Below are 115343 nucleotides of genomic sequence, written 5' to 3' on the forward strand. Positions count from 1 at the left end.
GTCCAGTCCCCGGTCCCGGTTCTCATCGGCGGCAACGGCCCCACCGTGCTGGACCGCGTCCTGGCCTACGGGACCGAGTGGCTGCCCGAGCCGGCCCCCGACCTGACCGATCGCATCGCGGAGTTCCGCGAGCGGGCGCGCGCCGCGGGCTGGACCGATGCGCCGGTGACCGTCTACGGCTGCGACCCCGCCGATGTCGCCCGCTACGCGGAGGCAGGGGTGCACCGGTGCGTCTTCTGGCTGCCTCCAGGGGACGCCGCCGGGGCCCGTCGACGGGTGTCCGAGCTTCGCGCGTCCCTGGGCCTGGACGGGCAGGGCTGAGATGACGCGGGCACCCGGCCGCCTACGGGGATTAGGCCGTGCCGGGCGGGGCGGACCACTTCCCGTCCCCGGCGCGACCGGCAGGGCATTCGAAATGAATGGGCGGTCGCATGGTGAATCCTCCGGCGTTACGAGAAGTTCGCCGATCTTCAGAATTAATCGTGCTTCCTGCACCGATATCAGGAGCCGACAGTCTTGACCGGGAAAAACCCGCACGTTAGCGTGAGTTCACTTCGCGAACATGCGCACGCATGTCGATCGCAACTGGAGGAGCCATGCCGCATCCACACCTCATGAGGCGCCGGTGGCCGGCACTGGTGGCCGCCGGAGCGACGCTGGCCGGGGCGGTGGCGTGCTCGACCGCCTCGGACGCCAAGGGAGGCGGCGCGGGCTCCCTCGCCTGCCGGGACGGGAAGGTCCTGGTCGGCATCGCCAAGGCCGACAGCGGGTTCGCCTCGTTCTTCGACGTCGCCGGCAAGCGCGGGCTCCAGGTCGCCATCCAGGAGATCAACGCCCGGGGCGGCATCAAGGGCTGCCCGATCCAGACCATCACCGGCGACACCAAGTCCGACCCCGCGATCGCCGCGCAGGTCGCGCGATCGCTCATCGCCAAGGGCGCCCAGATCCTGGTCGTCGCCGACGACTTCGATACGGGCGTCGCCGCCGCCCGCATCGGTCAGCGGGAGGGGCTGCTGACCCTGTCGCTCGCGGCCTCGTCGACCGTCTTCGGCAAGGCCGTCGGCGACCGGTTCTTCAGCGGCGGGATCACCACCACCGAGCTCGGGCTGGCGCAGGCCAAGTTCTCCCTGGACCGTAAGTGGCGGACCACGTTCCAGGTGCTCGACCCCGGCCTGGCCTACTTCACCGAGCAGGACACCGCCTACCGAAAGCTGTACGAGGCCGGTGGCGGCAAGGTGAGCGGGGTCGACCGGGTCGACTCGCTCGGCGGGCAGTCCGACTTCAGCGCCACCATCTCCAAGATCAAGGCCGCCGACCCCGACACCGTCCAGGCCCTGGCGGTCTTCCCCGCGGTCGGTACCTTCGTCAAGCAGCTGCGAGCCGCCGGCGTGGACAAGCCGGTGCTCGGCAACATCACCCTGCAGACCCGGGAGCTGCCCAAGCTCGTCGGGACCGACCGGGCCGACGCCATCTACTACGCCGCCCAGGTCTACTTCGACGGGGCGGGCACCGACCCGAAGACCGATCCGGCCATCACCAGGTTCGCCGAGGCGTACCAGAAGATGTTCGGGCACTTCCCCGAGCAGGCCAACGCCCCCGGCGCCTACCAGACCTTCCTGGCGATCGACACCGCCCTCCAGCGCAAGGACGTCACCGACGCCGCGTCGGCCGCCAAGGCGATCCGCGAGCAGCGCGGCCTCAAGGTCCCCGGCGGCACCCTCGACCAATGGAAGGACGGATACGCCGTCTGGAATCCGACGATCGTCGGGATCGAAGGCGGCAAGCTCAAGTCCGTCACCGCCTACAACGCGACCGTGATGAGGAACGAGTCGTCGTGAGCACCGCACCCGTGCCCGCCTCGCGGAGCCGAAGCCACGGCCCCGGCGCGGAAGCACCGCTCCTTCAGGTGACCGGCGCGGTCAAGCGGTTCTCCGGGCTCACCGCGCTGGACGGCGCCGACCTGGTTCTGGCGGCCGGCGAGGTCCTGGGCCTGATAGGGCCGAACGGCTCAGGCAAGACCACACTCGTCAACTGCGTCTCGGGAGCACTCCGGATCGACAAGGGCGAGATCCGGTTGCGCGGCCGCGACATCACTCGCGCGTCCCGGGCCCGCCGCGCCAAGAGCGGGATCGCCAGAACGTTCCAGAACCTCAAGCTGTTCGGTGAGCTGTCCGTGCGGGAGAACGTGCTCGTGGGCCGCAACGCCTCCTCGGGGGCGTCGTCGCCGAAAGAGGTGGAAGGCCTGCTGCGAAGCCTGCGGCTGGACGGGGTCGCCCGCGAGATCGTCTCCACCCTGTCGTACGGCACGCAGCGCCGTGTGGAGATCGCGCGCGCACTCGCCGGCGATCCGCGGGTGCTGCTGCTCGACGAGCCGGCCGCGGGGCTGAACGACGGTGAGACCGCCGAGCTGAAGGAACTGATCCACCAGATCCGGAGCGAGCGGGGATGCGGTGTCCTGGTCATCGACCACGACATGAACCTCGTCCTCGGCATCAGCGACCGGGTCCAGGTCCTCGACGAGGGCAGCGTCATCTACGAAGGCGCGCCGCGGGAGACATTCAAGCAGCCCCGCGTCGTCGCGGCGTATCTGGGGGCGGCCGAGTGAGCATGGAACCGCTACTCCAGGTCTCGAACCTCGTGGTCGGCTACGGCGCGACCAAGGTGCTCAAGGGTGTCTCCCTCACCGTCGCTCCGAGCGAGGCCGTGGCCGTGCTCGGCGCGAACGGGGCGGGCAAGTCGACGCTGATGAAGGTGATCTCCGGACTGCTCGCGCCATGGGAGGGCACCGTCCGGTTCGGCGGCGAGGACGTCACAGGCATGCCCGCCGAGGAGCGCGCCGCCCTCGGGATCGCGCTCGCCCCCGAGGGCCGCGGCATCTTCGCGACCCTGTCGATCGAGGAGAACCTGCTCATCGGCGCCACCTGCCTGCGGCGGCGGATGTCGCCCGCCGAGCGGCGCCGGCACGAGCGGGACGTGCTCGACAGGGTGTACGCGACGTTCCCCGTCCTGGCCAAGCGGCGGGCGGCCAAGGGATGCGACCTCTCCGGCGGACAGCAGCAGATGCTGGCGATCGGGAGGGCGCTGATGGCCGCCCCGAAGCTGCTCGTCCTGGACGAGCCCTGCCTGGGCCTCGCGCCGAAGATGGGAAACGAGGTGTACACCGTGCTCCGAAGTCTCCGCGAGGCGGGGCAGAGCCTGATCGTGGTGGAGGAGTCGTCCCGGCGGGCCCTCGATTTCGTCGACCGTGCCTGCTGCCTGAAACTCGGCGAGAAGGTCCTGGACGGCGACGCCGAGCAGATGAAGGCCGATGAGCTGCTCATCGAGGCGTACTTCGGGCTCAAGGGGGCCGAGCAGCGATGACCGCACTCGTCCAGCATGTTCTCGACGCCCTGAGCGTCGGTTCCACCTATGCCCTGCTCGCCCTCGGCCTGACGCTGGTGTTCAGCGTCATGAATCTGATCAACTTCGCCTACGGGCTGCTGCTGGTCTGCGGCGGCTACGCGGCCTGCGTCCTGGTCGACGCCGGCCTGCCGTTCGCCCTGGTGGTCCCGCTGTGCGTCCTGTTCGTCACCCTGTTGTCGATGGCGATGGGACGGGTCGCGTTCCGGCCCTTCATCGGCGCACCGCCGATCACGCTGCTCATCACCTCGTTCGGTGTCCTCCTGATCATCCAGTACATCGCGATCCTGATCTTCGGTGAGAAGCCGCGGGTGCTGAACGCCCCGGACTTCCTGACCGGGGTCATCGCCGCCGGCGGGCTGCGCGTCCCGGTCCTCCAGGTCGTCACCATCGCGAGCGGCGCCATCGTCGCCGCCGCGTTCTACGGGCTGCTCCACCGCACCCCCTTCGGCGCCCAGCTGCGCGCCGCCGCGGAGTCACCCGAGACCGCCCGCCTGATGGGGATCCGCCCCGACCGCGTTCTGATGATCGCATTCGCGATCAGCGGCGCGATCGCCGGAGTGGTCGGACTGCTCTGGTTCGCCAAGGTCGGCGCGGTGACCCCGCGGTCCGACCTGGAGCCCACCCTGAAGGCGTTCATCGCGATCGTCCTCGGCGGCCTCGGACGTGCCTCGGGCGCCATGCTCGGCGGACTCGCCCTCGGCGGGATCGAGGTCACCATGACCGTCGTGCTCCCGTCAGGGGCGATCACCTACGCGCAGGCGATCGTCTTCGCGGTCGTCATCGCCCTGCTCGTGCTGCGGCCCGGCGGACTCAGCGGGGCCAGAACGGAGGCTGCATGATGGTCAGGATCGCCTTGCGAAGTGACAGCCCGCCCGGCCCCCTCGGACGCCTCGGCGCGACGGCCGGGGCACTGCTGGCGACGGGCGTGGTGACGCTGCTCGGAGCACTGCTGTTCCTGGCCCCGACGATGGCGGAGATCGTCCTGCTCTTCGGCATCAACGCCATCCTGGTGATCGGGTTCCAGGTGTTCGTCGGCAACACCGGCATCGTCTCGTTCGGCCATGTCGCGTTCATGGCCGTCGGCGCGTACGCGGGCGGGATCGCGGCGATGCCGGTGATCGACAAGGAGGTCGTCCTGCCGGACCTGCCGGGGGCGCTCGCGGGCTTCGAGGTGGGGTTCCTCCCCGCGCTGCTGGTCGGCGGCGCCGCCGCCGCGCTCCTCGCGCTGCTCACCGGGCCGGCGCTCATGCGCCTGTCGGGGGCGGCGGCGTCCATCGCGACCCTGGGCCTGCTGATCATCGTCAGCAACGTGCTCGCCCAGGCGACCCCGCTGACACGCGGCCCGCAGTCGCTGTTCGGTGTTCCGGAGAACACCACGTTCATCGGGGTCTACGCGAGCCTCGCCGTGATGGTGGTGCTGAGCGCGTGGTTCAAGTGGTCGGCGGCTGGGCTGCGGGCCCGCGCCGTCAGGGACCAGCCCGCCGCGGCGGAGGCGGCCGGGGTGTCGGTCCTGCGCTCCCGCCTCTGGGCGTTCGTCCTGTCGGCGTTCATCACCGGTGTCGCCGGCGCCTTGTACGCCCAGCTGCTCACCGCCTTCTCCCCCGGGTCGTTCTACATCCCGCAGCTCGTCCTGGTGATCGCCATGGCGATCGTGGGAGGTGTCGGAGGCATCAGCGGAGCGCTGCTCGGAACGGCCGTGATCACCGTCATCAACGAGGTGCTGCGCAAGGTCGAGAGCGGTGTGTCGGTCGCCGGCGCCGAGATCCACGCGCCGAGCGGGATCTCCTTCGCCGCCCTGGGCGTCGCCCTGATCCTGATGCTCCGGTGGCGTCCGAGCGGCCTGCTCGGAGCCTCGGAGGTGCAGTTCGAGCCCCGGGCGCCTGCGACCGAGCAAGGCGCGGCGCGTGCCGCCGGTGAGGAGGCACCGGCTGTCACCACCGATCGGCCGACCGCCGAGGCCACCGCGGAGGAGTGAGGCGGGAGAAGGCCGGAGGGGGAGGCGTGTGGACGCCTCCCCCTCCTTCGTTTCGGGCTCTAGACGTCCAGGACGATCTCCGGGGTGGCGGCGCGGGAGACGCAGGCGTGCATGCGGTCCACAGTTTCGGCGGTCAGGAGGGAGTCCCGGTGCTGGGGAACACCGTCCAGCACTGTGACGGCGCACGAGCCGCACACCCCTTTCAGGCAGCCGCCGGCCACACGCACACCCTCGCGGCGAAGCGCGGTGAGAAGGCTGGCACCGGCCTCCACCCGTACCCGCACGTTCGAGCGTACGCACACGGCCTCGAACGGTTCGCTGGGTCCGAAGTCCTTCGGAACCGGAACGAAGCGTTCGACATGGAAGGCCCCTGCCGGCCACCCGGCCACGGCCTCCTCCGCGGCCTCGACGAAGCCGGGGGATCCGCAGCAGTAGACGCCGGTCCCCTCCTCGAACGCCCCCACGTACTCGCGGAGATCCAGTCGGTCCTCGGCGCTCGTGGCCCGCAGCGTCACCGCTCCGCCCAACTCGGCCAACTCGTCGCGGAACGCGGCCTCCCCCAGGGTCCGGACGCTGTAGGCCAGCTTCCACGGGATGCCGGCCTCCTGCGCCCGCATGACCATAGGCAGGATCGGCGTGATCCCGACGCCGGCGGCCAGGAAGACGTAGCGCTCGGCGGGCCGCAGCGCGAAGTGGTTGCGGGGCTCCCACACACGCACCTGCTTGCCGACGCGCAGGTACGAGTGCACGTAGGCGGACGCGCCCCGGGACAGGCGTTCCTTCAGCACCGCGATGCGGTAGCGGGACCTGTCGGAAGGGCGCCCGCACAAGGAGTACTGGCGGAGATGGCGGGTGACCAACTGGACGTCGACGTGGGCGCCCGGCTCCCACTCCGGAAGCGGGTCTCCCACTGGGTCCGCCAGGTGGAGGGCCACGACGTCGCGGGCCGGATGGTCCATCTCCGTCACGGTCAGGAGGCGGCCGCCCTCACGGGTCATCATCTCAGTAGAGCTCCTGGTAGCCGTCGTCGAAGACGCGGTCCAGCCGTTCGGCGTCCAGCCCCTCCGTGGCCGCCGCGTCCGCCCAGAAGGTTCCGGGAGAGGGGATCTCCCGCGCCAGGTCGCGCATGTCGTCCTCCCAGAGCCGCGACCTCAGCAGTGCCCGGCCACAGTGCAGGTAGGCTTCGTCGACCTCGACGACGGTGGCCATCTCAGGACGCACGTCGTCCTGCTCCAGCATCGTCCGCAGGTCCCCGTCGTCGGTGACGTACGCGCGTCCGTTCACCCGGAGGGTCTCCACCACCCCGGGAACGAAGAACACGAGCCCGACATACGGGTTCTCGGCGATGTTGGAGAAGGAGTCGCCCAGCTTGTTGCCGAGCCGGTCGGGGATGACGAGCGTCCGCTCGTCGAGGGCGCGGACGAATCCCGGATAGTCGCCGCGTGGACTGCAATCGGTCGCGCCGGAGGCGTCCGCTGTGGCCAAGCAGCAGAACGGTGAGTGGGCGATGAAGGTCAGGCAATTCCGATCGAGGTGATCAAGGATTTTCAGCCGGGTCTCCGGATCGGGTTCGCCCAGCAGGCCGCGCATCTCCGCCGCTCCCAGCCGCCGGTGATCCGTCCTCCACGGCCCCGCGACCGCACCGCCGGCCCCGCTCCCCCGCCGCCGCTCAGATGCGAGGCGGAAGTGTTCACGATTCGACTGCACGTTCATATGGCGAGCATACTCTGGCCGATCTGGTCAGAGAAGGTTCCACGCGACCGGATCGCCCGATCCGGACTCCCGCCAGGAGGCTCGCGAAGTCCCTCCTGACTACGGCCAGAGCGCTTCCCCGGTACAAAGATCGACGAGGACGGCGGCGCGGGAGTGAACCATCCGCCGTAGTGGGCTAACATCTTGCCTGTGGCTCGTACATCGAACAGTCCTTCGCCTAGTGATGTCGAGGGCGGCAAGAAGGACGGTATCCAGTCCGTCTCGCGCGCTCTCGCGATCCTGGAGCTGTTCAACGAGAGACGCCCCGAGCTCACCACGAGCGAGATCGCCTCGTTGACCGGACTCAACCGCGCAACCGCATACCGCTTCTGCCAGACGCTGCTGAGTCTCGGCTACCTGGAGGAAATTCAGTCCAGGACCTTTCGTCCCGGCCTCAAGGCGATCTCCCTGGCGCGTGCGGCACTGAGCAGTCGGGAACTGCCGGAAATGGCGCGCCCTCATCTCCAGCGGCTGCGCGAGAGCACCGGCGAAACGGTCAACATGGCTCTTCTGAGCGGCGCGGAGGTGGTCTACGTCGCGCGCCTGCTCAACGACGACCTCCTGGCGCTGCGGCTGTTCGTCGGAAGCCGGCTGCCCGTCCACGCCACCTCACTCGGGCGTGCGATCCTCGCGTTCCTGCCCCCCGAGGAGATCGAGCAGATCCTCGGCGACCGCGCACTGGAGGCCGTCACCCAGTACACGATCACCGACCGCGACAAGCTCACCCAGGAACTCGACCGCATCCGCAGCCGCGGATACTCCCTGAACGACGAGGAGATGGTCCTGGGCATCCGCGGAGTCGGCGCCCCCGTCTTCAACGCGTCCGGCCGCCCCATCGCCGCGATCAACGTCTCGATCGCCCGCCCGCTGGACAAGGCTGAACTGAGGGACGTGATAGCCCCCCAGGTCGTCGAGACCGCCCGCACCATCAGCACCCTGGTGACCGAGCTGGCGATCGACTCCCACCACCGCTGACCAGGCCCTGCGGTTGCCGAGAACCACGTCCGCGCAAGTCAAGCGGCATGCTCGTACTCGTTGAGGATTCCGCCCGGCCGTTGCCTTCTTCGGAGGTTCAGGTGGGCGACCTCGTCGGATTCGGTGATCGGTGGAGGCAGCGGCTTCACCGGGCGGTCGTTGGGGATGCCCGATAAGGCCGATGCTCGTTGTAGAAGGTCTCGAAATCACGGAGCGCGTGAAGCAGGTGCCACTGGTTCCAGATCAACATGCGGTCCAGGAGCTCGCGGCGGCAGGTCCGCACCCACCGCTCCATGAGCGAATGCATTTTGGGCATCCGCCCCCGGTGAGCATCACCCGGATACCCGCATCGGCCAGGACGGCGTCGAACACCTCGGGGAACTAGCCATCGCAGTCGCGGATCAGGAACCGCGCCCGGCAGCCGGCGTCCTCCAAGTCCATGACCAGGTTCCGCGCCGCCGGCGTCACCCACGCTGCGGTCGGATGAGCGGTTGCGCCCAACACTCGGACGCGGCGAGTGTGATGTTCGATGACCGCCAGCACGTACATGCGCGCGCCGGTGAGGGTCACGGTCTCCAGGAAGTCACACGCCAGCAGCGCCTCGGCTTGCGAGCGCAGGAAGTCGGCTCAGGTGGTGGCGGAACGCTCGGGCGCCGGATCAGTGCCGGCGTCGTTGAGGATCTCCCCGACGGTGGAGGCCGCGACGTTGACGCCGAGCACCAGCAACTCACCGTGCACTCGCCGGTAGCCCCAACCCGGATTCCCCCGCACCAAACGCAGCACCAGCAGCCGGATGGAGCGAACGGTGGGCGGGCGCCCCGGCAGCTTGTTTTTGGACCGGGCGGCATGCCGACCCGCGATCAGGTCCCGGTGCCAGCGCAGCACCGTGTCCGGCCGCACCAGCAACCGCATCCGCCGCAGCACCCCCGAAGGCAACCGGTGCAGCAGCGCCGCCACAAACGCCCGGTCCGCCGTAGTGAATAGCACCCGCTTCCCGGCAAGCTGGCGCTCCAGCACGGCGATCTGGTGCCGCAACACCAGGATCTCGGTGTCCTTGTCCCGATCGGTCAGTGGAAGAAGACGCAGCACCGCGGACGCGTTGGTCACGGTCATGCAGGCCAGTCGCAACAGCACAGCCGCCCATCATCCCGCGGCAACCACCACGCCGCAGCCTGTCCTTGCGACTGATCAAGCCCCGCGTCGGAGCCCCCTGCGCCTCTCACCTGCACGGACGTAGTTTTCGGCAGGCACAGGGCTGCCGGTGACCTCGCGTCGTACCTGCCCGTCCCCCATCACCCCGGCGCGCAGGATCTGCCGCAGGAGTTTCAGGACGGTACGGTCACAGACGCGTTCCTCGACCGCTCGCATCAACTCATCGTGCGGGATCGCCGTGAAGCAGTCGGCGATATCCGTCTCCACCACCCACCGGCGCCCTTTCGCCTGCTCGTCGAAGAGCACTTGCAGGGCGTCATGGGCTGACCGCCGGGGCCGAAAACCGAACGAGCAGTCGCGCATGCCCGCCTCAAAGACCGGTTCGGCCGTGATCTTTAAAGCGACTTGCACGACCCGGTCCCGAACAGCCGGGATCGACAACGGCCGCCATTCGTCCCTGACCCCCGGCTTGGAAATCAGAATTCGACGAGCGGGCAGCGCAGCGGACGACAGTGGCCCTCCCGAAGCTCAGCAGCCAATTCCTCCATGAGCCGGGGCAATCCCGTACTCCTCGACTTCGGCCAGGGTGATCCAGTCAATGCCCGGTGCGCCGCTGTTCACGCGCACCACCACCCACGCGCGTTGCAGAACGTCTCTGCGATAGACCTTGTCCATCAACGCGTGGAACCTGCGTCCGGGATCGGCCTTGGCCGCCCGGTAGAGCACATGCTGCAAGGCTCGGACCGGATCACGCGGCACTGAGGGCCGACGCGATCCCAAAGCGGCGGGAATAGCCTGACCGGCACTCACCGGGCCTCTTCCTCAACATCACATGCATCGACGAAGCAGTGGCCCTTCCCTCACCGCCGGTTGTGTTGTCCGGTCGGCTCGATCAGTACTACGGCCACCTCCGACGCCCTTCCGGCACGCCACCCACTTCCCGAGGTCATCGGTTATAAGGTGCGACACTCCAGCAACAATATCCGCAGGTCGCTGGGCCGGAGAGAGCCTCTCCAGTTCCCGCCGCCACTATCGGCACGTTCCGCGCCCCATACGCCGGGAAGTTTCTCACGCCTGCCTCCAGGCTCTTCACCGCTTCCATGGCCTTCACCTCGATTCCGAGAGGTTCGGCACTCCCTTGCCCCACCCTCACGGGCGGATGGGTAACGACGCCGCAGGCTTCGCTTCACGCTACGGACCGCACCGTCACTCCCCCATCATGGCCTTTGACGTTGGACTTCGACCCCGCCCTTCGGACGAAACCGCCAGCCTGCTACCGGGCCTCTGGCAGCTACTCGGACCGGACTCACACCGGCAAGCGACGACGAGCTTTCGAACAAGATCAGCCGCTCACGCGGCATCACCTCCCGTTCTGCTGGGCGCACGAAAAAGGCTCACTGATCCAGACCACCATGAAAGCGTGATCAGGTAACACCTCAAAGTCCTCTAACATCATGCTTCAGCCGACCGTCCGCGTTGGGGCATGATTCGTCAGTCAGCCGCCGCTTACACTTCGACCCGCGCCCGGACGGCCAGCGAGAGGAGTCGACACGGACCTCAAGAATAAGTCACGATCATACGGACGTTTTTGGTCGACCAATTTAGCGAAAATAACGGTTGCGCAACAAGTGCAGTCGTCGGCGTTGCGCGACGAAGAAGGCGCCTATATGGTGCCAAAAGTATTCCCACGCGCGCAGCCGTATTAGCGTAGCAGACGTCAACGGCACAGCTATCGACTCAACTAGTCGGAAATGGGGTTGCGATGAATCGAGAAACGCAAGGAGACCTGCGTAGTCGCCGCCCCGGGAAGATATACTATCTCTTAGTCATCCTATTCGCGGCAGTCTTTGTCGGCTTGGGTACAGTCGTCGGATCGGCTCTTATCCCGAGCGCCTGGCCGCGCGATCCGCTCGGAATTTTCGCGGCAATCGTCGCCGTCCTGATATTTACCGCTACAGCCGCAATCACAATCGTCATCCCCGGAGATATCGATGACATTGCCCGCTCCTTGGCGAACCGGCCGCTAAAAGAGCTCGGCAAGAAGGCGGTACTGGAGCGGCAGCGCAGGGTTCTGGTCGCTGTCACCACGCTTCTAGCCATCATAGTGGTCACCGCGTGGCAGCTCAATCTCTCCGTCATAATCGCTCCGTCCAAGAACGCCAACCTCGGAGGATTGGACCTAGAGCACTATTGTCGAAACTATGGGTTCAATGGAAACGAGAAAGAAGGAGAGAAGTTCTTCTGCTCAACGGAGATCGGCGCAACTCAGAAGAACTCCGCCAGATTGTCCCTGAACGGCGCCTGCATCTGGGACAAGGGGCAACAGTCCACATTTAAACTGAGGAGCCCGAACAATCCGTACAGCGGCGAATGTTACAACGCAAATCACACCCCCATCGGGGGAGTCGGAAACATGTCTGGCTATTGCGAACATGTCTTTAAGGGAATGTCGAAGATCCAGGCGACCGTTGCGGACGCCAAATGGGTATGCCGATCAGCGATCGACATGAAATTGGCCTGTGCCTGGTCATATCAAGAGCTGGACGTCGAAGCCCGCATGGACGTCAACACTGACCAATGGAATTGTTATAAATAGATGTGGGGTCGCCCCGGGCAGGGAAGACCGCAAACACAGAGCCTTTTCCATCTTGATCGTGGTGGTTCATAGAGGGTTGCGGTGACCGGTTGCATCACAGTGGCAAGCGCCACCGTTAAGACGAGCCCGTCCGGTGGGCTAATCGATGTGCGTGATACCAAGGGCTCCGCCGAACAGACGCTGCGCGTCGAGCTTGGCCGCTTCCGACCCACTCCACGACCAGGGCGGGCAGAACCGGCCGCACCATGATCAGCCCGCATCGGAACGCGGCAACGGCCCGCTTCACCGGACAGCCATCAGGTTCGCGCAGGTGCTGCGGGACCTCAGGCCGGCGGCGTGTCGGTCAGCAGGTCGAAGGAAAGACCGCTCGAGCGTCCGCCGCGGCCGGTGTCGCGGCGCACGGTGAGCCATACGACGACCTGGCCCGTGCGTGTGCGGGTGCGATTGTAAGCGGCGGTCAGGCAGGTGCCCGTGAGCGGTACCTCCTCCTCGTTGACGAAGTACGACTGGCCGGCGTCGAAGCCCTCGCGCAGCAAGGCGGTGCGCGGCGGGACCGCCTGGGTGGCGTCGACCTCCCTCGGCATCGCGGCGCGCTGCAACTGCACGCTGCGGTCGTCGCCGGGGACGTGGACCGGGATGAACGGAATCCAGTTCTCCGGCACGGAGCTCATCACCTGATAGGCGACCGGGGCGCGCGGATCGCCCGGCGGCGTGGGCGGGTGCAGCCGACGGCGGAACGCGAGCGTCTCGGCGGCCGCCTCCGCGCCGGGCCGGCCCTCGCCGGTGGCCATCCGCACGGTCTGCTCGATGCCCCACACCATGTTGGCGCTCTCATCCCGCACCAGCGCGACCTCTTCCAGCCCTGGGCCGTCCGCCACCTTCGGCGTGCCGGGCGGCAGGAGCAGCCCCGCCGTGTCTCCCAGGGTGAACATGGACCAGCTCTGCCAGTCGTGGGCGGCGCCCGTTCCGGCCGGAGAGATCCAGCGCCGTGCGCCGAACACGTCGGTCACCGCGAGCCCCTGGACCGCCGCGAACGTGCCGGCCGGCACGTCGCACGGCAGCGCCGGGCACTGCCGGCGGGGCATGCAGGCGCTGATGCCCTTGGCCTACTTGAAGAACGGCGAGACGTTCGCGCAGCTCGGCGCCGGGTTCGGGGTCGGAACCACCACCGCCTGGCGGTACGTCAACGAGACGGTGACGCTGCTGTCGGCCCGCTCCCCCAAACTCAGCCGGGCGCTGGCCAAAGCGAAGAAGGACGGCCTGCTCTACCTGGTCATGGATGGCACGCTGATCCCGATTGACCGGGTGAAGGCCGACCGGCCGTTCTACTCGGGCAAACACAAGAAGCACGGCGTGAACCTGCAGGTGCTCGCGTCACCGGACGGGACCGTGGTGTCGGTGTCGGGGCCGCTGCCCGGCTCGGTGCACGACCTGAAGGCCGCCCGGATCTGGGGCCTGGTCCGCGAACTGGCCGCCGCCGGACTCCTGGTGCTGGCCGACAAGGGCTACGTCGGCGCCGGCCCGCACGTCAAGACGCCGCACAAGGGGCAGAAACAAGCCCGAGCCGCTCAGGGACGCCAACCGCTCCCACGCCAAGCTCCCGGCCCCGGTGAACGCGCCAACGCCCAGCTCAAGCACTGGAAGATCCTGACCAAGCTACGCTGCTGCCCCCACCGGGCCCCGCGTCGTGTCAACGACGCGGGGCATCGATCGGCGGAGCAGCCTTGAGCTTGTCCAGTCACGCGGCCCCGAGCCGATGGGGGCCCGCCGGAAGATTTCTAACGGGCGTCCAGGTATGCGAGGACGGCCAAGACGCGCCGATGGTCGTCGTCGGTGTCACCGAGCGGGAGCTTGGTGAGAATGCTGTGCATGCTTCTCGACCGTTCCCTCGGCGACCCAGAGTTCACGGGCTATGCCGACGTTGGAGAGCCCCTGTGCCATCAGCGCGAGCACGTCGCGCTCACGCGGGGTGAGAATCCCCAGGGGATCATCGCGCCGCTGGGCCGCGACGAGTTCCTGCACCACTGACGGGTCGACGACCGAGCCGCCTCTGATGAGCCGCTGCAGCGTCTGGATGAACTCCGCCACGTCGGTGACGCGGCTCTTGAGCATGTAATTGATCCCCCGCCCGCCAGCGAGCAATTCCATCGCGGGCTCCACCTCGACGTACGCAGAGAGCACGGCGATGCTGATCTGGGGATGCCAGTCCCGGATGGTCCGCGCCGCCCGCAGGCCCTCGTCGGTCTGCGTAGGGGGCATGCGTATGTCGACGATGGCCAGGTCGGGTCGACGCTCGCTGACCAGTACGAGCAACTGCGAGGCGTCCTCCGCCTGTCCCACCACCTCGAAGCCGGAGCGGCCCAGCAGACTCGCGATGCCCTCGCGGAGCAGTACGTCGTCGTCCGCCAGCACCACGCGGGTGGACGCCGAGGCGTCATCGCCCTGCGTCGTCCGGGTGTCTCCGACTGCATCCATCCCAAGAACAGCATATATGGGTCTGTCCGAGATCAGGAAATATGCTGGTCAGATGACGGGGACCCGGACAAGACGCGGCGAGGGAACATCGCTCCCGTCCGGCATGGACGGGACCCGCCATCTGCGCCCCGCATTCATCGCGCTGGCGCCCCTCGGAGCCGAGCGAGCGATCTCCCCGTGGGCGGCCGCCCACGAGGCACCGGTCGTCGAGGTGGTCTTGGCCTCGCTGACCGTTCCAGTTCTGATCATCATCATCACGTCGATCGTGCTCGTCGGCCTGGGACTCGGTCTCCTGTGCTGGGCCGTCTCCCGGCGGCGAAGGACGGCGGCCATGGCCCACCGGCCCACGGCCGGTCCCTCCGACTCGGGCACGTCCGAGGACCGCCTCGCTCGGGGCCTGCACCCGCATCGCTCGCCGGACGCCCGGCCCGGCATGCTCGCAGAACACCCGGCGGAGCCACGCTTCGAGGGTGAGCAGGCCGCGTTGCGCGGATCGCGATGCTCGTCGCATCCGGGGCGGCGCCGTCCGAGGTGTACGCCGCGATGGCCAAGGAGATCGCGCTGGCGGCGGGGACCAACGGCGCCTCCCTCTCTCGGTTCGAGGCTGACCGCACAGTCCTGGTGGTGGGCAGGTACAGCAGGATCGGATCAGGGCTCTCGGTGGGCACCCGGGTGTCGACCGAAGGCCAGAACCTAGCGGCCAAGGTCCTTCGCACCGGCAAGCCCAGCCGGATCGACAGTTACGCCGACGCCCCCGGTGACCTCGCCGCGTCCCTGCGCCGGTACGGCATCGGCGCGGCGGTGGCCGTGCCGGTCGTCGTCAACGGCCGGTTGTGGGGACTGGCCGCCGCCTCCAATCGCAAGGCCCCCCTGCCCGACGGGATCGAATGGCGGCTCTCCCGTTTCACCGATCTGCTCGGCACCGCCATCGCCAACGCCCAGGCACGTGACGACCTCATCGCCTCTCGGGCGCGGGTGGTGGCGGCGACCGACCAGACCCGCCAGCGCATCGAACGCGACCTGCACGACGGCACCCAGCAAAGACTCATCTCCCTGGCGCTGGACCTGCGCGCCGTCGAAGCCCTCGTTCCAGCGGAACAGCCCGAACTGCGGTCCAGGGTCGCGGCGATCGCCGGCGGACTGGCCGCCGCTCTGGAGGAACTGCGGGAGATCTCCCGCGGCATCCACCCCGCCATCCTGAGCGAGGGAGGCCTGCGGCCCGCGCTCAGGGCACTGGCCCGGCGGTGCCCTGTCGCCGCGGATCTCGATGTGCGGGTCGAGGGCAGGCTCCCCCAGGCCACAGAGGTCGCCGCCTACTACTTCGTGGCGGAGGCGTTGGCCAACGTCGCCAAGCACGCGCGTGCCAGGTCCGTCCAGGTCCGGGCGGAGGTCGGCGGCGACAGGCTGGCCCTGTGCGTGAGCGACGACGGCCTGGGAGGTGCGGACCCCTCGGCAGGCTCGGGACTGATCGGACTCACCGATCGAATCGAGGCGCTGGGCGGAACGATCGCGATCAACAGCCCTCCCGGCGGCGGTACCCGGTTGGAGGCCCTGCTGCCCGCCGGCCCGGCTCCGGCCGCGCGTACCAGCTAGCTGGTATTCCGCGTACCCGTTCACCCCGAGACCCTCGCCCGCCGCCCGAACGTCCGCCCCTCCGACCGCGGCCAGGCGCTTCGGAAGGTCGTGGACTCCCCTCTGTCCATCGCGGTGGCCGGGCTCCGCGGCAATACGTGCACGGGCGCGATGCTCGCCCATATCCTGAGCGTCCTAGAAAGCGCGCCTTCCTGGATCCTCGGGGCGGATCTGGTCGGATACGGTCTCCGGTCACGGGTCGGGCAGGGCGCAGGCGGCCCTCTGATACTGGTGGCCACTTCGTCCGTGTCGGCCGAGTTCGCACCCGACCTGTGCGTGTTCGGCGGGACCGATTCTGGCGAGGTCCCCGCATGGATCGACCAGGTCGCCACGGTGATCGCCCCGCACAGGGAGAAGTTCCAGCTCGCTAAAGGCGCAGGCCTCGACAACCTGGTGACCTACGGTCCTGGTCCCGGAGCGACCTGGACCGTGGACTCCCGGTGGTCCGGGAGCGGGTGCCGCATCGTCGCCCGAGGCCCGACCCGCGAAGTCCTCTGGGCGGACGTGCCCGTGCCCGCACACGCGGACAACGCCATGGCGGCGCTGGGCGCCGCCATGGCCCTCGGCATCGCCCCCATGGAGGCGGCCGCGGCCCTGGAGAGCTACCGGGGGGTACACCGGCACCTCACCATCGCGGGCCGGACGCACTCCGTGACCGTGATCGACTCGGTGGCCCGACATCATGATTCGATCAGCGCGGACCTCGCCGCCGCCCGGGAACTGACGGGCGGACAGGGCCGGGTACGCGTCCTGGCAGTCGCCGATCCCTCGCTCGCGCACACCATCACGGTCTCCGCGCGGCAGGCCGTCGAACAGGTCGTGACGCTTGAGCCTCCCAGGCCCTCGCACCGCATCCACCGCATCGTCGGTGCCCGGCGCCCCGACACCGGCCGGGCGGTCAAGGCGATCACTGATCAAACCCGGCCGGGGGACGTGGTCGTGGTCGTCGGCACCGAGCCGCCCGCCGAGCACCTCGCCGGTGAGGTTCTCGACGGCCTCGGTGGGACGGGGCCCCGGGGCTACCAGGCGGCCTCCTGAACCGAGAGCCCGCCGGGCCACGGCCTCCGGAATGTCCCCCCACGACTACCGGCGCGCGCGGAGCCGTCGCCGGCCGCCGTGAGCGTCCCGGAGCACCTGCCGCGCGGTCAGCCGCCCGGACGCCGCGTTGGTACCGGCCCCCGGCCAGGTCGCCGCGCCGGTCAGGTAGAGCCCGGGGACCGCGGTGCGGTAGCGGCTGTGGCCGGCGAGCGGACGGAACATGAAGTTCTGGGTGAGGTGGTGGCTACCGGCGCCGTTGTCTCCTCCGACCAGGTTCGGGTTCGCCTCCTCCAGGTCGCGGGGGGTGTGCGCGGCGTACGCCGCGACCAGGCCGGTGACACCGGGCGCGTACCGCTCGAGCTTGGACAGCACCCGTTCGGTCATCGCGTCGGCGACGTCCGGCCATTGCCGCCCTGGGATGACGTCGGCGGCGTCGCCGCGAACCTTCGCCGGCACCGCGCGGACCTGTACCCACAGCGTGTCGCGGCCGGCGGGCGCCCTGCCCGGGTCGATCGCCGAGGTCTGCCCGACGACGAGCAGCGGATCGGCGGGCAGCAGTCCGGCCTGTGCCTCCGCGTAGGTGCGGGCAAGATCGTCCACGTACGGGGCGACGTGGACATAACCGAAACGGAAGAGGTCCCCTCCCGCGGCCCACGGTACCGGGCCGTCCAGGGCCAGGTGGAGCATCAGCGTTCCGGGACCGTACCGGTAGGAGCGGACCCCGCGCCGGACGCTGGCGGGAACCCCCGCCTGGGGGAGCAACCGTTCGTAGAGGGCGCGCGGCCCGACGTTGGCGATCACCGCACGACGCGCCGCCACGCGGGTACCGTCGGTCGTGCGGACCCCGACCGCGTGCCCGTTACGGCACAGGACACGGTCGACCTCCACGCCGGTGCGGACGGTGCCGCCGCCCTCGGCGACGACGGCGGCGAGCGCCTCGGGCAGGCGTCCCGCCCCTCCCTCCACCACGGCCATCCCGGTCTCCATGTCAGAGAAGATCTCCAGGATCGGGAAGACGGCGCCGCCCGTGACATCGGGGGCGAAATCGAGGTGCATCCCCCAGCAGGCCGCCATCGCCCGCGCCTCCCGGGTGGCGAACCGGGACTCCCCCAGTTCCCGGGTGCTCATCAGCAGCGTCCGTACCAGCTCACCGGCCCCGCGGAGCCTGTGCCGCGCCAGCAGTCGCGCCGCCTCACAGGCGGCTGCGGCCGAGGGCAGGGCACAGCCGTAGAACCCGAACAGGTGCGGGGCGAACCGCTGGTAGAAGCGGTACAGGTCGGCGAACCCTTCGGCGTCACCGGCGTCGTGCGCGGCCAGCCCGTCGAGGGTGCGTTCGTACCCGCGGTAGACCCGCAGGCTCTGGCCACCGGGGAACGCGTTCGCGAACGGCCGGTCGCAGACCCGGAAGCGCAACCCGTGGCGGGCCAGGTCCGGGCCGAAGTCGGCGTGGACCTGGGACGCGACGAAAAGGTTCTGGTTGGTGGCGTACAGGTCGTGCACGAACCCTGGAAGGGTGACCTCCCCGCTGGCGATGGCACCGCCGACGGCTCCGGCCTGCTCCAGGACGGCGACCGACCATCCGGCGCGCACCAGGTAAAGCGCTGCCACCAGCCCGTTATGGCCGCCCCCGATGACGACGGCGTCGTACTCTTCCATCTGCCTCGTCGCTCCCTTCTACCATCCGAGCCACGCTTCGGCGTTGCTCACCCCGACGCGCCGGGTGAACGCCGTTCCGCGGTGGGCGACGAGGCCGACCGGGTCGGCGGTCCCCATCGGGAACGGCCAGTCGCTGCCGAGCACCACCCGGTCGGCCCCGAAGACCGTGACGGCCAGGTCCACCACGGCAGGGTCGTGGGCCAGGCAGTCGACGAACAGCCGCCGGAGTGCGTGCGCGGGGGGTTCGGTCTCGGACGGTATCCCCGGTCTGGCGGTGTCCGCACCGCGCTGCCATCGGCCGGCCACGGCCGGCATGACACCCCCGCAGTGGACGAGGAGCACCTTGAGCGCCGGGTGACGCGACAGCACGCCGCCGAACACCAGTTGCGCCGCCGCCAGCCCGGTCTCAGACGGGTTGCCGAGCAGGTTCTCGAGGTAGAACTCGCGCAGCCGGATGTCGGGCGACGCCCCAGGGTGCAGCATGAGCGGGCGTCGGTCGGCCTCCAGCGCCGCCCAGAGCGGGTCCAGGCTGGAGTCGGCCAGGGACACCGAGAGGCCGCCGGCGGCCGCCGCCACCCCGACGAACCGAGGGTCTCGCCCGATGCGCCGGTACTCGGCGAGGGCCACCTCGGGGTGCTCCAGCGGAAGGTACGCCAAAGGAGCCAGCCGCGGTGCCCCTGCGACGGCGGCGAGCAGCCCTTCGTTCGCCACGCGCACCCAGGCGGGCGTCCATTCGATCGGCAGCGCCTGCCGGTAGAACGGCGGCGGCAGCGAGACCACCGCGCCGTCCAGGCCGGCCTTGCCCAGGTGCTCCTCCAGGCGTTCCGCGTGGTAGAGGTCCACCGGTCCGACGGGACGGCCGTCGACCGCGAGGGCGCCGTCCGGCGCGCGCTCGATCCCCGGCGGAAGCTCTCCGAGGGCCGGGGCGAGATGGGTGTGCAGGTCATAGCCGGGCATCGTTCGGTCAGTTCTCCTTGTCTTCGCCGCGCCCGCTGATCGCAGGATCGGCGCGCGCGGCGGGGGCGGACGGCGGTCCAGGAGCCGTGCGGGTCCGTCTCAGGCCAGGAAGCGGCCGAGCTCGGACGCCAGCTCACGGGGCCGTTCCAGGGGGACGAGATGGCCGCACCCCTCGATCTCGACCAGCGACACGCGCCTCCCCAGCCCGATCATCCGTCCCGCGTCCTCCTCGCTCAGGACGGAGCTGTGCTGGCCGCGAAGGAGCAGCGTCTCCCGCTCGTTGCGCCGCCACGTCTCCCAGTGGTCCTCGTCCTGGAACTGCCACCGCACGAGCAACGCGGGATCGATCTTCTTCTGGAACCCCTCGGGGCAGGGCGCCGTCGAGAGGCAGGCCTCGCGTTCGGCCACCTCCGGCGTCGCCTCCGGTGCGATGGCCATGACGGCCCGCACGCCGTCGGCGGCGGTGCGGAACGTCCCTCGCAGCGGCGGCACCTCCAGGGCGGACCGGCTCGACGAGGGCGGAATGTCGATGACCGCGAGCCTGTCGACACGTTGGTCGCGTTTCGCCAGATCCAGAGCGATCAGCCCGCCCCAGGAGAAGCCGACGACCCGGACCCGCCGGAGGCCGAGCCGGTCGATGACCGCGGCGAGCTGCTCGGCCTGGGCGGCGGACGAGTAGTCCCGGTTCTCGATCCATGAGCTGTCCCCGTAGCCGAGCAGGTCGGCCGACGCCCACCCGAGCGGGCGCGGCAACGCGTCGATCGTCGCCTCGAACGTCCACGCGGAGCCGCCCGCGCCGTGGAGGAAGAGCGTGTCGATCGGACCGTCGCCGTGCAGGAGGTGGGTCCGGCGGTCACCGACCGAGACGTAGCTGTGGTTCACCCGCATCGCATTCTCCCTTGGGGACCCGTCTGACGGGCCTGAACGGGGTCACAGGTCACAGGTCCAGCACCAGCCGCGGCCCGGCGGCACGGGAAACGCAGATCATCATCCGGTCTCCGGCCGCCCGCTGCTCGTCGGTCAGGTAGGCGTCGCGGTGGTCGACCGCCCCGTCCAGCACCGCGGTCTCGCACGTGCCGCAGGTTCCCTCCGAGCACGAGTACATGACCCCGACCCCGGCCTCCTCGGCGACGTCGACGATCCTCTCGCCGGGTCCGACGACCAGCGTGACGCCGCTCAGCTCGCAGACGACCTCGAACGGGGCGGCCCTCGCGGGTTCCGCGGGTGCCCGGTTGCGGAACCGCTCGATGCGGAGGGTGTCCCGCGGCCATCGCTCGGCGCGCCGCGTCACCGCCTCCAGCAGCCCCTCGGGGCCGCAGCAGTAGACGAGCGTGCCGTCCGCCGGGGTATCCAGGATCGCGTCCAGGTCGAGCAGGCCGCAGACGTCCTGCGGGATCAGCGTCACGCGGTCGCCAAAGCCCGCCAGCTCGTCCAGGAACGCCATCGAATCCCGGGATCCCCCGCCGTAGTAGAGGTGCCAGGCCGCTCCCCGCCGCTCCGCCTCGGCCAGCATCGGCAGGATCGGGGTGACGCCGATCCCTCCGGCGACGAAGACGTACCGCTGCGCCGTGTCGAGGGGGAAGTTGTTCCGCGGGCCGCGGACTCGTACCTCGTCGCCGGCCTGGAGGACGTCATGGACGTAGGCGGATCCGCCCCGGCTGTCGGTCTCCCTCAGGACGCCGATCCGCCACACCGTGTTCCGGCGCGGATCACCGCACAGGGAGTACTGCCGGATCAGGCCGTTCCCGAGCACGAGGTCGACATGGGCGCCGGGAGACCAGGCGGGCAGCGCCCGCCCGTTGGGCGCCGTGAGTTCGAGGACGACCACGCCGCGTGCGACGGCGACCTTGCCGACGACGCGGAGGCGCAGTTCGGCCTCGCCGGTTCCCGCGGCGGGCTCGCGGTCGCGCGAGGCCGCGGAACTCGTGATCACACTCGCGGTCACGCCGCCTCCGCGTCCCAGACGAGCGTCAGCTTCTTGAAGCCCCTCGCGAAGAAGATGGTGTCCCGGACGGCGGCGTCCGCACCGTGGGCCAGGCGCAGACCGGGAAGGCGCTCGAGGAGCCGGGGAATGGCGATCTTCAACTGGAGCCTGGCGAGCGGCGCGCCGAGGCAGGCGTGCACGCCTTTCCCGAAGGCCAGGTGGGTGGTCGCCGAGTCTCGCGTGACGTCGAAGGCGTCGGGATCGGGGAACACGCTCTGGTCCCGGTTTCCCGAGCCCCAGTGCACCATGACCCGCGCTCCGGCCGGAAGGGCGACGCCGCCCAGCACGGTGTCCTCGCGGACGGTGCGGAACAGCCCCTGCGCCGGCGACTCGAACCGGAGGATCTCCTCGACCATCGTCGGGATCAGGTCAGGGTCACGGCGAACCGCCTCCAGTTGCTCCGGAGCGGCCAGCAAGGTCGTGAGACCGTTGCCGATGGCCCGGGTCACGGTGACGTGACCGGCGATGATGAGGTTCATCGGGACCCGCATCGCCTCCACCGTCGTGAGCGGCTCGCGGCCGGCGATGCGGGCGGTGAGGAGTTCGGCCATCAGGTCCGAGCCGCCCTCGCGCTCCCTCCGGCGCAGCTCCTCCATGAAGTAGCGCTGCATGGAGACGACGTCCGAGGCGCAGGCCATCAGCTCCTCCGGCGGGTCGGTCGCCTGCATCAGCCGCAGCCAGCTGTAGCTCCAGCGGTGGAGCAGCGGGACGTCCTTTCTGGGGACGCCGAGGATGTCGGCGATGGCGGCCAGCGGCAGGTGCCACGCGAACCGCTCGATGATGTCGGCCCGCCCCTCGGCCGCGAAGCCGTCGATGAGCTCGTCGGTCATCCGCCGGACCGGGCCCTCCATCTCCTGGATGCGCCGGGGGGTGAACGCCTTCGAGACCAGCAACCTCAGGCGGCGGTGCACGTCTCCGTCGCTGTCGGTCAGGGTCGGCGACAGCGGCCATCCCTCCGCGAGGACCGCGAGCGCCGGAGCGGGAAGGGGCCGTACCGATGCCCGCACCGCGTTCTCGGAGGAGAACGTCTTGGTGTCCCTGACGACCGCCAGCACATCCTCATGCCGGGTGACGATCCACAGGTCGTGCTCCTGCGCGTAGAACACCGGGCACTCGGCGCGCATCCGGGAATAAAGGGGGTAGGGGTCAGCCAATTGCTCGGGCGAGAGCGGATCGAAGTGGACCGGGCACTCATTTATCACTGGACACCTCCGGGTCGCGATTGAAGAAGAATTCGTGCGGGATGTTCGATACGAACATAAACGCACTTCTCCTCAGCGTATGCATTGATCCCGTCACGCGGAAACAATCATCAGCGATACCGGCCATTGACCTCGATGATGATCCTGGGAGTGAAGACCATCGACGGCATGCGAGCAGTTCAGGCCACCGCAACGGATCCCGGCGCCATATGCGCGGCGGACCGGGCCGCCTAGCCGCGCGCCTGCCCGAGCGACGCCGCGGCGCGCCTGCGCCGTTGCGCGCTGAACTGCGCTATCGCCACCGCGATCAGGAGAGCGCAGCCGTTGAAGAACTGCTCGATGTAGAACGCGGCTCCGAGTTGCTGCAACCCGGTTATCCCGGTCGCCAGGAAATATACGGCGATCAGCGTTCCCCAGGCGTTGAACCGGCCTGGGCGAAGTACCGCCGCGCCGAGGAAGACACCGGCGAACGCCGGAAGCAGGAACTGCCCGCCGACCTCCGGACTCGCGGCGCCGAGGATCATCACCTGCAGTATCCCGGCGAACCCCGAAATGACACCGGCGATGGCGAAGGACGTGATCGTCATCCGCCGGACGTTGATTCCGGAAAGCAGCGAGGCGCGGGGATTGCCGCCCACGGCGAACGCCCGCCGCCCCCAGCGGGTGTACTCCAGCAGTGCCCACAACGCCAGGACGATGACGAGGACGTACACGAACGGCAACGGGATCCCGGCCGCGCTCGACCGGCCGGCGTCGGTGAAGGCTCCGGGAAACGCCCCGATGATCTGGCCGCCGCCCGTGTACAACTGCGTCAGCCCCACGGCGAGCGTTCCGGTGGCGAGGGTCGTGACGAACGCGTTGATCCGGACGACGGCCACGAGCAGGCCGTTGGCCACGCCGAAGACGCCGCCCACCACCAGGACGACCAGCAGCGAGAGCCAGGCCGGCAGCCCCTGCTTCACGATGAGCCCCGCGCACAGCGCCTGCGCGAGCCCGAACTGGGAGGCCACGGACAGGTCGAACTGACCGACCACCAGCGGCACCAGGGCGGCCAGCGCGAGGATGGCGACGACGGCCTTCGTCGAGGCGATGGTCTGCGCCGTCAGCGGCCGCAGGAACACGTCGGTGTTGAGGACCGCGAAGACGACGATGAGAAGCGCCCAGACGACGAGCAACCCGTACCGCGCGCCCATCCTGGCCACGAGGTCGCGGGAGCCCCCCTGCGCGCCGCCCGCCGGTCCGGACGGCGCGTCCTGCTTCGCCGTGGCCCTTGAGGTGGTCATGCGACCTCCCGCGCTCGGTAGCTCTCTGTGATCAGACGCTGTTCGGTGAGGTCGGCGCCGCTCAGCACGGCGCCGACCCGGCCGTCGCGCATGACGACGGCGCGGTGCGCCTCGGACACGACCTCGGAGAAATCCGTCGAGGCGAGCACCACCGGCACTCCCGTGTCCGCCGTCTGGCGGATGAGGCGGTGGATCGCCACCCGGGCCCCGATGTCCACGCCGACGGTCGGATCGTCGAGCACGAGCAGCCCGGGGGTGCCCGAAAGGGCCCGGCCGATCGCGACCTTCTGCTGGTTGCCGCCGCTCAGCGTGACCACCGGCAACTCGGACGCCTGGGGCGGCCGGACGTCGTAGCGGGCGATCAGGTCGTCCGCTGCCCGCCGCTCACGACGCGGACGCAGGAACCGTCCGCCGTGGCAGTAGTGCGCCAGGAAGAGGTTCTCCCGGACGCACAGGTCGGGCGCGATGCCCTCCTGCCGGTCGCCCGCCACGTAGCGGCTGCCCCGGCCCGCGGCGCCCACGGGGTCGCCGAGGGGGAACCGCCGCCCGCGCAGCGACGCCGTCCCCTCCTGCGGGCGCTGAGCCCCGGCGAGGCAGCGCACCACCTCGTGAGCACCCGAGCCGACCAGCCCGGTGAACGCGACGACCTCGCCCGCGTTGACCGTGAAGTTCAGGGTGGCGTGGTGGGGGGTGGCGCGCAGATCCTCGACCCGCAGCACCGGCGTGCCCGCTGACGCGTGCGACTCACCGCTGCGGGGCGCCAGCGCGGCGACGTACCGGCCGACGAGCCATTCGACCAGTTGGTCGTGCGTCACATCGGCCGGACGCGCGGATGCGATGCGCCGCCCGTCCCGCAGCACCGTGACGGCGTCCGCCATGTCGAACACCTCCCCCAGCCGGTGCGTCACGAAGAGGAAGGCCGTGCCCTGCCGGCATGCCTGGTGGAGCAGATCCTTCAGCCGTGCGACCTCGGGTGTGGGAAGGCTGGCGGTCACCTCGTCGAGCACGATGAGGTGCGCCTCGGCCGAGAAGGCCCGCGCGACCGCCACCATCACCTTCTCGGCCTGTGCGAGGTCGCCGACGCGCCGGCGCGGATCGATGTCCACGCCCAACCGGCCGAGCACCTCGCGGACTCGGCGCCGCGAGGCTCCGAAGCGGATGAGTCCGCCCCGGGAACTGAAGTCCGACGTGAGGCAGATGTTCTCAGTGACGTCCAGATCGTCGACGAGGCCGAGGTCCTGGTGCACGAACCGCATCCTGGCGGCCGCCGCATCGGCGAGGCGGTGCCGCGGCCGCAGCGGCCTGCCCGCCACGGTCACCTGGCCCGCGTCCGCCGTATGGACTCCCGCGAGGATCTTGATGAGCGTGGATTTGCCGGCCCCGTTCTCACCCAGCAGGGCGTGGATCTCACCCGGGGCGATCCGCATGTCCACGCCGCTCAGGACCGTCTGGCCGAGGAACGACTTGGCCAGGCCGTCGACGCGCAGGGCCGGTTCAGTCATTCGCAGCCGTGCCCTTCGTCCAGCGCTCGGTGAGGTGCTTCCTGAAGTCGGCCTCGGTCTCCCACAGCTCGGCCGGCATGGTGCCCTTGGTGAACAGGCGGCTGGGCAGGACGTAGTCCCGTCCCGGCTCGCCGCTCAGCGCCCTGATGAGCAGGTCGGCGGCCAGCCAGCCCTGGAGGGAGTAGCTCTCGACGATGTCCATCGCCTGGACGCCGGTCCGCACGAGCCGGTAGTTCGGGCTGTTGCCGTCGTAGCCGACGAGCTTGACGGCGCCGGCCCGGCCCGCCATCTGGATGCCCTGGGAGGCGAACAGCGAGTGGTTGTCCGTGGCGCCCACGACGTAGTCGGCGTCGGGGTGCTTCTGCAGCGCGGCGGTGATCGCGCCTGGCAGCCGGGTCGAAAGCGTCGCGAGCGTCGAGTTGACGGTCGCCACCACCTCGCACCCGCCGCACTTCTTCAGCTGGGAGTTGAACGCGGTGCTGCGTTGGCCGAGTTCGACGAACTCCGCGTCGACGACCTCGATGACCTTGGCCTTGCCCTTGGAGTCGGCGATGATCCAGTTGGCCGCGAGCGTGCCCTGGGCGGGATGGTCGGGCCTGACGTGCCCGTAGATCCCATCACCCGCGACGACCGGCTGGAACATCGTCACCACGGGGATGTCGGCGGCCTTGGCCTTGGCGAGGGCGTCCTTCACCAGTGCCGGCGCCACCGCCGACAGGACGATCGCGTCGGCCTTGGTCGTGATCGCGTTGAGGATCGCCGAGTTCCACACCGCCGGATCGCCCTTGCCGTCGATGACCTTGACCTCCCAGCCGAACTGGCGGGTCGCCTCCCCGACGGCCTGGGCGGACAGCGGGCAGCCGTCCCCCTCGTTCGTGCACGTGACGGCGACGATGCGCTTGTTCCGCGGGGCCTTGGAAGACCTGTCCGGAAGAGTCAGCGAGGTCACCGGCGCGGACCCGGCGGTGACCGCCTTCACGGCCTCAGGGACGATCGCGCTGCCGGCATCGCCAAGCGGTGCTCCGGATCCCGATCCCTCACTGGACGCACAGCCGCCGAGTGCCAGGGCTCCGGCGAGAAGCACCGCCGCCCCTTTCCATCGATACATTTCGAGCCTCCTAGGTCACCACGCAGCGAATCGGATGGTCGAGCACCTCTGGACGGGGAGCGTCCGGCTCGACGGCTACTCGAGTCCGGCCGTGACGGCCGGAGGAAATGGAGGGGAGCCCGTCAGGAAGAGGGTCCGGCGTGGGACGGGCGTTCGGCACGCCGGGCGCCACCCACCGAACGAAGTGGTCAGCGAACCATCCTGGGGGCCGGGTCGCGTCAGCCCGGATATGGTGTGCGGGCATTAGATGATCGAATGATCCGGGATGCCCGCTCTCCGTTCTTCTAGTTCGCTACGGACTCTAAGGCCGACAGATCAGCGGCGGAAGCGCGTGCTGTCGATACACATCATCACTCTCGTTGATACCGGGGAGCCGTTTCCGGGGGCCGCCGGCGAGGTTCGCGCGACCCCGGTGCCGGGGGTCACAGGCTCCGCGCGAGTTCGACGATCCGGCCCCGCAGCCATCGGTGGGCCGGGTCCTCCGTTCGACGCGGGTTCCAGTAGAGCGTCTCGTGAATGGAGCGCAGGGGCAGCGGGCAGTCGACGATGCGGAGCCGTGCCACGTCGGCGAGCTGCTTCGCGAGCCGCTCCAACGCGAAGCTCGCCAGCCGGGTGCCGCCGACCAGGAACGAGGCGACCACGAACTCCTGGGCGGTGACGTCGACCTGCAGGCGCAGCCCCAGCGCATCAAGCTCCGAGTCGACGATCGACAGGATGCCCGCGCTGTAGGCGACGAACCGCAGGGAGGCGAGCTGCTCGACCGTCACCGTCTCCCCCACATCGGGATTGTCCCGGTCGACGATCAGTACGTAACGATCGGTGAACAGCGGCTCGTACGGAAAGGCGACCCTGCCCCGGGACAGCTCGGTCGGGATGATGACCATGTCGGCATGCCCCCGGCGCAGCCGGTCGGCGAAGTCCGGCTCGAACGAGCGGACTCCGATACGGACGTGCGGCGCCTCTTCCGCGATCGCGGCCAGCAGCGGGCGCAGGAGCACCATGGTGACGTAGTCCGCCGCCATGATGGTGAACGCCGCGTGGTCCGTCCGCGGATCGAAGTCCGGGGAGCGCACGAAGACCGCCTCCGCCGCGGAGAGCGCCTCCCGCACCGGATCGACCAATGTCTCGGCCAGCGGCGTCCGCACCAGGTTTCGCCCCTGCCTGATCAACAACTGGTCGTCGAAATGCCTCCGCAGTCTGGCCAGTGACGCGCTCATCGCGGGCTGGCCGACGGAGGTGCGTTCGGCCGCCCGCGTGACGTTGCATTCACTGAGCAACGCGTCCAGGGCGACGAGAAGGTTGAGATCGATGCTCGCGAGCCCCACGGCGCCCCCCAGCGAGACCATCGGTCGGATCGATGACATCCATCGATATCAATCGTTTCTGATCCACCAACGCTACCAGTACGTTCATCGCCAAGACCTGGCGAAAGGACGGCCGGATGGAGCACAGGCGAGAGAACGACGAAGTGGTCATCGTCACGGGCGGCGCCAAGGGCATCGGCCTGGCCTACTGCCAGGCGCTCGGCCGGGCCGGCTACCGCGTGGCGGTCGCCGACATCACCGACCCCGGGCAGGTCGTAGCGCTGATCAATGACTCCGGCGGTGAGGCGATGGCCGTCGAGGTCGACGTCACCGACGAGGCGGCCACGTACCGGATGGCCGAGGAGGTCGCCGAAAGATGGGGCCGGATCGATGGGCTCGTCAATAACGCCGGATACTTCTCCTCCATCGAGAAGACGTCGTTCGACCAATTGGACGTCGACGAGTGGGACCTGGTATTCCAGGTCAATGTCCGCGGTACCTGGCTATGCTGCCGCTCGGTTTTTCCCTATATGCGGGACCGCGGTTACGGAAAGATCATCAACACTTCGTCGATGACCGTTGCCACCGCCGTGCCCTACTTTCTTCATTATGTCGCCTCCAAATCCGCGATAGTGGGCCTCACCCGGGCGCTGGCGCGCGAGGCCGGGCCCCACGGAATCGCGGTGAACACGATCTCCCCGTGCTACGTGCCGCACGATCCGGCCTACACGTCCCGGCAGGACGCCGCCATGGGAGAAACGATCATCAGGGAGCGCTGCATCCAGCGCGAGATGACACAGGACGACCTGGTCGGCACGATGCTCTACCTCATCGGCCACGGCTCGGACTTCGTCACCGGCCAGAACCTCTACGTCAACGGCGGCCGGGCGTTCACCTGAGAGTCCGGTCGCACACTTCAGGGCGCAGCGTCTCGACGGCGCCCCATCGCAGACATCCGCAGGGGGGACCATGGCAGGCACGACGACAGTGCCGGCGGACTGGCTCATCGATACGGTGACCGGCGTCTTCCGCGGCTACGGCCTGTCCGAGCGCGCCGCGAGGACGGTGGCCGAGTCGCTCGTGGTCGCCGACATGCGCGGCACGGCCTCGCACGGCGTGCTGCTGGTCCCGATGTACCTGCGGCGGCTGCGCGACCGTTCGGTGACCGCCCGGGAGCGCGCGGAGGTCGTGATCGACTGGGGCGCGGTCGCCGTCCTGGACGCGCGGCATGCGCTGGGCCAGCTGACCGGCGACCAGGCCATGGACATCGCGGTGGCCAAGGCGCGCGCCCACGGCGTCGGCGCCGTCACGGTCCGGCACGCCTTCCATTTCGGTGCCGCCGCCCGGTACGCGGCGGCGGCCGCCGCCGCGGGCTGCATCGGGGTCGCGGCGGCCAACACCCGGCCGCTGATGCCGGCCCCCGGAGGAGCGGAGCCGGTAACGGGCAACAATCCCCTGGCCATCGCCCTCCCTCGCTCCGGCGGCGCTCCGGTCGTGCTCGACATGGCGCTGTCCGAGGCGGCGCTCGGCAAGATCCGGCTCGCGGCGCAGGAGGACCGGCCGATACCGGCGCACTGGGCCACGGACGCGCAAGGTCGGCCGACGACCGACCCGCAGGCGGCACTGGCCGGAATGCTTCTGCCCGCGGCGGGCCCCAAGGGTTACGGGCTCGCCCTAACGATCGACGTGCTCGCGGGCGTGCTCTCGGGCGGCGCATACGGCTCGGGGGTGAACGGACTGTACAAGGACACCGCTGTGCCGAACGACTGCGCCCACTTCTTCCTCGCCCTGGACGTGGCCGCCTTCGGCGATCCCGGACGGTTCGCCGAGCGCCTCGAGGACCTGCTAGGCCAGGTCACCGGCGCCCGGCGGACGCCGGGGACGGACCTGCTGCTCCTGCCGGGGCAGTTGGAGGAGACGCGTGCCGCCGTCGCTCGCGAGAAGGGCGTGCCGGTCTCGGACGGCGCGCTGCGGGCACTTCTGGAGGAGGCGGAGCGGGTGGGGCTCACGCTCCCCCTCCCGCCAGGAGTGGCAGCAGCCGGAGAGAGGAGAGCGGATGACTGACGCGACGGACGCGATCGTGATCGGTTCCGGGGTGAACGGCCTGGTCGCCGCGGCCGAGCTCGCGGGTTCCGGCTGGTCGGTGACGCTGGTCGAGGCGAACAGCCGGCTGGGCGGCTTCATCGCCACGGACGAGCGCACGCTTCCCGGTTATCTCCACGACACGTTCTCCTCCTGGCACCCCCTGTTCGTCTCCGGTCCCGGCTACGCGCGACTCGGCGAGGAGTTGCACCGCCACGGCCTGACGTACCGCAACACAGACGGTCCGCTCACCGCGAGCGTCGCCGACGACGGGCGCGTCGTGGTCGCCGACCGCGACCCCGAGGCGACCGCCGCCGGTTTCGCGGACGCCGAGGACCGCCGGCGCTACCTGGCGGCGCTCGGACGGCTCGCGGACAACGCCGACCAGATCGGCGCGCTCCTGGGATCGGAGATCACCGCCACCGCGCTGCTGCGGAACGCCGGCACGATGGTCCGCCGCCTGGGAAGGGCGGGCGCGGAGGCCTGGGCGCGTGACCTGGCCACCAGCGGCCGCGCCTGGTGCCGCCGCGAGTTCAACGGTCCGGAGGTCGACCACCTGTGGGCGCCTTGGCTGCTGCACGCCGGGCTCTCCCCCGACCACGCCTCGGGCGGTTTCATGATCCCGGTCCTGGCGGCGACGATGCACGGATCGGGACTGCCGGTGGTGGAAGGGGGCGCCGGTCGCTTCGTCGCGGCCTTCGAGTCGCTCCTTCGCTCCCGTGGAGTGGAGATCCTCACCGGCACGACCGTGGAGCGGATAGCGGTCGAAGGCGGGCGCGCGACCGGTGTCGTGGCCGGTGGCCGGACCCTGCGGGCGGCCCGCGCCATCGTCGCGTCCGTGACTCCGACAGCGCTGTACGGGCGGCTGCTGCCACCCGGCTCGGTCAGTGACACGGTGCTGCGCCAGGCGCGCGGCTTCCGGTACGGACGCGGCGAGATGCAGATACATGTCGCTCTGTCCGCACCGCCCAGCTGGCGCGACGAGCGGCTGGCCCGTGTCCCCCTCCTGCACGTGTCCGACGGCTCCGCGAGCACGGGCATCGCCTGCGCCCAGGCCGAAGCCGGACTGCTCCCCGACCGGCCGACCGTGGTCGTGGGCCGGCAGGACGTGCTCGATCCGTCCCGCGTGCCCGAGGGCGCCGCCGCCCTGTGGTTCCAGCTCCAGGAAACGCCCTTCGCGCCGGTCGGCGACGCCGCCGGGGAACTCGACGCGGCGGGGGCCTGGACCCCTGAACTGGCCCGGGGGTATGCCGCGCGTGTGCTCGACCGTGTCGAACGGCATGCCCCCGGCCTCCACGGAAAGGTCCTCGCCATCGACGTGATCACTCCGGCCGACCTCGCGGCGGGCAACCCGAACGCCGAGTTCGGCGATCCCTACGGCGGCTCCGCCGAGCTGGACCAGAACTTCTTCTGGCGACCGCTTCCCGGCGCCCGGCGCCACAGCACACCCGTGCGCGGGCTCTGGCACATCGGGGCCTCGACGCATCCGGGCGCGGGCCTCAACGGCGCGTCGGGGCACCTCGTGGCCGAGGCGCTGACCGCGCCCCGCCCGGCCGGCGCCCGCGTCCGCGCCGCCGCGCGCCTCGGTCGCCGCCGCACCGCCCGCTGACCACCCGACCGACCGCCAGGAGGCGCATATGAAAGCCGGCTTCGACGCCACGGGCGAGGTACTGCTCGTCACCGGCGGTGCGAGCGGCATCGGCTCCGCGGTCGCGGGGGCCTACGCCGCCGCGGGCGGGACGGCCGTCGTGCTCGACACCGCCGCGCCCTCCCCGGGCCTGCCGCCCCGCGGCCGTGTCGAGCGGCATCGGGTGGACGTGGCAGACCGGGACGCCGTGTTCTCCTGCGTGGCGGACGTGCTCGATCGGCACGGACGGATCGACGGGCTGATCGCCGGTGCGGCGATCCAGCCGCGCAGCGACGTGGTGGCCATGGACCCCGACGAGTGGCGGCGCACGCTGGCCGTCAATCTCGACGGGGTGGTGTGGGCCAGCCAGGCCGTGCTGCCGGCAATGATCGAGCGGCGGTCGGGGTCGATCCTGGTGTTCTCCTCCGGTCTGGCCCACGCCGGCCGCGCACAGGCGTCGGCGTACGCCGCGAGCAAGGGCGCGCTGATCCCTTTCGCCAGGTCGCTCGCTGCGGAGGTGGCCGAGCACCGGGTGCGGGTCAACATCATCCTCCCGGGGGTGATCGACACCCCGCAGTTCCGTCTGGCCAACCCGGAAGGCGGCGAGCGCGAGCACTGGGAGCGGACGACGGGGATCGGGGCACCCGACGACGTGGTCGGCCCACTGATGTTCCTGCTGTCCGACGCCGCCACGATGACCGGCTCGCAACTGACCCGCGACCGTGCCCTCAGTAAGGAGTGACGCCATGACCGTTCCGCCGGAGGACCTTCCCGTCGCCGTGATCGGGGCTGGGCCCGTCGGCCTCACGACGGCACTGGGGCTGGCCCACTACGGAGTGCCCGTAGCGGTCTTCGAGGAAGATGCCGGCCTCTCACTGGACACCAAGGCGGGAACGGTGCTCACACGGACCCTGGAGGTGCTGCACCGGTACGGTGCGCTTCCCGGGGTGCTCCGGGCGTCGTTGCGGCTGGAGGAGATCGGCGACATCGACCTCGCGACCAACACGTCGGCGCGCAGCGTGCGGACCGGCACGCTCGTCGACGACACCCGGTTCCCCTTCGTGATCAACATTCCTCAGCACGAGCTGGAGCCGGTGCTGAGGGCGGCACTCGACGAACGGTGCCCGGGCGCACTACGGATGAACCACCGGCTGACCGGGTTCACCCAGAAGAACGACCATGTGGAGCTGCGGCTCGACACCCCGGACGGTCTGCGCGCCGTCCGGGCCCGATACGTGCTCGCCTGCGACGGCGGGCGGTCGCAGGTGCGGGATCGGCTCGGGATCGCCGTCAGCGGGAGGACGCTGGACGAGCGCTACATGCTCGTCGATCTCAAGGTGGACCTCGACGTGGCGAATCCTCGCGACTATCCCTATCTCGCCTATTTCGGGGATCCGGAGGAGTGGATGATCCTCGTGCGCCAGCCGCACTGCTGGCGGTTCCTGTACCCCCTCGCGCCGGGCCGGCCCGAACCCACGCGGCGCGAGCTGGCGGACAAATGCCGCAGGTTCATCGGCGACGTCTCAGGGCTGGAGGTCATCGGCACCAACGTCTACACGGTGCACCAGCGGGTGGCCGAGCGGTGGCGGGTCGGGCGGATGTTCCTCATGGGCGACGCCGCCCACCTGATCACGCCCATGTGGGCGCTCGGGCTCAACACGGGCGTGCTCGACGCCTCCAACCTGCCCTGGCGGCTGGCGTGGGTGCTGCGCGGCTGGGCTGGCGAGGAGTTGCTGGACGGATACGAGAGCGAGCAGGCACCGGTCGCCGTCCAGGGGGCCGGGCAGATGGCCGAGGCCGCACGCACCTACATGGCACGGCGTTCCGACGGCGTCGAGGCGATGGGCGACGGCGAATGGGGCAATGCGTTCACCCGCTCTCTCCTCGGCGTCCGCCTGGACGTCGACGGCACCGGCGACTGGTCGATGGTGAAGTCGGGGTCGGCGCCCGGCGCGGTCCGGGCGGGGGACCGCGCGCCCGACCTCCCGCTCTTCGGCCACAACGGAATGCTCTTCCTGCACGACCTGGTCGCGGACGGCTTCGTCGCGCTGTACTTCACCGACACGCGCCGCGGGCCGCGCATTCCCGGACCGGAGTCCCCGGGGCTGCGCCGCTTCGCCGTCAGCCGGTGGGACGCGCCGCACGACTCCGGCCTGCGGCGGCGTGCGCTCTTCGATCCCGGCGGCCGTGTCGAACAGCGGTTCGGTGTACCTCCCGACACCGTCGTGCTCGTCCGGCCGGACGCGCACGTGGCGGCGATCGCGTCGTTCGCCCCCCACTCCGGGCGCGACGTCGCGGCCGAGCTGTACGCCCGCGCCGTCGGCCGCCCCGTCCCCGTCGCGTCCGAGCAATCCGAAAGAGAGGAAGCCCATGTCAGCGGATGAGATCGCCATCGCTCCGGACGGCTCCGAGGTCACCCTCGGCAAGGTCGGTCAGAGGGTCGTCTTCGAGAACGCCAGCGTCCGGGTCTGGGACATCGTCCTCGAACCGGGCGAGCAGCAGACGTGGCACCGGCACGGCAACCCTTACCTGGTCATCGCGCTGGCCGCCGCGGACAACCGGATCGATCCCCTCGACGGCGGCGAGCCGCGTCTGGTGCACGAGCCGTTCGGCGGCGTCGTGTACCGACTGCCCGGCGAGGTCCACATGCTGACGAACCGCGGGAACACCCGATACCACAGCAGGCTCGTCGAGCTGAAGACGGCCGGCGAGGACGCGGCAGACGGTTCGCGCGAGGCCGGAGGGGGACCCGGGCATGACTGAGCCGCTGGTCACGCCGTGCCCGCCATGCCCCGCGGGTGTGTCCGAACACGAATGGGCGGACAACGTTTCCGATCCCGCTGCGTACTCCGGTGCGGCACCGGACCGGTCCCGCGAACAGCTCGTCACGAACGGCCAAGGGGAGCTCCTCGGCCGATTCCGTGAGGTCCTGCTCCGGACGGACGACCTGGAGTGGGTGGACAAGACGTTGGCCGGGCTCTCCCAGCGGCTGCTGTGGCGCGACGACGCGACAGGCGCGTCCATCGCTCTCGTCCGGTTCCTGAAGGGTGCCGGGATCCCGTCCCGCCACTCCCACGCGTCCAACCAGTTCATGTTCTGCCTGAGCGGGCGGTACACGTATTTGCCCACCGGGCTGACGCTGACCCGGGGCTCGTTCTACTGGAACCCGAAGGGCAGCATGCACGGTCCGACCCTCGCCGAAGAGGAGTCGGTCCTCCTTGAGACCTACGACGGGCCGCACTATCCGACTCAACCCGAGTGGTACACCGACCCCGCCGACGCACGGTAGCCACGGAGCCCCGGCCGCCTCCAGCGGCCACGTTCGCAACCCACCCGAAAGGCGGGCGTCCATGCCCAAGCAGGAAGTGAGATCCGTCGACCTGGCCGTCCCGAACGGCCATTTCGCCCAAGCCGTGTCAGCGAGTTCCCAAGGGCGACTGGTGTTCGTCTCCGGGATGACCGCTCGCACCAGATCCGGCACGGTCGAGGGGATCGGAGACATCACCGCGCAGACTCACCAGGTGTGCCGGAACATCAGGGCCGCCATGGAAGCGGCCGGGGGCACGCTCGACGACATCGTGCGCGTCGACGTCTACGTGCGCAACATGGAGGACTTCGCCGCGATCCACGCCGTACGCAGGCAGTACTTCACCGGCGTGCCTCCCGCGTCGACGCTGGTCGAGGTCTCGAAGTTCGTGAACAAGGACTACCTGATCGAGATCAACGCGATCGCGGTCCTCCGGGACGGCCAGGGTCAGGGCACGTGAGGCTCGCCGCGGTGCACCACGCCGGCGCGGCCCACATCGGGCTGGTATCGGCGGACGGTGAGACGATCGCGCTGCTCCCCCCGGAACTGGGCACCCTCGACGATGCCGTCCGCGGCGGCCCGCCCGCTCTGGATGCGCTCGCCGCGGCGGCGATGGGCGCCCCGGCCTGCCCCCTGGCCGAGGTGACGCTCACCGCCCCGCTGCGGCGCTTCAACCGCGACATCCTCGCTACGGGCTGGAACTACTGGGACCATTTCGACGAGTCGCTCGGGAAACGCGAAGGGCAGGACCCGAAGTCGCGGCCGACCCGGCCGACCTTCTTCGGCAAGGGCCCAGGCACCGTGATCGGACCGTACGACGACATCGCCTTCGACCCGGACCTGTCCACGAAGTGGGACTACGAGGCCGAAGTCGCGATCGTGATCGGGAAGGACGGCCGGTCGATCCCCGAGGAAACCGCGCTCGACCACGTCTTCGGCTACTGCGTGGCCAACGACGTGTCCCAGCGCGACCTGCAACGGGCCCACGGCGGGCAGTGGCTGAAGGGGAAGAGCGTCGACGCGACCATGCCTCTCGGACCATGGATCACCACCGCTGACGAGATCGCCGACCCCTATGCGCTGCGCGTCCAGTGCGAGGTCAACGGAAAGCTGTTGCAGAACGCCTCCACGGGGCAGGTCGCCTTCCGCTTCGAACGGCTCATCGCCGAACTCTCCCTGGGCATGACGCTCCGGGCCGGCGACGTCGTTCTCACCGGCACGCCGAGCGGGATCGGCAACGCCCGCGACCCGCAGATCTTCCTCGCCCACGGCGACGTCGTCGTCACCAGGGTCGACCGCCTCGGCGAACTGCGGAACCGGGTCGCGCGCACCGTCCTGACCTGAAGCTCCATGCCGGTTCGAACCGCCTGGGAAACCGAGTTCGGCCGACGCTGGGCATACGCCTCGACGAGGCGGACCGGACTGACACCGACCCGATAGTCGGCCGGTCAGCAGGTACGCGGCGTCGAAGGCAGCCATCCGGCTCTTCGCGCGGACGACGTGGTCCCACCGGCATGAATCGAGGACTCCCGGGGGCACCGGCACCACCGCTTTCGGGGAGGAGAAGACGGCCCAGGCGATCAAGGAGAACGTCGCCGCGACCGTAACCAGGGGCCGCATGGGTCATGCCTGGGGAGGCCACCACAGTCCCAGGGTGGCCAGTGCAACTTCCGCCGCCGAACTCGGCCGACCAGGACAAGCGGTCGCAATGATCGACCGTCTGCGTGAGCGCTTCGGGAATCTGCGAAGCGTACTGTGGCTCCCCCGCTGGCTCCCGGGACTACGAAGCGGTCATCGGGACACACGAGTTCGCACCGTGGGCGACGCTCTAAACTGCGGAAACTTGGGGTGGGCGATAAGCCTGGGTGCGGCAGGTGGTGCTCCCCGGGTTTCTCCTCGCGTGCACTGGGGAGCAGCCTGATGATAGGCGGGGTTACCGCAGTTCAGGTCATGGGGATCCAACGCGAGCCGCGTTGCCGTTTCTGCCATGCCGAAACGATCTTCCAGGCCGTCCACACGATGACACTCCGCCGGCCGGCGTCAGGCTGAACGCCGCATCGGTCGGCTACCGGTCGAACAATTCTCGATGCGTGGCCAACCGAAGGCGGCTCCGTTCGATGTGCACACGGATGAGATCCTCCCCGGCTCTGGCGTTGCCGGTGATGGCCGCATCGGCGATCAGCCGGTGCTCGTCATCGGCAACGGCGAACTCCTGGTCCGTGAAGGTCGTCAGCAGGATCCGTCGATAACGCTGTGTCGTGTTCCAGAACTCGACGATCATCCGCAGCAACCGAGGGGTCGGAACACCGGCATAGCAGGCCAGGTGGAAGCGCCGGTCGGCATCAAGCCAGGCATCCGGGCGACCCGTCAGCGACTCCAGTTCGTCGGCCAGCCGAGAGACCTCTGCGCGCTGCTCCGCTGACAGGTTGCCGACGCTCTCGGCGAACGCCAGCGGCTCTAACCTTTCGCGGATCTTGTAGATCTCGGTGTACTCCGCGAAGTCGAGGATCGCCACCCGCGCGCCGCTGTTCGGGCGGATGACGACCAGCCCTTCGCTTTCCAATTGCCGAAGAGCCTCGCGAACCGGAAGCCTGCTTACCCCATGTTCCCTGGCAACGGCTTCCTGCCGGATCGGCGCCCCCGGCGACAGCTCTCCGGCAAGGATCGCTTCTCGGAGGTAGCGTCCAACGACCTGCGTCATCGGTTCGTTCGGCTCCGCAGCGTCAGCGGGCTCGGCGCCCCTCCTCAATGGCTGATCCGCTCGGCGAGGAGGTCGCGCATCTGGACCGTCTCGGAGACCACGTCGCATTCGTCGCAGCGCAGCTGCGGCATCCACAGATACTCGGTCGCCAGGACGCCGTCGTAGCCCGCCTCTCTCAGAGCCGTGATCGCCCGCCCGAAGTCGATCTCGTTGTCACGCATGCCGACCTGAAGCCGGCCCTCCCTGGCCGCGCGGGCGTGGAAGTGGCGCACCCGTCCGAGGACCGGGTCGAGTGCGGCAGGCTCATGGCCCTGCATGACGAAGTGGGAGTAGTCGAGGGTAACGCCGAGTTCGGGGACCATTTCGAGAAGGCGAACGGTGTCCTCGGGGGAGGCGATCACCGATCCGATGTGGGGCTCCACGGACACCCGCACACCGGCTTCCGCACCTGCCGCGACGCGCATGGCCAGCTCGTCGGCGGCACGTTCCAGCGACCTGTCGTGCGGCTCGCCTTCGAATTCCAGGCCGGGAATCAGAGTCATGCCCTCGACGCCCAGCAGGCGGGCGAACTCGAGCATCTCCTCGAAGACCGCTCGGCCGCGCGCCCGTTCATCGGCCGATGGATTGTTCACGGCCATCACGGCATAGTCCAGGTCAGGGACGAGGAACAGGTCCGCGATCGTCAGCCCGCGACTCCTCGTCCGCTCCCCGATTCGCTCCGCCCACCCCCGGATGTCGCCCCGTACGTCCTCGGGTCGTACGTGCGAACTACCGCTCCAGAGCGCGATGTTGACCGCTTCGAAGCCGAGTAGGCGTATCAGGTCACAGACCGTCTCGTGCTCTAGCAGGGGGAAGCCGTGGTCGCAGCACGACAGCTTCATGGCTGGTCCTGGGAGTCGAGGAGCCGCCGATAGCGGGGCTCCAAGCCGGCGTTCCTGACGATCGCGCGGCATTCGCGGTCGGCGAGGCACGCCTCGGACGCCGCGTCGGCCGGCAGGACAGTGTTCTCACCGACCTCGACCTCCGCGGGCTTTCCGCAGCCCCAGAAGGGTTCAGGGTGGACCCAGAAGTTCTGCGCGAACCTGATGTGCCTGACCTGCGAGTCTCCTTCGAGGGAGCAGCCGCCCGCGGACTTCAGCGCGTCATAGGCGACGTTCCCCCGGACGGTGACCCAACGGGATCCGAGATCGGTGTACAGCGCGGTGTTGAAACCGTTCTTGAGGCCGTGGACGACGTTGCCCGAGACCACTGCTCCGTCGCTGTACGAGCTTCCTTGAGCGGAGTTGAGATAGATGCCGCCACCATCGTGGAGCACCTTCATCAGGTCGAAGACGCGGTTGTCGAGGATCTTCGTTCCCCGCGCCGCCGGGTTCGCCGACTGGGATGCACCGATGTTGATCAGTCCTGTGTACGGCAGGTCGTTGATCTGGTTGTGCCTGATCGTCAGGTCGGTGGTCTCGACCGCGTAGATCCCGACGCTGGCGTGGAACTCTCGGCCGATATCGTGGATCCAGTTGTTCTCGACGACGTTGTCGCGGCTGCCGCCGGTCAGTTCGTCCTTCGGACGTCCGTCACCGACAAGGATGCCGCCACCGGACACGTCCGAGATTACGTTGCCTCGGACCATGACCTTGTCCGATGCGCCGATCTCCAGGGCCTGGCCGCCGAGCCGGCCGAACCTGTTGCCCTCCACGATGATCCGCTTGGTGTTCAGGAACGCGACGTGGCCGGGGATGGCGCGGTAGTGCTCGCTGAGTTGCGCCTTCGGGTCGGCAGGGTCGCCGTCTTCGAAGAAGCTGCCGAACCAGTTGATGAATCCGTTGTCGCCGCTCGGTTGGTTCCAGGTCGCATAGGCGAAATCGAAGCCCCTGATCGTGACGTCGTGCAGCGGCGCCTCGGCGCTGCCGGAACCGCTCACCAGAGTCTCCAGGACGGGTGCGACCACCGACGCGCGCCGAAGGTCCTCACCTGGCCGTGGGACGTAGTACAGGGTGTGCTCACCCGGCTTGGAACGATCGAGGTAGAAGCTGCCGGGGTCGGAGAGGAAGGACTTGCTGTTCTCCAGCAAGGTCGGTTTCAGGGGCTGCGGGTTTCCCCACTCGGCCGCGATCGCGAAGACACGCTGGGCGCGGCGGAAGCAGGGCTGATCCATAACGATCGTCGTCGAGTTGGCGTCGCCGCTGATGGAGGCGATGCCGCAGCGCGGCTCGGCCCAGGCCACCGCGCCCTTGTAGACGATCTCCATGTCCTCGGGCCGGCTCCATGACAGCGGCACGTCGCTGTCGACCACGTAACCGGTGTCGGTGACCTTGAACGTGAGCCCCGACAGCGGGGCCGAGGTCGCGGTACGTGCAGCCCGGCGCCCGTCGACGTACAGCTGGCGCGTCTCGAGATCGCCGACCGATGCCCGCCACACGTTGCGGCCGTCGTCGGCCCGGGTCCAGCCAGTGATCGCTCGACCGCCGCTGAGCGTGACCTTCTCCTGCCCGCCGGTCCCGTATCCGTATGCCTGATAGACGACCTGGTGACCATTGGTCCCGGAGTCTCCGGCCTCGTCGGTCATGCGCAGCGGTTCGCTGAGGTTGTACGTGCCGCCGCGTACATTGACGACGACATCGGACCGCATGTTCTCGGTCAGCGCGCGGACCGCCTCCTGGGCCCGGGTCAAGGTCGCGAACGGTTGGCGCTTGGAGCCCGGCCAGCCGTCGTCGCCGTCTGGGGAGACGTACAGTTCGACTGCCCGGGCGCGACCGGACTCGGCGGCCGCCGTCCCTGCTCCAGCGAGCATGCAGACGAGAGTAATCGGAATCGCCAGCGCCGAAGTCCTGAGACTGAGGCGTAGGCCGCGGCGAAATGGTCTCATCGGTGAACCTCCTGGTCGGATCTTTGGCTGTCAGGTCCCCGCCGGGCTGCAGAATCGCGACTCATGGCGTGCCTGCCCCGGGTACTTCGATGCGGCAGCTCAGCAGCCGCGCTTCGTGCTCGTGCTCGGGATCGCCTTGGCCGTACGGTGCGGCCGCGCACATGAACAGCGTGCGGCGGTCCGGGCCGCCCAGCGCGACGGCGAAGACCGTCTGGCCCTGGCCGACGGGAACGGCTTCGAGGATCTCGCCGCCCTCCCCCACTCGCAGGGCGCCGTTTCCCGCCGCGTCGCCGATCCACAGCGCACCCTCGGCATCGAGCGCCATTCCGTCCGGCAGCGGGACACCGGAACCGGTGGCCTCATGCGTCGTCGCGAATGCCCGCGGCGCGAACTCGGCCCATGTCCGGCGGTTCGACAGGGACCCGTCAGGTGCTCGTTCGAAGGCGGTGATCCGGCCCGCGAACGTCTCGGCGAGGAGCAGTGTGGCGCCGTCCGGCGTGATCACGACCCCGTTGGGGAAGACGACGTCCTCGGCCGCGACGGCGACCCTGCCGTCCGGGTCGACCCGCAGCAGGTTCGTCGGCTGGATCTCCGGGTTGGCGGCATCGTTCCATCCGAAGTTGCCGACGTACGCTCGGCCCTGGCCGTCGACGACCATGTCGTTGCAATGCCAGGCCGCGTGGTGCGAGAGGTCGGCCACCATGACGAGCCCGCCGGAATCGAGCCGCAGCAGGCGCCGGTCGACCATCGATGAGACCAGCAGCCGCCCGCGTGGATCCCAGCCCAGACCGGAGGGCATGCCGTCGGCCAACGTGCAGATCGTCTCAACCGTGCCGTCCGCACCGAACGCGAGGACTCTTCGCGTGAAGAAGTCGGATGCCCAGAGCCGACCATCGTGCCATCGCGGCCCCTCCAGGAACGACAGGTGCTCGGCATGCACCTGGATCTCGCGCTCCCGCCTAGGGTCGGGGGTCGTCATGTCGTCCTCCTCGTCGATCGGTCATGTCCCGGGTCTCCCGCCCACCAGCAACGCGCCGGCGTCGATCGGCAGGGCGGCACCGGTGATGTAGCGGGCTTCGTCGGAGGCGAGGAACAGGACCGCGTTGCTGACGTCTACTGGCTCGATCCAGGGCACGGGCAGCGCATGCACCGGGCGGTACCGCGCTTCCAATTGGTCCTTGTCAAGGCCGGGAGGAATGAGCCGCGTGAACATCGGCGTCCAGACAGTCGTCGGATGGACCGAGTTCACTCGGATCCGTTGGCCCGCGAACTCAGCCGCCAGGGACTTCGCCAGACCGGTCACCGCGTGTTTGGACGCCGCGTAGCCGGCGAGCATCGCCGACGCGCGAAACGACTCGGTCGAGCCGACGAGGACGATCGCTCCACTACCGGCGGCCAGAAGGTGCGGCAGCGCAGCGCGGCATGTGTGCCAGGCGCCGGTCACGTTGACGTCCAGCGTGCGCTGCCAGCTCTCGCTGGTCTCCTCAAGGCTGGGTGCGACCGACAAGACCCCGGCGTTGGCCACGGCGACGTCGAGCCTCCCCAGGGTCGCCACCCCGTGATCGACCGCTTCTGTCAACTGCTGTTCGTCGCGGACGTCGGCTTCGACCGCCACCGCACGCCGCCCCATGTCCTGCACCATCCGGACTGTTTCCGCGAGGCCGTCCGGGTCATCGTCCGGCGGCAGTAGGTCGACGGTGATGACGTCCGCGCCTTCCTCCGCGAAGCGGACTGCGTGCGAGCGCCCCTGCCCTCGGGAGGCTCCGGTGATGAGGGCGACCCGCCCCTCGAACCGTTTCCGAGTGCTCATGATTCGACCCGCTCGCCGATCGGCTCGTAGAACCAGGAGATCACCTGGGACGGGTCGATGGCCGGGCTGGAGGTGACTGCCGCAGACGGCCGAATCGATTCCGTACGCCGCTGCGTTCCGGGCACGTCGTCGGTGTCCGCCTCATAGAGGGCGAGGTGGGGCCGCAGCGGCCGCAGGTCGGGCCGCGGTGCGATGAACTCGAAGCGCCGGGCCGAGGCGATGCCTTCGACGGCGAGCATGCCGGGGATCCGCTCGGTCACGTACCAGGCATCGAACTCGTCGTCGCACCCCTCCTTCGGGGTGGTGAACTCCAGGAGCACTCGCCGGTGTTCGAGGGGCCAGTGGACCGTTTCGCTTGTGCGTCGGTCCATGGTCGCTCGGTAATACCATGCGACCGACTTGGCCTGATCGATCGACGGATCGAACGGCATCCGGTCGGTGCCGGCGACCGCGGCCAGCCGGGCATGCGTCTCCCGAATGTCCTCGGTCTCCGTCTCGTAGAGGGCGAGATACGGCCGCAGGGGCTCGTCGCCGGACCGCTGGGGGACGAAGCGGAATCGTTGGACGGCGACGAAATCGGGGATCTTCAGTACGTCGGGGATGTGCACGGTGTCGTACCACCGGTTGAACTCGGCGGTCATCCCGTCAGCCGGCTGTGTGAGAACGACGAAGACATGGTTGGCCATGACGATTGCTCCTCTCGAGCTGGTCAGCGGGTGGCGCGGGCCACGATCTCGTCGGCGATGCGTCGCGGGTCGGGCAGGAACGCGTCCTCCAGCGGAGGGCTGTACGGCACCGGCGCGTCGGCGGTGGCGATGCGCCACGCGTCGTCGAGATCGCCGAGTCCCTGTTCGGTGACGCGTGCGACGACCTCTCCCGCCCAGCCGCCGGTGAGCGGCCCTTCCTCAACGACCACGAGCCGCGTGGTCTTCGCGACCGACCGCAGCACGGTGTCGACGTCCAGCGGCCGGATGGTGCGCAGATCGACGACCTCGGCCGAGATGCCCTGTTCGGCGAGCAGGCCCGCCGCCGCGAGACTGTCGTGGACCCCCTTCATGACGCTGACGATCGTCACGTCGGCGCCTTCCCGTACGACGGCCGCCCTGCCGAGCGGAACGTCTTCGCCACTCGCCTGGCCTTTCATCGAGTACAGCCGCTTGTGCTCGAAGAAGACCACCGGGTTGTCGTCTCGGATGGCGGCTCTCAGCAGCGCCTTGGCGTCCGCGGGGCTCGAGGGGGCGACGAGCTTGATGCCGGTGATCCCGTGGAGCCAGGACACGGGCATCTGCGAGTGGATGGCTCCGAAACGGCCCCCGGCTCCGACGACGCAGCGGATCACGAGTGGTACGCCGCGCTCCCCGTCGAGGAAATGGAACTTGGCCGCCTGGTTGATCAGGCAGTCCATGGTCAGCGGCAGGAAGTCGCCGAACATGATCTCAAGGACCGGCCGCAGTCCGCAGACGGCGGCGCCGTACGCGGCACCGGCCATCGCCATCTCGGAGATCGGCGTGTCGAACACGCGCTGCGGGCCGTATTTCTCGTAGAGCCCGGGGGTGACGGCGAACACGCCACCCGCGATGGCGACGTCTTCCCCGAAGAGCACGACGCGCTCGTCTCGGCCCAGTTCCTCGTCGAGGGCTTCGCGGATCGCGGTACGAAACTCGAGGTCGGTCATGCCAGTCCATCCCTATCCGTTTGCGCGGGCGGCACGACGAGCTCCAAGGGGTTCTCGAGCACCGTTCTCAGCCGATCGAGGAAGCGGGCGCCGTCCGCGCCGTACACCGCCCGGTGGTCGCAGCTCAGGCTGACCTGCATCAGGTCCCTGGCGGTCACCGAGCCGTCAGAGGCGAACATCGGCCGACGTACGACCGTGCCCACCGCGAGGATCGCCACCTGCGGCGGATTGATGACCGCCGAGAAGTTCAGCACCCCGAACATCCCGAGGTTGGTCACAGTGAAGGTGGCGCCGGCGAGCTCGGACAGGGTCGCGGTCCTGGAGCGCGCACGCTCGGCCGCCGCCCGCGTGTGCATGGCGATCTCGGCGACCGCCAGGGTGTCGACGTCGGAGACGGTCGGTACCAGCAGCGCGTCGTCGGTGGCGACGGCGACCCCGATGTTGACCCGTCCATGGCGCACGACATGGTCGCCGCCCCAGGATGCGTTGAGCCGTGGATGCTCGCGCAACGTCATCGCGACCGCTTTGACGACGAGGTCGTTGACCGAGAACGGCCTCTCGGGGCGGAGCGCGAGGAGCGACCGGCGCAACTCCAGCGCAGACGTCATGTCGATCTCGGCTGTCAGCGTGAACTCTGGGATCTCGGTCCGGGACGCGCTCATCCGGCGCGCGATGGTCTTCTGCGTAGGGCTGAGCGCGATCGGCTCCTCCGCTGGGCGGGCCGGCTGCTGCGCGTCGGCTCGACGCGGTGGCGCGGTCTTCGTCGCGCTGCCGACCCTTGTGACGTCGGCACGGACGATGCGTCCGAACGGTCCGGTCGCCGGCACGGTGTCCAGTTCGACTCCGAGCTCGGTGGCGGCACGGCGGGCGGCCGGAGTCGCGGAGACCCGATGCGGGCGATCGCCGACGGCGGGCGGGACCGCCACCGTTGGCGGCTTCGCAACGGCGGCCAGAGCCGCCGACGGAGGGGGCGGTGCGGTCGGGGGGGTCGTGGGCGGCAGCACAGCGGGTCTCGGGACAGTGGGCGGCAGCACGGCGCGTGGCGGTGCGGCGGAGTCGGGCTCCGCAGCGGACGTCCCGGGAACTGCGAGCCGGGCGATCGGCGCGCCGAGGGCGGCGACACCGCCCGCACCGACCAGCACCTCCTCCAGGACGCCGTCGACCTCGGCCTCGTAGACCATCGTCGCCTTGTCGGTCTCGATCTCGACGAGGTCGTCGCCGCGGGACACCCGGTCGCCCGGGGCCTTCAGCCACTCGACGATCGTGGCCTCCTCCATCGAGTCCGACAGTCTGGGCATGAGGACCGTCTCGACCGACTGCGTCGTCATGCCGCACCGCCCTCGCAGAACTCGGCCGGAAGGTTCGCCGGATCGGGCCAGGGCGCCGCGAGTGCGGCCGCCTCGGCTCGGGAAAGCTCCTCATCGACCGCGGTCGTCACGCGGTCCAGTTCCGCCGCGGGCACGCCTTCCTGCTCCAGGCGGGCGCGGCATAGGGCCAGCGGGTCGTGCTCGCGCCACGCGTCCAGTTCACCGGCGGGGCGGTACCGCGCCGGATCGCTGCGCGAGTGGCCGACGAAGCGGTAGGTGTGTGCTTCGACCAGGCTCGGTCCGCCGCCCGACCGGGCCCGTTCCACCGCCCGGGCTGCGGCCGCCCGTACCTCCCACACGCGCATCCCGTCGACCTGCTCGGCAGGGACGCCCAGCGAGTGCGACCGGCTCGCGATGTCCCCGCCGCTCACGGCGGACGTCAGCGTGTACTCCATGTACAGGTTGTTCTCGCAGACGAACACCACCGGCAGCGCGAAGACGTGCGCGAAGTTCAAGCACTCGAAGAAGTAGGCCTGGTTGGTAGCGCCGTCGCCGAAGTAGGCGACCGCGACCCCGCCACTGCTGCGGACCGCCATCGCCGCGCCGACCGCGGCGGCTATGGAGCCGCCGACGATTCCGTAACTGCCGAGATACCCGTGCCGCATCGACGTCACGTTCATCGACCCGGCACGTCCGCCGTTGATGCCGGTGGCTCGGCCCAGCATCTCGTCGAGCAGCTCCTGGGCCCCGATTCCGCGGGCCAGCGCATGGCCGTGCCCCCGGTAGGTCCCGGCTATCCGGTCGCGATCGTCGAGGACGCTCGAGACACCGACGGGAACGGCTTCCTGCCCGTTGCACAGATGCGTTGTCCCGTAAACCTCTCCCTTGAGGAAGAGCGACTGCAGGCGCTCCTCGAAGACCCTGATCCGAGCCATCGAGTGATACAGGCCGAGATAGGTCGCGCGGTCTGCGTCCGTCCACGAACCGTCAGCGTTCATGCGCGCTTCCCTTGGCCGGCCGGCGCAGCGGCGTCGACCGCGAATCCGACGTTGCCGTTGAGGGTCATGCCCCCGTCGACGACGATCTCCTGGCCGGCGAGGTAGGCGGCCGCGTCGGAGGCGAGAAAGACGATCACACCGGCGATGTCATCCGGCTGCCCGACCCGCCCGAGGGCGATTCGCTCCTCGTAGGTCCGCCGGACGTCCGGTGTGTAGATGTGCGCCGTGAGCGGCGTCTCCGTCGCGCCCGGGGCGACCGCGTTGATGCCCACACCCTGGGCGCCGAACTCCAGCGCGAGTGCACGGGTGAGACCGACCACGCCGCCCTTGGCCGTGATGTAGGCGGACATGTCGGAGATCGGCTGTGTCGCGGTGATCGACGAGACGTTGACGATCCGGCCGCATCTCCGGGGCGCCATCCGGCGCAGGGCCGCGCGACAGCCGTGGTAGTAGCCGTTCAGGTTGGAGGCGAGCAGATCATGCCACTCGGCGTCCGACATCTCGAGGAACGGCCGGACCATGATGCGGGCCGCGTTGTTCACCCAAATGTCGATCGGACCCAACTCGTCCTCGACGCGCGCCGCGAAGCTCTCGACCGCCCCGGGGTCCGCCGTGTTCCCCTCGACCATCAGAGCGCGTCGTCCGGCCTGCTCGATGCCGGCGACCGTGGTCTCGGCACCCTCCAGATCCGGAAGGTGGATGCTCGCCACATCGGCGCCCGCTCGGGCAAGCGCGACCGCCGTGGCCTGGCCGATACCGCGGGACGCCCCGGTGACCACGGCACGCTTCCCATTCAGATCGAACACCTTTACGCCACCCTGCCCGCGACGCGCGCGCCTGCCACGAACCCTCTGTTCGGATCCACAATCGCCCTTTCGGTGGGTTTGGTACGCTGCAGAGGCGCACCTGGAAGGCTTATTGGATCCAAGCTTGCTGTTCAGGCGTTGAGCTTGTCAACCATGTGCCGCCATCTCCATCCGCTTCAGCCCACCGGCCGCGGACGCCACAACGGGATCCAAACCGACCTTCTGCCATCCCCGAGGAGAACCTCATGCTCCTGGCGAGCGAGTACTACCGGCCCCCCTTCCCTGAGCGCCGCCGCTGGCGGCAAGACCTCAAGGAGATGCGTTCGGCCGGTCTGAACGCCATCTACACCTGGGCGACCTGGGCCTGGATCGAACCGGCGCCGGGCGAGTTCGTGTTCGACGACTTCGACGACCTCATCAGCGAGACGGGCTCAGCAGGCCTCGGTGTCATCGTCAACACGATCGCCGAGCTGAACCCCTACTGGATCCATCTCGAACACCCCGATTCCCACCACGTCGACCACCGCGGCCGGCCGGTCGAGTCCACGACGCTCTCGTACTCACCGGTCGGCCTGGTCCCCGGCGGCTGCTTCGACCACCCCGTGGTGCGCGAACTGTCAGGCCGGTTCCTGGAGGAGATCGGTCGCCGGTACGCCGGGACCGACCACCTGGTCGCCTGGGACTGCTGGAACGAGATCCGGTGGAACGTCCAGACCGAAGGGCACATCTGCTTCTGCCCGCACACGCTGCGGGCCTACCGCTCCTGGCTGCTGGACCGGTACGGAGACCTGGACACCTTGAACGCGGCCTGGCGACGCCGGCACCGCACATGGGAGGAGGTGCTCCCCGGCAAGCAGCCTGAGCGCAACTGGACCGAGACCATCGTGTTCCAGGAGTTCCTGGCGTGGCGTACAGCCGAGCAGTTGAGCTTTCGGGCCGAGCGACTGCGCGCCGGCGACCCCGACCATCAGATCGTGGCCCACTCGGTGGTCGTCGCCCCCATCCAGACACGGTCGGAGAATCCATGGGAGCAGGCACTGTCGCGGGGCAACGACTTCGAGCTCGCGGGCAGGGTCGACGCCTTCGGCGTCTCGTTGTTCCCGGCCTGGTTCCACAAGTCCCCCGCGGAGACGTCGGCCCGCATCGAGGCCACCCGGAGCGCGGCGGGCGACCGTCCGTTCTGGGTCTGCGAACTCCAGGGCGGATCAGCGAAGTCGGGCATCGGTGTCCTCGATCCGGTGCCCGCCGACCTCCAGCAGCGCTGGATCTGGCTGTCCTACGGACGCGGCGCCCGCGGGGTGAGCTTCTGGTGCTGGCGTGACGAGGTCTTCGGCCGCGAGTCGTCGGGCTTCGGTGTCACCGGGAACGACGGGCACGCCGAGGCCCGGGTCGAGGCGCTGAAGAACACGACCGCGGTCCTGCGCGAGCACCGCGGTCTCCTCGACGCCTACGCTCCTGACCCCGCGTGCGTGGCCGTCGTGTTCGAGCCGTTGAACCACCAGTTGGAGTGGGCCCAGTCGGGCATCGACGAGCAGGCCTCCCCGGACAGCGTCGGCGGGTATCTGGCGGCGCTGGAACGGCTGCAGACGCCGTACGACGTCGTTGCGACCAGCCGGCTCGGCGACCTGTCCGGGTACCGGGTGATCGTGCTGCCATGGCCGCTGGTCGTCCGGCCGGCCGCGGCCGAGGCGCTGGCCGCCTGGGTCGAGGCCGGCGGGACCCTGCTGGTCGAGACCGAAGCGGACGCCCACGACGAGCACGGCTTCTTCCGGTACGCCGATGAACGCCCCTTCGCCGTGCGGCTCGGGATCACCGGGCTGGGGCGGCGGCAGATACCGCACGGCAGCGTCAGCGCGGAATTCGACCATGCGGGTGTGCGCGGCGACCTTCCCCTTGCGGGCTGGATCGAGCCACTCGACATCCCCGACGGTGAGACGCTCGTCGACGGGCCGCACGGTCCGCTGATGGTCCGCCGCCCGGCCGGTGCCGGAACCGTGATCGTCCTCGGCACCCATGCCGGGCGAGCGTACCGGGCCGCCCGCTCGGTCGGCTTCGAGCACCTGCTCGGGGCCCTACTGGCCGAACACGGCGGATCCCCGGCGCTGCGCTGCAGCATGCCGGACGGCGAGGTCGTGCAATGGCGCACCGGCCGCAGCGGCGACGCGCGGCTGCTGTTCGTCACCAATGCCGGGGCGCAGGCGGACGTCACGTTCAGCGGCCCGGTGGAGTGGCTCCCTGAGGGAGGGGCCGGGCGCGACCTGCTCACGGGCCGGGCGGTGACCGCCCATCGATCCGGTGACGAGGCGACCCTCCAGGTCCGGCTCGACGCGGGCGGCTCACACGTCATCCTGCTCCCCGCCTGAGACCCGGAGGCGTCAGCCGCGGCGTGGGTCGAAGACGACCTTCATGTCGCGGCCGGCGCGCAGGTCCTCGAACACGGCCTTCCAGGCGGTCAGCGGGACGACGGCGCTCACCAGCGGCTCCAGCCGCACCTCCCCCCTTCCCACCAGCGCCAGCGCCCTGCGCCAGGCGCGCGGCGTCGACGCGAAGCCGGTGCGGACCTCCAGCTCCTTGATCAGAACCAGGTCCAGGGGCGTCGTCACAGGCCCGCCGACGATGCCCAACTGCACGAAGCGTCCACCCGGCCGTACGGCCTCCAGGCACGCGGTGATCCCGCCGGAACTGCCGGACGCGTCGACGACGACGTCGAATCCGGTGGCGCCCACACGCTCCGTCGTCGCGGTCAGCGCGAGCGAGCGGACGACGGCCAGCCGGTCGGCGTCGCTGGGCAGGCCCGCCACCAGGACATCGCCTCCCAGTACCGCCGCGACCTGGGCGGCCAGGACGCCCATGGGCCCCGGGCCCACGACGAGGACCCGGTCGCCGGGGCCGACCGCTGCCGGTTCGAGCATGCACTGGCACACGCACGCCAGCGGCTCGGCAAGCGCGGCGGCGTGCTCGTCCAGTCCGTCGGGAACCGTATGGAGGTTGATCGCCGGCAGGATGATGCGCTCGGCGAAGGCCCCGTCGACGTGCGTACCGATCGAGCGGCGACCGGCACACAGGTTCGGGCGCCCCTCCCGGCACCGCGGACAGGTCCCGCAGGTGGAGGAGAAGGTCTCGGAGACGACGCGTCGGCCGATCCATGCCGGATCGACGCCGTCACCGGTCGCCGTGACCACGCCGGACACCTCGTGTCCCATGATCATCGGCGGGTTCGCCGGGTACTCGCCCGCGGCGATGTGCAGGTCGGTCCCGCACACACCGGCACCGTGGACCTCCAGTAGCACCTGTCCGCTGCCGGGGTGCGGGTCCGGCCGCTCGACCAGGTTGACGTGGCCGGGCCCCTCGCCCGTCTTCGCGATTCCGATCAAAGCCTCTCGCCTCTCCTGCGGGGTTCGAATGGGGTCGACGCAGCACGCGCCGGACGGGCGGGCGCCCGCCGGCGACCGTGCCGCCGGAATCGGTTCAGCCGCGGATGCCGCTGGAGAAACCCTTGATCAGGTATCGCTGGCTGACCAGGTAAAGGACGATCATCGGGGCGAGGGCGATGGTGATCCCGGCGAAGATGAGGTTCCACTCAGCCGTGTACGCGCCGACGAACGAGTAGATCGCCACCGGGAGCGTGATGCTGCCGGTCCCTCCGACGAAGATCAGCGGAGTGAAGAAGTCGTTCCACACGAGCAGCCCGGAGAGGATCGCGACCGTCCCGGTCACCGGGCGCATGAGCGGAAGGACGATCAGCACGAACGCCCGCAGGCCCGTCGCGCCGTCCACCATCGCCGCCTCCTCATAGGCCCGCGGCATCCGCCGGAAGAACCCGGCGTACAGGAAGACCGACAGCGGGAGCAGCATTCCCAGGTAGACGAGGACGAGGCCGATCCTGGTGCCGGCCAGGCCGGTCCGGCTGAAGAAGACGAAGATCGGAATGAAGCCCAGCTGCGATGGCAGGATGATTCCCGCGACGAAGAGCGCGAACACACCGCCCGACAGACGCGACGAACGCCGGGCGAGCGCGTACGCCGCGGGCGCGCCGATGACGAGCAGCAGCCCGACGACGACGAACGTGACGAACATGCTGTTCAGCAGTGCCGCCCCGAAAGACGCCGTGCCGTTGCCACCCTGGTTCCATGCCGCCCGGTAGTTGCCGAGATCAAGGTCGCGCGGCGGCGCGAAGGGACTGCTCGCGCCTTCGGACGGCGATTTGAGTGAGAGGCTGACCAGGAAGTACACCGGCAGCGACACGAGTGCTGCGAGGATCCAGAACCCCAGTTCCCTGAGGGCCGACATCCACGTGTAGCGATGACGCGCCATGGGTCAACTCTCCCGATCCCGCATCGAACGCAGCTGTAGGAGTGAGAGCACGGACACCGCCGCGACCAGGACCAGGGCGAGCGCCGCACTGTAGCCGAACCGGCTGTTGACGAAGGCCTGTTTGTACACCTGCGTACCGAGGGTCTCGGTCGAGGCGCCCGGACCGCCGCCCGTCAGGGCGAGGATCTGGTCGAAGACCTTCAAGCTGCCGATCAGGGCGAGGCTGATGTTGACGGCCATGGCCGGGCGAAGCTGATGAAACGTGATGTACCAGAACTGGCGCCAGTAGCCGGCGCCATCGACGGCGGCCGCTTCATAGAGTTCCCGTGGGATGCTCTGCAGGCCCGCCAGGTAGATGGCCATCTGGTATCCGCAGAACTGCCAGACGAGGACGGCTACCACCGCCCAGAGCGCGGTCGACGGGTCGCCGAGCCACGGATGGGCGAGGGCTCCCAGCCCGACCTTTCGCAGCCCCTCGTTCAGCGGACCGTCCGGCTGGAGAACGAACTGCCAGATGTAGGCGACCGCGAGCGGGCTGACGACGGCCGGCGCGAAGAACAAGGCGCGCAGTACGTTGCGGGACTTGAGCGTCTGGTGCAACCCGAGCGCCAAGCCCAGGCCCACCAGGTTCACGGCCACGACGTAGACGCCTGCCAGCAGCAGGGAGTGGACGAGCGCATCGCGTCCCTGGCTGTCTCCGGCGACGCGCCGGAAGTTCTCCAACCCCACCCATCCAGGGGCCGTGAGCCCGTCCCAGTCGGTGAACGCGTATCCGGCACCGATCAGATTGGGGATCAGGAATCCGGCTCCGTAGACCGCCAAGGCGGGTACGACGAACCACCACGAGGCCGCGGCTCCCGACCGCCGGGTGGGTCGCCCGGCGGGCGTGCGCACACCGATCGCGCGCACGCCCCCCGTCCATCGGGCGGACTGCCCCGCGCCGACGGGTGCCCGGCTCCTGTCGGCGGGCAATCAGCTCACCTTCCAGGCCGCGTCCATCGACTTCAGGATCTCGGCGGGCTTGGTCTGGTCGGAGAGCATGCCGGTGAGGCCTCGCTCGAGCGCCGCGTTGACCTCGGGCGCCGGCCAGTACTGGCTCGGGTAGATCATCGACTTGCCCGTCGCCACGTACCCCTTCATGGCCTCCGTTCCGGCAGGGAACCTGGCGGTCCCGGCCGAACCGATTCCCGCGACCGGCACCGAGCCGACTCCCTCCGCGTAGCGCGTCGAGATCCCGTCCTCTGCCATGAAACTGACGAACTTCTTGGCGAGCTCGGCCTTCTTCGCCCGCTTCGGGATCGCGAAGCCCGCCGAGGGCGCGGCCGGGACCCTCGTGGTGGCCGCGTCGTCGCCGCTGGGTAGCGCGACCATCCTGAAGTCGGCCTTCGGGGCCATCGACCTGAGGGTGGCCAGCCCCTCGATGACGTTCACGACCATTCCGGCCTTGCCCGTCGCGACCTGCTGCAACGAGGCCTGATAGGCCACGCCCGTCGGCGCGCTGCCGAAGCATCCGGCGCGGTTCATCTCACTGAACTGCTCCAGGGAGCGCAGCCAGCCCTTTGATCCGGAGAAGGTGGCCCCGCCCGTCAGACGGTCCTCGTTGAAGGAGGGGCGCTCGGCGTAGGCGGTCGATGCCGCGAGCGCGTAGGACATGAACACGGTGGCGATCGGGGTCTGGGCCCCGAGGGCGATCGGCGTCTTGCCCTTCGACTTCATCGTCGAGCAGTAGGCCAGGACCTCGCTGTACTTGGTGGGCGGTGTCACGCCGAGGTCCTTGAGGGTCTTCGCGTTGTACACGGCGCCGATCAGACCGTACATGGGCGGATAGGCGTAGATCTTCCCGTCCAGTCCGCTCGGCCCCTTGGCCTGTTCGGGAATGGATCCGGCCCAGGCCTGGTCACTGAGGTCGGTGAGGACGTTCGCCTTGGCGAGCGTCTTCAGCGCGGTCGCGTTGCCGTACCCGAGCACGGTCTGGACGACGTCCGGCGGGGAGCCGCCGTTGATCTGGGCGCGGACGACCTGGTCGAACTGCGTGAACTCGTACATGGTGACCTCGACCTTGGTGCCGGGGTTCCTGCTCTCGAACTCGCGCGCCGCGACCCGCATGGGGTTCTGGTCACCTGGTGCCCCGAGGCTGAGCGCGACCACGCGGATCTTTCCGGTGCCCGCGGCACCGTCGTCTGATCCGGCGCCTCCGCAACCGGCTGTCAGCAGCAGGCCGGCGGCAGTGCACACCGAGAGTCGGCGGACATTTCCGATCATGGGTTTCCTCGCTTCTGTCGATCCCCCAGGCCGTCGATGCGGCGCTCGAAAGCTAGCCCGCGATTGGATCCAACGTCAACCCTTCAGGCAGCAAAATTGCCCGATAACCGGCAAGAATGCGTGACTGTGGATCCATCTTCGGTCTCGGGCCGCCGATGTTCACGCCCTGCACCACCCCCAGGCCGAGCGTTATGGGTCAGCGAACGGATGGGCCTACGGCGCCGGTTTTCGGGATAGCGAACGCGGGCGCCCGCCGCCCTGCAGGCCCGCCACCGCAGACCGAGACGGACATGGGGGTCCAGCACCTGCAGGGGGCACCGACGAGGGGAGTACTTCGTCAACACCCAGATGGGCGGCGCGCAATCAGAACACGAGGGGGCGGTTCGCGCCGCCGGCCGCTTGCGCGCCAGGGTCGCGTGGTCTCCTACGTTCCGCCCCGATGAGGGGCACGTCGAGGCCCCGAGTGAATGCCGGGGAACCCGGACAACCGGTGGCACCGGCCCGATCGAAGCCGCGACGGCCAAAGCGCGCCGACCGCCAGGCCCCCTACGGCGCCGCGATGCCGTCCACACCAGGGCAGGCACAAGGACAGGCAACGATGTCGGCCACTCCCCCGGTCCCCGGAAGAGCCGCGACCGGTCCGTTCACCCTGCCCGCACCGTCGATCGCCACGGCGCGGTCCTTGGATCCGGTCCTCGTCAGCCAACGGCCTCCGACCAACGCACGATCGTGTGACCGTCGGCCGGGACCTCGACCGTCAGAGTGACTCCCGACTCGTCCTCGACCAGCGGAAGCTTCCGGTCACGGACAAGGTCCCAGGCTTCTGCGGCGCCGGCCAGCAGCGGGCCCTCGAACCCGAGCGTGGCCGCGGACCCGGCGTTGGCCACGAAGAGAAGGCGTCGGCCTCCCGCGTCACCGGTCCGCCACTGGACGACGCTGCCGTCCGCGACACTGCACCGCAGGGCCGGCAACGCCTCGGCCGACCGCACGATGGTCCGCAGGAACTCCTCGAATCCGGCAGACCGCTCGCGGCGGTGAGCGAGCCCGGGAAAACCGCCGACCGCGATCACCTGTCCGGCACCCAGCGCACCCTTGATCAGCAGCGCTTCCGCCCCGTCGGGAGCGGCCAGCGGTTCGATCCAGCCGGCGACCGGCAGTTCCCCACGCGTCCCGTCAAGCTCGTACTCGTGGTGGTCCCGATCGGCGACCCGCCGCCCGTGGCTGTGGATGCCGAGTGCGTTGGCGAACGGACGCTCGTCCGGGTACCGGTAGAAGCCGTAGAGGTCGTATGCGTCGACTTCGGACTCGACCACCAGGGTGCCGCCGCCCCGGACCCAGTCCAGCAAGTCGTGGGCCAGGCCAGGATCCACTACCAGCGGCCAGGGCATCAGCACGACGCCGTACTGATCGAGTCGCGCACGATGGCGGGCCTCCAGCACGTCGTATGGGATCTGTAGCCGCTCGAGTGCTTCGAGGTAGCCGAGCAGGGACGGCTGTGCCTGGTCGCTGTCGAGCCCGTTGGCCGCCCAGTCCAGCTGGTACGTCACCGGCTCGAACACGACGGCCACTCTCGCCGGATCCGGTCGATAGGCGTCCACCTCGTCTCGATGGCGTTTCAGCAGGTCACCGGTCGCCCGCAGTGCCCGCAACCGGTCATCTCGCGCACCGTCGTTGCCGATCAGCCCGAATCCGGACGACTCCCGACCGAACACCTCGTCGCGCCAGCACCAGAAGCTGAGAGCCTTCGCGCCCCGCCCGATCGCGCTCCACACCCAGCGCTGCTGACGATCGCCCGCTACGGACTCGTTGACCTCGATGCCGCTGCGGGCGCTGCCGCCCTGCATCTCACCGACCCAGTAGATCTTGGTCTGGGCCGCCGACCGCGCGCATTCGATGACCACGCCGACATCGGTGTTCGTCAGGCCGACCTGCGGCCATGCCGGAAAGACCGATGCGCCGAACCCGTCGAGCAGGTCGGCATGCTCCCAGTCGTTTCCGCGCGAGATCGCCTGCTCGTTGTCCAGAGCGACGGCATGCGTGGCCGGGTTGGCGGCGTGCGCGACGACGAGGTGATTCGGGTCGGCGGCCCGGACGATCTCGGCCCGGAAGGCCATGTACTCGCGGGATCGCCAGGTCAGGAAGGCCTGGAACTCCATCATCTCGGTGTACGTGCGCCCCGGGACCTTGCCCGGGTAGACGTCGTCCCAGGAGCTGTAACGCCTGCGCCAAGCACGGTTCAGGCCATGAAGATCCCCGTGCCGGTTCTGAAGCCACCGACGGAACTCGGCGAGGGTGTGCGCACAGTGACATACGTGCCCGTCGGCGTTGACCGCCCACCGAGTCTCGTTCCACACATCCCAGGCGAGCAGGTGCTCCTGCTCGGCGTACCGCCGAGTCAGCTCGCCGATGAAACGTCCCATCAGTTCCTTCACACCAGGGTGGTCCGTGCAGCCACCCGGTGTGAGGCCGACATTGCACTCGCGGCGAAGCGAGGACACCACCTCGTGGCCCATGTGGTCGACCATCCGCGAGTCCGGGAACTCGCGGTGGATCCAGAACGGCTGGATCTCGCCGATGACGTTGAAGATCACCTGAAGGCCGGCGTCCGACGCGCGCTCGACGAGCTCGTCGTAGTCGCCGAACTCGAAGCGGCCGGGTTCCGGCTCGATCCAGCCCCAGCAGGCCCACAGGTAGACGGCGTCCAGCCCGGACTCGCGCATCAGCGGCAGGTCATCGGGCCAGAACCGCTGGTCGGGGAACGGAGGCCGGTAGTACTGAGCGGCTAGCTTCATGGTGCGGAGTCCTCCTGACGTCCAAGTCGTTCACACGCGCCTTCCGGCCGCACGTTGACCTCGGTGCGGGATCTCATGCCGTCCCGTCGGGCATCCGCGCCAGCAGCCCGCCGTCGATCTGGTAGCAGGCACCGGTGATCGCGCCCGCGTCCTTACTGAGCAGGAAGAGCACAAGGCCGGCCACCTCGGCCGGTTCGATCAGCCGCCCGATCGGGTTCGCTCGCGCGATCTGGTCGAGTGTCGCCTGCGGGTCGCCCGGTGTGACGTCGGCGGCGACGGCCTCGAGCATCGGGGTCCGGACGGTGCCGGGGGCGACGCAGTTGACCCGGATGCCCGCGGCCGCCTCCTCGAGCGCGATCGACCTCGTCATCGCGAGGACGCCGCCCTTCGAGGCCGAATACGCCGACAGTGTCGCCTGGCTGGTGAAGGCCAGCACGGAGGAGACGTTGACGATCGCACCGCCCCCGCGCCGCCGCATCTCGGGGATGGCGTAGCGCGCACAGAGGAAGGGCGCCTTGAGGTTGGTGGCGAGCACCAGATCCCACGCGTCCTCGTCATCGGCCGTGACGGGGGTGTACCGCATCACGCCGGCGAGGCTGGCCAGCAGGTCTAGTCCGCCGAACCTCTCGACACACGCGGCGACCGCGGCGCGGACATCCGCCGCTCTCGACGCGTCGCCGACGAGGGCGATCGCGCGACCGCCCGCGTCCTGGATCGTGCCAACGGTGTGCCGAGCCGCGGCTTCGTCGAGATCCACCACACCGACCGAGGCCCCCTCGGCCGCGAGCGCGGCCGCGACCGCGGCACCGATGCCCTTGCCCGCCCCGGTGACCAGTGCCACCTGCGCCTGGAACCTCATCCGACCCCGCCCGTGATTCGGCGCCCATCGCAGGCGCGCCGGCCAGATCCCGTCCTCATTGGAGCGGCCCCCCGACGTTCATGGCGACGTACTTGGTTTCGAGGTACTCCTCGAGGCCTTCAGGTCCGCCTTCCCTCCCGAAGCCGGACTGCTTGACGCCGCCGAACGGCGCGCCGGCGTTCGAGACGATGCCCTGGTTGAGACCGACCATCCCCGACTCGAGGCTCTCGGTGACATGGAAGGCCCGGTCGATGTCCCGGGTGAACAGGTAGGACACCAGGCCGTACTCCGTCCCGTTGGCCTTCGATATCACCTCGCCGGTATCGGAGAAGGGGACGATCGGGGCGACCGGCCCGAAGATCTCCTCATGCAGCACTCGCGCCTGGTCCGGAACGCCGGCGAGCACCGTGGGCTGGTAGAAGTACCCCGGACCGTCGATCCGGCGGCCCCCGGTGAGGACCTCGGCTCCGCGGGAGACCACCTCCGTCACAAGTTCGTCGACCTTGGTCCGCTGGGCCTCGTCGATCAGCGGTCCGACATCGACGTTCGCTCCTGTGCCGCGGCCAACGACAAGGGCCTCCATCCTCTGGGCGAGCCGCTCGGCGAACTGCTCGGCGACTCCGTCCTGGACGTAGAACCGGTTGGCCGACGTGCACGCCTCGCCACCGTTGCGCATCTTCGCCAGCATCGCGCCGTCGAGGGCGAGGTCGATGTCGGCGTCGTCGAAGACGACGAACGCCGCGTTGCCACCGAGTTCCATGGACACCTTGAGCACCTGCTCGGCAGCCTGGGCGATCAATCGCCGGCCGACCTCGGTCGACCCCGTGAAGGACAGCTTCCGGACCCGTGGATCACGGATCAGCGGCTCCATCACCCGACCGCTCGAACTGGTGGTGATGACGTTCAACACGCCGTCCGGAAGCCCCGCCTCGGTGAGGATCTGGGCGAGGGCGAGCATCGAGAACGGCGTCTGCGCCGCGGGCTTCACCACCATCGTGCAACCGGCTGCGACAGCTGGGGCGATCTTGCGCGCGCCCATTGCCAGCGGGAAGTTCCAGGGTGTGATCAACAGACAGGGGCCGACCGCCTGCTTGAACGTGAACACCCGCCCCTGCCCGGTCTCGTTGGAGGTGAAGCGGCCGTTCACACGGACCGCCTCCTCCGCGTACCAGCGCAAGAAGTTCGCCGCGTAGGCCACCTCGGCTCTCGCCTCGGCCAAGGGCTTCCCCATCTCCAGGGTCATCAGCAACGCGAGCTGCTCGGTCCGCTCCACGGTCAACTCGTAGGCCCGGCGCAGAATCTCACTGCGCCGCCGCGGAGCCAGCGTCCGGAACGCTCCGAACGCCCGGTCCGCGGCATCGAGTGCCGCCGCCCCGTCGCCCACTGCCGCATCCGCGACCCGCCCGAGGATCTCGCCTGTCGCGGGGTCCTCCACCTGCAACGTCGCGCCGTCCCCGGCCTCGACCCACGCACCGCCGATCAACAATCCGGATGGCACGTCCGCCACCACCCGGCCCTCGTCCGCCACAACGGGCAACACTCGACACCTCCAATCCGATAGGTATTGGATCCGATCTAAGGTGGCTAGACCATACCTCCGCTGTTCACGGTGAGCAATACCGAACTATAGGATCCAATACACTCCTGAACATGCTCGGCGTCGAGGGCCATACCGCGGCCCAGTGAGGGGCGTCGTCACACCGTGGGGACCCAGCGACCGAGCATTCGGCCACCTGCCTAACGCGGGTCGGGGTGCCAGGGGAGTCTGCTGCCGATCGGATCCGACCGGCATGCGCCGAGGCTAAAGTGTGAGCCGGGGGACTCCGGTGAGGCCCGTCCTGGGATCCGATCTGCCTTCGCCAGTCCGGAGACCCCCATGCCAGTCGAACCAGCCGAGTCAAGAAGACCGAGGCATCCGTGGAACGAGCATCAGACGGGACCGAGGAAAGGGCCAAGAGCGGGTCGATGACCCAGGTGGTCACCCAGCGGCTGCGCGAGGCGATCCTCAACGGCGACCTCAAGCCCGGAAAGCGCATCCGGCAGGAGGCCGTCGCACACGACCTCGGCGTCAGCCGTCTGCCGGTACGTGAAGCCCTGCGCCACCTCGAGAGTGAGGGGCTCGTCGTCATCCGCCCCAACAGCGGAGCCCGCGTGGCCGTCCTGGACTTCGAGGAGTACGTCGAGATCTACAAGATCCGTGAGCGCCTGGAGGCGCTGGCCCTGTCCGAGAGCATCCTCCGGATGACCGACGAGCAGCAGCAGGTCGCCGCAAGGCTCGCCACCGAGATCGAGCCGCTCACGGACGACCCGATTGCCTGGCTCGAGGCCGACCGGAGCTTCCACCTCGCCTGCTACGCCGGACTGCCGACACCACGCCTGCTGCACATGATCCAGGGATTCTGGAACACCACGCAGCATTACCGCAGAATCCTGCTGACCACGTTCACCGAGGAAGACTTCGCCTGTTATCACGCCGAGCACCGACTCATAGTCAACGCGATACTCACCGGAAACACCCGGGCGGGTGAGGAACTGATCCGCGTCCACATCGAACGACCGCGTTTGCGGTTGTCCACGCACCGCGAACTCTTCGACCGCTGACTCAGGGCGCCGTCAGGGCCGGCCATCTACGGAATCGCGAGCCGAAACGCATCCGCGGGTCCGCGTCTAGCCCTTGATGGCCCCGGCCACGACACCGTTGATGAACTGCCGGGTCATGAGGATGTAGACCCCGAGAACCGGAAGCGCGGACATCACGACACCGGCGAAGACAAGCCCGTAGTTCGTGGTGTTCTCGCCATAGAAGTTGAGGATCGCGAGCGGGACCGTCTGCAGTGACTCGTTATTGGCGAAGATCAGCGGGACGAAGAAGTCGTTCCAGATCCACACACTGTTGAGCATCGCGACGGTGAAGATCGGGATACGAGCCAGCGGCAGGACGATGAAGAGGAACTGCCGCCATTCACCCGCCCCGTCGATGGCGGCGGCCTCCCGCAGTTGCGGCGGCAGTCGGCGAAAGAAGCCGACCAGCAGGAGAACGCCCAGCGGCAGCCCGTACACCGCGTACAAGATGATCACCGGCCAGACCGTGCCGACCAGGCCGAGCCAGCGCATCTCCACGAACGCCGCGATGACCACCAGCTGCGTGGGCAGCACCATGCCGGCCACGAAGAGCATCTGTACCAGGCTCGCGCCGCGGGTCATGCGGGCGATCGCGTGGGCGGCCAGGCACGCGCACGCGGTGCCGAGGAAGACCGACGCGGCGGTGATCAGCACGCTGTTGCGGAAGGCGATCAGGAGGTCGGCCTGCTCCCAGGCATCGTGGAAGTTCCGAAAAGCCCAGGACTCGGGCGGTGAGAACGGCGCCGAGAAGAATTCCGGCACGGTCTTGAACGCGCCGAGGACCAGGAAGTAGCAGGGGATGAGCACGACAAGGCATGCCGCGATCAGCATGAGTTGACCGGGCACCGAGCGTGCGATCCGCCGCCCGCGCTTGAACTCAGCGGGCATTACGTTCCCTCCGGTTGAAGAACGCGAGCATCCCGAACGCGAGGACGCCGAGAGTGATCGACAGCAGCACGCCCTGAGCCATCGCGTAGCTCATCGACGTAGTGGAAGATGTGGACGCGCCGGACGCGGCCCCGAACGCGTTGCGGTAGATGTCCACACCCATGAGCAGTGTCCCGCCGGCCGGTGCGCCCCCTGGGCCGGTGATCACGTACGCGATCTCGAACGCCCGGAAGGCGACGATCACGAGCAGCACGTTGACCGTCGTGAACGCCGGCGCGAGCGATGGCACGGTGACGTGCCGGAAGACCTGCCGGCTGTTCGCGCCGTCACTGACCGCGGCCTCCCGTAGCTCCTTGGGCACGGACTGCAGGCCGGCCAGGAACACCACGGTGCCGAGCGCGTTCCACTGCCAGGCGAACGCCGCGATGACCAGCCACAGCGCCGTCTTGCCGTCGGCGAGCCACTCGTTCTGGAGCGATCCCAGGCCGATCGCCCTGAGCGTGGGGTTCAGGATGCCGATGTTGGGGCTGAGGATCAGCTGCCAGAGGAACCCGACGGCGACGGTTGACAGGATGTAGGGCAGGAAGATGATCGCGCGGTAGACGTCGCGACCGCGATACTTGCGGTCGAGCAGGTGCGCCAGCCCCAGCGAGACCGTGTTGCTGAAGACGAAGAGCGCGGCGAACAGCCAGATGTTGTGCAGGGCCGCGGAGCGGAACACCGGGTCTCGCACCGCCTTGGCGAAGTTGTCCACCCCGACGAAGCGCCGGATCGGTCCTGCCCCGGACCAGTCGAACAGGGCGAGCGGGGCCGACCCGAGCGTGGGAAGGATGAGGAACCCGACGTAGAGCACCAAGGCGGGGAGGAGGAACCACAGATGGGTTCGGCGGGCGGGCATCAGGACTCGGGCATGGGCTTGACGGCCTCCTGCGCGACCTTGGCGAACTGCGCCGCGGTGAGTTTCCCTGAGAAGATCCCCGCGCCGCCCTTCGCCAGCGCCGCGGTCACGTTCCCCGTGTCGGGATGGTCGAGCCAGGACGGGTTGTCCCGTACCTGGAGGATGGTGTTCATCAACTGGCTCCGCGGGCCCGATCCCTGCGGGGTCATGCCCTGCCGGGCGGGCAGGCCGAGGTTGTCCAGGACCAGCTGCTGCGCCTCCGCACTCGACAACCAGCTCACGAATGTCGCGGCGAGGTCCGCGTGCTTGGAGGCCTTGTTGACCACGTACGCCATGGACAGGCCGGTGATCGCGATGTTGGGGCCGGTGTTCTCGGGGGTCGGGAAACCGAAGAAGCCGACGTCGAGCTTGGGATTGACCTCGACGAACCCGGCGTAGTCGCTCGATCCGCCGACGATCATGGCGGTGCGTCCCTGTGCGAAGAGCGCCTTTCCCTCCGCGTAAGCGACGGCCTGGTACCCGCGGTTGTAGTAGCGGGACAGGTCGATCAGGAGCTGGGCGGCCGGCAGCAGGTCGGGGTCGGTCAGTTTGCGCTTGCCGGTCCGCAGGTCCTCGTAGCCGGCCGTGTCGAGGATCGAGCTCGCCGCGAGGTGGTACATGAAGGACGGCATGATCATGTCCTGGGCCGGCATCGACCACGCGGTGACGCCTCGCGAGGCCAGTGTCCGGCTGGTCCTCAGCAGGTCGTCCCAGGTCTTGGGCGGCGTCAAACCGTACTTGGCGAAGATCTGGCGCTGGTAGTACACACCGATCTTGAAGATCTGGACCGGTGAGCCGTAGGTGTGCCCCCGGTACTGCACCGCCTTGGCGACCGCCGGGCGCAGCGACTGGAGCTGGACCTTGCCGTCGAGGGGGAGGATGTAGCCACCGTCGGCGCCCATATCGCCCCAGATGCCGTTGGCGCCGTTGGTGGCGATGGCGTCCGGAGCGGACTCGCCGACCAGTGCGGTCTTGAGCAGCGTCGGGTACTGGGCGGACGGTTTGAACCCCATATCCACCTTGACCTCGGGGTTGGCCTTGATGAAGGCGGCGACGATCTTGTCGATCGCCGCGCGGTACTCCGGCCGGTAACTCCACGCGGTGACGGCGTCCGCGCCGGAGGCACCGGAGCACCCGGTGAGGCCGCCCACCATCCCGGAGGCCGCGACCGCGGCCAGACCTTGCAGCATCCGGCGGCGACCGAGCTGTGTTTCACCCACGGCGACCTTCTTTCACTGTGCGTTGCCCTGACTACGGGAAGCCTGACGATGGTTCGGAGTCGTGAGCCGTCGGCGGCGAGCGGCTCGAGATCTGTCTCGGAGGCCGAAGGCCGTGGACGCGTGGTAGGCCGGCGGATCCGGTATCGGTTCGGAGTTGACCCGGGCTGCCATCGGCACCTCCGGTAGCGCTCTGCAGAGCGAGTGCGAGGCAATATTGGATCCCATATCGCAGGAACGTGTCAAGAGACTGCTGATGAGCTGGAAGGAGGCAGTCGACGCTCCACCACTCTGGATCCGATACAGAGGACTGATCATCCGAGGCACGATCCGCACCAGGACACACGGCGGGCGTGCACGGAGCCCCTGCTTCGGGCAGGGGCGCGGAGACGCCGATGCACGGCCGCAGGAACGACCAAGAGCCGTCTCGGTAGGCCTCCCAATCACCAGGAATGATCAGGGGTTGGATCCAGGCCGCCATCAGTAGTTCAATCGCCCAAGAAGTCCAACCAGGTGGGATCTGTTCTAACCGGGCCCAGGACCGGTCTTGTTGCCCGCCCCATCCCGTGCCAAGGTGTATGGGATCCAAAACGAGAGGGCAGGGAATGCGCTCCAGAGATGTTCACCACGACACAGGCGCGCTTCCGCCGAGCAGCGCCGGAGGCGTGTACGTCATCACCGGCGCGGCGCGCGGGATCGGGCTGGCCACCGCCGAGGCCCTGGCGGCCGAAGGTGCGCGGGTGGTGCTCGTCGACCGCGAGGCGGACGCGCTCGCCGACCGCGCCACCGCCCTCGGCGCGGCCGTGGTCGGCACCTTCCAACTTGACGTGACCGACGAGGACGCTTTGACGGAGCTGGCCGCCATGCTGGAACAGCAGGACAGCGTGGCCGGTCTGGTCAACGCGGCAGGCGTATTCCAGAAAGGGTCGGCCTACGATGTGACGACCGCGGACTGGGATCGGGTCCTCGACATCAACCTCAAAGGAACATTCCTCACCTGCCGGGCGCTACTCCCAGTCCTGGAACGCGACGGCGGCGCGATCGTCAACCTGTCCTCGATCTCCGGGCGGACCAAGTCGATCCACGCCGCGCCGGACTACTCGGCCTCCAAGGCCGGGGTGATCGGCTTGACCATGACGCTGGCCGCCCAGCACGCAGCGCGCGGCGTACGGGTCAATTGCGTCGCGCCCGGCCTGATCGACACCCCGATGCTCGATGCCTACACGCCGGAGCAGCGCGCCTCGGCCGTCAGCGGCGTACCGCTCGGCCGGCTCGGTACGGCGGCCGAGGTCGCGGCCTGCGTCGTATTCCTGCTCTCCGGCCACGCGAGCTACGTCACCGGCCACACCCTGAACGTCAACGGCGGCGCCTTCATGCAGTGAACCCCCGCCTTGCTCACGCTGGTCACAACTGGTTGCGGCGACCGAGGGCGCGACGAGGCCCCTGGCAGCGGCGGCCCGCCACAGACCGCACTGCCAGGGGCCTTTGGCGATGTCCCACGGGGCTGCGCAGACCATCGGTGCTCACGCAGAGACCTTTGTTCAGGCGACCTTGGTGGGGAGCGGAGAGTCGTTCGAGCCGGGGTTGGCGGCGACTCGGCGCGGCCGGGCCAGTGCGGCGGCGATGGCCACCGTGCCGACAAGGCACACGGCGGCCGTTCCGCACAGCGCGATGTGCAGGGCGTGGGTGAATCCCGCGGTCAGCACGGCAGGGTCGCCGCCGGTCAGGTCTCCCGCGGCGACCTTCGCGGCCAGTTCCTGAGAGCCGACGCGAGTGCCGATCAGGCTGACCAGGACGGCGCCGTACACAGCGATGAGGATGGCTTCGCTGCCGATGCGCATGGTGTTGAGGAACCCCGTGGCCATCCCGGCCTGCTCGGGTTCGACTAGGCTCATCGCCGCTCCATCACCCACACCGAACGACAGCCCGGCGCCCAGCCCGACCATCAGCAGGGGCCCGGCGATGACGGCGATGGAAGTGGACGGGCCGATCACGGTGAGCCAAGCGTTACCGCCGGCGAACAACGCCAGCGAGACCGTGATCAGCACGCGGGCCGACACACCCCGGTTCACCGGCCCGCCGGCCAGCGGCGGAGCCAGGAGCACCGGCGCGGTCATCAGGAGCAGCACCGATGAACGGTTCACTGATCGAGGCTCTCCGCACAGCGTTGGACACCACCCTGAGCGCCATGGACCCAGACTGGGATCGCCGCTTCCTGACCGCCCGCGAGTTGTCGGAAGCCGTCCCCGCATTGCAGGCGCACAGTCTGGGCTACTGCCAGGACACCACCCGGGCACTGGTCAAGGCGGTGAGCAGCCATTCTGATACCGACGTTGACGGGGTGCGCCTCCGGCTGGCCGTGGAAATCTTCGCCGAGATCCCCGCCGCGCTCATCTCCCCCGCCTGAAGCCAAACGCGGTGCTCCCCGACGCTGACCTACGCCGGCACGACCCGACCGGCCTGCTCCGCGGGCGAAGGGCAAGCGCCCCTGGTCAGCCCGGAGGCCAGCAGCAGCCGGATGTTGTCGAGCACGTGCTCGACCCCGGGGCTGTACTCGCGTTACCCGCTCGCCGACCGCCGTGGCGGAGTTGGCCGCGGGGGACGCGGGCGGGACTGCCCGCGGGGACCACTGCTTGTGACCACCGCGCACCGCTGCGATCGGTGCAAGCGCGGCGGGCCCATGCCGACGAGGCCTCCACCCGGATTGAGATGATTTTGAGGCGGGACGTCGATGCTGGATCGAGGGCGATGAGCACTTCACCGCGGTCCGCCTCGCTGGCTTCCGGGCCGCCCATGCGACCGCCCGCGAGCACTGCACCGGCACATTCGTTCAGTCTGCGTTCGGCTGGGCGCGTCTGGCGTAGGCGCGTGCGGCACGGGCGCGGTCGCCGCAGCGGATGGAGCACCAGTGGCGGCGGCCGTGGCGCAGCAGGTAACGGTTGCAGGGGGTGGAACCACAGGCGGTGAGGCGCTCGGCATCGGGACCGGTCAGCAGGTCGGCCGCGTTGGCTGCGAGGGTCGCCAGGGCGTGGTCGAGGATCTCGTTGGTGGGGCATGGGGCCGCCCGGTAGGGGCCGTTCTTCTCGTCCCATTGCAGCAGGGCGGCCGTGGGGACCCTGCTCAGCGCGTCGTTGACGGCGGACAGCGCCGCGGGCAGAGCGGGCAGCCCGGCGACATGGGCGGCGAACAATGCCCTGATGTGTTCACGCAGGGAGCGCAGCTGCGTCGTGCACATCTCCTGCACCCCGGCATCGGCCGGGGCGAGGCCGCGCTCAGTGAGCCACTGATTCGTCGCCGCGGGGGTGCCGAGGAGATCGATGAGGTGTCCCGCGGGCAGCGCGATGACGCTGTTGACGAAGTCGAGGGCGAGATAGTCCCCCGCCCCCGGCGCGGGCGGCAGCGCGGACTCGGCGGTCAGGGCCTCACTCATGACTCTCATGGTACGGCTTGCGTTCGTCCGTGAGAAGCCACTACCGTCCTTCACGGATAAACCACTTCTCATCCGTGAGGTACCCTGAATGGCCAGTACCAGCACGACCACCGAGCCGCTCCAGATCCGCGTCCTGGGCGGCCCGACTGCCCTTTTCGAGTACGGCGGCCTGCGATTTCTGACCGACCCGACGTTCGACCCACCACGCGAGTACCACGTGCCGGGCGGCCAGCTGACCAAAGTCGCGCCTTCCTCCGCCGCGCCGGGCGACCTCGGCCGTATCGACGTGGTCCTGCTCTCTCACGACGAGCATCCGGACAACCTCGACGACTCCGGCCGAGCACTGCTCGCCGACATCCCCCTCACCCTCACCACGCCCGGGGGCGGGCAGCGTCTGGGGGACGGGACCAAGGGACTGGCCGACTGGGAGTCGATCGAGTTGGACCGTCCCGGCGGCGGCACGATCACCGTCACGGGCGTGCCCGCCATCCACGGGCCCGGCACACGTGAGGAGGTCGAACCGATCACCGGCCAGGTCGTCGGATTCGTCCTGACCGGGGAGGGCCTGCCCACGGTCTACGTCAGCGGCGACAACGCCTCGCTCGACCTGGTCAAGCAGATCGCCGAACGGTTCGACCCGGTGGACACCGCGATCCTCTTCGCCGGGGCTCCCCGCTTCACCGTCCTCTTCGACAACGAGCTCATCGTCCTCGACAGCGCCCAGGCCGCCGAGGCTGTCAAGATCCTCGACGCCCGCCGGGTGGTTCCCGTCCACTACGACGGTTGGGCACACTTCACCGAGGGCCGTGACGAACTGGTGGCCGCCTTCACCGCCGCTGGGCTGGTCAACCGCCTTGACTTCGGCGACCGGGGCTGACGGGCCGATCGGAGCCGCGGCCGCCCGGCCCCACCTGTGATCTCCTCGCCCCCCGGACGCCGTTTCCCCGTCGCCCGTATCCCTCGCAACGGCGCTGGTGGCGCCGTTGCGAGCGGTTCACGCCTATCGAAAGAACTCTCTCGTGACGAATACCGTGCCCGCCCGGACCGAGGACCTCCCGCGTACCCAGGTGCAGCGTCGCATCCTGATCGTCCTGGTCGCCGCTCAGGTCCTCAGCGGCGGTGGACTGGCGGCCGGGGTGACGGTCGGTGCCCTGCTCGCGCAGGACATGCTCAGCTCCACCAGCCTTGCCGGTCTGCCCAGCGCTTTGGGCACCGCCGGTTCCGCGCTGGCGGCCCTCGCCGTCGGGCGCATCTCCCAAGCCCGCGGCCGCCGCCCCGGCCTTGCCGCCGGGTACCTGGCCGGCGCCGTCGGCAGCGCGGGCGTCATCGCCGCGGCCGTCGCCGGCAACGCCGTCCTGCTGTTCCTCTCGCTGTTCGTCTACGGCGCCGGCGCGGCCACCAACCTGCAGGCCCGCTACGCCGGAGCCGATCTGGCGTCCCCCGCACATCGCGCCAGCGCCGTGTCCACCGTGCTCGTCGCCACCACCCTGGGCGGCGTGGTCGGCCCCAACCTCGCCGCACCCACCGGCGACCTCGCTCGCACCCTCGGCATCCCCTACCTGGCCGGGCCGTTCCTTCTCGCCGGCGCCGCCTACGCCATGGCCGCCTTGATTCTGGCCATCTGGCTGCGCCCCGACCCGTTGCTGCTGGCCGGCGCCCTGGAAGCCGAGCGCACCGCCGCAGCGTGCGCGCAGCCGGGGGACGCCACCGGCCGACCGCGCCCGGCGGTCGATGGAGACCGCTCACGCCTGCTGGTCGGCGCGCTGGTCATGGTGCTCACCCAGCTGGTCATGGTCGCGATCATGACGATGACGCCCGTCCACATGCGCGACCACGGCCACGGCACCGACGGCTCCGGCTTCGTCATCGCCATCCACATCGGCGCGATGTACCTGCCTTCACCCGTGACCGGCTGGCTCGTCGACCGCTATGGTCGCCTCACGATCGCCGCCACCTCCGGGCTGATCCTGCTCGCCGCCGGAATCGTCGCCGCCAGCGCCCCCGGCGACTCCGTCGCTCCGCTCGCGGTGGCCCTCGCGCTGCTGGGTCTGGGCTGGAACTTCGGCATCGTCACCGGCACCGCGATCATCACCGACGCCGTCCCACCAGCCACCCGCGCCAAGGCCCAGGGCCAGGTCGATGTCGCCATCGCCATCGCCGGCGCCACCGGCGGCATGGCCTCGGGCCTCGTCGTCGCCGCTGCCGGCTACCCACTCATGGCCATCGGCGGCGGCATCCTGGCACTGGCCATCGTGCCGGCGGCCGTCGCCACCGCGCGCAGTCGATAGAAGTCGTCGCACAGCTCTGGGCTTACCGGGCCAGACCCGTCGCGTACGCCGCGTGCTGCGCCGCGAGGATCTCGTCGGCGGCCTCGCGGTGGACGGCGGCGTTCAACACGCCAGTAAATTGGGGAACATCTCGCAGGCTGGCCGAAACGTCGAGTAGTCGGGGAAGGCCTTGGCGAGGGGCACGGACCAGGGTGGCGTAAAGGGCCGGATGCGCGTAGCGGTCGACATCCAGGCGGAACAAGGAGTTTCGTGCGGCGCGCAGGCGCGCGGCCCGCATGGTGGCCGAGGTCCGCCCGGACTTGCGAGCAAGCCGTTTCTCTACGCTTGGACGAGTGAACGCCATCCTCAAACCCGCGATCGCGCCGCCGACGGGCCACTGCTGGAAGGCCCGCTCGGCGACGCCCTTGCCACCGGTCATGCCAGGTGGTGCCTGTCCGTGTCCCCTTGGGGTCAAGGACGCCTCCAGGGGAGCGATGAGCATCTCCCCGATGGCGTCACCGGTGCGGGGGCCTCGACGCTCGCTGGAAGGAACAGACCGCCGGTGCGTGGGGACGACCTTTGTCCACGGCGCTACCGGGTGGGGGCATTACGGGGGTGCTCATCGTGCTCCTTGACAGTGACGAGGGGCGCGGACGGCGACGGGACGCGGGGAAACGGCCGCCAGGTGATCAGCAGCATCAGCATGGTTCCGGCGGTGCACCACGCGCCTACGGCGACCGAGGGGGACCGGTGTTCGCTGAGCGCTCCGGTGATCAGGATCGCCGAGCCCTGGGCGATCTGGACGCCGCTGCTCATGACGCCGAACGCCCGAGCTCGGTACTGGCGGGGCAGGACCTCCTTGAACAGCGTCTGGGCCGAGGGCAGCAGCAAGGACATGATCACGCCGGATGCGGTGACCGATATCAGCACGGCCCACAGCGGCGGATCGAACAGGGCGGGGATCAGGGTGCAGGGGGCCAGGACCGCCAGCGGCCGGATCAGCCGGGTCCGGGTCTCGGCGGGCAGCAGGCGCGTCAGGGCCAGGCCCCCGACCACGACGCCGAGCGGGTTGGCAGCCATGATCAACCCCTGGGCCGCGCCGCCCCCCTCCATCTGACCCGCCCAAGCGGCGGCCAGCCCCTCTGGAACGATCACGAAGGTGACCGCACTGAAGCTGATGAAGGCGATCATGCGCATCAGCGGGTCGCCGAAGACGACCGAGTACCCCTGCCTGGTCTCCTGCCACAGTGTAGTGCGGCGCTCGCTGGGGAGCGTCGCGGGCCGCAGATGGACGCGGCGGTGCAACAGCAGGGCGGAGAGGCCGAACGTCGCGGCGTTCAACAGCAGTGCCACACGTGGGCTGTAGCCGGCGACGATCCCTCCGGCGGCATACCCGACGACCTGCGCGAGGTGAAAGACGGAGTTGTTGAGGGCCAGACCGAGCGCGTACCGGTCACCGGTGAGGATCTGGGGGAGCTGGGCTGAGCGGGCCGCCTCGAACGGCGGGGCGAACAGGCCACCGACCACCAGGAGCGCCAGCATGACCGGTACCGGAACGCCAGGCAGCGCGATCAGCGCGACCAGCACCACTCTGGCGAGGTCACAGAAGATCATCACCGAGCGGGACGCGCGCCGTTCGGCCATCGCCGCCAGGACGGGCCCGGCGGTGAGCCACGGCAGATAGCTCATGGCGAAGGCCGCCGCCGAGGCCATCGCCGAGCCGGTGCGGTCGAACACCAGCAAGGCGACCGCGGCCTTGCACAGATAGTCCCCAACCCAGGACAGCGCGCTCGCGGTGAACACCGCACGGTATTCCACCAGCGCGAACAGATCCCGGTAGCCGACCGTCCGAGCTGCTGGATCCGGCTGGAGGCTCACCGCGACACGCCCCAAAGCGACTGGCCCGGCAGAGCCGGGCCAGAGGTCTGTCTCAACTTAGTCCCACCTGGTGTCCTTGCTCATGGTTCACCTCCTTCGCACAAATGTCGTGAGGGCGTTCCTAGTCCCACCTGGTGTCGCTGTGACGCATGACGTCCCCCTTTCAACTCAAGATCATTAAGTCGGGCGAGGGAGCTTTTCTGAAAGCTCCACAAAGGGATGAAAGTCGTTAATTGATCAAGGTGTTCACCTGCGAACCCTGAAGTTGAGGCAGGCTCCGGCTGGTCGCCCTCTTTGGTTCCTGCCACGCGCTGGGCGCGCGCGAGGAACCAGCCGCCGCTGGATCAACGCATGATCCACCGGACACGCCTCAGTAGACGTCGACCTACGCCCTGACGATGTGGCAGCAATAGTCGTTCCCGAACACATTCGAGCGCGGGGATGGGACGCCGGACTGCTTGGTGACCCGCGGCCCGTAGACCGTGGTCGAAAGCGGGTATTTTCGTGAGTCGCACCAGTCCGCGACCCGGAGGCTATCGAAACCGCTCCCGCACAATGCACTGGCGTAGTTCCCCGCAGTGGATCAGGAGGCCGCGCGGTCGTCTACGGCCGCTTGGGCTGGGCAGCGATACCCAACAGGCCACCGGCGAGTGCCGTGACCATGGGGACCCGTATGCCGGTTGCATGTTTGCGAACTGTGCTCAACTGCATCTCCTGGCGCTCGGATCGTGACCCGGTCTGGATACGGTCCAGACGGCTGACGTGTTCCAACACCAACGGAACCTACATACGTGGCTGCTGCCACGCCCCATGCAGCCGAGGTGGCCCGCTGTGCATGTGAGGTGCGCCGGTCTGGAGCATCGGTCAGCTGCGCGGCGCCACCGGATCCGGCACGGCGGTCACCGAGATCTGCCCGGCGGCCACCAGCAGCCGCAGCACCTGGTACGGAGCGGCCCCCTGCTCTCCCAGAGGGAGCCTCAATAGCGCCCCCACCGCCGATAGCCGGGCCGCAAAGGTGTTCCGGTGCATCCCCAGCACCGTGGCGGTCGCGCCCGCGTGGCAGTTGTGCGCGAACCAACTGGCCAGCAGTCGTGTGGCATCACTCGTCTGATCCAGCACGGTGAGTTCGCGCGTCGCCCAGTTCACGACCGCCGGCTCCTGCAGCAGCGTCCGCAGTCTGGGCGGTGGCTCCGGTGCGTGGTCCGGCAGCAGCGGCAGGTCGGCGAGTTGGAAGGCCAGGTCCGCCACCGCACGGTGCGCGACCTGCCGGTGATCCAGTCCCATCGCCTGCATCACCACACGGAGCCGTTTGTTTGCCGTGGTGCGGTCGACGCCGAGCAACCGCCCCGCGCGCAGCGCCCCGTACGCCAGCGTGTGGCGAGCGGTCGGCACGGCCTGGGCCCGCTGTTCCGCCGTGAGTTTCCATAGCCCGGCGCAGACCTGGTGAGCCCACGTGCGTGCCTCCGGGGACAGGAACGTCAAGAGCGAGGAGCTGTCGGCGTCCCGGACGATTCCCTCCGGAACGTTCTCGGCGGCCGTCAGCGCCCGTATCGCGGCCCCGTAGGCCGAGGCAGTCTGGGACCACGGCCGTGGTCCGGAGACACCTGCGAGACGTCCGGGCCTCTGCCCCACTACCGGCCGCAGCAGGGCCAGTGGCGCCGCCTTGTCGTCCGCGTCCTGCGGTAGCACCACGATGATGTGCCGTGGGTCCGCTGGACACGGGACCACCAGCCCGCCATCGCCCACCGCCTCCTCGCAGGCAGCAGCAGTTCCCGTGCGGTCTTCTCCGGGCGCGCACTGCACCACGGCCACGACACCGCGTCCGGCGGCCAGCACTTCACCGACGCCGTACTCAGCCGCGCCCAGCCGGGCCAGCGGTTCGGCAACCCGTACCGCGCCCTCCCAGTTGCCGAGCATGAGGTACTGCAGCACCGACACCCGCACGCCTCGCAGCGCGGTGCACAGCACCTCCCGGTCTTGGCGGTACCGCACCGAACAGTCCAGCAGGGCCACCTGCCCCGCCACGTGGGCCAGCAACTGCCGCAGGTACGGCGGCCAGCCACCAGACCGAAGCGCGGCCAACACCCGGTGCGGCCGGTCGCGCCCGACAGCGTGCAGCACCAGCTCCTGCTCACCGAACGGCACGACGGCTGTACGCACCCGCCCGCACCGCACCAGCTCCACTTCCTGCGGCTGTTCGGCGGCCAGCCAGTCCCATTCCGCCTGTCCCGGCTCGATGAGCTTCACGGGACCGCCGGTAAGGGTGGCAACCTCCCGCAGCAACCGCGCTGGACCCGCGGCCTGTTCCATCAAGGACGCCGAGAGCGTCAGCACCCGGGCGGTTCTGCGCGCGTTCTCCCGCTCTTGCATCAGCTGCCTGCGCAGCACCCGGCGCAGGGTCTCGTTGGCATCCCAAGGCCCCGCCGGAACCAGCACCGCCAGCCCGGCAGCCCGGGCCGCCTCCGCGTAGGCCGGCGCCGCTGCGGGGGCGAATGCCACCGCAACCATTCCCGCGCGCACGAGTGCACGCAAAGCCACCCCCGCGCACTGCGGCCCCGGACTCCCAGGGCCGGTAGACAGCACAGCCAGCCCCGCACGCACCCGTGAAATGTCCGTCGGAAGCCGCCAGCGTGCGTCGCACGCCACCACATCATCCAGGTGCCGCAACTCGGCCCGTGCCGCTGTATCCCTCGACGGTTCCGCGAGGCGGAGTAGCGGTTCGGGACCGGTGGTCAAGTCGGGAATGTTCAGCATGGCAGGGCCGCATTGAGGCAGGGGCGAGGTCCGAAGACTACCCGCTTGGCGAACTTGCCGGCTTTCTTGCCAGCTCTGCCCTCGTTTGGTTGCGCGCGGGGCCGGCTCCGCCAGGAGCGGATGCGGTCGGCGGTGCCGTCGGCGTCAATATCCCGCGCCAGGTCGACCAGCGCGCGGGTGGCGCGGCCTCGCAGTCGGGGTTCGAGACGAAGAAGGCCGCGCTGAACTGGGGTGAGGAGCAGGAGGCCGGTATCCGGCGACATAGTTGGAACGATCCCCGTGACGGGACGGCGTTACCGGCCGACTGGGTCGAGTCGTGGTGGCCGGGACAGGATCCGGAGGCCGCCACCGAGGCCAGGTACCGCTACCTGATCGATCACCACATCGTGCCGACGTTCGGGAACCGGCCGCGGGTCGGCGCAAAACGAACACCGCCCTCTCTTGATCGCTTTATCGCTTCCACTTGAAAGTAGCCGACCTGGTCGACATGGCACACAACCTTACGCTCGAATGCACGCTTTCCCGCTGGCCTGACCTACGATTCTCACCCCGTGCGAAGACACCACGAGCTTGGCAGGACGATCTGCAGTCTCCACGTAAAACTGTCTTCTGAACTGACACGGACAGGACCTTCGACGAGCCTCACCCTCCCAGCACAGAGGCACTTTTCTTGTCTGAACGGTCACTTCACACCCGCCAGCCGGTGAAAGCCCGAGGCTAACGCCCACACGGTGGCTGGTTTCGGCTTCAGGCCGTCCAGACAGTTGAAGTAGCGCCGCCTACTATGCGGCCTCGCTTGATGGTGGTTCGATGGCCGGGGGCGTTCCGGAGCACGTCGCTGAGGTGGGCGGCCGAGAACAGCACCAGGTCCGCCACGGCTCCCACCTGGATGCCTTCGGCCGGTGCGCCGACGTAGTGCGCCGCGTTCACCGTCACCATGTCGAAGACCTGCCTGAGCTGCCGGTCCGACCACATGCGGGCGGCGATGGCGGTCACCATGGCGACCTCCGCCGGATCAAGGCGGCCGAACGGGAACCACATGTCGTTCATGTTGTCGCCTCCCGCGGCGACGGGGACACCTTGGGCGAGCAGTGACCTGAGACGGGCCACTCCCCTGCCTGGGGGGCAGGGAGAGTCCCCCACCAGCAGCAGGTTGCCCATCGGGCAGACGCAGACGGCGATCCCTGCGGCGAGCACGGCTTCGACGACCTCGGTAGCGGTCGTTTCGTCGTAGGCGTCCAGGGCGCAGCAGTGACCGGCTCGGACGCGGCCGGTGAGGCCGGCGTCGACGGTTCTGCGCGCGAGTTCCTCCAGGTCGCGCTGGGCGGGATCGTAGCTGTAGTCGCAGTGGACGTCGAGGTCCGCGCCGGTCTCCGCGGCCAGTTCGACGAGCAGGTCGAGGTGCCGGGGCCGGTCCCCGGGCTCCTCCACGTCGGGGGCCCCGCCGACTACGTCGGCGCCCGAGGTCAGGGCTTCGCGGAGGAGCCGCAGCGCTCCAGGGTCGCGGACGATGCTCTCCTGGGGAAACGCCACGAGCTGGATGTCGATCAGGTCGCGGTGGCGGTCCCGCAGATCGGCCATGACGCCGAGGGCCGACAGTCCCCCCACCGGGTCGACGTCGACATGGGCGCGCAGCGTTCCCACGCCGTGGCCGACGGCGAGCCGGATCGCGGTGGTCGCGCGGTCCCTCAATTCCTCGGGGGTGTAACGGACTTTGACGTACCGGGTGCGCTCGAGCGCGGCGTCCAGAGGGTGGTCATGGTCGCTCGGGGGCAGGTCCGGGTGTGTGAGCGCCTTGTCCATGTGGAAATGAGGTTCGACGAAGGCGGGCGCCAGAAGCCCGCCCTCGGCGTCGATGATCTTCGCGGCCGGCGGGGCCGGGAGGTCGCCGATCGCAGCGATCCGCCCGCCGGCCAGGTGGACGTCGACCGGGGCGGTCGAGTCGAGCAGGCGCGCGCCGCGGATCAGCAGCGGTTCAGGTTCGGGTGGCATCGGACTGGTCTTGCTCGGTGCCGAACCCGTCCAGCCCACTGCGCTCCTCCGGGGTCGTCAGTTCCTCGAACAGCGTGATCTGCACGCCGCCGGGCGCGTCCAGGCGGGCGTTGAGCGACTGCCAGGGGGTGACGGTGGGCGGGGCGACGGGTTCGGCACCCGCGTCCAACAATCGCTCGTTGACCGAGCGGGTGTCGCCGACCTCGAACGCGACCCTGAACTTCGGCGCGACCTGCCGGCCCACCTCCACCTCATCGATGAGCCGCTTCTGCGCCGGGTTGGCGATCTCAAGCGTCGCCCGGCCGGCGTCGAGGATCACCACCCGGGCGTCACCCTCGCCCGAGAACGCGGCCTGCTCGGGCAGGCCGAGTGCGTCGCGGAAGAAGGCGACGGCGGCCTCATAGTCCTCCGCCTCGATGACAAGACGCAGTTGGCGGACGGCAGGAGCGTCGTCTCGCTCGGTGGTCATGGCAACTCCTTCGCTTCGAGCCGTACGGGTGTCATGCCGACAAGACCGCGACCGAGAGTGGCGGGGTCCCTGGGCACCCACCGGTCGTGGGTGACCTTCTCCAAGAAGTCGTCGAGCAGCGCGTTGAACGCCCCGGGCTCTTCCAGGTTGATGGTGTGGCCGGTACGCGGCAACACCGCCAGGGCGGCCCCGGGGATGGTCCGCTTGAGCATGACCTTGACGTCGAGGCAACCATCGTCCTCGTCGCCGACGACCAGCAGGACGGGGGTCCGCACCGCCGCCAGGCGGTCGCACAGGTCGTACAGCGAGGGGCGTTCGGCGAGAACCTGGGAGAACGTCAGCGACATGCCGATCGGGTCCCGTCCGGCCAACCGTTCGCCGAACGAACGCCATCCGTCAGGGTCCTTGAGCCGGTACTGAACACGCGTGGGGCCGTTCTGGTAGGCGTCCGCGGCAGCCCGCACGTCCTCCCGGAACATGCGGGCGGCCGTGTGCGCCTCTTCGGTGAACCCGGCCCGCTGGTGCGGCGCCGAGCCGTACCCTGCCCCGGCCACCGTCGCGCTGAGGCAGCGTTCCGGGTGCTGCAGCATCAGGTGGACGGCGCAGAAGCCGCCCATCGAGAGGCCTACGACGTGGGCGGCGTCGAAGCCCAGCCCGTCCAGGACGGCGACCGCGTCCTGGACGGCGATGTGCTGCCCGTAGCTGTCCGAGCCGACTGGGACGTCGGACGGCGGGTAGCCGCGCGCGTTGTAGCGAACGCAGGTGTACCGGTCGGTGAAATGCGCCACCTGCGCTCGCCAGTCGTGCAGGTCACCGGCCACCTCATGCAGGAAGAGCAGGGGCGGACCGGCCCCTTCCACCTCGACGGCCAGGCGAGTGCCGTCGGGGGCCGCCACCCTGATCATTCCGGCGCCTCCCCGGCCCGGGCACCCTTGAGCGCGGCCCATGCCGGCCACACGTGCCGCATGAGCTGGAACGCCAGCGCGGTGACGGGCATGGGGAAGTCGCCAGTGTCCGCTTCCCGCTGCACCGACCGCATGTCCTTCAGGAGGATGTCGAGGTCCTCGCCGGGCACGTAGTGCTCCCACCAGGGCTTGACACGCCGCCAGTTGTCCACGACCCAGCTGCCGCCCACGCTGACCGAGAGCATCTCCATCAACTGGTCTTCAGCAACGCCGAACTCGTCGGCCAGACGGATCGCCTCGTACACGCCCAGCATGTTGACGCCGAAGGTGAGCTGCACGGCGAGCTTGGCCGCCTGGGCAGTGCCCACCTCCTCTCCGACATGGAAAATGTTGCGGCCCATGAGGTCCAGGAGGGGGCGAAGCCGTCCGAACACCTCGGGCGCGGCCGACACCATCAGCGTCAGTGCGCCCGCCTCGGCACCCCAGGGTCCCCCGGACATGGTCGCGTCGACGGCGGTCACGCCGTGTCCGCCGAGTTCGGCCGCCAGAGCGCGCATCGTGGAGGGGTCGAGGGTGCTGGCCACGACGACGGTGAGCGGGCGGCCCTCCTGGGCGACGCCATGCTCGCCGAGCAGGACCTCGCGGGTCTGCGCGGCGTCCCGGACCACGGACAGGATCACGCCCGAGGACGCCCTGGCCGCCTCCAGGGGGGAGTCCACCAGCCGGACGCCCGCCTCGGCGGCCTTCTCGCGGCGTTCCGGCGAGGGATCGTATCCGTGTACTTCGTGGCCGCCCTTGACGAGGTTGCCGGCCATTCCGAGCCCCATCGCGCCAAGGCCGATGAAGCCGATGCTTTCCGTCATGTCCGCTGCGCTCCCTGGGATGCGAGGCCGGTGGCGGCCGCCGGCAGGTCGACGACCAGCACCGAATCGGCCGCCGCGGGCAGTTCGCGGGCCAACTCGGCGTGCCGGGGGTTTCGAAGGTAGGCATCGCGGGCGCGCTCGCCGGGGAAGGCGATGGCGAGCCCGGTCGTGTAGCCGCCGCCGAACGGCTCGATGCTCACGTCGGGGCCGGCGTAGACGTCGCCGGCGCCCAGTTCGGCGGCAAGCGCGGCGAGCCGGGAGGCGAGGTCGTCGGCCCGCGACTCCTGCCCGTCCCGCGGCCTGACGAGCACGATGTGGACGAGGTTCACCGGACCGCCCCCTTTCCGGCGAACGGGCTCACGCGGGGTTCTCCGCGGAACTGCACCGTCTTGTACTCGGTGAACTCCCGCATTCCCTCCTCCCCGCCCTCGCGTCCGAAGCCGGACGCCTTCACGCCGCCGAACGCCAGCGCCGGTGACCCGTCGCTGGCGGTGTTCACCCAGACGGTGCCGGCCTGCAGCTCACCGCTGACCGCGAAGCCGCGGTCGAGATCCCGGGTCCACAGGGACTGGGCGAGGCCGTACTCTGTGGCGTTCGCCAGCTCGACGGCCTCCCGGTCGGTGCCGAAAGTCGTCACCGACAGGACGGGCCCGAAGATCTCCTTCTGGAACACCGGCGACTCGCGGTCCACGGAGGCGATCACGGTCGGCTGGTAGAAGGCGCCCTCCGCCAGTTCGGGGTCGTCGGGTGGACTCCCCCCGGTCAGGACCTTCCCGCCAGCGTCGACCCCGGCGAGCACGGCCGCGTGGACCCGGTCCCGGTGTTCGTGGTGGATGAGCGCCCCGATGTCGGCCCGAGGGTCGTCGGGCATCCCCACCCGCAGCGCGGACGCGCGGGCGGCGACCGCGGCGGTGAAATCGTCGGCCACGGTCTCGTCCACGAGGAGCCGCGAACTGGCGACGCACGACTCCCCCTGGTTGGCGAAGGCGGCGAAGACGATGCCGTCGGCCGCGGCTTCCAGGTCGGCGTCGGCGAAGACCACGTTGCCGGTCTTGCCGCCCAGTTCCAGCCCGACCCGGGTGAGGGAGTCGGCGGCCGCGCGCATCACCTCCCGGCCGACGCGCGTTGATCCGGTGAACGAGACGTAGGAGACCAGGGGGTGGGTCACCATGGGGAGCCCGGCGCCGGGCCCCGTGCCGGTGACCACGTTCACCACCCCGGGCGGGAAGCCCGCGTCCTCGCAGCGGGCGGCGATCTCCAGCGCGCTGCCGGAGGTGAACTCCGACGGCTTCACCACCACGGTGCACCCGGCGGCCAGGGCGTAGGGAAGCTTCTGCAGGAGGACGAGTGCCGGGAAGTTCCACGGGATGATCAGCGCGGCGGCCCCCACCGGTTCCCGGGTCGCGAGCGCGGTGTACGCGGGTGCCAGGCCGGTGTAGGCCTCGCCCTTGGACGTGCGGGCGAGCGCCGCGGCCTGCCGGACGTGCGCGATGCCGAGCCCGATGTCGCCGCGCGCGAACGCCAGCGGCTTCCCGACCTCCTCGGAGTCGAGGGCGGCGAGCCGGTCGGCGTCGTGTTCCAGAAGTGCGGCCAGGTTCTCCAGGAGCCCGGCACGGGCCATCGCGGGGGTGCGCCGCCATTCCGCGGATGCGAACGCCCGGGCGGCGGCGCAGGCGGCGGCGTCCACGTCGTCCGCCGTGCCGGCGGCATAGCGGGCCACAACCCTGTTCGAGGCCGGGGCGCGTCGCTCCAGGAGCGGGCCGTCGACCCGCTCTCCGGCGATGTGGTGGCCGTGGACGCGGACGGCGGTGTCAAGGGAGCTCATCGGCTCAGCTCCACGATCTCGCTGCCCGCGATGTGCGGGACCTGGCCCCGGCCGGCCTCGACGACCGCCTGCCATTCGGGATCCTCGCGGAACGCCGTCCAGCGGGTCTCGCGGTCGTGCTCGTCGGCGAACTCCAGGACGTAGACGAGTTGCTCCCCCTTGGTCAGCCGCCGCAGCCAGGGGCCGTGCGCGGTGATGCCGTGCTTGGCGAACAGGGGGAGGCTGGTGCCGACGAACTGGTCGAGCAGCGCCTCGGTGTGGCCTGGCGTGATGGTGTAGTAGCGCAGTTCTGCGATCATGTGGCCTCCTTGTGGGGGTCGGTCAGGTCCAGACGGCAAGGACGTCCCCGGTCGCCGCCACCACGGCGAACCGGCTCTCGGCTGTGCGGAGCGCCGCGGCGTGCAGACCCATGTCCCACGACGCGCAGGCGTCGGCGGCGATCGTGACGTAGAAGTCGCGAGCGAACGCCTCGCGGGCGGTGGTGTCCACGCAGACGTTGGTGGAGACGCCGCAGCAGAGGACGCTGTCGCGTCCCAGGCTCCGCAGGATCAGTTCCAGGTTGGTCCCGGTGAAGCCGCCGTAGCGGTATTTCTTGACGACATGGTCTCCGGGCCGGGGCGCGACCTCCTCGGCGATCTCCTGCCCCCAGGATCCGTCGAGGCAGATGTCGGGGGCGGAGTACGCGGCGCGTGAGCGCGCGTCCCGCCACACCGGTGAGTCACAGGCGCCGCCCGGCAGGGTGGTGTGCTGGCTGTGGATTACGGCCACCCCGGCGTCGCGGGCGGCCTCGGCGAGCTCGGCGGCGACGGGCAGGACCCGCTGGGCGTGGCTGACGTCCCGGCCGCCCACGGTGGCGGTCTTGCCGCGTGGATGGACGAAGTCGTTGGACAGGTCGACAAGGATCAGCGCCGTCCGGTCCGGCCGCAGCCGGTCGGCCAGCGTGGCGGTCGCCGTCATGACAGTGCCTCCGCGGCTCGCTCGATCGGGTTCGGCCGTCGCTCTTGCCGGCCGGGCGGCGGGGTCCGGGCTTCCGCGGTCGGGAGCGCGGTGACGAGCCACCGCCGGCCGAGCCGGTCGGCCGCGGCGGCCGGGTCCGCGGTGGGTGCCATCAGCGCGTACAGGCCGCGCCTTCCTTCCAGGCCGGTGACGGGAGCGGTCATGCCCGCGCCGGCCAGCCGGGCGGCCTCCAGTCCGTTGCGGGCGGCCATGCGTCGCTGGAACGTTCCGAGCAGGGTGCCCGACAGGATCTCCAGCCCGGACGCCTGGGTGACGGCGATGGCGACCGCGCGGGCCGTCGCCTCCCCGTCCAGGCCGTCGTGGCGGGCGGCGGCGCAGGCAGAGCCGACGAGCACGGCCGCGCACACCGGATCCCACCCGCCCACGACGTGGCCGTCCAGCGAGTCGCGCACCCGCAGAGCGGGTTCCAGCCCGGCGGCCAGACTTTCCGTAGCGAGGGCGTCGGCGCTGCCGGCGTGATGCAGAAGGGCGCAGGCGACCCAGTAGGCGACCGCCGCCCGCTGGTCGCGGACGGACGCCGCCTCCAGTCCCGACAGGTTCTCGCACAGAGCCGTCGCGGCGGCGGCCGCGTCCGGCGGGACGGGCGTCTCGGCGACGAAGCCGGCGACGCTCGCGGTCGTCCCCTCGGTAGCGGTCATCGGGCCACCACTTCCCTCCGGGTCTCCTCCAGCAGCGCCTGGACGGTCCCCGGCCCGGAACCCTCCCCCAGGCGCGCGACCGCCTCCCAGATCGCCCGTGCCCGGCCTGGCGCCAGGGCCTCGGCCTTGCCGATGAGCTCGTCGTCGGTCAGCGGGCGCTGCAGGCTTCCCCGCGCGTGCTCGATGGCCGACACGACGGTTCCCCCGTCGGCGGTGTGGATCTCCAGTACGGCCGAGTCCCGCGGCATGCGGGGTTCCGGGCACAGCTCGACGCGCGCCCGCAGGCGGGCCAGCACCGGGTCGGCCACCGCCGCGTCGCCGAACTCCGCGAGCCCGCCGGTGCCGCGGGCAAGGCCGGCGGCCACCCCGTGCACCGCCGAGAAGCGCGCCTGCAGACCGGTCCGCGGGTCGAGCCGCCCCATCAGCTCCGGAACCAGCGGATGGCAGCGGTAGCGGATCCGGACGACGTCCGCCGGGGCTACACCGCGGTCGTGGGCTCCAACGGCCGCGTCGATACCGGGGTGCGCGACGATGCCGCAGGGATAGGGCTTGAAGGTGTTATCGGCCAGCTCCCAACGCGTCCCGAACCCGTCGAGAAGGCGGCCCGGGGACCGGCCCCCGGGCGCGAGGGCGCGCAGCAGCCCGCCGGTGTCCGGGAGGACTGCCGCGGCGCCCGCGGTGAACCGGCCGCGGGCGGCCTCCGCGGCGGCCAGTACCCCACCCGCGGCCGCCTTCCCGGCGTGGAAGGGCTTGACCTCCGTACCGAACGCCTCCCGGTGCCCGAGCGTCTGCAGGGACGCCAGCCGGAGTGCGGCCGCCAGCCGGTCGCGACCGGGCGCGCCGAGCAGTCCGGCGGTTACCGCGGCTCCGACGACCCCGCAGGTACCGGTGATGTGCCAGCCACGGTCGTAATGCTCCGGACTGACCGCCAGGCCGAGCCGCAGCTGCACTTCGCAGCCGAGGGCGAAGGCCGTAAGCAGGTCCCGTCCGGAGGCGGCGGCGGGCCAGCCCGCCGCCCACGCCGCACCGAGGACGCTCGCTCCGGGGTGGATGACCGTCACCAGGTGGGTGTCGTCGAAGTCGTCCAGGTGCGCGGCGAAGCCGGTGAGCAGCGCTGCGTCGGCCGGGCTCGCGTTCTCGCGCATCCCGGGAGCCGCGGGCATGCCGGTCGGTGCGGCCAGGGCGGTGGCGAGTCTGCCGACCTGGGGAGAGCCGGACGCTCCCAGGGCCACCGCCAGGACGTTGAAGAGCGTCCGGCGCGCGGCCTTCGCCACCTCTCCGGGGAGCGGCCGGGAGGCGGAGTCGAGCACCGCCTCGGCGATCTCCTCGTAGGAGGGTTCGGCACCGGTGGTCATGTGCTCGGCTCCAGCCAGGTGATGGCGCCGAAGGAGACGGCCAGCTGGGCCAGCCCGGCGTCGGAGGCCCCGTGCCAGTGCTCCTCGCCCGGCTCGATCCACACGATGTCGCCTCCGGTCACCTCCAACGGGTCGCGTCCGCGGCGCCCGACGAAGCCGGAACCCGCCACGATGTGGATCACCTGGCCGTCGGCGTGGCTGTGCCAGTGGCCGCGTACGCCCGGGTCGAGCCGGATCAGCGCGGTGGTCGCCTTGCTGGTAGGGCACCCCTGGACGGAGGAGCTGAACGCGGCGCCGGTGAAGCGTTCCGGTTCGGGGACCGGTGCGGGGTCCTTCAGCAGGTCCGCGGTACGGAAGAGCTTCACGCCATGACCTCCCTCTCGTGCGGACCGTCGGCGGCGGGTTCGACGGAGACCTCGGTGAAGCGCCGCATGGTGTCGACGAGGGCGGTCTCCGCGGGCAGCCGCTCCATGCTGGACGCGCCCAGGAAACCGGCGGCCCCCGGGACCATCCGCAGCACTTCCTGGGCGTCGTCGGGCGTGGCGATCGGTCCTCCGTGGCACACGACCAGCACGTCCTCCCGAGCGGACTTGGCCTCGTCGCGGATCTCCCGCGTCCGCGCCGCCGCGTCGGCGAGCGACATGGGGGACCTGGCGCCGATCATCCCGGCGGCCGTCAGCCCGACGTGCGCCACGACGATGTCGGCGCCCGCGGCGGCCATGTCATGCGCCTCCTGCTCGGTGCGCACGTAGGCGGCCGTGATCAGGTCCATCTCGCGGGCGGTGCGGACCATCTCCACCTCCTTGTCGAAGCCGTAGCCGGTGGCTTCCAGGTCCGCCCGAACGCTGCCGTCCAGGAGGCAGACCGACGGGAAGTTCTGCACCCCCGCGAATCCGAGTTCCCTGAGCTGCCCCAGGAACAGCGGGATGTTCTTGAACGGGTCCGTGGCGCAGACGCCGGCGAGCACCGGTGTCCTGCGCACCACCGGGAGGACCTCTGCGGACATCTCCACGACGATGTCGTTGGCGTTGCCGTAGGGCATCATCCCCGCCATCGACCCGCGCCCGGCCATGCGGAACCTGCCCGCGTTGTAGATGACGATGAAGTCGACACCGGCCTCCTCCGCGCACTTGGCGGACAGGCCGGTACCGGCACCCGCGCCGATCAGGGCGCGGCCCGACCGGACCCGCTCGTGGAACAGGGGAACGTAGTGCTGGCGGCTCATTGCCGTTACCTCCAAGTGGGTGTGGGACGGGCTGCCTCCCCGCCCGGTCACGGGCGGTGCTCCGGCGGTGCGTCCGGGGGCAGCCGGTAGAGGGGCGCGCGTTCGGCGACCGGGTCGAGCAGGCCCTCCTCGACGACGACCGCGATCTCTCGCGGATCGACGATCTTGGCTTCCTGGAAGGGGTACTTCAGCAGCGCGGCGACGCGCGGCGACATCAGGTAGCCGCCCGCCACGACCAGCGTGAGCGCCTCGTGCAGTTCCGGTCGCCGTTCGGCCAGCCGCTCGACCGCCGCGAGGTCGAGGCCGGGTCCCAGCGCGTCCAGCGCCTGCAGCAGTGGCGGGACGAGGTCGGGACGAGCCTTGATCACCTGGTCGAGCAGGCCGGTGTGCACACCGGCCTGCGTCCCGGACGGGAGCCCGGCGCCGGCCTCGATCAGCGCGTCCGCGATCTGCCCGAGCCGCCGGCGGGCCTCCGGCGGCACGATCGTGTCCCGCGTCTCCCCGTTCTCCGCGGTGGTCACGAGGTCACCTCCACATCGCGGCGGCGAGCGACCAGGGACCGGGCGCAGCGCAGCGCGTTGGCCGCGATGGTCGCGGTGGGGTTGACGCCGGAGGACGTCGGGAAGACCGAGCCGTCGAAGACGTAGAGGTTGGGCACGTCATGGCACTGGCCGTGCGGGTCGACCACGGAGGCCTCACGGTCCTCGCCCATCACGGCCGTGCCCAACAGATGCCATCCGGTGCCGCGCAGACCCGAATTGAAGATCTTCTTGGTGGCTCCCATGGCGTCGAGCACCTCGGAAAGGCGCTCCAAATGCCAGGCCATCATGGCCCGCGTGTTGTCGGACGTGCGGTACTGGATCCGCACGCCGGGGACGCCGCCCGCGGCGGCACCGTCGTCCAGCAGCACCCGGTTCGCGGGGTCGGGCAGGTCCTCGCAGATGACGCCCCAGATTGCCGAGTGGCCGAGCCGTTCGCGCAGCAGCCGGGTGAAGTTCGGGCCCCACACCGGCTCGTCCCCCCAGGTACCCGGGAGCATGAACGACAGCGGCGCGCCGGAGGGGATCAGATTCCATTTCGCGCCGCGCACGAAGCCGCGGGAACGGTCGGTCTCGTAGAACTCCAGGGAGTGCAGGTACTGGCCGAGCGGCCCGCGCCAGGACTCCAGGTCCTCGTCGAAGATCCCGATCGCGTTGCCGAACGGGTGCATCATGAGGCGCCTGCCGACCAGGCCGCTGGAGTTGGCGACCCCGGACCCGTCGGCCGAGGCGAGCATGATGCGGGGCGTGCCGATCGCGTTGGCGCACAGCACCACGACCCCGGCGCGAACCTCATGGCGAACTCCGTCAGCGTCGAGATAGGTGACGCCGGCGGCGCGGCCCCGGTCGTCCAGGAGGATCTGTTCGACCGTCGCCCGTACCGTCAAGCGCACCTGGTCCTTGGCAAGGGACTGCCAGTGGGTGCGGTCCGCGGACGCCTTGGCTCCGGTGGGACAGCCGAAGGGACAGGCGGTCCGCTGCGCACACGCGTGCAGGGGGCCGTACTCGGCGGTGGCGATGGCGTTGCTGCCGGGCCACCAGTGCCAGCCGAGCCTGTTCAGCGCCTCCGCGCCCCGCCGGCCGAGCTTGTTGAGCGGCACGGGCGGCAGCGGCGGGGGCGTGCTCGGGGGAAGCGCCGGATCACCCTCGAGGCCGCTGACGGCGAACTGCCGCTCGACCTCGTCGTAGTAGGGCTCCAGATCCCAGTACCCGATCGGCCAGTCGTCGCCGACGCCGTCCATGGTGCGGGTCCGGAAGTCCGAGGGCAGGAACCGTTCCCAGTGGGCCGCGTACAGGACGGTGCTGCCGCCGACACCGTTGTACATGAGGGCGGTGACGTCCGACTCGGCGTCGTCGATGGGATAGTCACCGCCGGCGCGGCGCTGGTTCGGATCCCAGTTCCAGTGCTTGCGGGACACGAGCTCGAAATCGGCATACCCCGCGCGCGCCCTCTCGTAGTCGGGCCAGTCGCCCTGTTCCAGGCACGTGACCCGCATTCCGGCGCGGGCGAACTCCTGGGCGGCGACCGCGCCCGAGGGGCCTGCACCGACGATCAGGACGTCGCAGTCGTTGCGCACATCCCCGTCCTTTCCTTCGGTCTTCTTCACGGACACCCGCACCGCGTCATCCGGGCGAGATGTCCACCACGGTTCGCGGCTAGGGTGTCGCCGGCTTCCCGGCGAGCTCGGCCAGCAGCAGCCGCGCCGCCTGCTCGCCGAAACGCGGGTTGTTGATCGCCGCCGGGGAACGCTCCACGGCGACGTGGGGGGCGAGCGATTCCAGCAGCGCTCGTTCGAGGGCGGCGTCCGCCTCGGGCCAGTGGAACGTGCCTCCCGGCTCCGACAGGGCGGACAGCCCGCCGGTCGGCAGCAGCAGCACGACTGGTCCGAGCGCGGCCGACAGCTTCGCGCCGAGCCGCTCGCCGAGGACGGCCGCCTCCCGCGGATCGGTGCGCATCAGCGTCGCCGTCGGGTTGTGCGAGTAGAGCCGCCGCTCCCGGTACGGTTCCGGTACGGTTTCCGGCGCCCCGAAGTTGACGATGTCCAGCGCTCCGGTGGACACGACCTGCGGGATCCCCCGCCGGCCGGCGGCGGTCAGGCGGTCCGGCCCCGCACTCGCCACGCCGCCGGCGAGGTCGTCGGCCAGTTCCGTCGTCGTCAGATCGAGCACCCCGGACAGCCATCCGTCCTCGGCCAGCGACTCCAGCGTCCGGCCGCCGAGCCCGTTGGCGTGGAAGACCAGGACGTCCAGGCCCCGCGACTCCAGTACCCGGCAGGCGCGCGAGACGCCGGCGGTCGTTACCCCGAACATGCTGGCGGCCACCATCGGCTTTCCGTCGCCGCCCGTCGCGGACGGCACCGGCCGTCCCAACTGGGCCGCCAGCATCGTCACCGACCGTTCGAGGACGAAGCGGCTCACCGTGTTGAGCCCGGCGATGTCCACGATGGAAGGGACCAGCAGCAGATCACTGGCTCCCACGTGGGGACGGGTGTCGCCGGAGGCCATCGTGGTGACGATCATCTTGGGCACGCCCAGCCGCAGCACCCGGAAGCCCGGGGCCAGCACGCTCAGCGCTCCCGAGCCGCCCATGCCGAAGGCGGCGTCCACCTCGCCGGCGTCCTGTAGCGACCCCATCAGGGCGGCCACCCCCTCGGCCATGGCGGCCAGGGCCTCCGCCCGGGTGACGAGCGCGGCGATCTCGCGGGGTTCACGGCCCGCGGCCCGCGCCACCTCAGAACGGCTGACGTCGGGCCGGATCTGCGGCTCCCCGCGGACACCCGCATCGACCAGCAACGGCCGCAGGCCCGCGCCCGCCAGCAGGTCCCGGACATAGGCGTACTCGACGCCCTTGGTGTCGAGCGCCCCGACAAGGACGACCCGGCTCACAGCGTCCGCTCCATGATCACTTCGGGCTCCTCTCCCCGGCGCCGCTTGATCACGACCGTGGCCGAGATGGCGACGATGGTCGCCGCGTAGGGCAGCATGAGCACGAACTGCGGCGGCAGGACGCCGTTGAAGTCCAGCTGCGACTGGATGCCGAAGGCCAGCGCGGACCCGAAGAACACTGCCGCCACCGACACCCCGACCGGGGCGACCCCGCCGAGCAGGACCGCCGCGAAGGCGAGGTAACCGCGGCCCTGCGCGATGTTGTCGGAGAAGGACCGCACCTGGGCCAGCGACAGCTCCGCACCGGCCAGCGCGCACAGCAACCCGGCGACCTGCAGCGCCGCCATCCGGTAGAGGTCCACCGGGACGCCGGCGCTGCGCGCCGCGAACGGGTCGCTGCCGCAGGCGCTGAGCTTCAGCCCGGCCCGTGTCCGCCGGATCGTCCACCACGACAGCCAGGTCAGCGCGAACGCCGCGAACGTCAGCACCGACAGGCCGGCGAGCGGCCCGCCGAGCCCGCCGAGCGGCCGCGGCAGCCCGACTGGCGACTCGATGGCCGCCTCGGTGTCGAAGAAGGCCACCAGGGCGTAGCCGGTCGCCCCGGCGGCGGTCATCGACAGGCCCAGCCCGACTATGAGCACGTTCGCCTTGAAATGCGTGACCAGCACCCAGAACAGCAGCGACAGCAGAAGGTTCACGACGATGGCGGCGCCGATGGCCGCGAGAACCGACCCGGTGCGGATGGCGGTGGCGGTCGCGACGAACGCGCCGCTGAGCATCAGCCCCTCCAACCCGAGGTGCAGGATGCCGCTGCGCTGGGCGAACAGTCCGGCGAGCGCCGCCAGCCAGATGGGCGTGGCGGCCTGTAGGCAGGTCACCAGGAAGTCAACCACGGGAGTTCACCACCTCCGGGTCGCGGTGGGCGGGTCCACCGGACGGATCACCGGCCCGGCCCGCGGCCCGCGTTCGCCGGCGTCTCAGCAGGGCGGGCACCGTGGACACCGTGATCCACAAGGCGACCATCCCGTTGAGCATGTCGAGACCTGCCTGCGGCAGGTCGCTCACGATCGGCAGGTAGATCGTGGCGGCGCGCAGCGCACCGAAGAAGACCGCGGCCAGCAGCGTGCGGAGCGGACCGAACGTGCCGACCAGCGCCACGATGACCGCCATGAAACCGACCATCGGCGAGAACCCGACCCGCAGGCTGCCCGACGGGCCGTACGTCTCGACGACGCCCGCGAGCCCTGCCGCGGCACCGCTCAGCGCGAAGACCACCAGGCCGACCCGGGAGGCGCGGATGCCCATCCACTGCGCCATCACCGGGTTGCGCCCGACGAGTCGGATCTCCAAACCCAGCCGCGTGCGGCCGGTCAGGACCACGGCGCCCGCCACGAGGAGGGCGCACAGGATCACCAGGGCGGGCGAGACGCCGCTGCCGCCACTGAGCCGGAAGGCCTCCGGCAGCCGATCGGTCGTGGCCGCCTGGCCGGTGCCGTCGCGGCTCTTCAGCGGGCCGGTGCAGATCCACTCCAGCAGCAGCACGGCGATGAAGTTCATCATCAGGCTGGTGACGACCTCGTCGGCGCCGAGCCGCGTCCGCAGCAGCCCGGGCACCAGCGACCACAGCGCCCCGAGCGCGATCCCGGCCGCCAGGGCGCAGGGGAGCACGACGAGCGCGGGACCGTCCCGCCACGCCAGGCCGACGGCGAGGGAGCCGATCGCCCCGACGTACATCTGTCCCTGGGCGCCGATGTTGAAGTAGCCGGCCTGGAAGGCGAGGCCCACTCCGAGCGCGATGATGAGCAGTGGAATGGCCCAGCGGATAGTCTGCGTCCACGCCGCCGGCGAGCCGACGCTGCCGTCGACCGTCCCCGCTGTGATCGCCTCCACGTCGTACCCGGACACGGCGAAGATGCCGAGGACCAGCAGCAGAGACGCGCCGATCACCGCCACGGGCCGGGCCGCGGCCGGCCTTGGCCGAAACCTCACGTGGCCTCACCCCTCACCATGGCGCCGCCCACCCGATCCAGATCGAAAGGCCGGTCGAACTCGGCCACCACCCGACCGGCGAACATCACCAGTACGCGATGACACACCTCGAACATCTCCTCCAGGTCCGCGCTGACGACGAGGACGGCGGCGCCGGATGCCGCGGCGTCCACCAGTGCCGCCCGCACGTCCCCGGCCGCGGCGATGTCCAGCCCGCGGGTCGGGTGCGCGGCGATGAGGACCCGCACGTCACCGGTGATCTCGCGCGCCAGGACGGTCTTCTGGATATTGCCGCCGGACAGGTTCCCGGCGGGCTGGGTCTCGATCCGGTACGCGACCCGCCAGCGGTCCAGCGCCTCCCGGCACCGTTCCCGCAGTGCCCTCGGATCGAGCATCGGCCCGTCCCCGGCGCGCCGCGGGGCGGCGTGGTTCTCCCACAGGGCGCTGCTGAGACTGACCCCTTCCACGTTGCGTTCGAAGGGGATGACGCGCAGGCCCCGGTCACGGCGCCGCCGCACCGAGGCCCCCGATATGTCGGCGCCGGCCAGGGACACCGTCCCGCCGCGCAGCGGCGCCATCCCGACGAGCGCCTCGACGAGGCTGCGCTGCCCGTTGCCCTCGACGCCGGCGACGCCCACGATCTCTCCTGCGCGGATCTCCAGCGACACGTCGGTCGCCGCCGCATCGTGCGACCCGGACCGCGCGGTCAGCCGGGTCGTGCTCAGCACCGCCGGAGCGTCCGGCGCGGGTTTCGCGACGGCCGGCACCTCCTTGACCGATGCGTCGCCGATGATGGCCCGCGACACGTCAGCCGGCTCCAGGTCGCCGATGGGCGTCGGCTCCAGGACGAGCCTGCCGGCCCGCAGCGCGGTGACGGTGTCGGCGACCGCGAACACCTCGTCCAGCTTGTGCAGCACCACGATCACGCACAGGCCCGCGGCGGCCAGGTCGCGCAGCCGGTCGAACAGCCCGCGCATCGCGGGCGGCGGCAGGACCGCCGTGGGTTCGTCCAGGACCAGCACGCGGGGGCCGGAGGCGAGGGCGCGGGCGATCTCGACCGCCTGCATCGTCTCGATCGGCAGCCTGCCGATCAGGGCGTCCGGGGCGACGGCGGCTCCCCCGTCCTCCAGCAGCGTCCGCGCCCTGCGGTGCAATCCCGCCTTGGAGAAGCCGCCGAGGGGACGGTGCTCGTCGTTGAACAGTTCCAGTGCCTGGGCGACGGTGAAGTCCGAGGGCAGCGCGAAGTGCTGATGGACCAGCTCCACGCCCTGCCTGCGCGACTCGGCGACGTTCCCTCCGGCGAGCAGGTGCTCTCCCACCCGGACGGTGCCGCCGGAGGGTTCGACCAGCCCGGCCAGCACCCGCGCGAAGGTGGTCTTGCCGGCGCCGTTCTGGCCGACGATGGCGTGCACCTTGCCCGGTGTGAAGGTCCCGCTGACTCCGTCGAGGGCACGGAAGTCACCGAAAAGTACCGAGACGTCTTGGCAGCTGACAGGTGCTCCGGCGCGTTGCGGGCCGCCCGCCGCGGCGGGTCCGGTTCTCTCGTGTGGTCGGGCTCGCATGGCGCGCTCACACGTGGTCGGTGTTGACGGGGACATCGACGGAACCGTCGATGATCTTCTGCTCGGTCTCGCCGATCTTCTGGAACGCCGAGTCCAGGTCCGGGGCCCCGGCACCGGCCCGGAACATCTTGGCGCGTTCCAGGAAGGTGCCGTCGTCGGCGAGACCCGCTTCGCTGCCACCGGGCTTCCAGGTCCCGTCGGCGATGGTGAGCACCCGCTTGGCCATGGTGGCGCCGTAGTGCTGCGACGCGACAGCGATCACGCTGGTGGCGGTCTGGGCGCTCTCCACGTTGTCGTAGATGACGAAGGTCTTGGCCTGGTCGGCGGCCTTCACGACACCGACCGAGGAGCCGCCCGCGTAGGCGAGGACCACGTCGACCTTGTTGTTGAACATGGTTTGGGCGATCTGCTGGCCCTTCACCGGGTCGCCGAACGACCCGACGAACGCGCTCTTGACGGCGATGTCGGCACGGGTGGCCTTGGCCCCCGCCTCGAAGGCGTGGTAGTCGGCGTTCAGCGAGGGGATCGCGGTTCCGCCGATGAACCCCACGACGCCCGTCTTCGACACGGTGGCGGCCAGCACGCCGGCCAGGTACGAGGGGCCCTGCGTGTCGAACGAGACCGTCTGGACGTTCGGCATCTCTGGCTTGTACGGGTCGGAGTAGATGTGCACGAACCTGGTCTTGGGGAAGTCGGGCGCCACGGTCTTGAGCACCTGCGTGAAGTCCGAGAACGACACGACGATCACCGGCGTCCCCGACTGGGCCAGGCTGCGCAGCGTCGACTCGTGCGAGGAGGGGTCGGGCGCGGCCACGTGGCGGGTGGTGTAGCCGGCCGCCTTCAGCGTGTTCAGACCGGCGATCAGGTTGTCGGTCGGCCCTCCGTCCCCGGCCTTCTGCGGGGTGACGAGCGCCACCGACTTCTCGTCTCCGCCTTTCCGCTGGTCTCCGGTCCCGCATCCGGTGAGCGCGAGAGCCGATGCCAGGCTCGCGGCGACGAGGAAACGACGGCGGTTCAGCGGCCCTGTTCCGAGACGCATAACAGGCTCCGTTCTGTCGGCCCGTTCACCGACACGGTCCTTCGTCCGCCGGGTCCTGCGCCCGACGGTTCTGCGAAGGTACACGGCTGTCATCTTGGTGTCTAGAGGATGTATGCATAACAATCAGTACGCTTGCTCTGGAACACCTTGCTGCGGCAGACAAAGTGGCCGTGCCCGCGGGGTGTCGTACCGGCGGGCACGGCGGGCGGGATTCAGCCGGTGACGGTCACGCGAGCGCCGTCGAACGCGACGACGGTGTCGAGATCCGCCGATTCGACGGCCAGCCGGTACGCGATACGGCGGGCGTTCTCCGGGTCCGCCAGGACGGGGAGCCCGTGGTCGGCCGTCATGATCGGCACCAGCGACACCCGCGGGACGTCTTCGCCGGCCAGGTCGACGACCGTGATGAAGGCGTCCCGGCTGAAGGCGTCGTAGATCGCCTCGATCTCCGGGGTGATGTTCTCCCTCGGCTGCTGGGCGACGAAGTTGCCCGGGCTGTACACGATGACCCGGTCCCGGTACACCTCCACCCCCTGCGGGGAGTGCACGTGATGGCCGAGGACGAGGTCGGCCCCCGCGTCCACGAGCGCATGTCCGAACACCCGCTGGTACTCGGCGCGCGCGCTGCCGAACCCGAATCCCCAGTGCACGGTGACCACCACGACGTCGACGCGCTCCCGCAACTCCCGCACGCGGCCCATGGCCCGCTCGTAGTCGGCCGCGCGTACCCGAGTGCGGATGACTGGGGGCACGCCCGGTTCCTCCAGTTGGAACTCCCCGTTCACCACCCACTCGGTCTCCACGTGCACGGGAGAGACGCCCGGCTTGGACGGGCCGGCCGCGGCCCCCAGCGGAAGCAGGCAGGACCAGGCGAGGATCCCCACGCGGCGGCCGGCGATCTCCAGGACGGCGGCCTCCTCGGCGGCCGCGAGATCCTCTCCCGCACCGATCGCCGTCACTCCCACCGAGCGCAGTCTCCGCACGGTGTCGTCCAGGGCGTCCCAGCCGTAGTCGGAACTGTGGTTGTTGGCGAGCGTCGCCACCCTCAGGTTGAAGGCGGCCAGCTCATGGACGAGTTCCGGACGCGCTCGGAAGTTGAGGATCCGGTCGGAGGGGTGACCCCGGTCGGAGAAGGGCAGCTCGACGCTCGACAGGACGCACGACGATGCTCCGAGCACCTCCTGAAGTGCGGTGAAGCCGGGGTCGGCGGGCACCTCGGCCAGGGACTTGGTGAGAACGATGTCACCGGTGGCGGTCAGATGGGAGATCACGGGCGGCGCCTTCCTGTACTGCGGATGGTCGCCGTACCGGCACGCACCGTCGAAACGGCGGTCGCCTCCGGCATTGCCGGACCAGGCGGTACGGCGATGAGGGCGGGCGCCACGGTGCCACGATCGCATAACGCAGTCAATACGTTACGGGCACAATCAGCAAGGATTTGGCCCTCTCCGTGGTTGCAGCCCGCGCTGGGCAGACCTCCGCAGGGCGGGGGCCCTCATCCATGAAAGCCATAGCGCTGGGGGCTTACAGGAGACATCGGATGCTGACACATCGCGGCTAGCCCGCCGCCAGTAATGCGTACTGGTAAAATGTATGCATGATGCTTGAGGTGCAACGGCGGATAGCGACCCTGCGAGACTCATCGGGCAACGGGCGCCCGCTCTATGAACGGGTCGCGCACGAGATGTCGCAGGCGATCCGGACGGGCGAGCTGCGCCCCGGTGAGCGGTTGCCGTCCGTCCGGCAACTGGCGACCGACCTCGGCCTCAGCGTCACGACCGTCATGAGCGTGTACGCCCGGCTCGGTGACCTCGGCCTGGTCCACGGAGAGGCCGGCCGCGGCACGTTCGTCAGCGAGGCCCCCGACCTCCCCAAAACGGCGGCCCCCACCCGCGGCGGCGAGCCCGTGGGACCCACCCGCGGAGGTAGCGCCTGGCGACGCCAGGTCCTCGCCCAGACCGAGGCGCGGTTGACGCAAAGCCACCCCGCCGCGAGGGACCTCACCCGCGGCGGCCCCGACCCGCGGCTGCTTCCGCTGGCCGTCGTCAAGCGCGCCTACCGGGATGTCGCCGCCCGGTTGCGCGCGCAGGACCTGGAGTACCCGGCGACGCTGAGCACCGAGCCGGAACTGGCCGATGCGCTCGCCAAACGGCTCACCCACGACGGGATCGAGACCGATACCGACGACCTGCTCATCGCCAGTTCCACGCAGCAGTTCCTGGCGCTGCTCGCCGTGCTGCTGAAACGGCGCTCCCCCGGCGAGACCGCCCTGGTGGCCGTTGAGGAGCCCGGCTATCAGACCGCCATGGACACCCTCGAATTCCACGGGCTGGGGCTCGTCCCCATGCCCCTGGACGAGGCGGGAGCTACAGTCGAGGGACTGCGCGCCGCCATCGACGCGGGTGTCTTGGCCGTACTGTTCACCCCGCGCGCCCATAGTCCGACCGGGTGCTGCTGGACCGCCCAGCGCCGGCGCGCGCTGGCAGACGCCCTCGCCTCCCATCCCGACGTCTGGATCATCGAGGACGATCAGTTCGCCGAGGCCGCGACCGTGCGACCGGGCTCGCTGTACACCGATCCCCGACTGCGGGACCGCGTCGTCTACCTCCGTTCGTTCTCCAAGTCCATCGCCCCTGACATGCGCCTTTCGATGGCCCTCGCCAGGCAGCCGATCCGGCATCCCCTCACGCTGGCCAAGTCCTTCGCCGACGGATGGACGTCCCGCACGTCCCAGCGCGTACTGGCGGCGACGCTCACCGACCCCCGCCTCGACGAACTTCTCACGGAGGCCCGCACCGAGTACACGCGCCGCCGGACCGCTGTGCAGGAGGCCGTCCAGCAGGTAGGCGCCTCCCAGCAGATCGGTCTGTTCGTCCCCGAGTACGACACTGACGGTCTGCACGTCTGGGTCACGCTCCCCGGTGGTTGTGATGCCGATCGGGTGGTAGAAGCCACGGCGCAGCGAGGGTTCTTGCTGGCAGCCGGGCAGCCCTTCTTCCTGTCCCCTGGCCACCAGCGCCACCTGCGGATCAACGCGGGCGCACTTCCCACAGAGCACGCCCCGCAGCTCGCTGCCGCGATCGGCGAGGCCGTTGTCGGCCTGATGGGTCAGCCCACCGCCCTGCTCACGCCCTGACTCGGCAACCGACCGGACCCTGCCGCCGACCCGCGTCCTCGATACCGGCCGATGACAGCGAAGCGCGAAAGCCTGGGGACGGTGGCTCCCCGATACGGTTCCCCTGACTCCATGGCCAGATTGGGGGCCTACTACACCGCCCAGGCTCCGGTCGGGTGCGCGGTCACTTCGGCCAGATGCAGCCTGCGGGTGCCGTGCTCGATGAACACCAGCCCGCTTGAGCAGGACCGTCTCCACCGAATCCAGGCGAGGTTCTCAAGAAAGTCCAGTGCAGCTTCCGCCACCGAACTCGGCCGACCAGGACGACACGGTCACGATGATCGACCATCGGTGTGAGCGCTTCGGGAATCTGCGAAGCGCACAGTGGCTCCCCCCGCTGGCTCCCGAGACTACGAAGCGCTCATCGGGACACACGAGATCACGCCGCGGACAACGCTCTGACCTTCGGAAAACTTGGCGTGGGTGATACTGGGTTCGAAGCAGTGACCTCTTCGGTGTGAACACGATCAATCAAGGCCGCAGCAAGCCGCCTCTCGACATCGTCGCAGGTCAGACGACATCTTTCAGCACAGCACAGCGCACATCAGGGCAGATCAAGTCCACTGCGCTCCCCCCAGATAGCGCGCTGCTTCTGTCACCGGCGCGTGGCCGACCGCAGCCGACCGCGAAGGTGGCTTACCGTGACAGTCCACGAGCAGGCGCTCTCCGATGGGGCACCAGGCAGCGTCAGGTAACCAGTGGTGCCGCTTGGCGCAGCAGAGGATTAAGGCGAGTCAAAGGTCATTTCAAGCGCGGCCTCGCGTGTCGTGGAAGCCGGGTAATCATCCACCCCACCCGCACTTCCGGGGCGATCATCACTTTATAAAATCACCTTCCCCGAAGGCTCAGTCAAAGAATTCCGCGGTCAACTCCACAGCGCTATGGCTTAGCGGAGATTCTTCGACCATGACCACGACACGACGTGACGCCACTGGGCGTTCGTAGACGTTGGAGTCCATTCCCGCACCATATCGTTCGACTAGCGCAGCCGTCGCCGGCCTCCAAGGTGAAACGAAAAAACCCTTCACTACGCCAGCCCGACTGACGCCTTCTCGAAAACTGACAGTCAATGTCGGACTGTCACCGGAATCACATCCGTCGAGTCGCTCGATTGAGCCGATATCACCTCGTGGGATGAACGGAATCACGGCACCTTCAAGTTGCTGAAGAACCTTTTTCGCATCCTTGCCGCACCGAAGATTGACCGGCTGTGTTAGGCCACACCCCGGCAGGGTTTGAACCAGCAGAACCGAAGCTACCAGCCCCCGAGGAAGGGCGCGTTTGGCAGACATCGAAGAACCGTCCTTGCTATTCGGTGAGACAGTCGCATCCCATCGTTCCGCACGCCCTTGCGCCAGGAGCGCGGTACGGGTCGGCCGAGCTTGGGCCGCTCCGATGCGTCGCTACATTAGATAGCCGTAACGATAGTACCAGTATCCATAATATCTGAGGAGGTAGAAGACGCCGTTAGCTCCCCAGTAGTAGTTGAACACCCGCAATGTGCCCCGATAGGCGCGCGCGAACCACCGGGCTATGAAGTTATTGTATCGATCCTTCGCCGTATCATTGCCGGACTCGTAGATCTCATGAGCGTCTCCGATCAGCTTCGCTGCCCTGTAGCCCAGATAGAACGTGAGGCTACCCTGCCAGATAAAATGACGAACGGCGTTGGTAATTCCACTGCCCCCCAGCCCCTTTGACCATTTAGCAGCATTTACCGATATACTGACCGCCTTGATACATGAACCGAATCCCAGGCGCATGCAGACACCGCTTTCGATGAAGTGCCGAAAGAGCTTTCGCCAAGAGATTCTGCCGTCGAGGTCGGTGCAGTTGACCGGGTCCGCGGTGCAGTATTCGTAGGCGTTTTCGTTTCCGCCGTGCACGGGATCGGTTTGCAGGAAGCGGCCAGTGTTGGGGTCGTAGAGACGAACGCCCATGAGCGACACCCCGGTGAGGGTTTCGCTAGAGCGTTGGTACCCGCCGAGCCAGCCATAGCGGATGGATGGCGAGCCCTGGCGTTGGTTGCCGTATTCGTCGGTGTCGATGACAGTCGGCGCTTGGCCGGCGTCTAGTGGCACGATGACCGCGACGTGGCCGCGCAGGGTGTTCAGATAGAGTGCGGTACCTCCAGTCTTGGCGGTGGTGGCGGCCAGTTCGCCGGTGAGCCCGACGATGTTCCTGCTGATGGCGCCAGTGGCGGTGTTCTCAACGATCCAGCGGGGCCTGTCGGAGTCGTCTCCGTAGTGGGTGAGCTTTGCCTCGAGCTGGTTCCAAGTGCCAGACGTGTTCGTCTCGGTGGTCCATGACCGATAGCGCATCGCTGCATCCAGTTGCCAGGTCCTGCGCTGGTTCCCGGCGGTCTGCTGGCGGACCAGATCGTTGGCGTAGTAGGAGTAGCCAGCACCGCCGGGCAGAGAGATGGTGCGACCGAAGGCATCGTAGGCGTAGCCGCTGTTGACCAGCCGGTCGGCGGAGTCGTAGGTGGAGGTCAGGCTTGTTCCTCCACTGGCAGGGCAGTCGATCCCCGGCTCGCTGACCAGAGTTCTCAGCAGGTTCCGGTTGGTGTTGTCGTCGAAACCGTACGAGCGACGGTTGCAGATGTTGTCCGTGGTGTCCTCAGCCTGGATGAGGCGGCCCAGCTTGTCGTACCGGTACGTCTGCTGTGTGACGCCGCCGGGTGTGCCAACCCGCGTGGTGGCCTGCCCGAAGATAGAGACTGTCTGGGTGTCGCTGGCCACGATCATGCCGTCGCTGTTGCGGGTATAGGAGCGTGCGACGGGGTTTCCGGCGGTGTCGGTGGTGGTGGTCGTGGTGTATCCGCCGGGAAGTGTCTGCTCGTACACTCGCCCGTCCGCGTCGTACCGGCCGCTGAAGGTACCGGCGACTGAGTCAGTGATCGCGGTTGGCACACCGCGGGGGTCTACCGCGGTGTCGTAGGTGTAGGTGGTGGTGGACGGTGCCGAGTCGGTCACCTTGACCGGGCGGCCCAGCCGATCGTACTCGGCCTTGGTCATGCCGCCGTCGGCATCGGTGTACGACGTCTGCCGGCCGAGCTTGTCGTAGCTGCGGGTGATCGTTCCACCGGTCCGGGAAGCGCTGGTCGTGGTCAGCCCTGTGACGCTGTCATAAGTGGTCGTAGTTTCGGGAACCGCCGCGCCCAACCCGCCCGAGACGGTGGTCTTGACAGGCCGCCCGGCATCGTCGTGAGTCGTAGGCCGAGTCGCACCGTTGGCGGTCTCGGTGACGGTCGTGGGCTGCCCGTACAGTCCGTATTCGGTGCGGGTGGTCGGCAGCTCTGATGGATTGGAGCCACCGCCGGTGATCACTCCGGCCGGTCCGGTCGTGCAACTTCGAACCATCTTCTGGCCAACAGTGGACCTGGAAGACGTCGCGCTCCGCGACTCAACCGAAACGAGCCGTTGTTGGTCGTCTACGACCCCACATCTCGTGCGACAGCCCACCCGGCTGCGGCACTTGCACCTCGTCAGCTGGGCAAGTCCATGGCAGCGCTGACATAACAACAAGAATCCGGAACGGCAGAATGTGGGCCTTCGTGAACAGGACCGGCCCTTTTACTTAGGCACGTACACCTAGAGTGGGGAATGACCGACGGACAGCAACCAGACGATATGGGACGCAAGTCTTCCGGCGGGTTAGTAGAGCGCGGACTTGGCGAACCTGACTGGCGTCAGCGTCAGTCATGTTCGCCAAGCTGCCGTCCGCGGATGCCTGCGACTGCCGGGCTCTCGTTGATGTCCTCCGTGATCAGCTCGCAGATGAACACGGCCAGCGTGATGAACACCCGGACTGCCGGGACCAGCCGCCAGGCCGACCACCCGGCCCGGGCCGGGTGGGCGCCCGCGGCCGTCAGACCGACGCGCTTGATAGGACGAACGAAGGTTCATCTCCTCTTGGAGGGTCTATGCGCGCACTGTCGAGTGGAATGCGGCGCTGCGAGCGGCGGCACGCAAGGTCATCCAGGCGGCTGTCATACGGGTGTTTGCCCGCCGGGGGTTTGCGGTGTCGACCATCCGCGACATCGCGCTCGGAGCATATTCGAGTATCGGGTCGATCTATCGTCACTACGCCACGAAGGAAGAGCTGTGTTTCGATCTGCCCGGCCGGGCCGTCGCCTGCCTCGTCACGCTCGCGGCGGACAGCCTTGAACCAGGAGGCAGCCCCCTGGTTCACACGTTCACCACTCGTCTCCCAGCGGCGTCACGGCTGACGATGGCGCTGCCGAGTTCGACGTCGTCAACCATGGGATTACCACCGACATACCGGCGAAGTCGACCGGTTTCGTTGAGGTACACCGCGCCATGGGGCACACCTTCAAGGATCTCGTGCGACGCGGTCAGGCCGCCGGCGGCGTTCCTCTGGTCCACGGAGAGCTCGCGAGTGCGTTCGCCCACATCATCATGCTGTACCGGTTCTACATGGCCATCGTGAGAGGCGTCGGCCCTAAGACGACAGTCATGCGGGAGAAGGCCTTCGGCCCGGTCATCCGCGTCACCCCGGCGTCCTCCGACGACGAGGCGGTCGCCATCGCCAACTCGACGCGCTACGGACTGACCGACCAGGTCTACTCGCGCGACCTCGACGCGGCGCGCCGCATAGCCGCCCGGCTGGCCGCAGCACAGGTCGGCATCAACACCTGCGCCCGCCGGGGGGACCTCCCTTTCGGCGGCACCAAGGCCAGCGGCCTGGGACGCAGCGGCGGCACCTACGCACTCGCCTCCTACACCGAACTCCGCGCAACCGTGCATCCAGCCGACTGACGCTCCACTCGGAGGCCCGATCCGGGCTCCTTCTCCGAGCGGAGCCTCGGCACTGGCGTCAGTCCGGGCGGGGGGCCGGGGCGAGACCGGGCCAAGAGCCGATCGACCGGGTGGTCGCCGGGATCGGTCGGGCGCGGTCCAGAACGGCGACCAGCGGACGTCATCTCCATCGTGGATGATCACGGTGCCGCCGAGATGGCCAGTGGAGGTGGCGCCCTCGCGAATCTTGGCGAGGTAGCGGACGGCTCGTTCGGTCATGGCGACGGGCCGGCCGGCGCCCAACAGGACGTCCCGGCATGCGCGCGTGAATGCGAAGCCGGAGCCGGTGAAGGCCGTGCCGTACCAGCGGGCCCCCCAGGGCCGTCGGACGGTTCGACATAGCAGCTGCAGCGGCTCCGCTCGATCCAGGTGGCCCGCCTATGATCTCCCAAATTCCTCCCATCGGACCACCGGTGGCCCTGCCTCGGAGTCGAAGAAGGCCCCGTGAAGGCGAGGTCGTGCGCTGCCGGTTCGGGGACCCGTGGCCTCTTCGGAGTTGCGACAATGCCAAGGAGGCCTGCTCATCGTCCGAGCAAGCCTCTGACCTGGCAAAACGTGGGCGATACTGGGTTCGAACCAGTGGCCTCTTCGGTGTGAACACGACCGATCAAGGCCAAGGCACACTGCCTCCCGGCATCGCCGCAGGTCAAGCAGCATCTTTCACGACACCACAGCGCAGATTAGGGAAGATCGAGTCCGTTACGGTCTCCCACAATTAACGTCCTTCTGGAAGCGACAACATGTGCCCCTCCGCAGCAAGGGAGGTCCGGGCCTCTGCACAGCTACCCGAACGCATGCCTTCTGCGGATCGCGCCCTTCCGGAACTCGGCGAGAGAAAAGCATGTGAAGTCCCTGGTGGGGGCAGATGGTTGTGAGGGATCACCCGTTTTACCAGGGCTTCTTCATGTTTCAGGGCCTGCCACGCCGCCCGCGATCATGCTGTGATCACCCACCCACAGACGTGGTGGAAAAGGCTCAGTGAGCGAGTGCCCGTCATCGCCGAGTTGGTGTGAGGGCGATTCGCACTCGATCGTGCCTGAACTGGATCTTCGCGCCGACCGTCCGTAGAACCTGCTTCTTACGGGCGCCACGGAGAAAGCGCATGCCGCGCAGTGGGAAATCGCCGCGCAACCGCAGTTGCACGAAGACCAGAGCCGTGCGCCAAATGTCGGAGATTCCGGCCGCCGTCCCCAAGCCCAGGATTGTGCTGAGACCGACGAACGCGGTGATCCCTGCGACCAGGCCGTGAGCGCGGCCGTTCTGGATGCCGAGCGCCAGCCCGATGGGAACCGCGGCCGTCAGCGCCACCAGCAGAGTGCGGCTGCGATCCTGTTTCCAGTGGGTCTCCGGGTCGGGTGGTGTCTCGGTATCGGAAGTCGGGCGCGCCATGCTGGTCATGAAGCCGAACGTGGATCCGGTGAGCAGACCGGCGACGGCTCCGAACTCCGGGGTCTTGGTCAGGCCGTAGGCCAATCCGATCGGCACACCGATCGTCGACGAGGCCAACAGGTCCGTCAGGTTTGGGCCCAGTCTCGCCCATCGGCGCCGCATACTGGAAATACTGCGAACGCGCGTAGCCGCGTGTCCTGATGCACAACTGGCGACGGCCCCGGCGAGCAGACCGAACAGCAGATGGCCGCTCTGGTTGCGGACGGCCATGGTCACCACGGCGAGAATGAACAGTGCGACCGCGGGGTTGACAGCGCGCGGCACTCTGTCCGGGAACCCGGGCAGCACCCTTCGGCGGGCTCCGGAACGTCGATCCGATCTCCGCTCGGGATCCTTGGGGCGGGGATCGCGGGCCTCGGAGACGACCGTAGCCAGAAAGCCGAACACGGAGCCCATCGCGGCGCCATAGCTTAGACCGAAGAGCGTCCCCGTGTGTCCAGTGACCGTGTACTGTCCCACCGGCCCGAAGACCATCAGGCCGGTAACACTCATGATCAGTGTGCCCGCGAGGGTGTTGAGCACGTACCGCTCCCAGCGCGGAACCCAGTGGTGCATACGCCACCAGGAGAGATCCTCGCCGTCCATCTGGACGGCGAGGTAGCCGAGATACCGTTCCGCCTCTGTAATGCGCCTCTGGTCGGGTCCGTAGGCAACGCTGACGACGCGGCCGAGGAGGAGGTCCTCCACCTTTTCCCGCGTCTCGATCGGGCCTGCGGTCGACAACTCGTCGACGACCTGAGGGTCCGCGCTGAGGAGGGCGAGGTTGAAAGGCGTGTCGAGCGCCCGGCCGATCGGATGCTCAGGATCAGTCTCCAACTGTTCGATCACCTTCCGCAATGGATCGTCGTCCGGAGCAGGGAAGGGCTGATAATCCTTGAGATACGAGATCGCGAGATCTGGCGTGACCGGTCGCAACTCCAGTGCGACGGCACCGTGTACGGGGCGGTGCCCCGCCTTCACGGCCGCCGTGAAGTCCTGGGTGCGAGTCAGTAGCACCAGCCGAAAGGTCTGGCTCTCCCGGTTGATCGAGTGGATCGCCTCGATCTGTCGCTCCGGGTCCAGCTCGTCAAAAGCATCCAGGAACAGTGCGACCCGGCCCTCGCGGACCACTCGCCAAGCGGCGTCGGGTCCGTACTCGGCAGACCCCAGAAACGTGTAGGTAGTCGCCAGTTGCTGGGCGAACCAGGCACTGAGACTCTGCTCGGAATAGTTCCAGTCCTGGGCGGTGAGAAGCAGCGGTACGGGTGTCTTTCTGCTCGTGTCCCGCGTTAGACCGATGCGACGGTCCAGTTCGTGGAGCAGCAATAGGATTGCGGTGGAGGTCTTGCCACTGCCGTAATGGCCCATCAGGATGATCCGGCCGGAGCCAAGGCCGGCGTAGATCTCGAACAGCTCCTTGAGCCCACCCTCTTGGATGGTGTCGGCTGTCGCCCGCTGGGTCTCGGGCAGTTCCCGGAACCGGCCCGGCTTGTCCGGGTCGCCGACCGCGACACTGACGCGCCCCGCGACCGGGCGCTCAGTGCGAGTCCAGCGCGGTGGGATGGGAGGGGGCATGACAAGCCCGCGGTAGGACGCCTCAGAGTCCCATTGCCCGTAGAGGTTCCTGGCCAGTGCGGCGACTGCTTTGTCCAGCGGACCAACTGATGCACCCACGCCCGTTCCTTCCCAGCGGATCTCTTCTGCAGGTAGAGGCACCGGTCGCGATGGAGCCTCCTGCGGAGCAGGATGCGGTTGTTCCGGCCCGTCCATCACCGCAGGAACCGGCCGCCCCTTGCGGAGTCGGTCCACCCTGCCCCACCAGCGCAAGAATTCTTCGTGGTCACCGAACTCCGAACCGACCATTTCCAGGAAGGATGCGACCGCCGTTCTCCGCGGCAGGCTGGGGCCGTTGAACCAACGAGTGATCGTTGCCGGGTTCACCCCCAGTATCCAAGCTATCTCGTTATTTCTGGGTTCCCAGTCGGGCCCCTTGCCGGCCTTCGTGCGCGCAGCATCGCGTATGAGCGTCTTCAGGACACTGCGGAACTTCGCGATCTCATCGTCGGCTTGACCCATCTCCCACTCTCCTGTGTAGGCGGCGGAGGGACTCTACACCGATCACGAAGACCGCAGGGGACAAGTCTGACATAGCAACCAGGGCGCGCGATCGATGCGGCCATCCTGTACGCACCACCGGCCTTTCGGCTGCGACGCAGTTGCAATGCAATTTGCAAAAGCGCAGGTCAGGTGCCATATGGATTGCCTCTCGATTTTTCTTTCGGGTTTGGCTTCCGCGGCACGCCGATCCCTGGTGAGCTGATTTTCGCAACGACCAGAAAGGAGCTGATCAGTGGCTATCAGCACAGCTTCCCGGAGCCCGCACGAGAACCCCGAGGAATACCGCCGCCGGGTGGACGGAGCGAACGATCTTCAACGAATGATCCAGAAGATGCGTCGGCGCCCCACCCACCGGGAGGGGGACGTCCCTCTCCCGACCCTGGAAGTCAGCGGGCCGCAGACGGCGACGAGCGCCGTTATCGCGGCGGTCCACCGACTGTGCAGCGGCGCACCCCACGCACGGATCACACCTTCCGCGTCTCCGACAGGCCAGCCGGGGTACACCGCGATCTCCGCGCAATTGCACGCGGCGGCGGAAGGCCTGTCGGAACAAGCGCCACGCTTCGAACCCCGGCTGCGGTTCCCCCTACTGAACATGGTCGTCTGGCTGGCAGAGCCCGAGCGGGAGCACGATCTACCCAGCAACGAGCCGGACCGGCTGGACAAGCGGGTCGGGGAGATGCTCCGGCAGCGCGGCAAGACTCTCAACCCCCGCACGGACCAGCGCACGTTCTGGGCGAACGTGCGCGCCTACGCCGAGGGGCCGTTGCCGGCCTGGGCGGCGGCAGGAACAATACTCAGCGCAGTGTGGGCGGCGCAGGCCCGCATCCTGCTCGGCGTGATCACTGTCCTGCTCAGCATTCTGCTGTGGGCCGCACAAGTGTTCCTGCTGTCACGCGCCTGGGCGGGCAGGAGACGATATCGCTGGTTGTTCCGCTCCCAGCCCTACCCACGGAACGGAGGGGAAGAGAGAGCTCACACACTCCGTGATTTCGCGGTACGGGTGGTGCGCACTCGACGCGCGGCTGACGGGAATCCCTCATCCGCGGACGAACAAGCCGCGGACAAGGCGAACTCCGAACTGGAGCACCTGCTGGTCAACGCCTTCCTCGAAGACCTACGGCAGGGCTACCAGCGGGACTGGCGGATATGGCGGCGGGTCGCCTGGGCGCGCACTAGCTACCCCACCCTGGTGGTGGACGGTCCCGGGGAAGCTCTCGTCCAGCGCATCGAAGAGGTGCGGAACGAAACAGCAACGTGCGACCCCCTGCTCGTCATCTACATCCACAACGACGAGCCCCAGGGCACGCACACGGCCGACGACGGTGCACACCCGTCACCGAAACAGGTGCCCACCGCCGAGGCTGGCAATCTCTGGGAAGAGTGGAAGCGGGCCCTGGCCCGCGATCGTGAGCTCGGCTCGAAGCGGGTACTGCGAGTGGGCTTGGACGCCGCCGATGCCGAACTCTTCAGCAACACCCCGGATCCGATCCAGCGGCGGAAACCGATACTGGCCGATCCCTTCTTGCCGTGGGTGGCGGCGTTGGTGCTGCTGATCGCCCCGCTCACCCACCTCGTCACGTCCACCGCGGGAAGCTGCGCCCCGGGCATCTCGCGCGTCAGCACTGGAGAGTGCATCGGCATCAGCGATGGCGACTTCGCCTTCCACCCGCGCCTGAAAAGGGCGCTCTCCCAAATTCATGACGCGAACAGCCGGGTGACCGCGAGCCGCCAACCGTACGTCACGATCGTGTACCTCGGTGCCCTCAGCCTCCCCGACGGAGCCGTCGAGGGCTCCGACGACCTACTCGCCGACGTGCATGGTGAACTGGCCGGCCTGGCTCTCGCCCAGTCCGAGCTGATCAGCAACAGCGGATCCGGCAACGGACGGCTCCAGCTTCACATCCTGATCGCCAACGCCGGCCACGGGTACCGGTACGCCTCGACCGTCACCAGCTCGATCCTGGCGAAGGTCAACGAGAACGAGAAGGTCATTGGCGTGGTCGGGTTCGGGGAGAGCCGAAGCCCGGTGAACCAGGCGATCATCGATCTCGGCAAGCGCTCCATCCCCATGATCGGCACCGCCGGGACCTTCGACCGGCTCGGGATCGGCTCGACGGGACGCGTCGTCCCCTCGTACTTCCCCTTGTCACCTCCCAACAGCCGACTGGCACGGCATGTCGTCGAATGGGTCCGGAAGGGGCTCCCCGCGCAGGGGGTCAAGTCGGTACGCCGTCCGTTGGTGCTGTTCGACGGGACCAACGGCGACCTGTACACCAAGGACCTCGGTGAGCAGTATCTCCGTGCCTTCGGAGGCGGCATGGACGGGGAACGATATGACAGCACGACAAGCCTGGACAGCAAGGTCACCGATATCTGCAGCCGGCCAACACCACCCGACGCCATCTTCTATGCCGGGCGGGCGGCCCAGTTCGGCTGGTTCATCGATGCGCTCTCGGAGTCCCGGTGTCACGACGTGACAGTGGTGGCCGGAGACGCGGTGACACAGTACGTCAACGACCATGCCAAGGAGATTGGACGCAACCACCGGGTACGGGTGCTGTACACACCTTTGGTGTCGGCCGCCGCCTGGCAGGGTGTCCCCGCCACCAACAGCACCGACTTCTACGCGCGCCTCGACAGAATGCTCGCTGACCTGGATATCTCGAGACCGGGTGAGACTCGGGCCCCGTCGCACGCGTTCGGCGCCCTGGCCTATGACGCGGTCCGTACTCTGCGCGGTGCTGCCCAAACTGTGTATTCTCCGCAACCGGACCAGACCGGTGACCTTAACCGGGGAGGCGTCCTACTGGCCTTGGAGAATCTGCAACCCGTCGATGGGAGCAGCGGGGTTGTCAAACTCCACGGAGATGTAGAACGTCACTACGCGGCAGACCGTCCCGTCATGCTCGTCTCCATCGACGGGGCCGGGGCGCAGCATCTCGTCAAGCAGTGCGGAAAACTGTACAACGCCCAACAGACGGGCTGTTGACACCGCGCGGTCGGGCGGTCGTCGGCGTACACCGTCCGAGCCTGCTCGTGCTTGTCATCGCGTTTGTTCTCCGCTGGATCCGGTCGATGGCCTTGCGGATGGCGGTGCTGGTCAATCAGCCGCCGGGGCCGGACGGCACGCCATCGGCCGGCCATCGCAGAACGGCGGCAGCAAACACCTCGGCGGCCGATTCCTCGACGATGTCCAGGTCACCGAAACGCTTGGTCAGGGACACAACCACTCGGCCCCATTCCTCGCGATGGAGAGGGGTGATCGCCTCCCGAACGCCGGCCTCGTCGGCTGGAACGGCCGCACCCCGATCCTCCGATCGCGGACCTTGGCGAGCTTTAGCGCCACGTCCAGATCAGGGGCCTCCCACACCCAGTGCGGTGACCACAAACGTTCACCGGGTTGGGTGACACGCCGGACAGGGTCCGGGACGGGGAGGTTGATGGGCTCCACCCTCGTTGACGACAGGTCGTTGTCCAGATGGGAGGCGGCTGGTGGCAGAGCCGGTCAGAGCACGGCGGTTGACCGAGCACGCGCAGGAGGTCCTCGAGCGAGGCGTCGATAAGGAAGACCGCCGCGCTCCCCGGCCCAGGCAGCAGAGGCAGCGACGCCTCCAGACGAGCCAGGGTGACCTGCTATCCGCACCCGCAGAAACAGGACGCGGGCCCCGTGCACACGGGCCTGTCGGGCATGCCGCGAGGCAGACTCCGGCCCACCCCGGCTCGTGGTTCCTGAGCGGAGATGCGGCGAGCACTCAACCCGACTTCGACCGCGCAGAGTGACTGGTAGCGCGGTCTTCTTGTGGCCTCGTTCGCGGTGGGAGAAGGATGATCTCCCAAATTCCTCCCACCGGGGCACCAGTGGCCGCCACGGAGTCCAAGAAGCCGCCCTGCGGGAGCGACGCCGCGCACTGCTGGACCGAAACCCGTGACCTCTTCGGAGCTGCATCAGGTGGCGCGCTGCACGGTTGAGCGCCTGATGCGCGAACTCGGCCTAGCAGGGGTCCGCCGCGGCCGCAAGATCCGTACCACCGTGCGCGACGACGGGAATGACCGGGCCGTCGATCTGCTGCGCCGAGACTTCACCGCCGGCAGCCCGAACCGCCGGTGGGTGGCCGACTTCACGCACGTGACCACCTGGGCCGGCGTGGTCTACGTCGCGTTCGTGGTCGACATCTTCTCCCGCGCGATCGTCGGCTGGGCCGCCTCGACCACCAAGCGGACCCGGCTGGTGCTGGACGCCCTGGACATGGCGCTGTGGCGGCGCGACCGGGCCGGGCACCCCGTCGGGCCAGGGCTGGTGCACCACAGCGACGCCGGATCGCAAGGCGGATTCAATTGGTCGTCGCAACACCTGATGCGGAGGAGCGGGTGTTGTGGCGCAGGGAAGAGCGCGTGCGGCGATCCGGGCGGGTCGGCTGCCGCTGCGGTCGCCGGGGCGGCCGCCGGTCAACCGGCGTGAGGAGAAGCAGAGGTTCTGGCGAAAGATCGCCGAGGGGCTGGCCAGCGAGGCCGCTGCCATCGCCTGCGGCGTGTCGCAGCCGTTGGGGCCGCGGTGGTTCCGTGAGGGTGGCGGGATGCCGCCGATCAGCCTGGACCCGCCGTCGGGTCGCTACCTGTCGTTTGCCGAGCGTGAGGAGATCGCCGTGCTGCGCGCCCAGCGGTACGGGGTGCGCGAGATCGCCCGCCGGTTGGGCAGGCATCCGTCCACGATCTCGCGGGAACTGCGGCGCAACGCCGCGACCCGCGGTGGCCGTCTGGACTATCGGGCCTCGGTCGCGCAGTGGCACGCGAGCTGACGGCATGCCTGCGGACAGGCCGGGCACTGCGGGTGCCCCGGGCCCGCACCCGAGGACGCGGCAAGAAGTTCGTCACCGACCAGGTGCTGATCAGCCAGCGGCCCGCCGAGGCCGACGACCGTGCCGTGCCCGGACACTGGGAAGGCGACCTGATCATCGGGCTCGACAGCTCGGCGATTGGCACTCTGGTCGAGCGCACCACCCGCTACACCATGCTGCTGCGCCTGCCGCCGATGGACGGCCACGGCGGTCCTCGGGTAAAGAACGGCCCGGCGCTGGCCGGGCACGGCGCCGAGGCGGTGCGCGATGCCATCGCGGCCACGCTCACCACCTGGCCCGAGCAGCTGCGCCGGTCGCTGACCTGGGACCAGGGCGCGGAGATGGCCCAGCACGCCCAGCTGCGTCTCGACACCGGTCTGGAGGTCTACTTCGCCGACCCGCACAGTCCCTGGCAGCGCGGCACCAACGAAAACACCAACGGCCTGCTGCGCCAATACTTCCCCAAAGGCACCGACCTGAGCGGACACGACCAAGACGCACTCGACGCCGTCGCCGCCACACTCAACAGCCGCCCCCGCAAAACTCTGGGATGGAAGACTCCCGCCGAAGCCTTCAGCAAGCATCTATGCTCTCCGCCAGGCAGTGTTGCGACGACTCCTTGAACCCAAGCAACACCTCTTTCCGGTTCACCACGCACCTGGTCGACGCCGGTATCGACGCCTCCATCGGCACCGTCGGCGACGCGCTCGACAACGCACTGATGGAGTCGGCGATCGGCTTGTACAAGACCGAGCTGATCAAACCGCGTGGGCCGTGGAAGAACCTGACCGGCGTCGAGCTGGCCACCGCCGAGTACGTGACTGGTACAACACCACCCGGCTCCACGGTGAGATCGGCCACGTACCACCCGACGAATACGAGGCCCTCCACTACCGCCAGAACCACACAGAACAACCGGTCACAGCCACAACCTGAAGCCTCTACCGAACCCGGGGCGCTTCGCACAGCCCCCTGCGGTCGTCCAGCCGTTTGTGGCCGGTATGGCGCCTGCGGCGCTCCACCTTCGGCAGCAGCGGCTCAACCAGCTCCCACAACTGTCGCAGACGATTCATGGAAGCTGCTCACCCTTACGCACCCGCCCACACCACACTCGACATCACGCGATGTCGCTTCACATACACATTTTGTTATGACCTCTTAGTCGCTCCGCCAGGTTGGAGCCCCTGGGCGCTGTCCAGCAGGGTCGTGGCGGCTGTCCGCGTTAGGACTCACCGGGCCCGCGCTGCCGTCACTGGGCGCCTTTCGGTCCAGCAGGGCCTCGACACCGCGAGCACGCAGCAGGTCGGCCAGCCGGGCGCCGAGCACCTCCGGATATTCCTCCGGTCCGGCGGTACGGGAGGCGCGGACCTGGTGGCGGCCGTCGAGGCTGGTGACGCTCCCGACGAGGCGCAGTCCCGCGGACGTGTGCTCGGTGTAGGCACCGATCGGCAGGGTGCACCCGCCCCGCAAGGCGTGCATCATCGCGCGTTCCGCGCGGACCGCGGCGTCGGTGACGGCATCCCCGGCCTGCGACATCTCGGCCAGAAGGGCGCAGTCGTCCCGGCGGACCTGGATCGCCAGCGCGCCCTGGCCGGGATCGGGAAGAAAGTCCTCGGCGGGCAGCCGCTGGGTGGCGGCGCCTGCCAGGCCCAGACGGTCCAACCCCGCAGCGGCCAACATCACCGCGTCCAAAGTGCCGCCGTGAGTACGAGCGCGCGCCAGCCTCGGCGGAACGTTCCCTCGAATCCCGACGACGCGCACGTCAGGCCGCAGCGCCCGCAACTGCGCCGCGCGCCGCGCCGCACTGGTGCCCACCCGGGCCCCCGGCGGCAGCGTCTCCAAGGTTGCGCCACACAGCGCGTCACGGACATCGCCCCGCGGCGGAGTGACCGCCAGCACCAGGTCCGGATGCCCACCCGCCACAAGGTCCTTGGCCGAGTGCACCGCCACGTCGACCCGGCCGTCCAGGAGCGCCTGCTCCAGCGCGCTAGAGAACGCCCCGACCCCCGCGATCTCCTTCAGCGGCCGGCGGCGGTCCCTGTCACCGGCCGTCATCACCGTCACCGTCCGCACCGGCCCGCGATACCCCAGCCGCGCCCGGAACTCGGCCACCATCGCTCGCGCCAGACGACTCCCCCGCGAGCCGATCACCAATTCCCGCATCCGCGCCCCCGCTGCCATACCTCCGATCGTAGGGACGCCCGGGCTCCTCATGCTCGAACCCCCCACACCCCAATGACCTCCTCGCTGCTCAGCCGCGGCGACAGACCGAAACATCTCGCCCCGGCCAGGTTGTCGACACCTCGGCCACGCCGCCTCTTGGACGCGCGCGCTCCTAGGGCGTGTCTCGAAGTCCGTCCGGTGGGCGACGGTGTGTCGTGATCCCTAAATAGCGAGGTCTCCGGTAGAGGGTTCATCGACCAAGAAGAACCAGAAACACCGGAGACCTCGTGGCCACCCTAGCGGTGACGCGGCGGTTCGACCTGGCCGATGGGCAGTGGGCGGCGCTGGGGCCGCTGCTGCCGGCGCCCAAGGGGCCGGGTCGGCCGTCAAAGTGGACGAAACGGCAGCTCATCGACGGGATCCGGTGGCGGGTGCGGGTCGGTGCGCCCTGGCGGGATGTCCCGGAGTGTTACGGCTCCTGGCAGGCGGTGTACTCGCTGTTTCGCCGCTGGCAGCGGGCGGGCGTGTGGGCGCGGGTCGTGGCCGGGCTGCAAGGCCGGGCGGACGCGGTCGGACTGATCACCTGGGAGGTTGGCGTGGATTCCACGATCGCTCGGGCTCATTAGCACGCCGCTGGTGCCCGGACCCGGCCCGATGAGCAGGCCGAACCCCCGGATGAGGCCGGCGGCGAGCCCGCCGATCACGCGCTGGGACGATCGCGTGGCGGGCTGACCACCAAGATCCACCTGTCGTGCGAGCAGGGACAGAAGGTGTTGTCGCTGCTGGTCACCGCCGGTCAGCGGGGAGACTCGCCGCAGTTCCGGCCTGTCCTGGAGCGGATCGCGGTACCGCGGGTGGGGCCGGGCCGTCCGCGGAAACGACCGGAGCGCGTCCGGGCCGACAAGGCCTACAGTTCCCACGCCAACCGCGCTTACCTGCGCAGACGCGGGATCGGCTGCACGATCCCGGTCAAGGCCGACCAGGCCCGCAACCGCGCAAAGCGGGGCAGCCGGGGTGGGCGCCCACCAGTGTTCTGCGCGCAGGACTACCGGCAGCGGCACGCCGTCGAATGCGCCATCAACCGCCTCAAACGCCACCGAGCCGTGGCCACCCGGTATGACAAGCTCGCCGTCCGCTACGAAGCCACCCTCCACATCGCCGTCATCAACGACTGGCTGATCTGCCTTTGAGACACGCCCTAGCCGCGCCTGCATCGTCCAGTGCCGACTCCGCACGACTCCCTTCTAAAGGGGGCGGCGTGAAACCTCTCGCACTGGCCCTTGCGTTCAGGTGGGAAAAAACGACACCGATGCGCTCCGAGACCCCGGCTGGCCCCATAACGCTCCCACCGCCGCCGAGCTCGGACTCCCCGACCCCTCCAGGCTCAGGAATAGCCGGCGCCTGGGAAGTCGCCGCACGCCACCCCGCAGGAGGACGCCGTCCGATCTGCTGGATGCTCTGAACGTCGGCGCGCGGGTCACCCGCAAGCACCCAAAAGGCGCCGCTCTGGCGGTCATGCTGGAGCCATGGCGCCCATCCGGCCCTTCAGCCGCGCGGAATGAGGCCCTTGCCGAGCTTCACCGCGCGTTGGACACCGAGACGAGGTTCATACTCGCCGTTCACTGCCCGACACTGAGGTCGGGAGCTTTTGAGGCAGGGGTGGCGCTGGCGGCGCGTCCGGCTACAACAGGAGAGCCATCGCGTACTCGTCGCGCGGAATCCCGTCCACGATGACTGCGTGCTTGCGGACACCTTCGATCGTGAACCCCAGCCGCTGGTACAGCCGGTGTGCTGGGTTCTCGACGGCGACGTTCAACTGGAGCCGGGTCAGGCCCCGTTCGGGGGCTTCATGCTTGATAAGTCTGTGCACCAGGCCGGTCCCGATTCCTCGTCCTCGGTGTGAGGGCAGCACTCCGAGGACGAGGTGCCCGCAGTGCGCGACCCGCTGGAACCGCCCGACGGCCACGCGCAGTGCGCCGAGTAGCGGGGTGCCGCCGGCCACGAGCTCGAACGACCGATCCTCCATCGGGACAGCTCTCTCGCCGGGTTCCGCGAGCATGAACTCGGCGTCATTCTCGACCCTGCGCCACAGCTCCGCCACGGCCAGCCGTTCCGTGGCGCCCGCGACCCTGTAGATGACGTCGGCCATACAGAACCCCCATCGACGCTCGCCCGGACGGCTTGACTGCTTGCAGTTCTGCCTCGCCCCCGGTCAGATTCTCATCGTGCCAGGCCACCGGAGCGGCCCAGGCCAGCCTCGACGGCCAGGGCGAGGCGCAAGCACATGCGCTGAGTCGCACATATCGAGGCGGCCCGTCTGGCCGGGCTGCTACACGACATCGGCAAACTCGCCGTCCCCAACGCCGTGCTACTCAAGCCCGGCGCGCTGACCGAAGCGGAATACCGCATCATCCAGCTGCACGTTCACCACGGTGCCGCGGTTGTGCGGGAACTCCCGGAGTTCTTCACCCAGACCATCCCCGGCCTCGGCGCCGATCCGCTCATGCGCGACACGGTCGCCGGGATCCTGCACCACCACGAACGATTCGATGGCAGCGGCTACCCCCACAGCCTGGTCGGCACCGACATCCCCCAGGTCGCCCGGACGGTGGCCGTGGTCGACTGCTTCGACGCCATCATCACCACCCGCAGCACCGGCCTGGCACGGCCCATCCCCCAAGCCACCGACGTGCTGCGCCAGTGCGCGGGCACTTCACTCGACCCCGAGATGGTCCACGCCTTCCTGGCCGTCCTGAGCACCCATCGCGACGAGATCGAGCATCTCAGCAGACAAGACCGCCCAGCCATCCCCGCAGGACCCAACCCAGCGGCCTCCTCACGGGAGGAACTCAACGCACTCGACCGATCCTGAGCAGACGAACCTCCATCACCACCGAACTGGAGCCCGGTACCGGCGCCATCCGCCGTCCGGCCGAGCGAGGTGGGCAGGCACTAACGCTGGGGCTGGTACCAGATCGGCGCTCCGCGAAATTCACCACTCGGCATCGGTTCACACAACACGAGCACCCCACTGCCGGCGTTCCCTCGACTCCAGGTCGGCCGTCTTCCCGGTACAGCGAACGCCTGGGTCTCCACATCAGCTAGGCCAGTCGAGCGACTCGGACCGTTGTTGCGGTCAGCGCCACACCGTGGGCGCTACTCGATCAAGCGCAGACAGCGGACGCGAGGCGCGCCGAGAACGCAGACGACTCCAAGTGAGCAACGAGGTTCTAAAGCAGTCAGCCGGGCTATCGTCACCGACCTCGACCGGCCGCCGGACGACGCACTCAAATTGATCGGGCACCCGTGTGAGCGCTTCGGGAATCTGCGAAGCGTACGGTGGCTCCCGAAACTGGCTCCCGAGACTACGAAAGCGCTCATTGAAACACACGAGATCGCGCCGTGGACGACGCTCTGACCTGCGGAAACTTGGGGTGGGCGATACTGGGTTCGAACCAGTGGCCTCTTCGGTGTGAAGCAAAGCAGGCAAGTCGATCTAGGTCGATCCGAGTCGAACGGGGAGCCTCCCACCTGCACAAACGCCCTGACTACGTCGAGTTGAGTCGATGGGAGCCTGACTGCGGTGGCTCCCAAGACTGGCTCCCTCGGCTCCTCATCACATCCATCACCCAGAGTTCCTCCGCGCCGCTCGCGGTGCAAGGCGGCCCTGGGACGGGTCAGAAGCCAGCCTCAGCGGGCATACTCAAGGATGGAGTCATCGGCCCAAGGCGCCGGATCGCGCGACACCGTTTCGATCATCGCAATCTGGGGTTTGTGTCGGAGACGATCCGGAAGCCTGCGATCTGCGCTGCCTTCGCAGCCGGTATGCCCCGGTGGGAGACCCGCATCTGCGCGTAGGCCGTCTTGCTCGCGCCCGCGGCAACCTGCTGCCCAAGGATCTTCTGCCATCCAGCAGACCGCTCAAGCAGCTTCCTGATCCACGCGGCGTGCGCGCAGCAACGCGCGATATAGCCTTAGACGGATCATGGATCCGGCCTGACGGAAACCGCTGCCCTTCGAATCGCTTCCAAACATCTCTGCCAGCGTCGTCCAGAGTAGCGCTCTGGTCGCGATGGCCCAGACTGCATGTGCGCTTATTGCGCGGCTCCTGGCCGGATGTGCTGGGTTCGCCGTCACAGCCACGGCCGCCTCGTACCCCTCCCCCGCACGACCGGCAACGGCTAGGACTCTCTTCTAAACATTTGAGTGTCCAATTCGCATAGTGGAACCGACACGATCCAGTCGACATGCCACGTCTACTTGATTAAAGAGTGAATCCGGCTCATACCGTCAGCCCCACAAAGAACCCTCTAATCTAGGAGCACTAATAATCAGATGTCGAATCTCTAATCCTCCGCGCGATCGCAATATCCTCAGCCAGTGCACTGACACGTATTGGCGATCTCATATCATCTATGACTGCCACACGAATTACCTTGCCGACATTAGGGCCGGAATCACCCGCCAGCCACTCTGGATTCTTAAGATTGTCAACTAGACCGTGCGTTCCATCAGGAAACTCGACCTCCACACCCCAAGGGCGATTATTGACTACCTTCACGTCGAACTCTTCATGCAGAATGCTCATCCACGACTCACCTCTTCATTGGCTGCCAGATTCGATCCACGGTAAGGGAGTTAAAATTCCTCCAGGCGACCGATAGGAATTTCAAACGCGATACGAGCCGCACCGTAAGGGCCCCTGCCAGTCATAACGCTTCGCCGTATCAGCGAACTTTTCCGACCCAGCGGCCGCCACTGCTGGGGGCGCGTGGGGGGCGAGGTAGACGCCGCCCCCTCCTCCTCTTCTGAAGGAGTTGCGGTGCTGGTTGGCGTTGTCCCAGCGTTCGCGTGGTCCATCGTTGCCGTAGCTGCTGGGCCCTGGCCGAAAGCCGCCGTCGCGGTACTGGCCGCTGGGGTCGGCGTGGTCGACGGGGTTGTTGCCTGCGTAGGAGTATCCGTTGGCGGTAAGGGGGTCGCCGCCGCCTGTGACTGGGGCGGCGCTGAGGAAGCGGCCGGTGACCGGGTCGTACTCCCGTGCACCCAGATGGGTGAGGCCGGTGGTGATGTCCTTGGTGCCGCCGACGTAGCCCTTGTCCATCAGTGTG

100 protein-coding genes and 4 pseudogenes (2 of these 104 only partly in view) are annotated in these 115343 nt (G+C 69.1%); 35 read left to right on the forward strand and 69 right to left on the reverse strand.

The window, feature by feature from the left end; genetic code table 11:
• From CHC11_RS12435 to CHC11_RS12460, 6 genes are all read left to right on the forward strand, one after another.
• Window positions 1-321 carry the 3' end of an LLM class F420-dependent oxidoreductase gene (locus CHC11_RS12435; protein ID WP_089311855.1) on the forward strand. The gene continues 513 nt to the left of window position 1, outside the view, so the window shows 321 of its 834 coding nt (coding positions 514-834); its start codon lies beyond the left edge, outside the window; the stop codon is at window positions 319-321.
• 275 nt (window positions 322-596) lie between these two features.
• Window positions 597-1838 carry an ABC transporter substrate-binding protein gene (locus CHC11_RS12440; protein ID WP_179278818.1) on the forward strand — a complete coding sequence of 414 codons (1242 nt, stop codon included), beginning with the start codon at window positions 597-599 and terminating at the stop codon, window positions 1836-1838.
• On the forward strand, window positions 1835-2605 hold the full coding sequence (locus CHC11_RS12445) for an ABC transporter ATP-binding protein (RefSeq protein ID WP_245919128.1): 771 nt from the start codon (window positions 1835-1837) through the stop codon (window positions 2603-2605). Before CHC11_RS12440 ends, CHC11_RS12445 begins: the two co-directional genes overlap by 4 nt.
• A 2-nt stretch (window positions 2606-2607) precedes the next feature.
• Window positions 2608-3360, forward strand: a complete 753-nt coding sequence (locus CHC11_RS12450) for an ABC transporter ATP-binding protein (protein ID WP_089311858.1) — start codon at window positions 2608-2610, stop codon at window positions 3358-3360.
• Window positions 3357-4241, forward strand: coding sequence for a branched-chain amino acid ABC transporter permease (locus CHC11_RS12455; RefSeq protein ID WP_089311859.1), 885 nt, complete (start codon window positions 3357-3359; stop codon window positions 4239-4241). Before CHC11_RS12450 ends, CHC11_RS12455 begins: the two co-directional genes overlap by 4 nt.
• The gene (locus tag CHC11_RS12460) at window positions 4238-5377 is read left to right on the forward strand and encodes a branched-chain amino acid ABC transporter permease (protein WP_089311860.1); all 1140 of its coding nucleotides are present in this window, start codon (window positions 4238-4240) and stop codon (window positions 5375-5377) included. The genes CHC11_RS12455 and CHC11_RS12460 overlap by 4 nt, the downstream gene beginning before the upstream one ends.
• Before the next feature lie 59 nt (window positions 5378-5436).
• Here the strand turns inward: CHC11_RS12460 and CHC11_RS12465 are convergent, their stop codons facing one another.
• Complete coding sequence (locus CHC11_RS12465; protein WP_218826047.1) at window positions 5437-6378, reverse strand: PDR/VanB family oxidoreductase; 942 nt, start codon at window positions 6376-6378, stop codon at window positions 5437-5439.
• Between the two features lies 1 nt (window position 6379).
• Entirely contained in the window at window positions 6380-7090 is a 711-nt protein-coding gene (locus CHC11_RS12470) for an MSMEG_1061 family FMN-dependent PPOX-type flavoprotein (protein ID WP_342749970.1), read from the reverse strand.
• A 189-nt stretch (window positions 7091-7279) separates the two neighbouring features.
• On the opposite strand from CHC11_RS12470, the gene CHC11_RS12475 reads away from it, so the two are divergent.
• Complete coding sequence (locus CHC11_RS12475; RefSeq protein ID WP_143227039.1) at window positions 7280-8104, forward strand: IclR family transcriptional regulator; 825 nt, start codon at window positions 7280-7282, stop codon at window positions 8102-8104.
• 381 nt (window positions 8105-8485) lie between these two features.
• On the opposite strand, the gene CHC11_RS42050 is transcribed toward CHC11_RS12475, so the two are convergent.
• From CHC11_RS42050 to CHC11_RS42065, 4 genes are read right to left on the reverse strand one after another with little or no spacing between them, the layout of a single operon-like run.
• Window positions 8486-8674, reverse strand: coding sequence for a hypothetical protein (locus CHC11_RS42050; RefSeq protein ID WP_218826048.1), 189 nt, complete (start codon window positions 8672-8674; stop codon window positions 8486-8488).
• Window positions 8675-8731: 57 nt separating this feature from the next.
• The gene (locus CHC11_RS42055; RefSeq protein WP_218826049.1) at window positions 8732-9238 is read right to left on the reverse strand and encodes a helix-turn-helix domain-containing protein; all 507 of its coding nucleotides are present in this window, start codon (window positions 9236-9238) and stop codon (window positions 8732-8734) included.
• A gap of 54 nt (window positions 9239-9292) precedes the next feature.
• The gene (locus tag CHC11_RS42060; RefSeq protein ID WP_342749981.1) at window positions 9293-9769 is read right to left on the reverse strand and encodes a reverse transcriptase domain-containing protein; all 477 of its coding nucleotides are present in this window, start codon (window positions 9767-9769) and stop codon (window positions 9293-9295) included.
• Between the two features lie 15 nt (window positions 9770-9784).
• A complete protein-coding gene (locus CHC11_RS42065; protein WP_143227040.1) occupies window positions 9785-9991 on the reverse strand; it encodes a hypothetical protein in 207 nt (68 codons plus the stop codon).
• Window positions 9992-11018: 1027 nt separating this feature from the next.
• Between CHC11_RS42065 and CHC11_RS40245 the strand changes: the two genes are divergently transcribed.
• Window positions 11019-11852 (forward strand): hypothetical protein, encoded by an 834-nt coding sequence (locus CHC11_RS40245; protein WP_143227041.1) that lies wholly within the window; start codon window positions 11019-11021, stop codon window positions 11850-11852.
• Window positions 11853-12175: 323 nt separating this feature from the next.
• Here the strand turns inward: CHC11_RS40245 and CHC11_RS12490 are convergent, their stop codons facing one another.
• Window positions 12176-12937: a hypothetical protein gene (locus tag CHC11_RS12490; RefSeq protein WP_218826051.1), complete on the reverse strand. Its 762-nt coding sequence runs from the start codon at window positions 12935-12937 to the stop codon at window positions 12176-12178.
• Here CHC11_RS12490 and CHC11_RS12495 point away from each other — a divergent pair.
• A complete protein-coding gene (locus CHC11_RS12495) occupies window positions 12936-13580 on the forward strand; it encodes a transposase family protein (RefSeq protein WP_218826052.1) in 645 nt (214 codons plus the stop codon). The genes CHC11_RS12490 and CHC11_RS12495 overlap by 2 nt on opposite strands.
• A 108-nt stretch (window positions 13581-13688) precedes the next feature.
• Here CHC11_RS12495 and CHC11_RS12500 read toward each other — a convergent pair whose 3' ends face one another.
• Window positions 13689-14327, reverse strand: coding sequence for a response regulator (locus tag CHC11_RS12500; protein WP_425427305.1), 639 nt, complete (start codon window positions 14325-14327; stop codon window positions 13689-13691).
• Between the two features lie 498 nt (window positions 14328-14825).
• On the opposite strand from CHC11_RS12500, the gene CHC11_RS12510 reads away from it, so the two are divergent.
• Both CHC11_RS12510 and CHC11_RS12515 read left to right on the forward strand, forming a co-directional pair.
• Window positions 14826-15920, forward strand: coding sequence for a sensor histidine kinase (locus CHC11_RS12510; protein ID WP_089311865.1), 1095 nt, complete (start codon window positions 14826-14828; stop codon window positions 15918-15920).
• Between the two features lie 270 nt (window positions 15921-16190).
• A complete protein-coding gene (locus CHC11_RS12515) occupies window positions 16191-16997 on the forward strand; it encodes a glutamate ligase domain-containing protein (RefSeq protein WP_143227042.1) in 807 nt (268 codons plus the stop codon).
• A 45-nt stretch (window positions 16998-17042) separates the two neighbouring features.
• On the opposite strand, the gene CHC11_RS12520 is transcribed toward CHC11_RS12515, so the two are convergent.
• The 9 genes from CHC11_RS12520 to CHC11_RS12560 form a co-directional block, all read right to left on the reverse strand.
• The gene (locus CHC11_RS12520) at window positions 17043-18653 is read right to left on the reverse strand and encodes a phytoene desaturase family protein (protein WP_089311867.1); all 1611 of its coding nucleotides are present in this window, start codon (window positions 18651-18653) and stop codon (window positions 17043-17045) included.
• Window positions 18654-18671: 18 nt separating this feature from the next.
• Window positions 18672-19610 (reverse strand): amidohydrolase family protein, encoded by a 939-nt coding sequence (locus tag CHC11_RS12525; RefSeq protein WP_089311868.1) that lies wholly within the window; start codon window positions 19608-19610, stop codon window positions 18672-18674.
• A gap of 99 nt (window positions 19611-19709) precedes the next feature.
• Window positions 19710-20498 (reverse strand): alpha/beta fold hydrolase, encoded by a 789-nt coding sequence (locus tag CHC11_RS12530; RefSeq protein ID WP_089311869.1) that lies wholly within the window; start codon window positions 20496-20498, stop codon window positions 19710-19712.
• 49 nt (window positions 20499-20547) lie between these two features.
• Entirely contained in the window at window positions 20548-21555 is a 1008-nt protein-coding gene (locus CHC11_RS12535) for a PDR/VanB family oxidoreductase (protein ID WP_245919130.1), read from the reverse strand.
• Window positions 21552-22718 carry a cytochrome P450 gene (locus CHC11_RS12540; protein ID WP_089311870.1) on the reverse strand — a complete coding sequence of 389 codons (1167 nt, stop codon included), beginning with the start codon at window positions 22716-22718 and terminating at the stop codon, window positions 21552-21554. The genes CHC11_RS12535 and CHC11_RS12540 overlap by 4 nt, the downstream gene beginning before the upstream one ends.
• Before the next feature lie 308 nt (window positions 22719-23026).
• Complete coding sequence (locus CHC11_RS12545; RefSeq protein ID WP_089311871.1) at window positions 23027-24079, reverse strand: ABC transporter permease; 1053 nt, start codon at window positions 24077-24079, stop codon at window positions 23027-23029.
• A complete protein-coding gene (locus tag CHC11_RS12550; protein WP_089311872.1) occupies window positions 24076-25581 on the reverse strand; it encodes a sugar ABC transporter ATP-binding protein in 1506 nt (501 codons plus the stop codon). The genes CHC11_RS12545 and CHC11_RS12550 overlap by 4 nt, the downstream gene beginning before the upstream one ends.
• On the reverse strand, window positions 25574-26560 hold the full coding sequence (locus tag CHC11_RS12555; protein ID WP_179278819.1) for a sugar ABC transporter substrate-binding protein: 987 nt from the start codon (window positions 26558-26560) through the stop codon (window positions 25574-25576). The genes CHC11_RS12550 and CHC11_RS12555 overlap by 8 nt, the downstream gene beginning before the upstream one ends.
• Before the next feature lie 551 nt (window positions 26561-27111).
• A complete protein-coding gene (locus tag CHC11_RS12560) occupies window positions 27112-28053 on the reverse strand; it encodes a LysR family transcriptional regulator (protein WP_089311874.1) in 942 nt (313 codons plus the stop codon).
• A gap of 77 nt (window positions 28054-28130) precedes the next feature.
• Here CHC11_RS12560 and CHC11_RS12565 point away from each other — a divergent pair, with 77 nt between their 5' ends.
• The 9 genes from CHC11_RS12565 (at window position 28131) to CHC11_RS12605 (ending at window position 36353) form a co-directional block, all read left to right on the forward strand.
• Window positions 28131-28892: an SDR family NAD(P)-dependent oxidoreductase gene (locus tag CHC11_RS12565; protein ID WP_089311875.1), complete on the forward strand. Its 762-nt coding sequence runs from the start codon at window positions 28131-28133 to the stop codon at window positions 28890-28892.
• 70 nt (window positions 28893-28962) lie between these two features.
• A complete protein-coding gene (locus CHC11_RS12570; protein WP_089311876.1) occupies window positions 28963-30057 on the forward strand; it encodes an Ldh family oxidoreductase in 1095 nt (364 codons plus the stop codon).
• Window positions 30050-31684, forward strand: coding sequence for a phytoene desaturase family protein (locus CHC11_RS12575; RefSeq protein WP_089311877.1), 1635 nt, complete (start codon window positions 30050-30052; stop codon window positions 31682-31684). The genes CHC11_RS12570 and CHC11_RS12575 overlap by 8 nt, the downstream gene beginning before the upstream one ends.
• A 28-nt stretch (window positions 31685-31712) precedes the next feature.
• On the forward strand, window positions 31713-32444 hold the full coding sequence (locus CHC11_RS12580) for an SDR family NAD(P)-dependent oxidoreductase (RefSeq protein WP_089311878.1): 732 nt from the start codon (window positions 31713-31715) through the stop codon (window positions 32442-32444).
• 4 nt (window positions 32445-32448) lie between these two features.
• Window positions 32449-34086: an FAD-dependent monooxygenase gene (locus CHC11_RS12585; RefSeq protein ID WP_089311879.1), complete on the forward strand. Its 1638-nt coding sequence runs from the start codon at window positions 32449-32451 to the stop codon at window positions 34084-34086.
• Window positions 34073-34465 carry a cupin domain-containing protein gene (locus CHC11_RS12590; RefSeq protein ID WP_089311880.1) on the forward strand — a complete coding sequence of 131 codons (393 nt, stop codon included), beginning with the start codon at window positions 34073-34075 and terminating at the stop codon, window positions 34463-34465. Before CHC11_RS12585 ends, CHC11_RS12590 begins: the two co-directional genes overlap by 14 nt.
• Window positions 34458-34991: a cupin domain-containing protein gene (locus tag CHC11_RS12595; protein WP_143227043.1), complete on the forward strand. Its 534-nt coding sequence runs from the start codon at window positions 34458-34460 to the stop codon at window positions 34989-34991. Before CHC11_RS12590 ends, CHC11_RS12595 begins: the two co-directional genes overlap by 8 nt.
• A gap of 61 nt (window positions 34992-35052) precedes the next feature.
• The gene (locus CHC11_RS12600) at window positions 35053-35469 is read left to right on the forward strand and encodes a RidA family protein (protein WP_089311881.1); all 417 of its coding nucleotides are present in this window, start codon (window positions 35053-35055) and stop codon (window positions 35467-35469) included.
• Entirely contained in the window at window positions 35466-36353 is an 888-nt protein-coding gene (locus CHC11_RS12605) for a fumarylacetoacetate hydrolase family protein (protein WP_218826053.1), read from the forward strand. Before CHC11_RS12600 ends, CHC11_RS12605 begins: the two co-directional genes overlap by 4 nt.
• A 721-nt stretch (window positions 36354-37074) precedes the next feature.
• Here the strand turns inward: CHC11_RS12605 and CHC11_RS12615 are convergent.
• The 10 genes from CHC11_RS12615 to CHC11_RS12660 form a co-directional block, all read right to left on the reverse strand.
• Window positions 37075-37710 (reverse strand): GntR family transcriptional regulator, encoded by a 636-nt coding sequence (locus CHC11_RS12615; RefSeq protein WP_179278820.1) that lies wholly within the window; start codon window positions 37708-37710, stop codon window positions 37075-37077.
• 44 nt (window positions 37711-37754) lie between these two features.
• Window positions 37755-38591, reverse strand: a complete 837-nt coding sequence (locus CHC11_RS12620; RefSeq protein WP_179278821.1) for a sugar phosphate isomerase/epimerase family protein — start codon at window positions 38589-38591, stop codon at window positions 37755-37757.
• Window positions 38588-40336: a right-handed parallel beta-helix repeat-containing protein gene (locus CHC11_RS12625; RefSeq protein ID WP_218826054.1), complete on the reverse strand. Its 1749-nt coding sequence runs from the start codon at window positions 40334-40336 to the stop codon at window positions 38588-38590. Before CHC11_RS12625 ends, CHC11_RS12620 begins: the two co-directional genes overlap by 4 nt.
• 298 nt (window positions 40337-40634) lie before the next feature.
• A complete protein-coding gene (locus CHC11_RS12630; RefSeq protein WP_089311885.1) occupies window positions 40635-41552 on the reverse strand; it encodes an SMP-30/gluconolactonase/LRE family protein in 918 nt (305 codons plus the stop codon).
• A 21-nt stretch (window positions 41553-41573) separates the two neighbouring features.
• The gene (locus tag CHC11_RS12635) at window positions 41574-42383 is read right to left on the reverse strand and encodes a mycofactocin-coupled SDR family oxidoreductase (protein WP_089311886.1); all 810 of its coding nucleotides are present in this window, start codon (window positions 42381-42383) and stop codon (window positions 41574-41576) included.
• Window positions 42380-43069: an EthD domain-containing protein gene (locus CHC11_RS12640; RefSeq protein WP_089311887.1), complete on the reverse strand. Its 690-nt coding sequence runs from the start codon at window positions 43067-43069 to the stop codon at window positions 42380-42382. The genes CHC11_RS12635 and CHC11_RS12640 overlap by 4 nt, the downstream gene beginning before the upstream one ends.
• Window positions 43070-43092: 23 nt before the next feature.
• On the reverse strand, window positions 43093-44058 hold the full coding sequence (locus tag CHC11_RS12645) for an alpha-ketoacid dehydrogenase subunit beta (protein ID WP_089311888.1): 966 nt from the start codon (window positions 44056-44058) through the stop codon (window positions 43093-43095).
• Entirely contained in the window at window positions 44055-45386 is a 1332-nt protein-coding gene (locus CHC11_RS12650; protein WP_089311889.1) for a dihydrolipoamide acetyltransferase family protein, read from the reverse strand. The genes CHC11_RS12645 and CHC11_RS12650 overlap by 4 nt, the downstream gene beginning before the upstream one ends.
• A complete protein-coding gene (locus CHC11_RS12655) occupies window positions 45383-46363 on the reverse strand; it encodes a thiamine pyrophosphate-dependent dehydrogenase E1 component subunit alpha (protein ID WP_089311890.1) in 981 nt (326 codons plus the stop codon). Before CHC11_RS12655 ends, CHC11_RS12650 begins: the two co-directional genes overlap by 4 nt.
• Complete coding sequence (locus CHC11_RS12660; protein WP_089311891.1) at window positions 46360-47169, reverse strand: SDR family NAD(P)-dependent oxidoreductase; 810 nt, start codon at window positions 47167-47169, stop codon at window positions 46360-46362. The genes CHC11_RS12655 and CHC11_RS12660 overlap by 4 nt, the downstream gene beginning before the upstream one ends.
• Window positions 47170-47414: 245 nt before the next feature.
• On the opposite strand from CHC11_RS12660, the gene CHC11_RS12665 reads away from it, so the two are divergent.
• Window positions 47415-49532 carry a beta-galactosidase gene (locus CHC11_RS12665; RefSeq protein WP_089311892.1) on the forward strand — a complete coding sequence of 706 codons (2118 nt, stop codon included), beginning with the start codon at window positions 47415-47417 and terminating at the stop codon, window positions 49530-49532.
• Window positions 49533-49544: 12 nt separating this feature from the next.
• On the opposite strand, the gene CHC11_RS12670 is transcribed toward CHC11_RS12665, so the two are convergent.
• From CHC11_RS12670 to CHC11_RS12700, 7 genes are all read right to left on the reverse strand, one after another.
• The gene (locus CHC11_RS12670) at window positions 49545-50543 is read right to left on the reverse strand and encodes a zinc-dependent alcohol dehydrogenase (RefSeq protein WP_089311893.1); all 999 of its coding nucleotides are present in this window, start codon (window positions 50541-50543) and stop codon (window positions 49545-49547) included.
• A gap of 94 nt (window positions 50544-50637) precedes the next feature.
• Entirely contained in the window at window positions 50638-51483 is an 846-nt protein-coding gene (locus CHC11_RS12675) for a carbohydrate ABC transporter permease (RefSeq protein WP_089311894.1), read from the reverse strand.
• A 3-nt stretch (window positions 51484-51486) separates the two neighbouring features.
• On the reverse strand, window positions 51487-52392 hold the full coding sequence (locus tag CHC11_RS12680) for a carbohydrate ABC transporter permease (RefSeq protein ID WP_089311895.1): 906 nt from the start codon (window positions 52390-52392) through the stop codon (window positions 51487-51489).
• Between the two features lie 63 nt (window positions 52393-52455).
• Window positions 52456-53745, reverse strand: a complete 1290-nt coding sequence (locus tag CHC11_RS12685) for an ABC transporter substrate-binding protein (protein WP_089311896.1) — start codon at window positions 53743-53745, stop codon at window positions 52456-52458.
• 698 nt (window positions 53746-54443) lie between these two features.
• A complete protein-coding gene (locus CHC11_RS12690) occupies window positions 54444-56537 on the reverse strand; it encodes a beta-galactosidase (protein WP_089311897.1) in 2094 nt (697 codons plus the stop codon).
• A 73-nt stretch (window positions 56538-56610) separates the two neighbouring features.
• Window positions 56611-57378 carry an SDR family NAD(P)-dependent oxidoreductase gene (locus CHC11_RS12695; RefSeq protein WP_179278822.1) on the reverse strand — a complete coding sequence of 256 codons (768 nt, stop codon included), beginning with the start codon at window positions 57376-57378 and terminating at the stop codon, window positions 56611-56613.
• Between the two features lie 73 nt (window positions 57379-57451).
• The gene (locus tag CHC11_RS12700; protein WP_089312130.1) at window positions 57452-58933 is read right to left on the reverse strand and encodes an NAD-dependent succinate-semialdehyde dehydrogenase; all 1482 of its coding nucleotides are present in this window, start codon (window positions 58931-58933) and stop codon (window positions 57452-57454) included.
• 428 nt (window positions 58934-59361) lie between these two features.
• Between CHC11_RS12700 and CHC11_RS12705 the strand changes: the two genes are divergently transcribed.
• Window positions 59362-59997, forward strand: a complete 636-nt coding sequence (locus CHC11_RS12705) for a GntR family transcriptional regulator (protein WP_089311899.1) — start codon at window positions 59362-59364, stop codon at window positions 59995-59997.
• A 66-nt stretch (window positions 59998-60063) separates the two neighbouring features.
• Here CHC11_RS12705 and CHC11_RS12710 read toward each other — a convergent pair whose 3' ends face one another.
• Genes CHC11_RS12710 through CHC11_RS12720 form a run of 3 tightly spaced genes read right to left on the reverse strand, consistent with a single transcriptional unit; the run spans window position 60064 to window position 63063 of the window.
• A complete protein-coding gene (locus CHC11_RS12710) occupies window positions 60064-60906 on the reverse strand; it encodes a carbohydrate ABC transporter permease (protein WP_089311900.1) in 843 nt (280 codons plus the stop codon).
• Complete coding sequence (locus tag CHC11_RS12715) at window positions 60896-61804, reverse strand: carbohydrate ABC transporter permease (RefSeq protein WP_089311901.1); 909 nt, start codon at window positions 61802-61804, stop codon at window positions 60896-60898. The genes CHC11_RS12710 and CHC11_RS12715 overlap by 11 nt, the downstream gene beginning before the upstream one ends.
• Window positions 61804-63063 (reverse strand): ABC transporter substrate-binding protein, encoded by a 1260-nt coding sequence (locus tag CHC11_RS12720; protein WP_143227044.1) that lies wholly within the window; start codon window positions 63061-63063, stop codon window positions 61804-61806. The genes CHC11_RS12715 and CHC11_RS12720 overlap by 1 nt, the downstream gene beginning before the upstream one ends.
• 662 nt (window positions 63064-63725) lie before the next feature.
• Here CHC11_RS12720 and CHC11_RS12725 point away from each other — a divergent pair.
• Window positions 63726-64442, forward strand: coding sequence for an SDR family oxidoreductase (locus CHC11_RS12725; protein ID WP_179278823.1), 717 nt, complete (start codon window positions 63726-63728; stop codon window positions 64440-64442).
• A 159-nt stretch (window positions 64443-64601) separates the two neighbouring features.
• Here the strand turns inward: CHC11_RS12725 and CHC11_RS12730 are convergent, their stop codons facing one another.
• The gene (locus CHC11_RS12730; protein WP_143227045.1) at window positions 64602-65204 is read right to left on the reverse strand and encodes an MFS transporter; all 603 of its coding nucleotides are present in this window, start codon (window positions 65202-65204) and stop codon (window positions 64602-64604) included.
• On the opposite strand from CHC11_RS12730, the gene CHC11_RS12735 reads away from it, so the two are divergent.
• A complete protein-coding gene (locus CHC11_RS12735) occupies window positions 65192-65467 on the forward strand; it encodes an acyl-CoA-like ligand-binding transcription factor (RefSeq protein WP_245919133.1) in 276 nt (91 codons plus the stop codon). The two genes, CHC11_RS12730 and CHC11_RS12735, sit on opposite strands and share 13 nt — an antisense overlap.
• 423 nt (window positions 65468-65890) lie before the next feature.
• Here CHC11_RS12735 and CHC11_RS12740 read toward each other — a convergent pair whose 3' ends face one another.
• A complete protein-coding gene (locus CHC11_RS12740; RefSeq protein WP_089311905.1) occupies window positions 65891-66490 on the reverse strand; it encodes a CGNR zinc finger domain-containing protein in 600 nt (199 codons plus the stop codon).
• Window positions 66491-66578: 88 nt separating this feature from the next.
• On the opposite strand from CHC11_RS12740, the gene CHC11_RS12745 reads away from it, so the two are divergent.
• Entirely contained in the window at window positions 66579-67367 is a 789-nt protein-coding gene (locus tag CHC11_RS12745; protein WP_089311906.1) for an MBL fold metallo-hydrolase, read from the forward strand.
• A gap of 142 nt (window positions 67368-67509) precedes the next feature.
• Window positions 67510-68778 (forward strand): MFS transporter, encoded by a 1269-nt coding sequence (locus CHC11_RS12750; protein WP_089311907.1) that lies wholly within the window; start codon window positions 67510-67512, stop codon window positions 68776-68778.
• A 22-nt stretch (window positions 68779-68800) separates the two neighbouring features.
• On the opposite strand, the gene CHC11_RS12755 is transcribed toward CHC11_RS12750, so the two are convergent.
• From CHC11_RS12755 to CHC11_RS12765, 3 genes are all read right to left on the reverse strand, one after another.
• Window positions 68801-69196: a hypothetical protein gene (locus tag CHC11_RS12755; protein WP_089311908.1), complete on the reverse strand. Its 396-nt coding sequence runs from the start codon at window positions 69194-69196 to the stop codon at window positions 68801-68803.
• A 152-nt stretch (window positions 69197-69348) separates the two neighbouring features.
• Complete coding sequence (locus tag CHC11_RS12760; RefSeq protein ID WP_179278824.1) at window positions 69349-70635, reverse strand: MFS transporter; 1287 nt, start codon at window positions 70633-70635, stop codon at window positions 69349-69351.
• A gap of 864 nt (window positions 70636-71499) precedes the next feature.
• Window positions 71500-73134: a helix-turn-helix domain-containing protein gene (locus CHC11_RS12765; RefSeq protein WP_179278825.1), complete on the reverse strand. Its 1635-nt coding sequence runs from the start codon at window positions 73132-73134 to the stop codon at window positions 71500-71502.
• 344 nt (window positions 73135-73478) lie between these two features.
• Here CHC11_RS12765 and CHC11_RS40250 point away from each other — a divergent pair, with 344 nt between their 5' ends.
• Window positions 73479-73856 (forward strand): hypothetical protein, encoded by a 378-nt coding sequence (locus CHC11_RS40250; protein ID WP_143227047.1) that lies wholly within the window; start codon window positions 73479-73481, stop codon window positions 73854-73856.
• A gap of 280 nt (window positions 73857-74136) precedes the next feature.
• Here the strand turns inward: CHC11_RS40250 and CHC11_RS12770 are convergent, their stop codons facing one another.
• The 20 genes from CHC11_RS12770 to CHC11_RS12865 all read right to left on the reverse strand — a co-directional run bounded on the left by CHC11_RS12770 (window position 74137) and on the right by CHC11_RS12865 (window position 92964).
• Complete coding sequence (locus tag CHC11_RS12770) at window positions 74137-75381, reverse strand: amidohydrolase family protein (RefSeq protein WP_089311911.1); 1245 nt, start codon at window positions 75379-75381, stop codon at window positions 74137-74139.
• A complete protein-coding gene (locus tag CHC11_RS12775; RefSeq protein WP_089311912.1) occupies window positions 75365-75850 on the reverse strand; it encodes a VOC family protein in 486 nt (161 codons plus the stop codon). Before CHC11_RS12775 ends, CHC11_RS12770 begins: the two co-directional genes overlap by 17 nt.
• A complete protein-coding gene (locus CHC11_RS12780) occupies window positions 75847-76755 on the reverse strand; it encodes an alpha/beta fold hydrolase (RefSeq protein ID WP_089311913.1) in 909 nt (302 codons plus the stop codon). Before CHC11_RS12780 ends, CHC11_RS12775 begins: the two co-directional genes overlap by 4 nt.
• Entirely contained in the window at window positions 76752-77618 is an 867-nt protein-coding gene (locus CHC11_RS12785) for an NAD(P)-dependent oxidoreductase (protein WP_089311914.1), read from the reverse strand. The genes CHC11_RS12780 and CHC11_RS12785 overlap by 4 nt, the downstream gene beginning before the upstream one ends.
• Window positions 77615-77947 carry a Dabb family protein gene (locus tag CHC11_RS12790; RefSeq protein WP_089311915.1) on the reverse strand — a complete coding sequence of 111 codons (333 nt, stop codon included), beginning with the start codon at window positions 77945-77947 and terminating at the stop codon, window positions 77615-77617. The genes CHC11_RS12785 and CHC11_RS12790 overlap by 4 nt, the downstream gene beginning before the upstream one ends.
• Complete coding sequence (locus CHC11_RS12795) at window positions 77944-79443, reverse strand: aldehyde dehydrogenase family protein (RefSeq protein WP_179278826.1); 1500 nt, start codon at window positions 79441-79443, stop codon at window positions 77944-77946. Before CHC11_RS12795 ends, CHC11_RS12790 begins: the two co-directional genes overlap by 4 nt.
• Window positions 79440-79742: an NIPSNAP family protein gene (locus tag CHC11_RS12800; RefSeq protein WP_089311917.1), complete on the reverse strand. Its 303-nt coding sequence runs from the start codon at window positions 79740-79742 to the stop codon at window positions 79440-79442. Before CHC11_RS12800 ends, CHC11_RS12795 begins: the two co-directional genes overlap by 4 nt.
• A 22-nt stretch (window positions 79743-79764) precedes the next feature.
• Complete coding sequence (locus CHC11_RS12805; protein WP_089311918.1) at window positions 79765-80400, reverse strand: cysteine hydrolase family protein; 636 nt, start codon at window positions 80398-80400, stop codon at window positions 79765-79767.
• A complete protein-coding gene (locus tag CHC11_RS12810; RefSeq protein WP_089311919.1) occupies window positions 80397-81098 on the reverse strand; it encodes an MmgE/PrpD family protein in 702 nt (233 codons plus the stop codon). Before CHC11_RS12810 ends, CHC11_RS12805 begins: the two co-directional genes overlap by 4 nt.
• Window positions 81095-82453 carry an MmgE/PrpD family protein gene (locus tag CHC11_RS12815; protein WP_089311920.1) on the reverse strand — a complete coding sequence of 453 codons (1359 nt, stop codon included), beginning with the start codon at window positions 82451-82453 and terminating at the stop codon, window positions 81095-81097. The genes CHC11_RS12810 and CHC11_RS12815 overlap by 4 nt, the downstream gene beginning before the upstream one ends.
• A complete protein-coding gene (locus tag CHC11_RS12820; RefSeq protein WP_089311921.1) occupies window positions 82450-82818 on the reverse strand; it encodes a cupin domain-containing protein in 369 nt (122 codons plus the stop codon). Before CHC11_RS12820 ends, CHC11_RS12815 begins: the two co-directional genes overlap by 4 nt.
• The gene (locus CHC11_RS12825) at window positions 82815-83678 is read right to left on the reverse strand and encodes a phosphoenolpyruvate hydrolase family protein (RefSeq protein ID WP_089311922.1); all 864 of its coding nucleotides are present in this window, start codon (window positions 83676-83678) and stop codon (window positions 82815-82817) included. Before CHC11_RS12825 ends, CHC11_RS12820 begins: the two co-directional genes overlap by 4 nt.
• A gap of 47 nt (window positions 83679-83725) precedes the next feature.
• The gene (locus CHC11_RS12830; protein ID WP_089311923.1) at window positions 83726-84199 is read right to left on the reverse strand and encodes a hypothetical protein; all 474 of its coding nucleotides are present in this window, start codon (window positions 84197-84199) and stop codon (window positions 83726-83728) included.
• Window positions 84196-85794, reverse strand: coding sequence for a GMC family oxidoreductase (locus CHC11_RS12835; protein ID WP_218826055.1), 1599 nt, complete (start codon window positions 85792-85794; stop codon window positions 84196-84198). The genes CHC11_RS12830 and CHC11_RS12835 overlap by 4 nt, the downstream gene beginning before the upstream one ends.
• A gap of 79 nt (window positions 85795-85873) precedes the next feature.
• Window positions 85874-87103 (reverse strand): Tm-1-like ATP-binding domain-containing protein, encoded by a 1230-nt coding sequence (locus CHC11_RS12840; RefSeq protein WP_089311924.1) that lies wholly within the window; start codon window positions 87101-87103, stop codon window positions 85874-85876.
• Window positions 87100-87996 carry an ABC transporter permease gene (locus CHC11_RS12845; protein WP_089311925.1) on the reverse strand — a complete coding sequence of 299 codons (897 nt, stop codon included), beginning with the start codon at window positions 87994-87996 and terminating at the stop codon, window positions 87100-87102. Before CHC11_RS12845 ends, CHC11_RS12840 begins: the two co-directional genes overlap by 4 nt.
• On the reverse strand, window positions 87989-89092 hold the full coding sequence (locus CHC11_RS12850) for an ABC transporter permease (protein WP_089311926.1): 1104 nt from the start codon (window positions 89090-89092) through the stop codon (window positions 87989-87991). The genes CHC11_RS12845 and CHC11_RS12850 overlap by 8 nt, the downstream gene beginning before the upstream one ends.
• Window positions 89089-90690 carry an ATP-binding cassette domain-containing protein gene (locus CHC11_RS12855; RefSeq protein WP_342749972.1) on the reverse strand — a complete coding sequence of 534 codons (1602 nt, stop codon included), beginning with the start codon at window positions 90688-90690 and terminating at the stop codon, window positions 89089-89091. The genes CHC11_RS12850 and CHC11_RS12855 overlap by 4 nt, the downstream gene beginning before the upstream one ends.
• On the reverse strand, window positions 90662-91693 hold the full coding sequence (locus CHC11_RS12860; protein WP_179278827.1) for a BMP family ABC transporter substrate-binding protein: 1032 nt from the start codon (window positions 91691-91693) through the stop codon (window positions 90662-90664). Before CHC11_RS12860 ends, CHC11_RS12855 begins: the two co-directional genes overlap by 29 nt.
• A 212-nt stretch (window positions 91694-91905) precedes the next feature.
• Entirely contained in the window at window positions 91906-92964 is a 1059-nt protein-coding gene (locus CHC11_RS12865; protein ID WP_179278828.1) for a CapA family protein, read from the reverse strand.
• 326 nt (window positions 92965-93290) lie between these two features.
• Here CHC11_RS12865 and CHC11_RS12870 point away from each other — a divergent pair, with 326 nt between their 5' ends.
• Window positions 93291-94829: an aminotransferase-like domain-containing protein gene (locus CHC11_RS12870; protein WP_089311930.1), complete on the forward strand. Its 1539-nt coding sequence runs from the start codon at window positions 93291-93293 to the stop codon at window positions 94827-94829.
• A gap of 1442 nt (window positions 94830-96271) precedes the next feature.
• Here the strand turns inward: CHC11_RS12870 and CHC11_RS12875 are convergent.
• Window positions 96272-98197, reverse strand: a complete 1926-nt coding sequence (locus CHC11_RS12875; RefSeq protein ID WP_218826057.1) for an RHS repeat-associated core domain-containing protein — start codon at window positions 98195-98197, stop codon at window positions 96272-96274.
• 670 nt (window positions 98198-98867) lie between these two features.
• On the opposite strand from CHC11_RS12875, the pseudogene CHC11_RS43845 reads away from it, so the two are divergent.
• Window positions 98868-98963: pseudogene (locus CHC11_RS43845) on the forward strand (TetR family transcriptional regulator); the annotation flags it as partial.
• Between the two features lie 95 nt (window positions 98964-99058).
• Here CHC11_RS43845 and CHC11_RS42590 read toward each other — a convergent pair.
• Window positions 99059-99283, reverse strand: a complete 225-nt coding sequence (locus CHC11_RS42590; RefSeq protein WP_245919188.1) for a hypothetical protein — start codon at window positions 99281-99283, stop codon at window positions 99059-99061.
• Between CHC11_RS42590 and CHC11_RS12885 the strand changes: the two genes are divergently transcribed.
• Window positions 99191-99649, forward strand: a complete 459-nt coding sequence (locus CHC11_RS12885; protein ID WP_089311933.1) for an aldehyde dehydrogenase family protein — start codon at window positions 99191-99193, stop codon at window positions 99647-99649. The two genes, CHC11_RS42590 and CHC11_RS12885, sit on opposite strands and share 93 nt — an antisense overlap.
• A gap of 1032 nt (window positions 99650-100681) precedes the next feature.
• Here the strand turns inward: CHC11_RS12885 and CHC11_RS12890 are convergent.
• Window positions 100682-103192, reverse strand: coding sequence for an NACHT domain-containing protein (locus CHC11_RS12890; protein ID WP_143227049.1), 2511 nt, complete (start codon window positions 103190-103192; stop codon window positions 100682-100684).
• 274 nt (window positions 103193-103466) lie between these two features.
• Here CHC11_RS12890 and CHC11_RS12895 point away from each other — a divergent pair, with 274 nt between their 5' ends.
• The 3 genes and pseudogenes from CHC11_RS12895 to CHC11_RS12905 all read left to right on the forward strand — a co-directional run bounded on the left by CHC11_RS12895 (window position 103467) and on the right by CHC11_RS12905 (window position 108695).
• Window positions 103467-106226: an ABC transporter substrate-binding protein gene (locus CHC11_RS12895; RefSeq protein WP_143227050.1), complete on the forward strand. Its 2760-nt coding sequence runs from the start codon at window positions 103467-103469 to the stop codon at window positions 106224-106226.
• Between the two features lie 960 nt (window positions 106227-107186).
• Window positions 107187-107561 (forward strand): annotated as a pseudogene (locus CHC11_RS12900) (DDE-type integrase/transposase/recombinase); the annotation flags it as partial.
• Window positions 107562-107610: 49 nt separating this feature from the next.
• A pseudogene (locus tag CHC11_RS12905) lies at window positions 107611-108695 on the forward strand (IS30 family transposase).
• Window positions 108696-109230: 535 nt separating this feature from the next.
• Here CHC11_RS12905 and hemC read toward each other — a convergent pair.
• A complete protein-coding gene (gene hemC, locus CHC11_RS12910) occupies window positions 109231-110253 on the reverse strand; it encodes a hydroxymethylbilane synthase (protein WP_245919135.1) in 1023 nt (340 codons plus the stop codon).
• A gap of 284 nt (window positions 110254-110537) precedes the next feature.
• On the opposite strand from hemC, the pseudogene CHC11_RS12915 reads away from it, so the two are divergent.
• Window positions 110538-111425, forward strand: a pseudogene (locus CHC11_RS12915) (IS5 family transposase).
• A gap of 491 nt (window positions 111426-111916) precedes the next feature.
• Here the strand turns inward: CHC11_RS12915 and CHC11_RS12920 are convergent.
• Entirely contained in the window at window positions 111917-112384 is a 468-nt protein-coding gene (locus CHC11_RS12920) for a GNAT family N-acetyltransferase (protein WP_089311937.1), read from the reverse strand.
• Between the two features lie 168 nt (window positions 112385-112552).
• Here CHC11_RS12920 and CHC11_RS12925 point away from each other — a divergent pair, with 168 nt between their 5' ends.
• Entirely contained in the window at window positions 112553-113107 is a 555-nt protein-coding gene (locus CHC11_RS12925; protein WP_281258315.1) for an HD-GYP domain-containing protein, read from the forward strand.
• Window positions 113108-114559: 1452 nt separating this feature from the next.
• Here CHC11_RS12925 and CHC11_RS40265 read toward each other — a convergent pair.
• Window positions 114560-114823, reverse strand: coding sequence for a hypothetical protein (locus tag CHC11_RS40265; RefSeq protein WP_143227052.1), 264 nt, complete (start codon window positions 114821-114823; stop codon window positions 114560-114562).
• A gap of 81 nt (window positions 114824-114904) precedes the next feature.
• Window positions 114905-115343: the final stretch of an RHS repeat-associated core domain-containing protein gene (locus CHC11_RS12930; protein WP_089311939.1), read on the reverse strand. 482 nt of this gene lie beyond the right edge of the window; the window shows 439 of its 921 coding nt (coding positions 483-921); its start codon lies beyond the right edge, outside the window; the stop codon is at window positions 114905-114907.

The sequence above is a fragment of the Actinomadura mexicana genome, from assembly GCF_900188105.1.
Lineage (GTDB): Bacteria > Actinomycetota > Actinomycetes > Streptosporangiales > Streptosporangiaceae > Spirillospora > Spirillospora mexicana.

What these genes read in the sequence shown, in the direction of transcription:
- CHC11_RS40245 (WP_143227041.1), top strand. Translation starts at nt 11,019, where the DNA reads ATGAATCGAGAAACGCAAGGAGACCTGCGTAGTCGCCGCCCCGGGAAG.
- CHC11_RS12625 (WP_218826054.1), bottom strand. Translation starts at nt 40,336, where the DNA reads ATGCGGTCCGATGTCGTCGTCAATGTACGCGGCGGCACGTACAACCTC.
- CHC11_RS12735 (WP_245919133.1), top strand. Translation starts at nt 65,192, where the DNA reads ATGAACGGTTCACTGATCGAGGCTCTCCGCACAGCGTTGGACACCACC.
- CHC11_RS12650 (WP_089311889.1), bottom strand. Translation starts at nt 45,386, where the DNA reads ATGACGACGCAGTCGGTCGAGACGGTCCTCATGCCCAGACTGTCGGAC.
- CHC11_RS12635 (WP_089311886.1), bottom strand. Translation starts at nt 42,383, where the DNA reads ATGAGCACTCGGAAACGGTTCGAGGGGCGGGTCGCCCTCATCACCGGA.
- CHC11_RS12815 (WP_089311920.1), bottom strand. Translation starts at nt 82,453, where the DNA reads ATGACCACCGGTGCCGAACCCTCCTACGAGGAGATCGCCGAGGCGGTG.
- CHC11_RS12615 (WP_179278820.1), bottom strand. Translation starts at nt 37,710, where the DNA reads ATGACGCAGGTCGTTGGACGCTACCTCCGAGAAGCGATCCTTGCCGGA.
- CHC11_RS12795 (WP_179278826.1), bottom strand. Translation starts at nt 79,443, where the DNA reads ATGAGCTCCCTTGACACCGCCGTCCGCGTCCACGGCCACCACATCGCC.
- CHC11_RS12890 (WP_143227049.1), bottom strand. Translation starts at nt 103,192, where the DNA reads ATGGGTCAAGCCGACGATGAGATCGCGAAGTTCCGCAGTGTCCTGAAG.
- CHC11_RS12470 (WP_342749970.1), bottom strand. Translation starts at nt 7,090, where the DNA reads ATGAACGTGCAGTCGAATCGTGAACACTTCCGCCTCGCATCTGAGCGG.
- hemC (WP_245919135.1), bottom strand. Translation starts at nt 110,253, where the DNA reads ATGGCAGCGGGGGCGCGGATGCGGGAATTGGTGATCGGCTCGCGGGGG.
- CHC11_RS12690 (WP_089311897.1), bottom strand. Translation starts at nt 56,537, where the DNA reads ATGAAGCTAGCCGCTCAGTACTACCGGCCTCCGTTCCCCGACCAGCGG.
- CHC11_RS12640 (WP_089311887.1), bottom strand. Translation starts at nt 43,069, where the DNA reads ATGGCCAACCATGTCTTCGTCGTTCTCACACAGCCGGCTGACGGGATG.
- CHC11_RS12665 (WP_089311892.1), top strand. Translation starts at nt 47,415, where the DNA reads ATGCTCCTGGCGAGCGAGTACTACCGGCCCCCCTTCCCTGAGCGCCGC.
- CHC11_RS12440 (WP_179278818.1), top strand. Translation starts at nt 597, where the DNA reads ATGCCGCATCCACACCTCATGAGGCGCCGGTGGCCGGCACTGGTGGCC.
- CHC11_RS12785 (WP_089311914.1), bottom strand. Translation starts at nt 77,618, where the DNA reads ATGACGGAAAGCATCGGCTTCATCGGCCTTGGCGCGATGGGGCTCGGA.
- CHC11_RS12575 (WP_089311877.1), top strand. Translation starts at nt 30,050, where the DNA reads ATGACTGACGCGACGGACGCGATCGTGATCGGTTCCGGGGTGAACGGC.
- CHC11_RS12755 (WP_089311908.1), bottom strand. Translation starts at nt 69,196, where the DNA reads ATGACCGGTGGCAAGGGCGTCGCCGAGCGGGCCTTCCAGCAGTGGCCC.
- CHC11_RS12545 (WP_089311871.1), bottom strand. Translation starts at nt 24,079, where the DNA reads ATGACCACCTCAAGGGCCACGGCGAAGCAGGACGCGCCGTCCGGACCG.
- CHC11_RS12885 (WP_089311933.1), top strand. Translation starts at nt 99,191, where the DNA reads ATGGGGCACACCTTCAAGGATCTCGTGCGACGCGGTCAGGCCGCCGGC.
- CHC11_RS40265 (WP_143227052.1), bottom strand. Translation starts at nt 114,823, where the DNA reads ATGAGCATTCTGCATGAAGAGTTCGACGTGAAGGTAGTCAATAATCGC.
- CHC11_RS12645 (WP_089311888.1), bottom strand. Translation starts at nt 44,058, where the DNA reads ATGACCGACCTCGAGTTTCGTACCGCGATCCGCGAAGCCCTCGACGAG.
- CHC11_RS12855 (WP_342749972.1), bottom strand. Translation starts at nt 90,690, where the DNA reads ATGTCCCCGTCAACACCGACCACGTGTGAGCGCGCCATGCGAGCCCGA.
- CHC11_RS12460 (WP_089311860.1), top strand. Translation starts at nt 4,238, where the DNA reads ATGATGGTCAGGATCGCCTTGCGAAGTGACAGCCCGCCCGGCCCCCTC.
- CHC11_RS12630 (WP_089311885.1), bottom strand. Translation starts at nt 41,552, where the DNA reads ATGACGACCCCCGACCCTAGGCGGGAGCGCGAGATCCAGGTGCATGCC.
- CHC11_RS12805 (WP_089311918.1), bottom strand. Translation starts at nt 80,400, where the DNA reads ATGACGGCGACCGCCACGCTGGCCGACCGGCTGCGGCCGGACCGGACG.
- CHC11_RS12500 (WP_425427305.1), bottom strand. Translation starts at nt 14,327, where the DNA reads ATGGATGCAGTCGGAGACACCCGGACGACGCAGGGCGATGACGCCTCG.
- CHC11_RS12870 (WP_089311930.1), top strand. Translation starts at nt 93,291, where the DNA reads ATGATGCTTGAGGTGCAACGGCGGATAGCGACCCTGCGAGACTCATCG.
- CHC11_RS12565 (WP_089311875.1), top strand. Translation starts at nt 28,131, where the DNA reads ATGGAGCACAGGCGAGAGAACGACGAAGTGGTCATCGTCACGGGCGGC.
- CHC11_RS12550 (WP_089311872.1), bottom strand. Translation starts at nt 25,581, where the DNA reads ATGACTGAACCGGCCCTGCGCGTCGACGGCCTGGCCAAGTCGTTCCTC.
- CHC11_RS12520 (WP_089311867.1), bottom strand. Translation starts at nt 18,653, where the DNA reads ATGGAAGAGTACGACGCCGTCGTCATCGGGGGCGGCCATAACGGGCTG.
- CHC11_RS12920 (WP_089311937.1), bottom strand. Translation starts at nt 112,384, where the DNA reads ATGGCCGACGTCATCTACAGGGTCGCGGGCGCCACGGAACGGCTGGCC.
- CHC11_RS12525 (WP_089311868.1), bottom strand. Translation starts at nt 19,610, where the DNA reads ATGCCCGGCTATGACCTGCACACCCATCTCGCCCCGGCCCTCGGAGAG.
- CHC11_RS12595 (WP_143227043.1), top strand. Translation starts at nt 34,458, where the DNA reads ATGACTGAGCCGCTGGTCACGCCGTGCCCGCCATGCCCCGCGGGTGTG.
- CHC11_RS12775 (WP_089311912.1), bottom strand. Translation starts at nt 75,850, where the DNA reads ATGACCACCGAGCGAGACGACGCTCCTGCCGTCCGCCAACTGCGTCTT.
- CHC11_RS12780 (WP_089311913.1), bottom strand. Translation starts at nt 76,755, where the DNA reads ATGATCAGGGTGGCGGCCCCCGACGGCACTCGCCTGGCCGTCGAGGTG.
- CHC11_RS12570 (WP_089311876.1), top strand. Translation starts at nt 28,963, where the DNA reads ATGGCAGGCACGACGACAGTGCCGGCGGACTGGCTCATCGATACGGTG.
- CHC11_RS12655 (WP_089311890.1), bottom strand. Translation starts at nt 46,363, where the DNA reads ATGAACGCTGACGGTTCGTGGACGGACGCAGACCGCGCGACCTATCTC.
- CHC11_RS12685 (WP_089311896.1), bottom strand. Translation starts at nt 53,745, where the DNA reads ATGATCGGAAATGTCCGCCGACTCTCGGTGTGCACTGCCGCCGGCCTG.
- CHC11_RS12800 (WP_089311917.1), bottom strand. Translation starts at nt 79,742, where the DNA reads ATGATCGCAGAACTGCGCTACTACACCATCACGCCAGGCCACACCGAG.
- CHC11_RS12530 (WP_089311869.1), bottom strand. Translation starts at nt 20,498, where the DNA reads ATGCGGGTGAACCACAGCTACGTCTCGGTCGGTGACCGCCGGACCCAC.
- CHC11_RS12510 (WP_089311865.1), top strand. Translation starts at nt 14,826, where the DNA reads ATGCTCGTCGCATCCGGGGCGGCGCCGTCCGAGGTGTACGCCGCGATG.
- CHC11_RS12770 (WP_089311911.1), bottom strand. Translation starts at nt 75,381, where the DNA reads ATGCCACCCGAACCTGAACCGCTGCTGATCCGCGGCGCGCGCCTGCTC.
- CHC11_RS12810 (WP_089311919.1), bottom strand. Translation starts at nt 81,098, where the DNA reads ATGACCGCTACCGAGGGGACGACCGCGAGCGTCGCCGGCTTCGTCGCC.
- CHC11_RS12450 (WP_089311858.1), top strand. Translation starts at nt 2,608, where the DNA reads ATGGAACCGCTACTCCAGGTCTCGAACCTCGTGGTCGGCTACGGCGCG.
- CHC11_RS12495 (WP_218826052.1), top strand. Translation starts at nt 12,936, where the DNA reads ATGCAGGCGCTGATGCCCTTGGCCTACTTGAAGAACGGCGAGACGTTC.
- CHC11_RS12745 (WP_089311906.1), top strand. Translation starts at nt 66,579, where the DNA reads ATGGCCAGTACCAGCACGACCACCGAGCCGCTCCAGATCCGCGTCCTG.
- CHC11_RS12455 (WP_089311859.1), top strand. Translation starts at nt 3,357, where the DNA reads ATGACCGCACTCGTCCAGCATGTTCTCGACGCCCTGAGCGTCGGTTCC.
- CHC11_RS12580 (WP_089311878.1), top strand. Translation starts at nt 31,713, where the DNA reads ATGAAAGCCGGCTTCGACGCCACGGGCGAGGTACTGCTCGTCACCGGC.
- CHC11_RS12540 (WP_089311870.1), bottom strand. Translation starts at nt 22,718, where the DNA reads ATGCGCGCCGAGTGCCCGGTGTTCTACGCGCAGGAGCACGACCTGTGG.
- CHC11_RS12600 (WP_089311881.1), top strand. Translation starts at nt 35,053, where the DNA reads ATGCCCAAGCAGGAAGTGAGATCCGTCGACCTGGCCGTCCCGAACGGC.
- CHC11_RS12560 (WP_089311874.1), bottom strand. Translation starts at nt 28,053, where the DNA reads ATGTCATCGATCCGACCGATGGTCTCGCTGGGGGGCGCCGTGGGGCTC.
- CHC11_RS12675 (WP_089311894.1), bottom strand. Translation starts at nt 51,483, where the DNA reads ATGGCGCGTCATCGCTACACGTGGATGTCGGCCCTCAGGGAACTGGGG.
- CHC11_RS12710 (WP_089311900.1), bottom strand. Translation starts at nt 60,906, where the DNA reads ATGCCCGCTGAGTTCAAGCGCGGGCGGCGGATCGCACGCTCGGTGCCC.
- CHC11_RS12825 (WP_089311922.1), bottom strand. Translation starts at nt 83,678, where the DNA reads ATGAGCCGCCAGCACTACGTTCCCCTGTTCCACGAGCGGGTCCGGTCG.
- CHC11_RS12705 (WP_089311899.1), top strand. Translation starts at nt 59,362, where the DNA reads ATGACCCAGGTGGTCACCCAGCGGCTGCGCGAGGCGATCCTCAACGGC.
- CHC11_RS12465 (WP_218826047.1), bottom strand. Translation starts at nt 6,378, where the DNA reads ATGATGACCCGTGAGGGCGGCCGCCTCCTGACCGTGACGGAGATGGAC.
- CHC11_RS12715 (WP_089311901.1), bottom strand. Translation starts at nt 61,804, where the DNA reads ATGCCCGCCCGCCGAACCCATCTGTGGTTCCTCCTCCCCGCCTTGGTG.
- CHC11_RS12860 (WP_179278827.1), bottom strand. Translation starts at nt 91,693, where the DNA reads ATGCGTCTCGGAACAGGGCCGCTGAACCGCCGTCGTTTCCTCGTCGCC.
- CHC11_RS12490 (WP_218826051.1), bottom strand. Translation starts at nt 12,937, where the DNA reads ATGCCCCGCCGGCAGTGCCCGGCGCTGCCGTGCGACGTGCCGGCCGGC.
- CHC11_RS12620 (WP_179278821.1), bottom strand. Translation starts at nt 38,591, where the DNA reads ATGAAGCTGTCGTGCTGCGACCACGGCTTCCCCCTGCTAGAGCACGAG.
- CHC11_RS12590 (WP_089311880.1), top strand. Translation starts at nt 34,073, where the DNA reads ATGTCAGCGGATGAGATCGCCATCGCTCCGGACGGCTCCGAGGTCACC.
- CHC11_RS12585 (WP_089311879.1), top strand. Translation starts at nt 32,449, where the DNA reads ATGACCGTTCCGCCGGAGGACCTTCCCGTCGCCGTGATCGGGGCTGGG.
- CHC11_RS12740 (WP_089311905.1), bottom strand. Translation starts at nt 66,490, where the DNA reads ATGAGTGAGGCCCTGACCGCCGAGTCCGCGCTGCCGCCCGCGCCGGGG.